The organism is Winogradskyella sp. 266wxhm (genome assembly GCF_058964685.1).
Map to the genome: position 1 here is coordinate 3684998 of NZ_CM179559.1, position 115343 is coordinate 3800340.

Here is a 115343-nt window from a genome sequence, read left to right on the forward strand (position 1 = left end):
AATTTCAAGATAAGATAAAGCTCAAAACGCTTGAAGGTGCTATCTACAAAACTATTTATGAAGAATTAAAGACCGAAGAGGTACAACATCAAATCAAAGAAAACTTTCCTAAACCCAATATACATCGTAGAAATACAGGCTATGCTATTGATGAATTAGTAAATTCTGAGGTATTCATTGCATCCGAAACAAAGTTTAATATGTGTAAACTATTGGCAGGAAGTGAAGGTACACTAGCATTTACTACAGAAATAACATTGCAATTAGATCAGTTGCCACCAGAGGAAAATGCTATGGTAGCACTTCATTTTGATAGTCTAGCGAAATGTCTTAAAGCGGTAAAGGTGGTTATGCAGCATAATTTGTATACCTGTGAAATGATGGATGATAGTATCCTTAATTTAACAAAGCATAATAAAAGCCAGCAAGAAAACAGGGATTTTGTAGTTGGGAATCCGGTAGCGATCTTAATGTGTGAAATTCGTGCAAATTCTCAAGGAGAATTGAAAGACCTAATTTCAAAATTTCAAGAAACAGTAGAAGTTCTGAATATGAGTTATGCAGCTCCAATACTATTTGGAGATAATGTGAATAAAGCTGTAGAGTTGCGGAAAGCTGGCTTAGGACTTTTAGGTAACATGGTTGGTGATAAAAAAGCAGTGGCTTGTATTGAAGATACTGCTGTGGCTCTTGAGGACTTAGATAATTATATTACTGAATTCACAGAATTAATGACTTCGTTTCACCAGAATGCTGTGTATTATGCGCATGCAGGAGCTGGTGAATTGCATTTAAGGCCAATTTTGGATTTGAAGCAGTCTGGTGATGTAAAACTCTTTAGGCAAATAACAACTGAAGTCGCAAAATTGGTAAAAAAATATAATGGTTCTATGTCGGGAGAGCATGGTGATGGCATTGTGCGTGCAGAGTTTATTCCGATGATGATTGGTAATGACAATTATGAGATTTTAAAAGTAATAAAGTCTGCCTTCGATCCTAAAAATATATTTAACCCAGGGAAGATTGTAGAGGCATTACCAATGGATAAAAACCTTAGGTACGTGCCAGATAGAGTTGAGCCGCAGATTGAAACTGTATTAGATTTTTCGAATTCAGAAGGTATTCTTCGAGAAGCAGAAAAGTGTAATGGCTCTGGAGATTGTAGAAAATTACCAGAGTTTGGTGGTGTTATGTGTCCAAGTTACAGAGCAACACGAAACGAAAAAGATACCACAAGAGCACGTGCCAATGCATTACGTGAATATTTAACAAATTCCGAAAATTCCAATAAATTTAATCATACCGAATTAAAGGAAGTTTTCGATTTGTGTTTAAGTTGTAAAGCTTGTGCTAGTGAATGCCCAAGTAGTGTAGATGTGGCAAGTCTAAAAGCTGAATTTTTGTATCATTATCAAAAGGAAAATGGGGTGTCTTTAAGAACGAAATTATTCGCTTATAACAATACGTTCAATAAATATGCAAGTCGAGTTCCGAGGTTGACAAACTTTATGTTTTCTAATAGTTTTACTAGCAATATTATTAAATCTTTTAATGGAATTGCTAAAGAACGAAGCTTGCCTTTAATTTCAACAAAAAGTTTATATAAATTATTTCAAGAAATTGAAAATCAAGAAATTGAATTAAAAATAATAAAAGAGGTTTATTTGTTTAACGATGAGTTTACTAATCATCTTGATACTGAAGTCGGTGTTGATGCAATTCAACTTTTGAAACATTTAAATTATAAGGTAAATATCATTTCCCACGCTGAATCTGGTAGAGCAATGCTATCAAAAGGGCTTTTGATTGACGCAAAAAAAAGGGCCAATAAAAATGTTTCAATTTTTAAAGATTTAATCTCAGAAAAGACACCTCTTATAGGTATTGAACCTTCAGCCATTTTAACATTTAAAGATGAGTATCTAAGATTAGCGGATGATAAAGGTTCAGCTAAATCTATAGCTCAAAAGACGTTTCTAATTGAGGAATTTATTCAAAAGGAAATAGAATTAGGTAATATAACTTCAGAACAATTTACTCAAGAAACTAAAGTTATTAAATTTCATGGACATTGCCATCAAAAGGCTTTAGCCAATCAGAAATCTAGCTTTGATATTCTAAACCTTCCTGAGAACTATAAAGTCACCATAATACCAAGTGGTTGCTGTGGTATGGCTGGTAGTTTTGGCTATGAAAAAGAGCATTACGAGGTCAGTATGCAAATCGGTGAACAAACCTTATTTCCTGCCGTTAGAAAATCATCAGAAGCTATTGTTATAGCTGCTAACGGAACAAGTTGTAGACACCAAATTAAAGATGGTACAGGAAGAATAGCAAAACATCCCATTTCAATTTTAAGAGAAGCTCTACTTTGATTTTTGCTTTTTAGGTTGTTCTACTATGGTAATTGCAGCAATCAAGTCCTTAACATCCATATCTTTTAGTTCTTCATCTGCAAAGAATGGAGAAAGTTTATCACTGTTGTAGTTGTAGACTTTCCAGCGTTTAAACTGATATTCTAAAGCCGTAAAGTTTTCTACCCAATCACCAGAATTTAAGTAAGTGGTTTTACCATGTTTATTTTCTTTTATCAGCATTTTAGGCTGATGGATATGGCCACAAACCACATAATCATAACCATTTTCTATGGCTAAATCCGTAGCAACACTTTCAAAGTCGTTGATATATTTAACAGCACTTTTAACACTGTTCTTGATGCGTTTTGAAAGGGAATAACGCTCTTTTCCAAGCTTTTCTAATCCCCAGTTCACTACGCTATTTAATAATATTAATAAATCGTAACCCCAACCGCCAAGTTTGGCTAACCATTTTGCATTTTGAATTGAAATATCAAAAACGTCTCCATGAAAAAACCATGCTTTCTTCCCATCAAGATCCAAAACTAGTTTATTTACTATGGAAATATTGCCAATCTCAGCATCTGTGAACTTCCTCAGCATTTCATCATGGTTACCAGTAATGTATATTACTTCAGTACCATTGGCGGCAAAATCCATGATTTTTTTAATAACGCTAAGATGTGACTTTGGAAAGTAACGTTTTTTGAACTGCCAAATGTCAATTATATCACCATTAAGAATCAATTTCTTAGGCTCAATACTATTCAAATAGGTAAGAAGCTGTTTGGCTTGACAACCAAAAGTCCCCAAATGAACGTCAGATATAACTGCTATTTCTACTTTTCTCTTTAAATTCAAGGCAATAAATCAATAGATGCAAATTACAGGTATTGCTATTAACTAACTGTAACGCTATAATTAACTAACTATGAGTAAACTGTTATTAAATTGTTATGAGAAAAATCATGTAAAAAAGTGCTTTTCAGTATTGAAGCTATATGACAAAAATTCTAATTCGGTTTTTGTTTCTGTTAGAATAAAATTACATTAGCGTAAAATACACTTTGAATGGCAGGAAATACCTTCGGGAAATTATTTAAACTCACCACTTTTGGTGAATCGCACGGCAAAGCTATTGGTGGAATTATTGATGGCTGTCCTGCAGGAATTGAGTTGAATCTTGAAGCCATACAGCACGAATTAGATAGAAGAAAACCTGGACAATCCAAAATTGTTACACAACGAAAGGAACCTGATACAGTTGAGTTTTATTCTGGGATTTTTGAAGGGATTACAACCGGAACACCTATAGGTTTTGTTATTCATAATACCAATCAAAAATCAAAAGATTATTCGCATATCAAGGATGTGTATCGTCCTAGTCATGCCGATTATACTTACGATAAAAAATACGGAGTTAGAGACTATAGAGGTGGAGGTCGAAGCTCAGCTCGTGAGACTGCAAGTAGAGTAGTGGCAGGTGCTATTGCTAAACAGATGTTGTCTTTAATAAAAATTAATGCATTTACGTCTTCTGTTGGTGATATTTTTATAGATAAGCCTTATCAAGATTTAGATTTCGATAAGATTGAATCTAATATTATCCGTTGTCCGGACGAAGTTTCTGCTGAAAAGATGATTGCTAAAGTACAAGAAGTAAAAAAACAAGGTGACACTATTGGAGGAACTATAACCTGCGTTTTGCAGAATGTTCCTGTTGGTTTGGGAGAACCTGTTTTTGATAAACTTCATGCTGAATTAGGAAAAGCGATGTTATCCATAAACGCCGTTAAAGGTTTTGAATATGGAAGTGGCTTTTGCGGTGCAAAAATGATGGGCAGTGAGCATAACGATAAGTTTAATGAAGACGGAACCACGCAAACCAATTTGTCTGGCGGAATTCAAGGAGGCATAAGCAATGGTATGGATATTTACTTTAGAGTTGCTTTTAAGCCTGTTGCTACCACATTGCAAAAACAGGAAACTATAAATAGCAAAGGTGAAACCGTTGAAATGCAAGGTAAAGGTAGACATGATCCTTGTGTGGTGCCAAGAGCTGTACCTATTGTAGAAGCTATGGCTGCTTTGGTTTTAGCAGATTACATATTACTCCGTAGGCAAGAGTCTAACGATTGGAAATAAACGATTAACTTAAGAGATTACCGCTTTTGCGGCAAATATTATGAAGAAACTAGCATTACACTGGAAAATAATTATAGGAATGGTTCTCGGTATCATTTGGGCTTTATTATCAAGTTCAATGGGCTGGAGTCAATTTACAATAAATTGGATTGATCCTTTCGGAACTATTTTTATCAACTTATTGAAGCTTATTGCTGTTCCTTTAGTGTTGTTTTCTATTATCAGTGGTGTTGCAAATATTGGTGATCCTTCAAGTTTGGGTAGAATGGGAGGAAAGACTTTAGGAATCTATCTGGTTACAACAGTTATGGCCATTTCTCTCGGCTTATTGCTTGTTAATATTGTAAAACCAGGTAAACTTATAGATGAACAAAGTAGAATTGATAATAGAATAAGTTATGAAATATGGGCAGATGCTGAAGGTTATGAAATAAAAGATGGAATCAATTATTTGAAAGATCCTGAATTTTTCGAACGTGCTCAAGAAATATCAGAATTATCAAAAAGTGAGCTTCAAGATGCTGCAGTTGCGGATAAAATGAAAACGGTAGATAAGCAAAAGCAAACCACACCGCTTCAACCTTTAATAGATATTGTTCCTAGTAACTTTTTCTATTCATTATCTAATAATGGATTAATGCTTCAAATAATATTCTTCGCTATATTTTTTGGTGTCTGTTTATTATTTATTCCTACTGAAAAATCAGCTCCTGTTTTAAATCTTGTTGATGGCATCAATGAAGTTTTTCTTAAAATGGTTGATGTTGTTATGCAAGCAGCACCTTTTTTTGTATTTGCTCTTTTAGCCGGAGTTGTGAGTAAAATGGCAGGCGACGACATTGGTAAAGTGGTTGAGATTTTTAAAGGTTTAAGTTGGTATTCTTTAACTGTTTTAGCAGGTTTGCTTTTAATGATTTTTGTGGCTTATCCTTTAATCCTAAAGCTTTTTGTAAAGAAAATACCTTACACAGGATTTTTTAAATCCATGAGTCCAGCACAAACCTTAGCTTTTTCAACTTCTAGTAGTGCTGCAACACTTCCGGTAACTATGGAGTGTGTAGAACAAAACCTAGGAGTCAATAAGAAAATTAGCAGTTTTGTTTTACCTATTGGTGCTACGGTAAATATGGATGGAACGAGTTTATATCAAGCTGTCGCAGTTATATTTTTGGCACAAATGCACATGATAGATTTAACCATTGGTCAACAAGTTACGGTTGTGTTAACAGCAACATTGGCATCTATAGGTTCTGCAGCTGTTCCTAGTGCAGGTTTAGTTATGCTTATTATTGTGTTAAGTTCGGTAGGTCTGAATCCTGCTTGGATAGCCATAATTTTTCCTGTAGATCGTATTTTGGATATGTTTAGAACTGTGGTTAATGTTACTGGAGATGCAACAGTATGCTCAATAATTGCAGATGGAGAAAACATGTTAGATTACAGTGAGCATGATAACCCTACACAAACTTTTGATTTAGATTCATAATTTTTATATCTTCAAATATTACTTTTTAAGATTGCAATAGTAACTAACCAAAATCATAACGAATGAATATTTGCTTTATAATGTATCCTTGGGAGCAAATCGATCCCGAAAACGACACTAGTTTAACACTCATAAAAGAGTGCGTAAAACGAGGTCATGGTGTAGCAATGTGTACACCAGCAAATCTTACCATTAGAAATAGTGTCACTAATGCATTTTGTAATGTTATTGGGAGAATGGAAAAAGTTCCGCCAACTTTAAAAGCATTCTATAATAAAGCAAAGCTTCGCGAAGAAATGTTGCCTTTAGCTGGTTTTGATGCTATTTTCTTTAGAGCAAATCCACCTTTAGATCCAATTATGCTCAACTTTTTGGATTCGGTAAAGGATGATGTTTTTATTGTGAATTCTTTACAAGGTATGCGTGAAGCAAATAACAAGCTTTACACTGCTGCTTTTGGTGATGCACATAGTAACATTATACCGAATACACACGTGTCTAAGAACAAAAGGTATTTAGTAAAACAGATTAAAGATTCTAAGGCAGACAAGATGATTATAAAACCATTAAATGGTTTTGGTGGTTCTGGTGTTATTCTTATTGAAAAATCGGCCATGAGCAATATCAACTCATTGTTAGATTTTTATATTTCTAATTCTGATGGTACGTCAAACTATGTTATTCTTCAAGATTATATTGAAGGAGCAGATCAAGGTGATGTTAGAATTTTAATGCTAAACGGTGAAGCGGTAGGTGCTATGAAACGTGTTCCTGGAACTGACGATCATCGCTCTAACGTATCTGCTGGAGGAAGTGTACAAAAGCACAATCTTACCAAAGCCGAAAAGGCATTATGTAAGCAAATAGGACCTAAATTGGTTAAGGATGGACTTTATTTTGTAGGTATTGATGTTATTGGCGGTAAATTGGTTGAGGTCAACGTGATGTCTCCTGGTGGAATAACTTATATCAATAAAGTGTATAAGAATAAAATTAAAGTTGAAGAAAAAGTTATCGACTTTTTAGAAAGCAAGGTTTTAGATCAACTTCAGGCTTTTGATAGACGTGCAAGATTACGAAAAACAGTTGATGAGGCTTAATTCATTATAGATGAATTCAATTCCATTTCAAACACCTCTTGTTTCTGTTCAATGGTTGAACGAAAACATCGATTTACCTGAATTAATTGTTTTAGATGCTACAATAAATAAATCCATCGATACATCTTCAGTAAGAATTCCACATGCAAGATTTTTTGACATAAAGCAAAAATTCAGCGATGTGTCAGCTCCTTTTCCAAGCACGTTACCTTCTAAAGAACAATTTGAACAAGAAGCTCAAAGTCTAGGAATCAACAAAAATTCAATTGTCGTAGTTTATGATGATAAAGGGATTTATTCTAGTGCTAGAGCTTGGTGGCTATTCAAAACGTTTGGATTTAAAACTGTTGCTGCTTTAGATGGAGGACTGCCAGAGTGGAAAGTGCAAGGTTATAAAATAGAATCCTACTCAACTGTAATTTTTGAAAAAGGAAATTTTAAAGCTGATTTTAATTCTTACTTAATGACAGATTTTAATGGTGTTGGTGAATTTTCTAAAAATAGTGATGCTCTAATTATAGATGCACGCTCCAGTGAGCGCTTCCAATGTAAAGTAGATGAACCTCGTGAAGGTTTGAGACGAGGCACTATTCCAAATTCAGTAAATTTACCTTACACGGACTTATTTGATGGTTATACATTGAAACCGGTTAACGAATTAAAGATTATTTTAGATCATATATTTAAAAAACAAACTACATTAGTATTTAGCTGTGGCTCTGGCATTACAGCCTGTATATTAGCATTAGCGGCTACTTTATGTGATTATAAAAATCTTGTGGTCTATGATGGATCATGGACAGAATATGGAACTTTAACCTAAGCATAAAATGAAAACAATTCACTGGACAAGGGATGAACTCGTAGCATATATTCTTTTGTTTGCTGCCAATTCTGACTTTAAAGAAGACAATCGTGAACGCAACATTATCATTAAGAAAGTGGACATGAATACCTTTCAAGAAATTCATGACGAATTTGATAATGATAACGATTATCAAGGTATTAAAAAGATAATGACGAGTTTAAAACAGCACAATTACGATAAGGACGATATTGAAGTATTATTGGCAGATATAAAAACGCTTTTCTTTTCAGATGGTAAATTCAATATTAATGAACGTAATATGCTTAAAAGTTTAGAACGCTTATTTAGTACGCTATAATGAATAAACTTAATACTTGGCTTTTAAAAAACACCTTTTGGATTTTACTTTATTTAGCGATTTCAGGTTTATTATTTCAATTTGTAGATATACTTAATTTTAAACAAGATAGTTTTATAAAGTGGATCTATTTATTTTTTGATTTTAGTTATTCAGACCTTAAGTTTTTTGATTTAGAAGTCTTTACTTTTAAACGTAATTTAGAAGGTGGTTCTTATTATTATATAAGTTACTTAGACATTGTATTTTATGTACTGTTTATAATTTCTGTAGTAGTATATAAATTATCAAACTATAGAGAAACAAAAGTGATTCAGTTTTGCCTAAGTGTTATCTCACTGTTTACAATCTTATCCTTTTTGTATCAAGTTTATGTATTGTTTATCTTTTTTGAAGTAAAAGGCTTTTTAGGAATACTGTTTTTATTAAAAGCAGTATTTATGTTTTATGTGTGTTATTTCTATCTAAAGACATGGAAGGCAGAGCTAGAATATATACAGTCCAAAGAAAATCAATTATCTGATTTCAAAACTTTCCAATTGAAACCAGCAAGTAAATGGAAAAGATTAGCACATCACATTATAGATATCTTTTTGATTTTAAGTATATTTTCTAAATATATTTTTGATTTCCATGTTAGTACTTTAATACAAGATTTTCAAAGTTTAGTTGGAGAGAACATTGCTGGTTGGATAGTCTTTTTTGTGTTCACCACAACGTACTACTTAATTTTTGAAGCCTTGTTTAAGGCAACACCCGCAAAATATTTAACACAAACCAGCGTGGTAAGTCTAGAAGAAAAACCGGTTAGTTTCTTAAATATTTTAAGGAGAACATTAAGCAGGAAGATTCCTTTTGAAGGATTTTCATTTTTAGGAAAAATAGGTTTGCACGATAGTTTATCAAAAACAACAGTTGCAGAGCAGGTGAAAGAACCTTCAAAATATAAAGTTTTCTATATAGTCTTTATAACCCTCTTTGTATTGTTTTTTTTGTATAAAATTCTTGTAGTGTTTCATTTTATTTACGGTTTCTAATGGAAAAGTTAAGTGTTCAACAAATTATAGAATGTATAAATAGCGAACAGTGTTTTCATGCTGTTGCTGAAGATTATTCCTTTACTTTAAAGATAGACGAATACGTACCTTATGCTTGTGCAGCAGTGCATGATGGTCATCAATTTAGAAAAGACCTTTGGGACAATTGTCTACATTCAGAATACGACAGATGGTATGAGGAAGATCCTGAGACTAAAAACATGATTATTTCGCATCCTATAGTCATTGCAGGATGTAATTCTAGATTTGAATATGATTTAAATCGTGATCCGGAAAATGCTGTTTTCGATACCGCTTGGGGAAAACAACTTTGGAAAAATCCATTACCAGAATTAGAGAAAGCTAAAAGTCTAAAAAAGCATCAGAGTTTTTACAACGTCGTGGAAACGCTTATATCTAAATTAGAAGAAAAATTTGGAGTCTGTGTAGTTTATGACATGCACAGTTATAACTGGAAACGCTGGGATAGAGAAGTGCCAACATGGAATTTAGGAACTTCTAATATTGACAACGATAGGTTTGGAGATGAAGTTGGACGTTGGAGAAGCTATTTGGAATCTATAAAATTTCCGCATAACATTAAGCAAACTGCAAAAGTCAATGATACCTTTCAAGGTAATGGATATTTCTTAAAATTTATTACCAATAACTTCAAGAATACCTTAGTTTTGGCAACCGAAATTGCAAAGGTGTATTGTGATGAATATCAACAGATCATTTATCCTGAAGTAGTTTCTACAGTAGAGGAACAACTTAAAATACTTTTGCCAAAGCATGCAGCAGAATTTTACAAAAATTTTAAAAACTAATGTCCCAAATTAAAGCAACGGATGAGTTTCATGATTTGTTTGATATTGATGCTAACCTCAATAGGTTGGTTAAAAATATTGAACTGCTTAATTACATTAACCCGTTAAATATAGCTTCAGAAAAAAAGAAATTTTATTCTTCAAAATATAACTACGAGCCAGAGTTTAAGTACCCAAAAATGCGATTTAACGGTTATAAATTGCATCGTTTATTTTTTTCACAACGATTAGAACGCATTGAAGATGATGATATCAGACAGCTTTATGAAGACATTATCTATGAATATTCTGGTTTAATTGAATGTATTGAAACTATTGGTCAAGGTCGTAAGTTTTATTTCAATAGTTTAAAAAGCTTTGGAACACCAACCGAAAAGGATATTGAAAACGCTAAGTTTATCTTACGTTTTGATGATTCTGAATTTAATGAGGAAATGCTTCCGATGTTTAGTGCTGAAGAAGCTAGAGCTTATTTTGATGAATTCTCTAAGCGTTATGATTTTGAATATAACATCAAAATATCGAATAATCTTTCTGCGGCAGCCATGGTGCTGAATAATACACAAACTTTAGTACTACGAAAAAGCCATAAATACAGTAAAAATCAATTAAAAGTATTGACAAATCATGAAATTGGTGTCCACATGGTAACCACATTCAACGGTTTGTCGCATCCACTAAAGGTGTTTTCTAACGGGTTTCCTAATAATGTAGAAACACAAGAAGGTTTAGCAGTTTATTCAGAATTTATGAGTAATTGCTTAACTATTGAGCGCTTAAAAGAGTTAGCTTTTAGAGTGATAGCTGTAGATAGTTTAAACAAGGGTTATGATTTTAGTGATACGTTTCATTTGCTACATAATCAGCATAAATTGAATAGAGATAAAGCATTTGCGATTACCTTACGCGTGCATAGAGGTGGTGGTTTTACCAAAGATCATCTTTACCTTTCAGGTTTAAGAAACGTTTATAAATACGCTAAAAAAGGAAAAGATTTAGGTGTGTTGTTAACAGGAAAAGTAAGTCAGGATTATATTCCAACCATAAAGAAAATGCAAAAGCTTGGTTTGGCTTTACCACCAAAGTATTTTACGGATGCTTATATTACAAATGATAATTCAAATCCAAATCTAGATTTTATTCTAAAAAGTTTAAAATAAATATTACGTCTGACCGACTCCGTTTGTCGAAATTTAGAAGAAGAATTTAAACTTAAATAAAAGCCTCAAAGCTTGATGTTTTATAACTTTCAGTGTAACTGAACTATTAAAAAGTTAGACATGCTTTTCTATAGAATTTGATTCATTCCCAGCTAACGGAAGCTAGGCTCAAACTGTCATTATCTTGCTTTGAGGCTTAGTTTTTTGTCATTCAGAGCGAATCGAAGAATCTTAAAAACCGAGTCGTTTTTTAGACTTCGATAGGTTCATTTTGAAAATATACTATAGATTAACCCGCTTATATTTTGGATATTTAATAGAATATGAATGTTTTACAGTTTCTGTTTCACCTGGTTTAAGGTTTAGTATCCATTTTAGGATCCCTTTTTCATCATCGTATTCTGAACTTCCTGTTTCAATATCATCTAGTTTTATGTCTTTATTTTGACTGATTGGAATGCGGTCATAAAGTGATAATTCAATATCAGATTGTTTATTGTTCTTAATTTCAATTTCGTAACCTTTGTAAATAACTTTATTGCTACCAATAAATGTGGTTTTCTTAAAATCGTTAAGCTGAGTACGCTTTACCACAATATTAGGGTCTACACCAAGAGAGATTGTTAGGCTATCTGTTGTAGCACTTGGGTTGATATTGGTTTTTCCAGAATAGCTTCCTTCAAAATAGACGTTAGCTTCAGCAGGAAGTAAATTGTATTGTTCCCAATTTCCAATTTTAGCTGTTAAGAAAACATTCTCATTAAGAACAGGTGCCGCAAAATAGTTGTAGTTAGCAGGCACATCAAATTTATCTATTTCAATAACCGTAACGTCTCCATCTGAAGGTATAGAATATTTTTTATTGATTTCAAAACGAGTGTTGGTGATTCCTGTTGCAACGGTATTTCCTAAGCAATTGATTTTACTTTCTGAACCGTTCTTTAATGTTACAACAACAACACCTTTGGCACCTCGATTCCCATATATCGATGTAGCACCTGCATCTTTTAAGACTTGTAAACTTTCTATATCATCAGTGCTAATTATATTAAACTTATCTGATGTAATAGGAATACCATCTACAATAAATAAAGGTTCATTATTACTGTCAATAGATCCTACACCTCTTAAATTAACTGTAGTATTACCACCTGGTTGACCATTTTTGTTAACTATATTTAATCCCGCTACCTGACCAGAAAGAGCTTGCGCAAATTTAGAGTTCGGTCTGTTTCCATTAGCAACAATTACAACTTCATCTAATGACTGTATATCCTCATTTAAACCCACATTCATAATACTAGAATGAATTGGCAGTTCTTCAGTCTGCATACCTACATAAGAATATACTAATGTGTTGCCTGAAGTAGTTTGCAAACTATAATTACCATCAAAATCGGTTTGCGTTCCATTAGAAGTGCCTTTTTCTATAATAGTTACACCAGGTAATGGTAAGCCATCAGTAGTAGAGGTAACAACCCCAGATACAGTTTTTACAAGTGGATTGTATTTGTAATTATAGCTTTTTGTAGCACGTTGCGATTGGTAATTACTATAGCGATTAATGAAATTGAGATATTTAGGATTGACTATAGGTTTAACATTATTTGTATTGGGATCGCTGGTAGATAGCACTAAATTCACGTTATCCCAATCACAACCAGAACTCTGATAAACATGGGCTTTATATTCAAGATTTAAAGGACTGTTTATTTTTTCTGCCTTTAAATCATAAATAGGAAACCAACCTGCATTTTTTATATTGTAACTGATGTTTAAATCTAATGCGGTATTGATGTCACTGTTGAGCTTAAGTGTTATTTCACCCGTTTGTATTTTTTCTTCAACGTTGAATTCAATAAGTTGTTTTCTTAAATCGTTTTGATTTTCTTCATGTTTAGCAATGTTCGCATTAGAGACGTTGATTGCTTTTTTAAGCTCTGTAATTCTAGTTCGATAATACGTTGCGAAGTTTTTTAATTGTTCTAGACTAACCACTTCGGTTTCATTGCCCAATCTTTTATTGCTTTGAATAAGGCTTATCTCTTCGTTATAACCAGCGATTAGCTCGTATTCACTTTCAATTTTAGTATCGAGAACTTTCATTTGGTCTTGCAACGCTGTTATAGAATCAGATTGTTTTTGCTTGGATAGATAATTAATTCCATAATTGATAGATAAAACAGAAGCATTTTTTAAGCCTGAAATTTGAATGCTACTTTCTTCAATGTGTGGTGAAAGCCCATTAAAAGTAAATTCAGTAGTCCCAGATTTAAGATTTATAGTCGATGTTCTATTGATTTCCGCTCCATCTAAATAAACTGTAACATCTGTTATATTACTTTTTTGCTGCCCTATTACTATTTGGGATATGATAAAGAATAAAAAGAGTAGTTGTTGGTTTTTCATGATGTCTTTAAATTTAGGTTTTATCCAAAACTATATGAGAATTTACCATTACTAAACTATAAATGAGTAACATGATTATATAGAGTAGTGAAGTCGGCTTATGAATTAGTTAAAAATGTAACTCATGGGTATTTTTTACATGTTAACATATTTTAACAGTTATAAATGACTTATATCGAATTTTTTATTTGAAGAAGGCAATCATTTATAAATTTGAACCAACAAAAATGTGCTATTAACCAATTCGTTAATATCCCTCTAAAGTAAACGAATTGAAATTAAATTTTTTGTTTAAAATTAGTTTTAAGTAAGTTGTTAATTTAGAAAAGCCCTTTTAAATTGTTTTAAAAGGGCTTTTTCTATTCTAAAAATTTAGACTTTAGTTCTGGTGTAGGAATCATACAAGATTCCTTTTTTCCATACCATTGATATCGGTTTTTGGCCACATAATCATAAACCCAATTTCTAATAAAAGTCGGTACAATAAAAAAGATAGTCATTAAATTATTTGGAAAACCTAAATGTTTAGCAACATGTAACGCTGCAGAAGATTTATATTTTAATGAGCTTTTCTTTGGATTGTAAAGCAAAATAGAATCTACTGCATCTGTATTTACACCAAAATGTGCAATAATTTCTTTACCAATAGCACTTTGTAGAGGTGCAAAAAGGAATTGGTCTTTTTTGTCTCTTTTTATAACATACAAAACACTGCTGTTACATAGATTACAGACTCCATCAAAAAGTATTAATTGTTTATCCTCAGGGACTTTAGCGTTCATACTATAAAGTTAAACTTTTTTAGCTTCCACCAATTCCAAAAGATCTAAGCTAACATTTGTTGTAAATAAGCCATAGTTTACTATAGCTTTTCCTTTTTCAATAGCGTCAATACTACCAACAGCTTTACCATCTTGCATACGTACTCTATCACCGATTTTTAAAGCTGGTTTAGGTGGCTCAGGTTTTTGTTGTTCTATTTTTTTAGCTTCTTTCTTCTTTTGTCTAATGACTTCAACCTTCTTTTCGGCTTCCTTTTTTATTTTGGTTTCCTTAGCTTTTTCAGCACGTTTTTGTTTTGCCGATATTTTTTTTCGTTTAGAATTTTCAATCTGAACTAAACGAAATAGTTCAGCCATAAGCTCTCGCTTTCTTTTGTTTTCAAAATATTTTTCAGAAAGATCATTAACTTTTTGGCCCAGATAAATTAAACGTTGATTACTGTCATATAATTCTTGAAAACTTTCTAGCTTCTTTTGAACTTTAGCATTGACTTCTTCAAGTTTATCAGCTTCAGACTGCTTTTTCTTTTCGTTTTCTTTTAGAGAGCGTTCGGTTTTTTCGAGCTTACTACGTTCTTTTTGAAGTTTAGCAATTGTAGCATCAAATCGTACTTTACCGCGTTCAATTTTCTTTTTTGATTTGTTGATTAAACTGTAAGGAATGCCGTTTTTTTGTGCGACTTCAAAAGTAAAAGAACTACCAGCTTGTCCTGTTACCAATTTGTACATGGGCTCTAAGCTTTTTTCGTTAAAAAGCATATTGGCGTTTTGCATATGAGGCAACTCATTTGCTAAAAGTTTTAAATTGGAGTAGTGGGTTGTGATAATACCAAAAGCACCGCGTTCGTAAAACACCTCTAAAAATGTTTCTGCCAAAGCACCACCTAATTCAGGATCACTACCTGTACCAAACTCATCAATTAAGAACAATGTTTTGTTATTACATTTTCTTAAGAAATAATTCATCTGTTTTAGACGATAGCTGTAGGTACTTAAATGGTTTTCTATAGATTGATTATCGCCAATATCACTTAGTACTCTATCGAAAATACAAACCTTACTACGCTCATGGACAGGAATAAGCATACCACTTTGTAACATAGCTTGTAACAAGCCAACCGTTTTTAATGTGATACTTTTTCCACCAGCATTAGGTCCAGAGATTACTATAATGCGGCTTTCATTATCCAAAGAGATAGTTTGTGGATAGGTCTCTTCGTTTTTTGCTTTATTGTTTAGATAAAGTAGTGGGTGATACGCATCTCGTAAAAATAAACGACGTTCTTCTGAGATTTCAGGTAGAATAGCATCCATGCGATTAGCGTATTTTGCTTTTGCTGAAATGATATCTATTTGGGTTAAAAACTCTTGATAGGTTTTTAAAAGTGGTGAGAATAGACGAATGAAGTCTGTGAGTTCTTTTAGAATTTTAATAACTTCTTCCTTTTCTTCATATTCTAAATTATTAAGCTCTCTAGAATATTGTAAGGTCGTTTCCGGTTCTATATAGACAATACTACCTGTTTTGCTACCTCCCATTATAGCACCTCTCACTTTTCTACGATACATAGCTTTTACAGCTAAAACACGTTTGTTATCTACAACAGACTCGCGGATATCGTCAAGATAATCTAGATTGTGATAAGTGTTTAGTGCAGAGGTGAAGCTACTATTAATCTTTGTTTTGAGTTGATTTATTGATTTTCTTAACTCTGAAAGTGTAGGTGAAGCATCATCCTTTATCTCACCAAATCGATCAACAACTGCATCTACTTGATCTATGAGAGCAGTAGTAACCTCAATGGAATTACTTTGTTGGTAGAGGTTAGGATAGTATTCTTCAAACTTTTTTAGAAATTTTAAAATAGAATTAACAGTAAGAGAAATACTCACTAATTTTTGTAAGCTTGGAACTTCAAGATAAGTGTTTTCAATCTTTAACAGTTTTAGCTCTTTGGTTATTGCATCAAATCCATGATTGGGAATTCTATTTTCATTTTGAAATGATGACAGATATTCATTAACATATTTCAATTCAAGTTGAATTTGCTCTACGGTAGGAAATGGTAGAATGCCCAAAGCAGCATCCCTACCTAATTCGGTAGAACAATGTTCGCTAACTTGTTTTAAAACTGTAAAAAACTCTAAATCCTTTAAGGTTTTTTCATGAATGTTTATCATCTATCGCTTTCGTATTTTGAGATGCAAATTTAAGTTAATTGTTAGGATATGCCTAATGCAGATCTCTTAAGTTATAATTAACGTTTTTATACTTTTTACATTACTTCTATAATTGCTATTTTTGATAAATTTTAATGGAGTAATGAACGTAGATATTCACCAAAGCTGGAAACCCTATTTAGAACCTGAATTCAATAAACCTTATTTTAAAACTTTAGTTGAATTTGTAAAACAAGAGTATAACACCCACAAATGCTTTCCTAAAGGTTCAGAGATATTTAATGCGTTTAACCATTGTCATTTTGGTGATGTTAAAGTTGTTATTATAGGACAAGATCCTTATCATGGCATCGGTCAAGCTAATGGGCTTTGCTTCTCAGTAAATGAAGGGATTGCTCATCCGCCATCTTTAATTAATATCTTCAAAGAAATAGAACAAGACTTGGGTGTAACTTATCCTAAAAGTGGAAATCTTGAGCCTTGGGCAGATCAAGGCGTATTATTGTTAAATGCAACTTTGACTGTAAGAGCACATCAAGCAGGAAGTCATCAAAATAAGGGCTGGGAGCAATTTACAGATGCTGTTATTAAGCTTATTAGTGATAACAGAAATAATGTAGTTTTCTTGCTTTGGGGAGGATTTGCTAAAAAGAAGAAAAAATTAGTTGATACAGAGAAACATTTTGTTTTGGAAACAGGTCATCCTTCACCTTTGAGTGCCAATAGAGGTTATTGGTTTGGTAATAAGCATTTTAGTAAAACTAACTCCCTGTTGGAGCAAGTTGGCCAGTCTGCAATTGAGTGGAAACTACAGTAGTTGGTTTCTTCTGTTTAATAACTCGAGGCTTCTTATTCTTAACTACTTTAGAAGTTTTGTTACAACTAAAGATTAACAATAAAAAATTAAGAGCAACTAAGGAGGATAGGACCAATATAATTGTAATGACCATAGATTGATGAGTTGATTTACTTTAACATAGCTATAACAAATTTAAATAAAAAATTGACATCCTGAAAGTTATAGCTGAAAACCACCCAATTTTAACAGTTATATAATTTGTAAAACCTTTAGGAAACACTAATAACACTATTGTTACTCTAAGTTTTTAGAGCAATTCTAAATTTCATGAACCAAATCCGAATAACCAATCTTTTCTGGAATAATATTTAAATCAAAAAGTTGATTTTGGATGTTTTTTATCGTTTTCTTATCTATTACGGTTTGTGACCATTCGGTTAACGACAACCACTCTTTAACGTCTTCTATTTCTTGCTCGTAACGGTTAGCAATGGTTTTGTCAATGCTAGGAATAGATTTAAAATCTGCTGTGGTATTATTGATAATGTCTAAAATAACTTTAAGGTCATCTTCACTATTATCTATAAATTCTTGTCTAACAGCAATAACAAAACAAGGCCAAGGAGAAGGGCAGTTACCAATTCTTCTAAATGTACCATCGTCTACCAAAGGTTTAGTGGTAAATTTCTCCCACATGAAGTAGTCAGCGTCTTCTTCTGTTAACCCTTTAACAGCTCCATCGAGATTTTTGATGACTTCAAATTTTAAATCCTTTTCTAAATCCCAATCGTTATTTTTTGCATTGACGTAAGCCATAAGGTGAGAGCCGGAACCATATCTGCTTATGGCAGCTCTAGTGCCTTTAATATCATCAATAGTATTGAATTTTGAATTATTAGCAACATGAATCCCCCAAATTAAAGGACTCTCAACAAAAGTTTGAACGATTTTTGATGGGTTGCCATCTATTATATCTGCTATAATTCCTTCGGTTAAAATTACTGCTATATCAATATCTCCATTACGCAAACCTTTACACATTTCGCCTGTTCCTCCATAATAATCATGCCAGCGTAGGTTAATGTCTTCTGCTTTATATTCACCATTCTTTAGTGTTAAGTACCATGCTAAATTAAAGTGCTCTGGTACACCACCAATATTTACTTTTTTCATTGTGCTGAATTTCTTTTAGTGCTTTCCGTGAAAGTGGAATAACACTATATGTTTACTATGCGTTCTAGCGCATATACAATTAATTTTTCTACTGTTTTCTTTGGGTCTTTGCTAAAATCGCCAGTAGCTCTATTAGCAATTATAGCATTCAGAGATAATGCTTCGTGCCCTAGTAATTTTGAAAGTCCATATATTACAGAGGTTTCCATTTCAAAATTGGTGATTCTAAAGTCTTTGTAATTAAAATTGTCTAATTTAGAATTTAAATCAGGATCATGAAGTGGTAATCTTAAGACGCGTCCTTGAGGTCCATAGAAACCACCAGCTGTACCTGTCATACCTTTGAATATTTTATCACTTTCAAAATATTTTTCAAGATACTTACTATTATTTATGATAATAGGACGTGCTTTATTTTTGTCCCAATTAGTATGCGTTATAAAAGCATCTTCAATTTCGGGATTACTAATACCTTCTATTTGATAAAAGTGAAGCATACCGTTAACATCAAGTCCATGTGTGCTTAGTAAAAATGCATCAACTGGAATATCTTGCTGCAAAGAACCAGAAGTTCCTATTCTAATGATATTTAAACTTGTGAGTTCAGTTTTTGGTTTTCTGGTTTTAAGATCTATATTAACTAAAGCATCTAATTCGTTGAGAACAATATCAATATTATCAGGTCCTATACCTGTTGAAATTACAGTAATTCTTCGGTCTTTATAATATCCTGTTTGTGTTTTGAATTCTCTTTTTTGTGTACTGAATTCAATACTATCAAAATGTTTTGTAATCTTTTCAACTCTATCCTGATCTCCAACAAAAATTATAGTGTCTGAAATATCTTGAGGCTTCAAATTGAGATGATAAACACTTCCATTAGGATTTAATATTAATTCTGAATCTTTAATTGGCATTTACGATAGTTTTTACAAGTTTATTTTGCTCTATACTGAATTGATATTCCAAACGATTTACTCCACCGTAATACATATCATTATTAATCTCAGAAGCATAATTGTGTCTATTAAAAAGAGCTTCATGTCCTTTTCTATTTAACATCAATCCATTTTGTGTTATATCATAAAATATGGATAGCTTTTCTATAATGCGATGAAATTGTGTATCGCCGAAACCATAATAGCCTTGATAGTTTAAAGCATATCCTAATAAATGATGAACAGATTTTATATCATTTTCTTTTATGATTTTAAGAATATTTTGTTCTATGATTCCTAAACCATTGTTTTGATATGGAAAACGCTGCAAATGTGCCTTTAGGCAGTTACTCATGTACTTAAAACTAGATTCTTTGACGATGTAAGGTTTTAAAATGTTGTGATCTTTGCCACAATAAGTTCTCCATAAAGCAATGGCTAAATCAATATCGTCTTTTGTCAACCGTATTTTATTCTTGTAGTGACTTTTTAATTGTGCAGGACTTAATTCTGGTAAACCTTTTAAGCTTTTTTCACCTTCAACGCGTCCGCTACAAATAAGATATAGAGGTTTTTTTATTTCTTTTTGATGAATTAAATTGATAACGCCTAGAAGATTGATGTGACAGAACAAGTCATATTCAAACCATAGGTTGATTTCATCGTATTTTTCGACTTTATCCAACTTTGATAATTCTCTTATAAGAGCTGATCTATCGACTTCAATATCATAATATTTCTTCAAGAATTTGGTTCTAATATTGAAGAATTCATCTGAATTTATAGCTGGAATTGTAGGACCTTCACATAGCATTTCTTGCCATGTTAAAATATCCTCTTTAAAGTCTAATTCTCTTAGGTAATCTGTTAAAGCACTACCATTTGTAATATGCAAACAATTTTCACTCATATATTAACCACCAACACGTTTTACGTTAAACCCTTTTTCTTTTAAAATAGCCATGATTTTATCTCTATAATCCCCTTGAATGATGATTTTATCATCTTTAAAACTTCCACCAACACTAAGTTGAGTTTTTAAATCCTTGGCTAATTTTTTGAAATCTTCTGCGGCTCCATTATAGCCTTCTAAAATGGTAATTGGTTTGCCTTTGCGCTTTTCGTATTTGCAAATAATTGGGTCGTCTTGCAACCATATATCACTTTGTTCTTCCTTTTCTTCAGAAGGTTCAGGAACATGATCTGGGAATAGGTTTTTTAATTGGTCCTGTAAATCCATTTGTGTTCAATTATTAGTTTTCAGTCTTCAGTATTTAGCACTTTCTCTTAATGCACTGCTTACTGAGGACTATGAACGGCTAACTATTTTTTTATAAGTCCAAGTTCAATTAAACGCTCAGTTAAAAATTCACCAGCAGTAATATCGCTATAAAGTTTAGGATTGTCCTCATCTACACAGCTTTCTAAAACATCTAGCTTCATTTCGCTGATAGGATGCATAAAGAAAGGTATAGAGTAACGAGAAGTACCCCAAAGTTCACGAGGTGGATTAATAACTCTATGGATTGTAGATTTTAATTTATTGTTGGTGTGTCTAGATAGCATATCTCCAACATTTATCATTAATTCGTCTGGTTCAGCAATAGCGTCTACCCATTCACCATCATGGCGTTGCACTTGTAAGCCACGTCCTTGAGCACCCATTAAAAGTGTTATTAAATTAATATCACCATGCGCTGCAGCTCTAACAGCATTTTTAGGTTCTTGGGTAATTGGAGGATAGTGGATTGGTCTTAAAATTGAGTTACCATTATGAATGTAATTATCAAAATAAGTTTCTTCTAAACCTAAATATAAAGCTAAAGCTCGTAAAACATATTTTGCTGTTTTTTCAAGCATTTGATAGGTTTCTTTACCTACTTTATTGAATTCTGGTAATTCTTTTACTTCAACATTTTCAGGATATTCTTTTCTACGCTCTTCATCATCTTCTACATATTGCCCAAAGTGCCAAAACTCCTTTAAATCTCCCTCTTTTTTACCTTTAGCACTTTCTTTTCCAAAAGACACATAACCACGTTGACCACCAATTCCAGGGATTTCATAATTTTCTTTGGTTTCTAACGGTAGGTTAAAAAAGTTTTTCACCTCTCCATAAAGTCTATCTACTAGTTCATCATTCAAAAAATGACCTTTTAAAGCTACAAAACCTATATCTTCATAAGCTTTTCCTATTTCATCTATAAATTTTTGCTTTCTTTTAGGATCGTCAGAGATGAAATCCTTTAAATCTACACTAGGTATTCTATCCATTGGATTTGTTTTTGTTTTTTTAGACAATATACAAAGGTAATTAAAATAGCGCTAAAAATATTAGGTCGGATTTATATACAATTTAGAGTCTGTTCTACATTATTGAAGCAATTTTATTTACATTTGAAACTTTACAGAAAGAATATTCTATGCCTACAATTACAAAAAGCAATATAGATTACGATAAGAGAAATTTGACAGATAAGAGCTTATTAAAGCTTTATTACAATATGTTGAAACCGAGACTTATTGAAGAAAAAATGCTCATTCTTTTACGTCAAGGTAAAATTTCTAAATGGTTCTCTGGTATTGGGCAAGAAGCCATTTCTGTAGGTGTTACAATGGCTCTAAAACCTAGCGAATATATTCTGCCAATGCATAGAAATCTTGGAGTTTTTACAACAAGAGAAATTCCTTTACATAGATTGTTTTGTCAGTGGCAAGGCAAGGCTAGTGGCTTTACGAAAGGACGTGATCGGTCTTTCCATTTCGGGACTCAAGAATATAACATTGTTGGTATGATATCGCATTTAGGACCTCAATTAGGAGTTGCTGATGGTATCGCACTAGCTAATATTTTAAAAAACAATGGTCAGGTTACAGCTGTTTTTACAGGAGAAGGAGGTACAAGTGAAGGAGATTTTCATGAAGCGTTAAATGTTGCTTCAGTATGGCAATTACCTGTGCTCTTTTGTATAGAAAATAATGGTTATGGTCTTTCCACTCCAACTAATGAGCAATACAACTGTAGGCATTTGGCCGATAGAGGTAGAGGTTATGGTATAGAATCTTTTGTATTGGATGGAAATAACATCATAGAAACTTACACTAAGGTTAAAAAACTAGTTGAAAGTATTAGAAAACGTCCTAGACCAATTTTGATAGAATTCGAAACTTTTAGAAGACGAGGACATGAAGAGGCGAGTGGTACAAAATATGTTCCTGAGGACTTAATGCAAGAATGGGAAGCTAAAGATCCTATTGAGAATTACCGTAGTTATTTATTCAGTAAAAAAGTGCTTAATACTGAAATTGATGAGCAATATATTTCTGATATAAAGGCTGAAATTGATACAGCTTTGGAGTCTGCATTTGCAGAATCAGATATAATTCCTAATGAAACTATTGAGTTAAGTGACGTTTATAAACCATTTGATTATAAGGATTATAAGCCAAATAGTACTACAAATGAAATAAGATTGGTAGATGCTGTTTCTGAAGGTTTAAAACAATCTATGGAAAAGCATAAAGACTTAGTGATAATGGGACAGGATATTGCTGAATATGGTGGTGTTTTTAAAGTCACAGAAGGTTTTGTTAATCGCTTTGGTAAAGAACGTGTACGCAATACACCAATATGCGAATCCGCTATTGTTGAAGTTGGAATGGGATTGTCTATTTCAGGAATGAAAGCAGTTGTAGAAATGCAATTTGCTGATTTTGTGACTTCTGGTTTTAATCCTATCGTAAATTATTTGGCAAAATCTCATTACAGATGGCAACAGCAGGCTGATGTTGTGGTACGGATGCCTTGTGGTGCAGGTGTTGCTGCAGGTCCATTTCACTCTCAGACCAATGAAGCTTGGTTTACAAAAACACCTGGTCTTAAAGTCGTTTATCCAGCTTTTCCATATGACGCAAAGGGACTATTAGCAACAGCTATTAATGATCCTAATCCAGTGCTATTTTTTGAGCACAAGGCGCTCTATAGAAGTATAAAACAAGAAGTTCCTACGGATTATTATACGCTTCCGTTTGGAAAAGCATCATTATTAAAAGAAGGAAATCAAGTTTCTATTATTACCTATGGATCTGGTGTACATTGGGCTTTAGAAACTTTAGGAAACAATCTGTCAGTTTCAGCAGATTTAATTGATTTAAGAACTCTAAATCCTTTAGATAAAGAAACCATTTTCAATTCGGTAAAGAAAACAGGTAGAGCTATTATTCTTCAAGAGGATTCTATGTTTGGTGGAATTGCAAGTGATATATCAGCTATGCTTATGGAGGAATGTTTTCAATATCTAGACGCACCTGTTAAGCGTGTTGCAAGTATGGATACACCTATTCCATTTATAAATCAGCTTGAAAATCAGTATTTAGCCAAAGGTAAGTTTGAATCTGCACTGAAAGAACTACTTTCTTACTAATTTTTAAAATCACAAAACGTGTCTAATTGTCATTATAATAGCTTGTTATGATGAAATTTTGACATGTGTTTTATCTTTGATTCTGCCAATTTTTGTGATGGCATTTTTTTTGAATAGTACTGGGAAAATTGATGTTTAATTTAAAATATAAAACTAATGAGCAATTTAATCCCAACTGTTAAGAGAAATGGTAGTGATAGAAATTCTAAATTAGGTTTTAGAACATTACCAAGCATATCATCATGGATGGATGATATAATTAACGAAAACTTTGGAAATGAATTTTTATCTAACTTCAATACTGGTATTACGTTACCAGCAGTGAATGTTTTAGATAATGACAATGAATATGTGGTAGAAATGGCCATACCTGGAATGAAAAAATCTGATTTCAATATCAATGTTGAAAATGATGTTTTATCAATATCAGCAGAATCCAATATCGAAGAAGAAGAGACTAAAGAAAATTATACAAGACGTGAATTTGGCTATTCTTCATTCAAACGAACATTTTCATTACCTAAAACTGTAGAAACAGATAAAATTGAAGCTAAGTACGAAGACGGTTTACTAAATGTAGTTTTACCTAAACGTGATGAGGCTAAGAAAAAACCTTTAAAACAAATTGAAGTTTCATAATTAATATGTTTTAAAGATTGAAAGGTCAGCAATTGCTGACCTTTTTTTTATGCTTATACTTAATATGTGTATTATTTAGATTGGTAGATATAATAACTTAATTAGTATATCCAATTTTGAAAAAATCAATTAACTCACTTGTTTTGTAGCTCATAGATTTTAAGGTGTTCAATTATTTAAAATTTAGTGTATTAGCTTTTTAGTTAAAGATACTATCTGGTTTTAGTTAAAATATTCTTAAATATTCTATAAATGCTTACTTTTGCACTCTATTAAAAATCCCAATTATGAAATTTAAATTACTATTTACTTTTTTATTTACTTGTGTTTTTGGTTTTGCCCAAGTTATACCCGATGAAGTAAAGCCTCCAAGTTGGAACTTAGAAGGGTTACCAAATGTGAAGGCTCATAAATTAGCGTCTTTTAATCTTAAAAAATTACAAGAAGAAGATAAAATTAATGACCAAGACAAGTCTAAACCTTGGAGATTTGGTCATGACATTTATGTAGATCACGACTTTAACGAAGTAGGAAAATGGACAACTTTAGACAACGGTGACCGAATTTGGAGAATGGCCTATACATCGGAAGGAGCTTTAACATTAAATTTTATGTTTGATATTTTTAAAATTCCTGAAGGAGCTAAACTTTACGTATACAATGATGAGAAAACAGATTTACTACGTCCTTTTACCCATCATAACAATAATGCTGAAGAAGTTTTAGGAACTTGGTTAGTTGAAGGAAACAAAGCTTGGATTGAATATTATGAACCAGCTAATACGGTTGGAATGGCAAAATTAACTATAGGTTCTGTTGTTCATGGCTATCGTACTGCTGAAACGTATCAGAAAAATTTAGGTGATTCAGGTGATTGTAATCATGATGTAGATTGTGATATTACTCCAACTTCAGATCCTTTTGAAATTAATACAAGAAAAGAGGAGGTTAAAAAGGCTGCTGGAATGCTTTTAACCGGAGGTTTTTCATTTTGTTCTGGTACTTTAGTTAATAATACAAATAATGATGGAACACCTTATTTCTTAACAGCTAATCACTGTGGAGGAGGAGAAGGATCTTGGGCATTCAGATTTAATTGGAGAAGTCCTAATCCTTCGTGTGGTACTACTGCTAATAGTACAAATGGGTCATTTAATCAAACAGTAAGTGGTGCAATTCTCAGAGCTGCAAGTGATGAATCAGATATGGAGTTGGTTGAAATAACTGACCCAACATTTTTTAACAACAATCCAGATGTTGTGTGGGCAGGTTGGAACAGATCAACAACACAGTTGCCTTCAGTAAATTTTGGTGTTCATCATCCGAGTGGTGATATACAAAAAACATGTAGAGATGATGATGGAGCTACACGTATAACTACTGGTTTTAATGGCAATGGTGCTGCTAAAATGTGGAGAATAGCCGATTGGGATTTAGGAGTTACAGAAGGCGGTTCATCAGGTTCAGGTTTGTTCAATGAGAATGGACATTTAATTGGTATGCTTTCAGGTGGTAGTGCTGCTTGTGCAGGAACTAATGACAATGGTGGTTTTGATATTTATGGTCGTTTTGGTGTTGCTTGGGATTTTGGAAGTTCTACTTCTTCAAGATTAAAAGAGTGGTTAGACCCTTCGGATTCTGGAGTAATAGAATTGGGTATATACCCAGCATTAGAAACTTATGATATTGATGCTCGGGTAACCGCAGGTTCAGGCAATAGTTCAGAAATTTGTGGTGAGGATTTTTCACCTCAGGTTACGTTAACCAACTTAGGAAACCTTAATTTAACTTCGGCAGTGGTCTCTTATTATTTGGATACGGAAGCACCAACAACCATAAATTGGACTGGTAATTTGGCTAGTGATGGTTCTGTTGTTGTTGCTACACCAACTTATAGTGGATTAACTGTAGGCTCTCATTCATTTACTATAAATGTTACCAATCCTAATTCAACCATAGACGAAAATACATCTAACGATAATTTTGTTTTTAATTTTCAAATATCGCCATCTTTTTCAACAACCTCATTAGTTTTAAATTTATTGACAGATGAATTTGGAGATGAAACCTCATGGGAATTTGTAAATAGTTCTGGTACTGTGGTAGCGAGTGGTCCGACTTTTAGTTATGCTGATGAGACATCTTATGTTGAAAACATTACAATTCCTACCTTTTCAGAATGTTATACATTTACAATATATGATGATTATGATGACGGTATGTGTTGTGATTATGGAATAGGAAGTTATAGTTTAGAAGATGAAAATGGCACAGTGATTATTTCTGGTGGTGATTTTGGTTCTTCTGAGTCCATTACTTTTAATGTACTAGACCCTCTTAGCGTTGATGAATATGGTTTAGAAAATTATATTTCTTTCTATCCTAATCCTGTTAATGATGACTTAAGTATAACAGTGAAACAATTGAATGATAATATAGATTATGAAGTATTCAATATGTTAGGGCAAACCATCACTAAAGGAAATTTAGTGCCAAATAACACTAATAATATAAATATGACTAATTACCAGTCTGGTGTTTATTTTGTGAAACTATCCACTTTAAATAGCTCATTTACTAAGAAGATAATGAAGAACTAAGATTGCAATCTTAAGAATATAAAAAAAGTCAGTTTCATCTTTTTGGAACTGACTTTTTAATTTTCTGTGTGTTTAGCTGATTGTATCTCACATTTTAATGTTTTCTAGGTCATCATCTAGACTATTAGATGTATTGACAATTTTAGATAAAGTTTTCATGATTGTTTGATTTTTTGATTGATGTTTTACTACAACTATCTGTAGCGTCTTTTACTATTCCAAGTGTAGCTTTTTGTGTCTGTTGTTGTACCTGATAAATGGTTACTGTTTAATGTTCTCATGATTTTTGTTTTTTAATTGATTTACACTTAATAGACGATGGATTTATAAAAATGTTACAGATTCTAGTTTCTAAACTATTGATTTAACAGATTTTAACTTTAATCAGTATATTTATATTTATGAAGATTATAAAAGTCATACTATTATTAATACTACTTATTAGTTGTGATAAACAAGTAGAAAAGCCTTGCTATAACAAAGATTTAGACGTTACAGCAACGGCTTACAACTCTTTAGTTTATCAGACTAGCTCAAATCCTCATATTACGGCCTTTGGTGATAGTTTAAAACCAGGTTTGAGATATATCGCAGTTTCCAGAGATTTGATAGATTCTGGTCTTGTGCATAATACCGAAGTTAAAATTGAAGGTTTTGATAGTCTTTACATCGTAAAAGATAAAATGAACAGACGCTATCGAAAACGTATCGATATTTACATGGGAACAGACGTAAAAAAAGCAAGAAATTGGGGCAAAAAGAACGTGAACATTCAGTATTGCTTAAAACCGAAAGATACCTTATCTAATTAGGTCGTTTTACAGCAACTTCAGAAACTATAAATGGATATGCTTTTTTTATAAGCTCTAATTCTTCAACCGATAACTCTTCAGGACTCTTATTGAACTTCATTTTGGCATATTTACTTCTTAAGTTGTAATAAGCTTTGGTTATTTCGTCTTGTACGGCAATAAAAGCTTCATATTTAGTCAACGTATCGTGACTTAATGAAATTACAGCTTCCTGAGGATGGTCAGATGAGTTTGATAGTTTTTCACCATAACAATAATCACAATTATCCGAACCATTATTATCCACAAATGATTCTACTAAATCTTCTATAGCTTCAAGGTTTACAATTTCCTCGTTAACCATAATTTCCTGTTTATCGTTAAGGGCTATTCTTAACAAATTCCGTTCGGGAATATCTTTAGTGCAATCTCCTGTTTCACAAATTCGAGGTAGTTGTCTTAAAATGCCTTTATCGGCAGAAATAGTTGTAGTTACTAAAAAGAAAATTAGTAACAAAAAGGCAATGTCTGCCATAGATCCTGCATTGACCGTTGCAGAATGTCGTCTAAATGATTTCATAATATAATTATTTAAATGTTAATATTTTATGAAACACAATAACAGTACCAATCTTGTTAAATGTTGTTAACAATTCATCCTAAAAACCTTTATAATATGTTATTTTTGCAAAATTAATTCAATAGGAAAAGAGCTACATGTCAACCCAAACTAAAATGCAACAAGATTCTACAACGGAAAAGCGTCTTTACGATTACCAAGTTAAAGATCTTAACCGCATTTTTGATGTTATGTATGAAGAGTCCGATGATTTTAACCTTCTGTACCAATTACCTACAGGTGGAGGGAAAACAGTCATTTTCTCTGAAATTGTAAGACGCTATATAGAAAAACACAATAAAAAGGTCGTTATACTCACGCATCGCATAGAGCTTTGTAAACAAACGTCTAATGTGTTATCTGGCTTTAATGTTAAAAATAAAGTCATTAACAGTAAAGTAAAAACTTTACCAGATCAAGATGACTATCAATGTTTTGTGGCAATGGTAGAAACACTAAACAATAGGCTTTCTGATAAGGATTTTGAATTAAAAAACATTGGTCTTGTTATTATTGATGAAGCTCACTATAATTCATTTAGAAAACTATTTAAGTTTTTTAAAGCGTGTTTTATTCTTGGTGTTACCGCAACTCCGTTGAGCAGCAACATAAAGTTACCAATGAAAGACAATTACGATAAACTCATTGTTGGGGATGATATATCTACACTCATTAAAAATGGCTTTTTAGCTGATGCTGAGTTTTATCATTATGATGTTGGTTTAACAAGTCTTAAAATTGGAATTAATGGTGATTATACCGTAAAATCTTCTGAAGCCTTATACACCAACAGCCTTATGCAATCTAAGCTTTTAGACGCTTATGAAGAATTGGCCAAAGGTAAAAAGACATTGATTTTTAATAACGGTATTTACACTTCAAAAGAGGTGTATTACACCTTCAAAAAAGCGGGCTATAATGTTAGGCATTTAGATAATACGGCTGGTAAACAAGAACGAAAAGAGATTTTAAAATGGTTTAAAAACACACCAGACGCAGTTTTAAGTTCCGTAAGTATTCTAACCACTGGTTTTGATGAACCTTCAGTTGAAACTATTATTCTCAATAGAGCAACACGTTCTTTAACTTTGTATTTTCAGATGATTGGTCGTGGTAGTCGTATCTATCAAGATAGAAATACGTTTCAAGTTATTGATTTAGGAAATAATATCGCACGATTTGGACCTTGGAATCAACCTGTAGATTGGCAACACATTTTTAAATATCCAGACTTCTATCTTGAGAATATTGTTGATGATGAGTCTATTGAACGAGATTTTGTGTACACAATGCCTGATGACATCAAGAAAAAATTCAAAAACTCAGACAATCTCGATTTTGATGTTAAGGCAGAGTATAAGGATGTCTTAAATTCTGGTAAAAAATCATTTACAGTCATAGAGCGTTCTATAGAACAACACTCCAAAATTTGTATTGAAAATAGTGAAGATGTTTTTGATGCTAGAGATTTGGTAAAAGATCTTCAAGACGAAATTGCTTATAGAATTAAACAGTACTGTTATTGTATTATGAATAGTACAGATAATTACAAAGACTGGCTTTTTGAAGAATACAACAGAAAGTTAAGAATAAGTTTCAATGGTAAGTTTTAACTTTTTTTTGTAAGGATTTATATTTTTATACGTTTATTTTGAAATAGGTATAGTTTTTGTTCCTTATTAGAAAAATTAAATTATAGTGAAAACCCTAAAAATCATATTTGTGTTATTCTGCTTATTAAGCGGAACGATGGTTTTTGCTCAAGTAAAAGATAAGCAGAATAAATCTATCCCAATTCCAGCAGAACCTTCTAAAAAAGAAAAAGATTCCGTTCAGGTGAAAATTAAAGTTGAACCTATTCTTAAAAAGGAAGAAGAGGATAAAGCTAAATCAGATACCAAACCAGAAGAAAAGAAGTTTGTCATTAGAGAAACAGAAAAGCCATTTTCTATGATAGATGACGATGGCTTAAAAAGTCCAAGCGAAATCTATGAAAAACGTTGGAAGAAGGAAGCTGCAAAAGGAGGTATAATTCAAGTCATGTCCGATCAATTTCTTGGGGAACATAAAGTTGATACTAAATTTGTAAATATTGTTTGTAGAGACCATGAGTTTCCTGATGGCGACAGAGTTCAAATCAAAGTGAATGATTACATCGTAAAACACAGTTTGCTATTAACAAGTAATTATAGAAGAGTAGAAGTCAACTTAGCAGAAGGTAAAAATACTGTGGAGATAATAGCTTTAAACCAAGGAGAATCTGGACCAAATACAGCTGAGTTTGTAGTGTATGATGACCAAGGTAATGTTATTTCTTCTAAAGAATGGAACTTACTTACAGGTGTTAAGGCTGTTATAGTTTTTGATAATCAAAAAATGACAATAAAAGAAAGGACTTCTGAGGAAGATGAGAAAGCAAAAACAGCTTCTAACTAAGTAATTTCAATCACTTCACTAGGCTTCATAGCGTCTAATTCATAATTACCTATTCTTACTCTTACAAGTCTCAATGTAGGCAATCCAATTTTTGCTGTCATTTTACGAACTTGTCTAAATTTTCCCTCAGTCAACGTTATAGATATCCAAGATGTAGGGCCGTGTTTTTCATCTCTAACAAAGCGATTAAAAATGTGAGATGTATCTTTTAGGATTTTAGCTTTACAAGGTTTTGTATTGTAAGGTTGTCCGTTGATGGAAATTTTAATTCCGCTTTGCAACTGTTCAATATGTTCTTCGGTTATCAGTCCATCAACCATAACATGATATTCCTTCTCAATACCAGAACTGGTAATATGATGACTAAACTTACCGTCCGTTGTTAGTAAAAGTAAGCCTTCGGATTTTTCGTCTAATCTGCCAACTGCCATTATATTTTCAGGAAAATCATATAATTCTCCCAATAATTTTTTAGACCTACGTTTGTTTTGATGATTTACAAACTGACTTAAATAACCATAGGGCTTGTAGATTTTATAATACTTATGTTTTTCTACCACCATGTTATAAAGCATTTCTGAAATCCGTTAGTATTATCTTTTATCCAACATAAAGGTGATCGCTTTTGTGCTATTGACTCTTCAATTTCAATAATAACATTTTCGAAAGCTAGCCAATCAACTGTATTATGAGGCGAATTAATCCATTCTAATTTTTCAGGAATATAAAACAGATAATTTTTTAGCATACCTATTTTTTCAAAATTTAAATACCATCCTTGAATGCAATCAGTATTCAACGAATCAATATCAACATTTTGATTATCATAAGGTAAAAACAGTTGTGCTTTAAAATTTACGTGTTGTTTAAAATCTTCAGCTCTAAGATTTAAGCTTTCTAAAGCTTTTTTTGTTTTGTTATGATAGAGTAGAGGCAATTGCTTTTCTTTCAGCTTTTTTAGTTTGTAAACTAAAGTATCATTGCGGTTTGGTCCAATCCAGTATTCTAATAGATTATTATAAGTTTTACTATTGTCATAAAGATAAAACTTATAGATAATCTCTAAATGAATTGGCTGTTTTTCTTCTTCAATAAGAAGATCTAATTCACCAATAGTTTGTTTATCATCTTGTATCTGTAAATTTTCACTGAGTATTTTTATACTTGAAGTTTGCTTCAACTGAAAACTAACAAATTGCTCAACCCATTTACCCAAACGTAACTTTTTATGAGGATTATTTACTTGAAATTCAGAATCAATATTGTTAATGCAAAACTGTTTTAGTTGTAATACATCGTCCTTTTTCCATAGCAAATCTGTTTGCTGAAAATCTTTGAAAAGAGAGTTGAAAAATGACGTTTTTTTCAATTTTTATTTTGAAAAAGGTGAATTATAGTTCAAAAATACTCAAAACCTAACTTAAGTCATATTTTTTCTTTTTTGTGGTAGTTACCTTTAAGGAAACGATTTTTAAACAATTTAATCTTCACAAAAAATAAATATTATGAAAGTATTTGACAGTAAACACATTAAAAATGTGGCTTTTGTCGGTGCTCACCACACTGGCAAAACCACACTGTCTGAGACCATGCTCTATGAAGCTGGTTTAATAAACAGACGAGGCACAGTAGAGCAACAAAATACAATTTCGGATTATCATGATATTGAGCACCAACGTGGTGCTTCTGTTTTTTCTACACCTTTGCATACCGAATGGAGAAATTATAAAATCAATATTATTGATACACCTGGTTTAGACGATTTTATTGGGGAAATTATTTCTTCCATCAGAGTAGCAGATACTATTGTAACCGTAATTAATGCCAAACATGGAGTAGATGTTGGTACTGAAATTATTTGGAATTATGTAGATCGCTATAACAAACCAACACTTTTTGTTATCAATAAAATAGATAGTGAAAAAGCTAATTTTGAAATGAGCGCAAACAGTCTTAAAGCGTTGGTTGGCAATAATGCGGTTTTAATTCAATATCCTCTACAGATGGATGGTGCGCAATGTATTATTGATGTTCTAAAGATGAAATGCTACAAGTTTGGTCCTGAAGGAGGAAAACCTGAAAAATTACCAATACCTCAAGATCAATTAGATTATGCTAATCAATTGCATAATGAATTAGTAGAAAAAGCTGCCGAAAATGATGAAGAGCTCATGGAATTATATTTTGAAAAAGGTACTTTAAATGAAGATGAGTTACGACAAGGTATTAAATTGGGTATGTTGAATCATGATTTCTTTCCTGTATTCTGCATTTCTGCTTTAAATGATATGGGAACAGGTCGTTTGATGGGCTTTATTGATAATGTAGCGCCAGCAGCAGCTGATTTAAAACCAGAACAAACTATTGAGGGTGATTTGGTAAAACCAGAAATGGATGCTGATGCATCACTCTTTGTCTTTAAAACCATCTATCAGCCTAACCTTGGGCAAATCACCTTTTTTAAAGTAAAGTCAGGTGAAGTTAATGTTAGTGATAAACTTTTCAATACTAGAACTGGAGAATCAGAAACACTGAATCAACTCTTCATTATGGATGGAAAAGAAAAACATACAGTTCAAAAATTATCTACAGGAGATATTGGTGCAACCACAAAGCTAAAGTATACAGAAACCAATGATACACTTGCAAGTAGTCCAGAATCTGGAACTATAAAACCTATTAAATTTCCACAACCTAGACTAGTTAAAGCTGTTTTTGCTGAATCAAAGAATGAAGAAGAAAAGCTTAGTGAAGCATTAAAACGTATCCATAGTCAAGATTTAACGGTAGATTTAACTTATAACCATGAGACACATCAAACCTTAGTAGGTACGCAAGGCGAGTTGCATTTAGCGATTTTAAAATGGCTTTTAGAAAATGTTTATGAGGTTAATGCAAAATTTGAGTCTCCTAAGATTTCTTATCGTGAAACCATTCAGCGAAGTGCTACAGCTAATTATAGACATAAAAAACAGAGTGGTGGATCTGGTCAATTTGGTCAGGTACATCTTAAAATAGAACCGTATTTTGAAGGTATGCCAGAGCCAGAAGGCTTTTCTATAAGAGGAAAAGAAGAAGCTGATTTGCCTTGGGATGGTAAGCTGGTGTTTTATAACTGTATTGTTGGTGGTGTGATAGACCAACGCTATTTACCTTCAATAATGAAAGGTATATTAGAAGTTATGGAGCAAGGTCCATTAACTGATTCTTACGTCAGAGATATAAGAGTTATGGTTTATGATGGTAAAATGCATGAAGTAGATTCTAATGATATTTCATTTAAAATTGCTGGTTCACATGCGTTTAAAGAAGCCTTCCTTAATGCAAATCCAAAACTTTTAGAACCGGTTGAAAAAATGATTTTGCGCTTACCTGAACAAATGATAGGTAATGTAATGACAGAGCTACAGAGTAGAAGAGCGGTTATAAAGGGTATAGATTCGGACTCTAATTATCAAACAATTGAATGTACGATTCCATCTGCGGAATTAACAGATTTTTCAAGTCAACTACGTTCTATCACTCAAGGCAGAGCGAGCTATAAAACAAGTTTTGAAGGTTATAGTCCAGTGCCAGGACATGTTCAAAAACAGCTAGTAGAACAACAAGAATTAATAACAACCTAAATATATAAGTTATGCAAAGTAAAGTAATGTATTTAAGCGATTTAAAGTTTAATATCGATACTTGGAAACGTGAGTTAAGATTTCATTTTAATGAAATGGATACCTTCCAAGAAAAGTTAGAAGAAATAGTATCTCGAATTGAAGATCCTATTGAATTGAAAAAACTAGAGGTTTTTCAAAATCGTATCATGATTGAAAAAGATGCGATTTCAAAATTAATGCATCGTTGTAGAAATAAATTGGCTAATATTAATAATGTAGATTTTAATGAAAGTATTGATGGCCGTTTAGCAAATGAACAACATACCTTACGCGACGATATGCGCGATTACATTAGAATGCATTATGATCTTAAAGAAGAGCTTATGGACTTCTTTTTAGAAGTGTTATGAAGTAAGTAGACACAAAATTGAGATTAAAAAAAACAGCCACATATTCTGTGGCTGTTTTTTTTTATTTATTATTGAATAACTAATTTTTGTATTCGCTTTTTATCAGCTTTATTATTTAATTCTATAATATAAATACCAGAACTAAGATGACTAGCATTGATAGTTTGTCGAGAGTCAGAATTATTTAATTGTTGACTCAAAATTTTTCTACCATGAATATCATACAAAATAGCATTAGTGGACTCTTGCAATAATCCATCAATAACAATTGATTTACTTTTGTTATCTGTGAAAATCAATAAACTATTCAAGCTAGAATCTAATGTGCTTAATGCTGAATTTTCAAAATGAATAAAGAATCTTCCAACACCATTGATTTGACTTGATGGTGTAAAAACATAATCATTTGTGTTCAATAGTGTAAATGTACTTGTTAGATTGTCTTCTAAGTAGATATCGATATTATCTGGCATATCAGTTTCAGAAATACTTATTGTTATTTCCTCACCTTGATTAGCATGAACACCTAAAGCAATTGTAACATCGTTCATATCAGTATCTCCTAAGGCTTGAATTGAAAAAGGAGTACCTGTATTGTTCTGAACTAAGTTAGAATACAAAGAAAAGTCTGTAGCACTTCCATACAAAGCCGCATCATAACCAGGATCTAGACCTAGTGTGGCATTACTATTAAAATAAATATCTGTATTATAACTATTAGAAGAAGAACTAGAATTTAGTGTTATATGTCCAAAATGAGCCGACTGGTTTGAAGCACTTCTTCCTAATATGAAATCATCAGAGGAACCTCCAACTCTCATTTCAGGTGTAAAAGTGACCGAACCACCTCCTGTTTTACTTCTTACATAGAAACCTTGACCAGGCGCTATTAATTGACCTGTCGTTACACTGTTTAAGATAGTCCAACCATCGTTAGAGTCACCATCATAACCGTAAATAGCTTTATATGAGCCTTCGTCTAATTCTAAATTATTCAAAGAGAAAAAAGTGTCGAAGTCAATATAAGACGAATAAGGATTACCTACTAGGTTCCACCCTTCATAATAAGACCCATTAGTATCTGTTAAATTAACAACAACAGAGTTTGTCTGAAGATCACCTTCAAAAGTAAAAGTTGTACCACTTATACCATCTTCTGATGCATCTCTAGCAGCTCTGTAACCTATACCAGAGTTTATTATAGTAAGTGAGTTGTCTATTATTGAGTAAATTTCATAGGCTCCATTAGGTTCATCAAATGGACCAAAAAGTTTTTGATTAATATCATTTGGGTTTTCAAATATGTTTGGATTATTACTAGCGAAATCTCCAAATTCTTGGTTAGCCACAGGAGGAGATATTAAATCGTTTGCTGTAACTCCATTGAAAAGATTAACATGTCTCTTATATTTTATATTTCCTGTGCTGGTTCCGCTAACGATAAGACTTGAATACTTATCGGATACGGAATTTAATATAACTTCTCCATTATTGGTAAAATTACCATTAATAATTAATGTACCTCCTTCAAGGATTTCAATACTACCACTTGCGGAAACTTCATAATCACCTTCAAAGGTTACAGTTTCATCAACACCAACAATTAAATCCATACAATTATTAGGAGCCGTAAAGACAACTCCATTACTTTTATAATCTGTTTGATAGCCATCGCTAAAAGAAGCTTCAATTTGGACACCTAAGCCATCAGAGTCTAATCCAGTTAATACAACTGTTTGAGGACTTGTAGTTATTGGGAATGATTGCCCATTTACAATTATTGATCCTGTTTCTGGAGCATCTGTATAAGTTATGGTTAATTCTTGAGTATATGTATTATCTACTGGGTTACAATTTGTTTGTGTGCCAGCTATAATATCAGTAATTTCTGTTGTATTATCAAAAGGCATAAACTGCATTAATGATGCTTTTGGCTCAGTACCACTATCATCACCACCATATGAAGTATGACCACCACGTCCTCTAATATGAATGCTAACTAGGTCATTTGTACCATCACTATAAAGTTGTAATCTTAAAGCTTCTGCATATTTAGGAGGATCATTTGTGCCATCCCAAACATATATACCATTATTGATCCAGCCACCTTGACCTTCTTCAATTGTAATCCAAGAGCCTTCCCTTAGATAACTAACTCGCCACATAGTATTTGGTTGTGGTTGGTTAGGAAATGATCCGCCAAAAGTTATATAATTAACAAACTTTGGGTGCGGCCAATCTACTCTCCAAAAGAATCCATTTTCAGCATCAACTGTGCCTAAATTATATTGGTAGGATTCACCATATTCAGCGAAGTTAGTTGTAATTTTATAATCTTGTAGTGATGGATCGTAAAGTATGGCTAAAGGGTTACCTCTACCTGAGCTTTGTATATGTCCACTGAGTTCAGCTGAAGATAGTAGAGCTAAATTTATTATAGGATTAGGATTGTTCGGTCCTATAGTACTATTTTCATCTAATTGATTTATCCATTCTTCTATTAATGCAACCGCAGGTTCATCAATTATGCTTTTAGCAAGTGGCGGCATCATAATAGCGGGATCAACACTATTCATTCTATGGTATAAAATGGATTTGGATGCATCACCAGCAAAAACAATTTTTTCATTTGGATCAATACCAAGAGGACTTAGTACACCTGCAGTAAGTAGTTCAGTAGCTTCAAGTGTATTAAAATATCTTAAATCAAATTCAGCTCTATTACTATTATCGTGTCTATGACAATATGCACAGTTCAAATCTAAATAAGATCTAGCTTTTTCATCAAGTGAGGCGTTGGTGTCATTCAGTGGTTTATTTGTAATAATATCTTCTGTGTCGGTATCAGTTATAGATTCGTCAATTATCCCTAAATGACTAAGTGTTACTAATTGATTTCCTGTAAGACCAGTTTCAGGGTAAGTGTAGTCTGTGTTTAAATATCTTGCTTTTAACCCAAGCGATCCTTTATTAGCTTCATTGTGGCAGTCTATACAGTTAGAGTTTGAAGGAAAAAACCAATCTTGAATTCTTGTTCCACCACCAACAGTAGCTATTTCTACAGGCTCTTCTGTACTGGTCGTTTGTAAAACAGCATCTGTTTCTTGTTCGTTCCAATTATAGGTTAAAAAATACATATTGCCATCGTCGCCTACTACAGATACTCTTGTTTCAATCTTTTTTGTCACCGAAGGGTCATTATCGTCAATTTTAAGATCAAAATGCTTTACAATAACTGTACCTGATGGAAAAACCCAATCACCATATTCAGAGTATTGTATTTGTTCATTAGGACCACTATGTACACCATCATTGTTAGGTACTGCTATCCATCTTCTTTTCAAGGCGCCATCAGACCAAAAAGGCTCATATAACTCATAGGGAACAAAGCCATCTTCTACCTCAAGAGTACTTAAGTCAGTAAAAATACCTGTTTGTGAGAGTAATTGAGGTGGATCTGGAAAATTATCATCATTATCTATTAACTTATATATATTAGTACTAAACCCAAGATTTAAAATATACAATTCACCATCATTATCTTCACCAAAGGAAATTATATCTTGTGGTGTAAATGTTGCTATTTCTACATATTCACCAGTAGTTGTGTCTACTGAAAATATTTCATCACCACTTCCATAATCAGCACATATATATTTACCATATAACTCTGGGATTGCAGAACCTCTGTAGACAAAACCTCCGGTAATAGAGTTGGCGTCTTCTGGACTAAAAGCCAAAAGAGGTTCTTCATGAGCCATATTGTTGAAAAGTTCAGGGTCACAACCTGGACCAGCAATAAAACCTTCATAATTTGGCCAACCATAATTAGAGCCACCTTGTAATACATCAACTTCTTCGTGAGTATTCAAACCAACATCACCAATGTAAAATGTACCAGTACCACTATCTTTAGTCATCCTAAAAGGATTCCTTAAACCAATAGCATAATATTCTTCAAAGAAATCACCTGACGTATATACATCATTTGGATCTGAAGTTGTTAAATTTGGTTGACCGTAAAGCGTTGTTGTAGAGCCTACCGTATTGTCACTAAAAGGATTATCATCAGGAATCCAATATTCAACACCTGTGATTTCATCTGACTCACCAGCATCTTGAGGCATTTTTCGTACTGCAGGATGACTTCTTGTAGGATCTTTGTCTACATCTAGTCTTAACACTCCACCACGAAGATTTCCAAATATATCTTGAGCTCTTGCCCAAGAGCCATGCTCACCTGTAGTTAGATAAAGAAACCCGTCATCGCCAAAATCCATTCCACCACCATAATGAGTGGTTCCATACATTCTATTCTTTAAGATTGTCGTTCTAGAACCTGTAACAAAACTCATAGTTGTAGGATCTACTTCAAATCTCTCAAGAATAACGAAGTTTCCTTGGTATACATCACTTGTCTCACTATAATAACAACCTTGTCCAGTATATTGTCCAAAACCAGGTAAATCTTGTCCATCGGAGTTTTTTGTACAATAGTATACGTAGAAATAATTTTTAGGGTTAGTAGCAGCGTCAAATTCAGGATGGATAGTTAAACCTAAAAAACCACCATCAGAAACCAAACCTACTTCTGATGATAGGTCTAGTAATACATTTTTTGTAGTTGTACTTTCGTCATTGTCAAACCAAAAAATTTCACCATCAAGTTGTGCTATCACAATTTTTTCTTGGTTAGGTACCATCTTGAAAGCAATAGGGTAGAAGAAAGTTAAATTAGGAAAAGCAACTCTATAAGTAGCATCTAAATCAAAATCAGCACCTACAGGAAATGCATTGTTTGCATACGGACCAATAGTTTGAGGTGTTAATAATCCTGGGCCTGAAAAATAGGGTATAGAACTAAATAATAGTAACGAAAGGGTGACGATTAAAGAAATTCTAATTTTAGCTGATTTGGGGAAGATATCAGTTATTAAAACTCCAATTTGTTTTTTGGAAATAATAGGTCTCATGAACTGTTTTAAGAAATAAAATTAATAGCAAGCCTAAAATTAGTAATTAAAGTTTACCACTAAGAATCAATTCGATGAAGTATCATTAAAAACGATGAAGTTAATTGCAAGAAAATGAGTGTGTTAAATATGGTGATTTTAACATTTAAAGATTTCAAAATGTTAATTTTATGAATTAAACAAGCTTATAAGAAATTATTATAGCACTTATTTAGAATATACTAAAAAAAGTGCTATAAAACTTGATTATTCTAATATTTAAAGCTATCACATTAAATCCCTACCTATAATAACTCTGACTAGTACCTTTAGTACAGGCACAGTTACTAGCATTTTGAAGGAAGTCTAGTCCAATAGTTACCATATGGGTTCCCGTATTAAACCCGGATAGGTCGTTCATAGTAAGCTGGTAAGAATAGGCAAAGAAAAACTGGTTGAAAGTAATCCCAGCCATAGGACCAATATTCAAAGGTTTCAAAAACTGATCGTTAAGGAACCTGTAGGATCCACCCAAAAAGTAGTAGTCTCCCTTTCTGTTAAACTTTCTGTATTTAAAGTTGATATCGGTACTAGAGCGCTTGTCACTATCGAACATCTGGTAGAATACCGACGGCTCAAATTCCACATCTTTATTAGCATTACTTTTAATGACCACACCAGAGTAGATCTGATAATTTAATAATCGGCTCGGCTCGAGTTCTGTAATGCCATCAAGATCCTTAGGTAAAAGGTTGTTGGCATTAAAGCTCAAGAAGAAGGCCTTCCAACGGTATAAAAGCCCAGCATCAAAATTATTGTTAGAGTTGGACCTGTCATCAGTAATTGTTGGATCCACAATTGGGATATCATAGGTTGTATTGAAGTTCTCGATATCGATTCTAAAACTGTTGATATTGTAGGATAGTCCAAAAGACAAAAACTGTTTGGATTTATAATCTAATGTCAAGTGGTGCGCAAAAGAGAACTTAACACCTTTCTGTCTTGTGTTACCATTCTTGTCGTTATAGGCAGATATACCCACACCAGTACGGTTCGATATCCTAAAGTCGGCGTATAAGGATTGGTTGTCTGGTGCATTCTTAATACCGACCCATTGCGTCAGTCCATTGGCTCTAATTTTTAAATTATCACCAATACCAGCATAAGTAGGGGAGACTACAAAATCATTGTCCGCTAGATATTGTGTAAATACAGGTAAGTTTAATTCTTGACCATAGCTAAACGATATGGTAAAAAGCAATACAAATATTATAAGTTTTTTCATCACAATCAATTTTTAAGCTATTATATAATTACCTGTATAGAGTAAAGTGTCCAACAAATTCCTTATCAATGGTATCGTTTGTTTTTACCACGAACCAATAATCACCCATAGGCAATTCAGCACCTTTGTATCTACCGTCCCAAACTTCACCAACACGGTAAGTCGCTACTTTACGTCCATATCTATCAAAAATATCAAAGGTTAGGTTAGGGTAGTTTTCCGTACAACCAGGTGCCCAAGTATCATATTGCCCATCACCGTTCGGTGTAAACCAGTTCGGGATACAAATGTCAATAAACTCCATTTCTATCTGAGCCGTAGCAGAACAACCACTACTATCTGTAGCAGTAACCGTATAGATACCAGATTCTGTGATGATATAGCTATTTTCACTACCATAATCTTCACCGTTCATTGTATAAGTATAATCACCAGTACCACCCGAAGCCGTAGCGATAAATTCATTTAAGCCACCTTCTTCAAAAGTTAGTGTTACAGGGTCATAACCTTCAATATCAAATAATTCGGTAGTCTGTATACAACCATTGGTATGTCTAACATCGATGAAATGATCCGTACCTACAGGAACATTAGTAAACACATTACTTGTTTGGTAAGCTCCGCCATCCAAAGAGTAATCCAATTCAGAAGTATCCGTAATAGAATCGTCAACGGTTACAGTTACGATACTTATGTTATTGTTGTTCTCACAGGCCGTTTCAATAGTAATCTCAGGATTAATAAAAACCGACTCAGGGAAGGTAATGTTCCATTCAGACTCACAACCTTCAGCATCTCTAACATAAACGATATGATCACCACCTTCAAGATTTGTAAAATCAAACTCCGTTTGTGTTGCCGAACCAGTCGTATAAGTGCCGCTATAGTCATCTAAACTAACACTGTAAGGCATTGTACCGCCAGAAATATCAATACTAAACTCACCAGTTTGATCGCCTTGACATAACTCTGGAAAAATAGAATTTGGCACAATACTTAAGATTACCGGTTGTGGTTCTTCAACTGTAAAATCAAAAGTTAGATAACACCCAAGTTCATCCTGAACAATCAATTCATAATCACCAGGTGCCAGGTTTTCAAAAACATTAGAATCAAAGAATTGGTTCAACTGTGGTGATATCGCATATTTTATAGTTCCGGTTCCACCAGTTGCCGTAATCTCTACCGAGCCATTTTGGTTTCCAAAACAGCTAACATCGCTGACTGCTATTGTAGCATCTAAAGGAGCCGTTGGTTCGGTAATGCTTATCGGAGCAGAGGTTGTGCTACAATCACCACTCTCAACTAAAACAATATAGTCACCAGCATAAAGTTCCGTAAAGAACCCAGGGCTGTTCTGTGTTGCAGTAATAGGATTGCCACCACCATCTTGTAGTGTGTATACATAGTTGCCTAGTCCACCAAGAGCCGTTGCAGATATAGAACCATTGTTGTCACCCGAACAGTTAATGAACAGGTTCGAAGCTTCCAAGGTTAAGGTTAACTCAGGTAAAGGATCAACAGTAATCTCATTGGAAACATTAGCCATACAGCCATTAGCATCCTGTACATAGTATGAATACGTGCCATCTGGCACAGAGAATGTAGTTGATGAACTAAAAGTTCCTAATATGTTAGTAAAACTACTATCGTCACTATAGGTATAAGTTCCTGTACCACCAGTAGCACTTAGAGTTAAAGTAGATTCCGTTAAACAAGTCTGTGTTGTCGTTCTAACCAAGTTGACCTCAATAGGAGTAGGCTCACCGATAACGATATCCACGGAAGTAAACTCACAATCATAGCCGTCAGTAATGGTTACCGAATAAGTTCCTGGGCCTAAATTGTTAAATACATTAGTCGTTTGAGGACCAGAAGAACTAGCAGTTGGTAAAATAGTATTCAAAGTATAGCTATAGTTGCTTCCTTGTCCACCAGTAACATTGGTAATGGAGATACTAGCATCTTGATCACCAAAACACGCTAAGGTTGTAGTACTAGGAGTGAATGTCGCCGTAATCGGAGTTGGTTCAACTAATGTTATCGTTTCCGAAACGATACAGCCACCAGCATCTCTAACATTTACTGTATAAGTACCTGCAGATAATCCAGAGAATGAATTATTAGAAGAATAGGCCACCGTAGCGTCACCAGTCAATTCATATTCAAAACTTCCCCAACCACCAGTAGCAACAGCAGAGATGGTACCTTCGTTGTTGTTACAGGTTACATTTGAAGTTTCTGATATAGAAAGCGCCAAAGCTTCAGTAGGTGATGCAATGACCACATCAGCAGTATTGGAACAGAAAGGAATATCAGTCTCAGTGATAACCACAGTAAAAGTACCAGCATTCATACCAGTAACCGTTAATGGGTTTGTAGAGGTGTTAGCATTTACAGGGCCTAGGATAGAAGTGTTCGAGCTATCGAAAATCTCATAAGTATAGGCACCAGTGTAATTTGTAATATCAATATCAAAAGCACCCGAGTTGTCCCCAAAACAAGTCACAGCACTAGGGGTTAGTGTAAATGTAGGTATGATAGCTTCAGGTAAAGAAATAGTGGTTTCTTCAGTACATCCAGTTACAGCATCAGTCACCGTAATCGTATATAATCCAGAAGGCACTCCAGAAAACACATTACCACTTAAACTTACCGAAGCAGGATTTGGAGACATACTATAGTTGAAAGTACCCGATCCACCCGTAGTAGTTAATGTAATCTCACCATCGTCGTTATTACAAGTAGGTAAGGTCGTCGCTTCAGGAGATATGAATAAAGGAGCAAAAACATCAACAGAAACCAAGTTACCACAACCATTAGCATCCTGTATTTCTACCGTATGAGTTCCAGAATAGAGATTTGATATGGTAAACGGAGCAGACATGGTCTGAAAAGCACCGCCATCAATACTATAGCTATATGGAGCTATACCAGCCGTATCCAAGGTCACATCGATTTCAAAGTTACCTTCGGTTACCGTACATTGATTGTTCAATGTCGCAGAAATAACTGGAGTTGGATCCATAGGAACCACAGTTAAAGGACTTGATATAATACAGCCATAAGCATCAATAACATGAACATAGTAATCACCAGCATCGACATTGAATACACTTGCTGATGCCCAACCAGCATCCGTAGCAGTTGGAGCAGTAGCACTTGTTGTGATTTGGTATTGGTAAGGAGCTGTACCATTTTGCGCCACCGCACTCACCATACCAGAGCTAGGCTCACAATTAGCACTCTGATCAACCGAAACCGCTAATTCTAATAAGAAGGCAGACTCTGTAATGTTAAATGTTTCAGTAATTACACCACAACCAGCATTTGTTCCAGAAGTCTCAGAGATGTTCACAAAGTAGTTTCCAAAAGGTAATGGCCCTAAATCGGATACATCTAATGTTCCATTAGCAGGCACATTACCTGTACCACTAACACCAGTAGAGTTGAACGTTAAAGAATCAAAAATCTCAAAAGTAACATCAACACTGCTAGAAGCACTGTTGTTTATGGTAAACGATACATTTCCATCTGCACTACCTGTACAAGTAATATTGTTTGATGTTAACGCCGAAGCCGTTAATGTTGAATTGGTTGGTATTGGTGTCGTAGCAGGTTCGTAATAACTACAATTTGTAGATTGGTCATACACAATGAAGGTATAAGTCACGCCAGGAGTAAGTCCTGTAAACGTAGCCGATTCACTACCTGGAGAATCCTCAGGAATCCATGATCCCGCAGGATTAGGATAAACAGAAATAGGACCTTGATAGATGCTGAAGAAGAATGGTCCAGCACTAGTTAAAGTAGAACCAATACTAACAACAGCCTCACCACCCGTAGCACAATCTACAGTAGAGTTAACAATAATATCTAGATCCGTTGGAGGAGAAGCCACAAGCACATCCTGAACTAAAACAGAACAGCCATTAGCATCTACAACGTTAATTTGATAAAGTCCGAAATCAACCACATCAAAGCTAACAGATGTAGACCCTGTTGTATTAAGCTCAGAGTTAGAATAGCCATTAGTTCCCGTTACAAAATAGTTGTAAGGAGCCGTACCACCCGTAACCGAATCCACGATAACAGATCCTTGAGACACACCACCAGCACCACAGGTAATATCGACAGCACTATAGTTAACGTTGATAGGATCAGGCTCACTGATAGTAATTGTTTCCGTAGCCGTACAAGATTTAGCATCGGTAAGTGTTACCGTGTATGTTCCAGCAGGTAAGCCAGAAGTCTGTGTACCATAGTCGGTACTTGTAGTATCGTTGTTTACATTGATCACAAACGGAGGAGTTCCCACAGAGGTATCAATAGTAACATCAATAGCACCATTACTATCACCATTACAAAGTATAGATTGACTTTCTGCCACTAAACTCAGGGCAGGTAAAGACAATGGTAATACGTTAATTTCTGATGACTCGGCAGTACAGCCATTAGCATCAGTGATTTGGAACTGGTAAGTCCCTTCATTAGGTGTTGAATATGTAAAAGAAGCACCTGTTGACCCTAGATCGGTATAAGTACCACCATTAAAAGAAACAGCATAAGTATATGGTGCAGGTCCTGTAATAGTTCCGCTTAATACCGCATCTGGTGAAGCCGTACAATCCAAGTCCTCTGTTAAAACCACATTAAGGGTAGGAGATGGGATAGGGTCTATAGTGTACGATTCACTGTAGGTACAATCGTTTTCATCTCTTACTTGGAAAGTGTATGTTCCTGGTTCCAATCCTGTGAAAACATTTGAGGATTGGTAAGCTGTAGCTGCAGCAGCAGGAGCAATGATCTGGTATTCTAAATTTCCAACACCATTGGTTACCGATGTAATAGTAACATCAGTAGTATTGGTAGGACAGGTGACACCAGAATCCGTGAATTCCATATCCGTTGGCGGATTTAAAGCCGCAACGGTAATTTCATTAGTAATCGATGTACAGTTATTGGTATCTCTAACCGTAATGGTATAATTTCCTTGGGTTAGTCCCGTGAAGGTATTACTAGTTTGAAAGTTGATACCGTCAATACTATATTCATAAGGAGCGTCACCGCCAGTTACGGTAGTTACCGTAATGGTTCCCGAGTCTAGACAGGTAAAAGGTGCTGATAGCTCAGCAGTTCCTGATATAGCCGTGTTGGCAGTTATGGTAACTGTCTGTGGATCTGTGACACAAATTGAACTACCTGTGTTGTATTGTAATACGACATCATAGTCACCAGCTGTAAGCCCATTAAAGGTGTTGGAACTAGTGAAAGTTGTTCCACCATCGATACTGTACTGGATCCCATAGCCATTAGCATTGGTAACGTTAACGGTCAATACACCTGTATCACCAGGATCACCACAAAGAATATCGGTAGTAGAGATATTGAATTCTGGTTCAGGAAGACTGTCCACAGTTATGGTTGTACTAGCACTACAGTTGTTAGAATCTACAACAGTTATGTCATAAGTTCCAGGTGCTGTAACCACATATTGTGGTACCGATTGGAAATCCGTAGTACTATTGATGAAGTAATAGTATGGTGGTGTTCCACCATCAGGATATATGGTAATCTCACCATCGGTACAGGTTAATGGCACAGTTACAGCAGCAGTCACTGTTAAAAGCGGTGGCTCTATGATAGTAATGTCTTCTGAGAAGATACAGCCGTTTTCTGTTTCTAAGGTAGCTGTGTAAGTTCCTGGATTTAGATTTTCAAAAGTGTAGCTGTTATCCGTAATAGGTCCAACTGTATTTACTAATGTTCCTCCACTATATAGTGTGAAAGTATATTGTGGGTCAACATCATTAATGGCTAAATGTATACTACCCATTTCACCATTACATATAGGTTGTGTTACAGTATGGCTTGCAGTGAATTCTCTTGCTAAAACTTGAACATCTGGAACTGTAAAAACACAAGGGTTGGTTGTTACGCCAGTTTGTCTAATGTAAACAGTGTAGGTTCCAGGATTTGGAATAGAAAACACATTACTAGATTGATAATTGACATCATCAAGACTGTATTCATAACCACTAGGTACGTTATTCACTGTAATACTACCATCTGTAGTACAGATAATATCTTCAGAAACTACGGTAGGGTCTAATAAGTTTTCGTAAACATTAAAATAGAATTGTACGAAACATCCACCAGGATAGTTAATTGTAATACGGTATTGACCAGCTGTGTCAACAAATAAACCAGATTCACTTGGTGGAACTGTATTCCAAACACAAGAATCATCTTCATTAGCACAATCAGGATCAGAAACTGCAGCACAACTTGTTTCATCTAATATTTCCCAAGTTATGTTTGTAGAATCAGCAATGTTTGTTTCAATAAACACAAAATCATCAGCACCACATAAGAAGATGTTTGGTAGTTCTTTTCCGTCATTAGGACATATAACAACCTCATCAGCATAAGGTATTACAGGGTTTGTAGTATCATTGCCATAAAGTTGTACATTATATTCTTGTACTATAGACTGACAAGGTGCGATAGCTGTGTTGTAAGAATAATACGTTCCTGTGTCTGTAACAGTTATGGTTTGCGATGTACCTATTACAGGTGTTCCTGTTGGACTTGTTGACCAAGCATAAGAATCATATCCATCAGCAGCCGTGAGTTCTAAGCTTTCACCACATAAAACATGCTCTTCTTCAAATGTACAATCTAAATCAGCTAAGAAATTAGTGGCTTGAGGAGTTACTAAACATCCTGTATTACTATTAACACTAGGATCATCAGTAATTGTAAAATCAGGATTTATGGTTCCTTGATACGTAGCATAAGCTTGGTTATTAATAACGTTAGAACAAGCATCTGCTAATTGTCCACAATCATCAACTACCTGCGCATTTATTCTAATTTCATAAACAGGATCATTTTCCTCAACTAGAGATTCATCAATGTCAAAAATTAATTCTCTTGTAACAGGATCATAACTCTGAACAGTTACACCTGGTGGTAAAACTAAATCTGTAGGATGGTTATAAACTATATTAATAGGAAGAATATCTCTAATTGTTAAATTAGTAGCATCATCATTTCCTGTATTTTGAAAACCTATAATATAGTTTAGAGATGAACCTAGTCCAACGAGTTGACCACCAATATCATTACCAGCATCATCTTCAACTATTTTAGTAAGTACAATATTAGGTGCTATAATTTCAATAGCGAAAGCACTGAAATAGTAATAGTAGATATCAAGGTTACTACCTAAGCTTATATTAGCACTCGTGGCATTATTAGCAATAAGTGTATTTCCTGGGTTTGGAATGTTTATTATACCAGCATCAAAACCAAGTGTGTTTGTACTACTTGGGTTTCGATCTGTGAATAATTCAGGTGTATTGGTAGCTGGATCAATATCAGAAACCGAACTATTAAAGAAGTTGTTTCCTGGTCTTATTACTGTTCCTGCATTATTAGTTGCGCTAATTGTTGTTCCGTTTAACCTTAAATAATCACCAGTATAGCTTCTATCACCTTCAATAGTACTAAATGCAAATTTAGCACGTACAGGGCCTACAGGAATAGTGTTAAAACCACTCACAGGAAAAGTTTCATTAATAACACTTGTAATCTTTGTAAAACCATCAAACGAAGTAATGTATTGTGCAGGCATTAAAGGGTCTTCATATACAATAAATAAAGACCAACCAGCGGATAAACCTTCGGAATTTGGTCTTGGACCAACTAATGAAGATATGTTTGCAACTGTATATGTTCCTTCAGGATCAGGTAGTGCTGTTAGCATATCAGTTACATCGTGATAATATGCAAATGTGTTAGACTGATAATCATTAGGAGCATTTTGATAGTATATTTCTGTACCAGTTATATCGACATAAGATCCTCCAGGAACTTTAAATTTAACATCTGAAATAGGTGAGTCACCATCGACTACTGAACTCCAATATAAACCAGCATATACGATTTGATAACAGCCATTATCACTTGGTACATCTAAATCGGCACTACTGGAATTGAAGGTACTTGGATCTCCGTCAATATCTACATGTACTGCTGCGTTAGTCCAGTCGTTTGTGGCATTTCCATTGTAAGGATTGGTAGGGTGCAAGCCCACATTGCTGTTTCCGATTAAAAGGATGTCTCCTTTTAATGCTTCATCAAATCTCGGAGAAAACGGTACGAGGTTTTGTGCAAAAGTTAGTTGTCCCAATAATAGTATTACTACAACTATTGTAATTCTAGAAAAAGTAGGTTTTTTCATGATTATCTATTTTTAAATCCTCACTTCTTCTTTGGGGCTTAAAGAAGTGAAGAGCGCTTAACTTCTATTTAATTTTCAATCTTCACTATCGACATTTTTCCATTGTATGGTCTATTTCCTTTTGATTTTAATGCATTGTTTGCACTTTGTATACTATCATATTTTTCATAATAGATATAGTATTTACTTGTTGCAACATCATGGAAGAAGTCAACATCAGATCTTCCGGACTCTACAACTTTAGTAACAAACTCGTTTCGTTTTTGAGGGTTGCTATGCACAGCAATTATAAGGTAGTAACCACTTTCTACATTTTTAATGTTTTTAAGTATTTTTATATTATTTCCAAGTTCTTCACCATAATCAAAATCTTCAGCAGTATATGGTGTTTCTTTTGTTTCTGTTGTGCGTTTTATTCTTTCTAACGCAGCTCTGTCTTGAGCGTATCTATCTTCTTCATTGTCAAAAGCTGCACGTTTTATTCTACGTCTCTTTTCAAACTCTGTCGCAACTCTAATTTCTTCAAGTTTAGTTTCAAGTTGAGATCTTGTTTTTATAGCTTTTAACTGTTCATCTTTTAAACGATCTATTTTTTTCTTGTAGAATAGGTTGACTTCGTCCAATTCTGTATTAGCAATACGTTCGTCATAAAGCTCTTCTAAATCTTTAATTTCTTTGTTACGTTCTTCAATAATTTTGTCTAATTCAGACTTGATTGCATTAAGCTCATTATTCTCAGCTGTAACACTTTTGAAAGGTCTAGGTTGAACTTTAATACCTTGATCACTTAAATCATTCTCTTCTTTAAGCGCCTTAAGGTCTTCGTCTTTAATGTTAATAATATCATTATATCTATCCATTAAATCATTTTGTTGCTCTTTAGAAGCTTCTGTAGATTTAGCTATGGCTTGCATAGATTTGCCTAAATCATCAGTAGGTTTAGTAACTAACTCTTCATTAGTTAGTTTCTCAGCTTCCTCTTTAGCCTTTTGTTCTGCTAATAATTTAGCTTGTTCTTCGGCTTCTTCTTTAGCTTTTTGTTCTGCCAATAGTCTAGCTTGTTCTTCAGCTTCCTCTTTAGCCTTTTGTTCAGCTAATAATCTAGCTTGTTCTTCAGCTTCTTCTTTAGCTTTTTGTTCTGCCAATAGTCTAGCTTGTTCCTCAGCTTCCTCTTTAGCCTTTTGTTCTGCTAATAATCTAGCTTGTTCTTCAGCTTCCTCTTTAGCTTTTTGTTCTGCTAATAGTTTAGCTTGTTCTTCGGCTTCTTCTTTAGCCTTCTGTTCAGCCAATAATCTAGCTTTTTCATCAGCTTCCTCTTTAGCTTTTTGCTCAGCTAAAATTTTAGCTCTAGTTTCAGCAATAGCTTTAGCTTTTTCTTCTTCTTCCTTCGCTTGTTGCTCAGCTAATTTCTTGGCTTCAGCCTCTTCTTTTGCTTTTTGTTCCGCTAATAGTTTGGCTTGTTTATCAGCTTCTTCTTTAGCCTTTTGTTCAGCTATTCGTTTTGCTTCTGCCTCTTCTTTTACTTTTTGCTCAGCCAACTTCTTAGCTTCAGCATCTTCTTCAGCTTTAGGTTTAGAAGTCCCACCAAGTAAATTTGTATTTCGAGATTTTGTATTAGAAGACTTAACTACACGACGTCTTCTTTTCTTGTTTCCATTTGAAAAAATACCAGTCACTTCATCATCATTACCATAATTGTAATAGTTATCATTTTTGAATCGGTAGGCCAAAGTGATTTCGTGTGAAGGACCAAATTCACCTAAATCACCACCAATAGGTGTCTCATAGTTGTATTCAATTGCAATCTGTTCAGTAATATTCAACCCTAAACCACCTGAAACACCATATAAAGTATTATAACCTACTTGTCCCCAAATTCCTTTAGGAACTGTAAGCATTGCTATACCAGAGATAATAGTTTCATCTTTTTGAAATTCTGATTTTATCATACCAGAAAACTTACTTTCATCAAAAAAACCTCTACTATCCATATAACCCGTATAAAGCATATGTGCTTGTAAGCCTTGTTGTGGATTATCTTGAATAAGTTCTGAAGTGTTAAGATTATACAGCGCGAGGTTGCTTACAGAAACCCCAAAATCTAAAAACTCAGTACCGAAATTGATACCAGGATTAATAGTTAGCAAAAAATTTGAAGGTACATTTTCTAATGCTGGATCTGCAAAGTTTGTAACTACATTAGAAGTGTTAACACCACTACTGTAAGCACCAACATTAAGACCAAAAGTAAGATTGTTATCGCGTCCTAATCTTGCGTTGTAAGCAAAGTTTAATACTCCACCAAAAGTTGTAAGTACACCATAGTTTTGCTGAAAAACACTTGCACCAGCACCTATGTTTTCACTAAATCTACCAGAATAGGCAGCAAGGTAGGTGAGTGGTGCATCTTCAAATTGTACCCATTCTCTTTTGTTGTATACTGTGATATATTTTGTTTGTTCTCTAACAAAACTAAATGTTGGGTTTATAGCAAAGCGATTGAAGGTTAAAGAATTTCTTGTAGGTAAATTAAACGCAACTACTCCGTCATCTTCTTGCGCTTGCAAAAGTTGCGAGAAACAGATACATAATAATATGACTAATAAATATTCTTTCATATCACTTTACTACAGTTATTGAGCCTTTTTTAGTTTGATTGTTTGATGTTGTTATTATATAGTAGTAAACTTGATTAACACTGGTTAAATTCAAATCGTTTTCTGGCCAGTTATTTTGATAATCATTGGTTTGCAATACAATTTTTCCTTGGTTGGTCATAATAATAACCTCAGTGTCTGTTCCACTTACATATTGCTGCGGAATCACCCAAGTATCATTAATAGTATCTCCATTAGGACTTATCATATTAGGTATTTTTTCTACATCTGGGAATAAGTCTAAAGCCTCTTCAATTATAAATTCATATTCAACTGAAGCTTCACAACCTACAGTCTCTGTTATAACCACTGAATATGTTCCAAAATCTGTAGCTTCATAAGTAGCTTCTGTAGCACTTGGTATTAATGAACCTTCTAAATACCACTCATAGATAGGAGCTGTAGCTGTAGAAGTGACTTCAACAAAAAGAGTTTCGTCTTCAAACATTTCATTGATTTCAGGAACATTTATAGAACTTTCAAATAATTCGCTGACCAAATCAATAGAGCCAGAAGCAGAACAATCACCTAAATCTACTTGAACTGAATAAGTCCCAGACTCACTTGTTTGGTACATTTGGCTTATAGCATCAGGAATTATAGCTCCGTCTTTGTACCATTGATAGCTGTTACCACCAATAGTACTCAAAGTTGTAAGACCTTGCTCAGGACAAAAAGGATTACCTAAGCTAGAAGCAATAGTAGCGTTAGCCTCTCCAGAGGTTGCTTCACTAATTGTAACACGGTTAGAAAATGAATTTGACGTACATGTACCGTAATTAGTTTCAACAAAATAAGTGCCTTCTTCACTTACCGCTAGAGTAGGCCCTTCAGCTACAAATACAGAAGTTGTTGGTCCAGTTTCTCTGAACCAGTTAAAGGTTAATGAAGGATAGTTTAAAGGAGAATCATTAGATCCAGTACCAGGATTGTCTATTGTAAGCAGATAACTACCGCCTGTACAAAATGCTCCTGTGGATACTAAATTATTGATTGTAAAAGGTGAATCCTGAAGTTTATAATAAGCTGCAAAAGAAGTTGAACCAGAACTTGTTGCTACTGGTGATGTACTTTTTATACGTATTCTATAATTTTCTCCTGCAGTGGTTTCTGGTATAGAAAACGTTAAAGTTGCTGGCGACGTTGTTACCTCGCCTGCGTTAGATGTGTAAATAGTTACTGCCTCAGAAAAATCTCCATCAGGATTAGACATTTCAATTATAAATTGATTAGAACTGTCTATCCCATTTTCTGGTGAAAATACAAATGTAGTGTTATAGGTGTTGAAAGATTCACTTGCACATGCCTGACTAAACCCTAAATTAGGAGAACCAATTACTATCTGAGCTGTTACTTGTTCAGATAAAATTGAAACAAGAACACACAGAACAACTATAAGTTTGTTTAGGTTAATAGGTTGGGACATTTTTTTGGGATTGTAGTTTTCTAGGCTTATAAGCTTAAAGGATTTCTTTTATGATTCATAGCAATTCATATTAAAAATTTAATTTGAATTGCTATGAATCTCATTTGCTCTCTTAGTAGGAAAATGAGAGTTTTTTTCTAATCTTCATCGTCAAAGTTATCATTAGAAGCAATGATACCATTTACTTTTAATCTAAAGTCTGGTTTTCTACTATTGTCAGAGTCGATGAATGTTTCAGAATCAGGACCTTTTGAATATACATTATCAAAAGCTCTACTACCATACCAACTTTCTAAGTCGTCGTTATTGGTTTGTCCTTTTTTGAAAATGTTTCCTTTACAGTTATTGAAGTACGTATTTGTAAACTGTATTTTGGCTAGGTTATCGTTATTGATAGCAATTCTTTCATCTAAGATTACAGCTGGATTAAATCCAGAAATTACACTTTTATCAATTGAGAAAGATACATCAGGACCAACATAAATAGCTTCTTGAACAAGACCAACACTTATATCGTATTTAATATCGTTGCTCACATTCATAAGCGTTAAGTTTTCTGCTTTAACAAGAGTTTCTTTTTTTGAAGCATCAGCATCTTCCTTAATGTTATAAGAACTAACGTGTAAACATTTAGAGCCATCAGGACTAGAAATGTAAGGAGATCTAACTGCTAAAGAATTATAAATATTAGCTTGTGCTCCGTGATTAAATTTAAAATCATTTTTACTAGATCTAAAAGATACTGCTTGCTCTAGTAACACTTCACCACCAAGAACATTGAAGGAATTTCCTTGTGAGTAGCTTACCATAACATTAAATATTGATGTTTTTATACCTACACCAGCGAAAGTAATACCACTAAAGTCTTCGTGACCAACAGTTCGTTTTCCAGCATATTCAATTCTAACATGTTTTAATACACCAGAGTTACTGTAAGCATCGTCACCACCGTAGCTTATGTTTTCAGTTGACGAAGGTTTTAATCCATAATTTAAAGAAGATATTCCTCCGAAAATATTTATTGGAGCATTTCCTAGAAGGAAAATACCTCCCCAATCACCTTGTTTCTTATCACTTTTATTAGAAGTAAACACTATAGGGTCAGTAGCAGTTCCATCTGCAATGATTTTTGAACCTCTACTTATAATAAGAGAACCTTTGGTTTTAAAATCACCAAGGATTACTGTTCCAGGCTCAATTGTAAGAGTTGCTTCGTTAGTAACGTAAACTTCACCCAGTAGAAGGTAGGTGTTTCTTTTTGTTAACGTTGTATTCTCAGTGATATCACCACTCAATATCTGAGTAGGCTCACCATATTCTGTTTGATTAGGCTTAAAATCTGTCCAAGAGTTTAGCCAATTGTTGTAACCGGTAATTCCTTTTTCCTGTTGTGCAAAGCTTCCACAAAACACAAATAATAAAAGAATTTTAGTTAAAGTAATTTTTTTCATAGTAGTCAAATTCATTATTAGATTAAAGGGCGTTTTAAACTATTAGACCAAACATAAAAACAATACCTATGAAACACAAAATTTATCGATGAAATACATGTATTAATATAAAAAAACTTAAAATTCTTACAAAAAAATTCTTTTTATCGATTAATAAAATACTATTATCAGTTAAGTGTGTAAATTTTAAGTTTGAAATGAATAAAAAAACCCAAGCAAAAAGGCTTGGGTTTTTAAGTATATGTTGAGATAATTTGAGTTAATCTCTTTTAAAATCTTCGTAAGTATGTAGTGCTTTTAAAGTTGATTCGTAGAACAAAATAGCAGCAATTAAATCTGTTGTGTCAGAATAAGGTAAAATCTTCTTTTGAAACTCTATCGCTTTATCAAAATAAGTCTCAGAAGCTTCAATATTTTCTTCTAAAGCCTTAGTGTTATCTTTTGTTTCTGGTATACCTAAAGAAGCCATAGTAACTCCTGGCTTTGTTGCGAAAGCAATATTTGGTAAAATATTAACAATTACTTCAATACGCTCTATGTATAATGTTAGTAGATCGCCTTTTGGAAGTTTTTCCAAATCTTCACGGCTATGATATTTTGAAATATTTACTTTACCACTAATAATACTTGGCGATTTATCCTTTTTTTGGGCAAAGCTAGTACCAATCATCAAGAAAAAAAGGATACTGAATAAAGTAAGTTTTGTTTTCATTTTAGGGCTTTTATTTATTCTTAGTGAAGCAAATCTATACAAATTATTAAATAAATCAACTTTTTTTGACATTTTTTTTGAAAAAAAACACACATGAAATGCAGATTTTATGGATGAAATACACTTTTTAAGGACGAAAAGTAAAATTATCCGATAAAAAACACATGTCTTTTAACTCGGTTTTTAGGGCATTATTTCAGTCTTATTTTGAGATTTATTTTGTGTGAAAAATTTTAAAAAGGTAGCATTTCATCGGAATTTTTTGAATCCTTTTTCATTTAGTCGGAAATAAATAGCATTGATATGATTTTTAATGGATTACGATTTTAATAGTAGAAATTTGACATATCTAAAATGTATAGCCCTATGAAAAATCTAATTCGTAATTTTAGTATTCTGTGTTTCTTTTTATTTGTTAATACGCTTTTAGCTCAAGACTTTGATGCAGCTACGAGCCCATTGTTTGATAGAGCAGAGGCACAATTAAGTAACAGTGACACTATTCCTGATTACAGATCTCAAACTAATAAATTAAAGTTAACAGGTGTTGTGTACCAAAGTGACGGAGTAACTCCAGCTAAAGATGTTATAATATATATTGAACAAGCTGACGAAAATGGAAACTTTGATTTAAGAAAAGAAGGTGATGAGCGCTATGTGTTCCATAGAAGTTGGGTAAAGACAGATGAAGAAGGAAGATACACGTTCTATACATTTGTTCCAGGTAATGACAGACGTTATAATCAACTACAACAAATATATCCTTTAGTAAAGGAGCCTTCTAAAGATGTATATGCTATTGATACATTTTTATTTGATGAAGATCCGTTATTAACTAAAAGTTGCAGAAAGCGTATTTCTAAGAAAGGTGATCCAAATAGAATTTTGAAGTTAGAAAACAAAGATGGATTACTTGTTGCACAACATAATATAGTATTAAGTGCTTCTTAATTATATAGTATAAAAATTATTAATTAACCCAATTACAATAACCCTCGTTATAAACAATGCTTGTTTGGTAATATAATAAAACAATAGGTTAATAATGTTGTTTTTTATATTCTAGATTAAAGGTAAGTTTATATCATGATTTTTGAATGAAACATAAAGTAATTGACCTCAATAGAGGTCGCTAAAAAGAAACATTCAAAAGACATATTCTCTAAAAACTCATAAAAGCTCTTGAAATTATCAAGAGCTTTTGTGTTTTGTAATGGTTCAATAAATGAGTAAAGCCCTATTCATTTTCATGAATAAGACTTTACTACCAAATCAACCAATCAAAAAATAGTTTCAGTAAGGCTTTGGTATGCCTTCTGAATCTGTTTCAATAAATTCTAATACCGTAGACGGATTTTTTACTTGCTTAGCTTTATCAGCAGTAAAAACAATTGCACCGTTAAGAACTTTAGGTTCTTCTCTTAATAAGGTAATGCAATCATTTTCGTTGAATGCACTTAGGTCGCCTTCAACTTCTTGCTCGTTTAGTAGGCTGTTGATGCTTTTATTTAAGCGACTTGCTAAGTCTGCCCATTGGGTTCCTGTGACTTTCGTCTTGGTTATATCGATGTCTAAAAGGCTTTTTTCTGATGCTTTTAGATATGCTAATGTCTGTTCGTCTGTATAATTTTCACCGTTGTAAACACAGGTGATTTCTCTTTCGTCTTCGCTAAATATTCCCATAATTAATGTGTTTTCATTGTTTGCTTTCTCTTTTCTAACTGTTTTAATAGTTCTTTTACACTTTCTGAAACTGCTGCTTGAAAATCGTCTTTAGATGATTCTGCAAATAGGCGAGGACCTGGTGCGCTTAAGCGAATGCCAGATATTTTTCCTGTTTCGTCTGAGGATGTGTTTTCTGTTTTAAAGAATACATCTGCTCGTGTAACAAACTCGAAGCGTGAGAAAACATTTTCTAGTTTGTCTTTTGTAAAGCTTTCTATGGCTTCACTTGCACTAACATCGTGGTATTGAAATATTACTTGTTGTTTATTTATACTTGTATCTGCCATAATCTTTTGCTGTTTTAATCTGTTATTTCAAAGTTATGATGATAGGCTAAGGTGCTTTGACTTATATGCTACAATTGTTTCCTTATTTAATTAGAATGCTAATTTGTAATTGTTTATTGGATTGGTTGTGTAAGAAAAATCTATAGTAACGTCGGATGAGCCTCGGCTTAGGCTCGGGATAACTACGGGATAGACATGGGTATGATAGGGTGGAGGTTAGGCTTTTGTATTAATATGTATTTGTAAGGATAGGATTCTTTTTTATGTTTTATTTAACGTGGTTTTATTGATAGCATTAACTTATAGATTGATTACGGCAATTTTTGATGTGTGGCTCTTGTAATTTTATGGTATAGCAAATCAGAGAGGTTTGCAATAAAAACTAAAAATTATAGAATTATGTCTAAACCATGGCAAGATAAAGCAGAGGGCAATTGGAATATTGCTAAAGGAAAATTGAAACAAAAATGGGGTGATCTTACTGATGATGATCTTGATTATAAGGAAGGTAAAGAAGATGAGCTCTTAGGTAGAATACAAAAGAAAACTGGAGAGTCTAAGTCTAAAATTAATGAGTTCTTAGAAGAATTAAAATACTAGTTTACTAAAGTTTATAACTTAGTTAGTTTGTTTAGAGAGAAAAAATCTTGCTTATGGCAAGATTTTTTTTTTGATGATTTTAAAGATGTATAGTGTCTAAAGCACATACGTGCATTTTGTATAACAACTCGTATAAAAATAGTAAAAATGTTATACAAAATGCATGACACTAAAAATTAATTATCATTTTGATTGTGAAGCTATTGCATTAAATTATATATTAGCAAAAAAAAGACGTAAATACAGACTTATTTACGTGTTGTGCTTCATTAAAACCAACCGCTAACCAATGATAAAATTCTTTAGAAAAAGAAGACAAGATTTACTTTCAAAAGGTAAAACCGGAAAGTACTTTAAATATGCCATTGGTGAAATTATACTTGTAGTGATTGGAATTTTAATTGCACTTCAAGTCAATAATTGGAATACAAACAGGGTTGACAATCAAGAATTACAAAAATCTTTAGAAAATTTACATGCGGAGTTTACCATTAATGAGCAAATAATATCTAAAGCTATAAAAGCAAATGATAGTGTAATAGAAACTGCGAAACGCCTAATTAATCTAATGAATTTGGAGCGCGAATTGCTTACGAATGAAAACACAGACAAACTTCTATTTGATATTTTTGAAAATGGAAATCTCGAGGTTACTGAAAATTCTATTTTAGAAATATTACAATCCAATAAGCTTCAAAAAATTAAAAACGATTCTTTAAAAAAGTTAATCGTAGAATGGACGCAAAAAAGAAATAGGATTGCCTTTACTGGAAAAAATGTTTCTGAAAAAGATGAATATTTACTCAAGTATTTGATGAAACGATATCCTCTAAAGAATATAGATGCCTATGGCGTACTTCAATGGAAAGAATCTTCCACTATAGAAATTGACAAGTATCTGATTTTTTATGACATTGAGTTTGAAAATATAATAGATGACTACCTTTATAATATTGTGAACTTCAATATGCGTTTAAAGAGTCTTAAAGAAAATGTTAATCAAATCATAGAATACTCTTACAAAGACTATGACTTAAATGAATAAATAACGAAAGCACAACAACGTGTATAGCTCATTGCGGCTGAATTCCTAATCGGAATTCATTGCAATTTGCTATCTTTCGGTTACGGCGGAAAATCATAGCTGATTTTCCGCAACGAGCCATACACAAAACCGTTAAGTGCAATAACTTCTTCGAAAATTGGTCAAAGTTTTGTTAGCAAAAGTCGTTTCAAGAAGAAGGAAAAAAAGTGGTTGAACTCTGGTTGAACCAGAGCTTCAAGTTTTATCGATAAATCGTGTGAGAGTTACACTATCAAATACGAGGTTTCGTATTAAAAACTTGGTAGAAGGTCGTGGATTTTTTTGAGAAAATCAAGGCTTCGGCACTTTTTTTTAATTCTACAAGCGACTTTGCCTTTAAATAACGACAACATATACCTGTACATATTGCATGATTTAAAGGCGGTGCAAACCAAACTGTGAGACTAAATTATGCTCGAATCGTGACTGCGTAAATAAGCGCACCAGCCATTTTACGGCTTTGAAATAATTGCACTATATTTACTACACTTAACAAGGGCTATATACAATAGTAGCATGTCCATTGTGATAAAGCGGTGCGGTGTTAAAATGCTGCGCATTTCTGGTTCACACCGTCGCTAATACTGTACATAGCCTTTAACGTTAGCTACAATTTAAACCAAACATTATGAAGAAAATTATTTACCTGATTTTATTAATTACGATTTCAAATTCTGTTTACTCACAGAAAAGCCTTATTGATGAAAAAAATGGATTCAAAACAATAAAACTTGGAACTCAAAAAAGTTCTTTCAGCAATTTAGAACTATTTCAAAACTTGGATGATGGATTAAAAGCTTATCGTTACAGACCATATGATAGCGATTTATATAAAGTTTTTGATTATGAATATGATGCAATTATTCTATATTTCGACAAAAATAGCTCATTAGTTATGATAATGATTACCAAAGTATTTACAGGTAATAATTTCTATCAAAATGCACTGAGTTTTTCAGATAAAACAAGAGAAACGTTTATGAGAGTTTTTGGAAAATTTGACGAAGTGGATTCAGACGATAATAGTGGAAATATTAGCGTCACTTGGTATGGAAAGAAAGCGTTTTATTCTGTAGGAACAATTTACTTTGGAATTTCAAAAGGCAAAGCTGAATCGAATGTTATAATTGGAAAAACGGAAAAATTGAGTTCTGGATTTTGATAAAAAACTGTAGCTAACAATGTATAACCGCAATTACGGCGGATTCGACTACGTCCGAATCCACTCGGAATTGCTAACGCCAGTTCTTAACCGAAAATTATTAACTTTAATCCCGTAACTGACGGTTATACGTGACCGTTAGCAACAAGCTGAAAAATGAAACAGGCATTGAACATATTGCTTCTAATTTTAACTTTTGTTTCGTGTAGAAATGAATCAAACTCTGAATTGAATAAAGCTACATCTGATAAAAACCTAGAAGTGGAAACATCAAAATATAGACAAATCATTTTTGGAAGATATTGCGGAGAATGTTACGAAAATTGCGCGCCAATGTTTCGCCTGATAATGAACAAAAACAAACCTACTCTTACGGCGGATTTTGAAGATACTTATTTTAATTTAGAATCTAGACTTGAATTTAATACTAATATAATCCAAGAAGAGAAACTCAAAATTGCAAATGAGATTGTGGAAAAAATTCCAGAAGCCCTTTATAAATGGAAAACTGACAAAGAAAGATTTGGGTGTCCTGACTGTACGGATGGATGCGGATATTATCTGGAGTTTATAAAAAAGAACGGAGATTTAAAAATTTTTGACCTGGACGATTTTGAAGAGACGGAAAATATTCCGAAAAAAGTTTTGGAATTCACTCACTTTCTTGCCAAACGAATTGATAAATTAACTGAATGAAAAGCCAGTTGCCAACAATTTATAACCGCAATTACGGCGGATTCGACTACGTCCGAATACACTCGGAATTGCTAACGTCAGTGCCAAACCGAAAATTAACGCATATTAACCCGTAACTGACGGTTATACGAGACCGTTGCCACACATTTGAGAAAAATCGTACTCATATTAATCATTGCCAATTTGTTTTATAATTGTGAAACGAAAAAGGAAAGAACGGAATTAAAAAAAATCCAATACTACTATCCTCGAGTTTCGAATTTTAAAATGGATTCTTCTCTGACTGAAATATATCTCGATTCAATCAAAAATTATGGTGAACTAATTAAAATTGCGGATAAAATTGCTTGCTATGGAAAAGCCCCATTACTTAAATTCAGCACTGATTCAACGGAATTTAATCTGATTGTGTACAAAGAGTGCATTAGTAAAATGGATATTGTCGACTATCACGGAAGTAATGTTATTTCAATTCAAAAAGATTCGATTATAATAAACAATGAAATCGAGGTATCATTTGACAGTTTACAGCCAATATTGCGGAATCATATACTTAACCCAGAACGAAAATTTGACTTCTCAAAAAGTATTGATAAGGCATTAATCTTTTATTATCAAGACAGTTCAGTTTCTTCAAAAAAAATAAAAGACCAACTCATTAAAATAACAACAGATTTCAACGAGCTGAATAGAAAAAATGGAGATAGTCTTCCATTGAAAATAAAATTAAGTGAATACTCTTACATTAAAATTCTAAATCCACCATTACCTGATGAAGAATAAAAACGTCTGGTAACACCGGCTATAGTTCATTGCTGCGGTAATCCCCACAGTTTATTTAGGCAACTGTACTATCTTTAGTTTTGGCGGAAAAGTCCTGCGGACGTTTTCCGCAACGAAATCATAGCCAAACACGTTACACACAATTTTGGTTAAACTTATCGACAAACAAAAAATTTAAAATCTTATTAACTTATGATGAAAAGACTCCCATTACTCTTAATCACCTTGATTTTTTTATCGTGTTCAAATGATGATAATGACTTATTAATGTCTAATGGCCAATTAGTGTATAATGAACAGTCTTTTACTTTGAGTTATGCATACAAGATTGAATTTGATTTTACAATAGATGATATTCACGGCTTTGAAATTATATTAACAGACCAACCAGTAACTTTTGAAAATAGTCAACTTAACTTATCTTTAGATACTAAAGTTCTCTTAAGGATGGTGTTTTTGACTCCAGGGAGTGATTCTGAATCACTAGAGAATATCTATCCACTTAACCAGAACAATTTCAATTCGGCTGACATTGAAGCAAGGCTTTCTGGTGCAAGCTTGTTTTTTCTAAGAGCTGATAATAATGAATTGATTACAGATAACTCTAACTTAATATGGAATACAGGCTCAGTCGAAATAACTGGTTCAAACAATCCTTATAATTTATCTCTTGAATTATCCACTGAAGAAGTTGAATTAACAGCAAGTTACACAGGTGAGATAATTATTGCTGAATACGAATAGAAACGGTTAGGTAAATAATTTATAAAACTTAATAGTATATTATCCTAAAATCAATACACTTAAAGAAAGTTTTGTAACGCTATGTGTATTTTATTAATATTCAATCTCTTAATCAAAATAAAGATGTATTTAGAAAGTCGCTAAATTTTTAATACAAATCAATCTAAAATAGAATGTCTAAACGCTCATTTTTAATTTTATTATTAGGAATATTAATAATATTAAGTTGTTCGTCTGTTAATGAATTTGGAAAAAGACGAATAGGTTTCCATTATGAAAAAATTAAACCAAATTCTAATCCAATTGCCTATAATATTATTGATACTTCTAAAGTTTATTTAAAAATATCGACTATTAATACTTTTGACAACTCAAAAGACTCAATTTCCAACAAAAACATAAAATCTAATCCAACATACTTGAAATTTTATAGAAATGGAAGAGTTGGTGAATTTAAAAACATTAACATAAATGACATAAATGACTTAAACCCAAAAAAAGCGGAAAGTTATTTATACAGATACAAAAAGGGAAAGTTTATTGTTCAAGTATATTTCAAACATCCACAGTGTGGAGAGTGCTTTATTAAGGAAACATTAAACAAAATTTCTAACGACACAATTAAAATAATTAGTGGAGACTATATCTCAACTTATATTAAAAAAGATATTCCGAAAAAATATTTGATATACAAGCCAGAATGGTAAAAGTACTACTATAACAAATTATGTCATTCTGGATAAAGGAATAATTAGAATTAAGGTGAAGTTAATGCATTTACTTTAAGAAGGTCAACCAAAACAAATAAAGTTCAATATGTTATCATAACTCTTATAAGAAATCTTTTTGTGTAATCAATAAAGCTTTAACAAACAGGGTATTAACTCATCATAATTGAAGAAATCGCTATTATGAAAAAAATATTTAGAGTATTTAAAGTTCTGTTTTTTGTTTATTTCGCTTATTTAGTAATTGCTATAGGCCTTGGTTTTTTTGGGGTGATTAACGTTATACCATTAGCACCTGGTTGGAAATTAAAAACACCAAACTATACAAGCAAACAGGTTGTAGTAGATTTTGAACAGCCCATAGTATATTACCAAAATGATAGTTTAAAAACTATTCATATTGAAAAAAAACAGAATTCCTTTTCTAAAAAGAGCGTATCATACAATATAAAAGATAGTGTTTATATAAAGGTAAAATATCCTAATGTAAGTTTTGATGTACCTATATCTCAAAATTATTCTATAGAAAAGGATACCTACAAACAGCCAAAAGAAATTATATGCCTTTCTGATATAGAGGGTAATTTTGATAGTTTTATTAAATTCTTAAGAGGAAATAAGATTATTAATGAGAAATATGAATGGATCTTTGGTGAAGGTCATTTAGTTTTATTGGGTGATTATTTTGATAGAGGTAAGTACGTTAACGAATGCTTATGGCTAATTTATAAATTAGAGAAAGAGGCTGAGCATGCCAGAGGCAAAGTTCATTTTATATTAGGTAATCATGAAGCTATGAACATAATTGGTGCGTATGATAATGATCTTTTTAAGTATGTTGATCATAAATATTTTGCTAATGCTGAGTTTTTAGGTTTTGAATATTCTAATTGGTATTCTAAAAACACGGAGCTAGGAAGGTGGTTGCGGACTAAAAACTCAATAGAAAAAATAGGTGATTTACTTTTTGTTCACGGTGGAGTAAGTCCAGATTTGATAGAAAGCGGTCTAACTTTAAACCAAATCAATTCTGGTATTAGAAATGGATTGGACAAAAAACCCGAAAACCATTCAGAAAATGAAACTTTACTATTAAGAAACAAAGGTCCTTTATGGTATAGAGGTCTGGCTAGAGAAGAAGTAACAGATATAGAGATTGATAATATTCTAACGTATTTTTCTAGTAACAAAATTATAATAGGACACACTGTTTTTGACGAAGTAAAAAGTCTCTATAAAAACAAAGTCATTGATATAGACTTAAACCATAAAGAGAATAAAAATACATTTGGTCTTTTAATTAAAGCAAATAGCTTCTATGAAGTTGATGATAAGTCAAGAATTAGAAAAACACTATCTTTAATTCCGTAAGTGATGGTTATACGAGACCTTTGGCAGTAATTAGAACTAAGTAATGATAGGATCTTTAATGCGAAACATATTTTATAAAAAACTGACTTCCGAATTAACTGAAATTAAGTTAACCGAAAGTGGATTTTCTATAAAAGAACCTTTTGGAGCGAAGCCCAAATTATTTAATTGGAAAGAAATTAATAATGTTCAATTTTCAGAAAATCGGAATGAAGTATTTTTTGAGAAAGCTGAGAAAACAATCAGTCTAAAAAATAATAACATTGGTTGGTATGAATTTATTCAAAATGTGCCAACTATATTTAAAAAATTTGATTTTGACTATGTATCTGAATTTATGAATTCCTTAAAAGCATGTGCAGTTTGCGGAATTGTTGCAGTAAGAGAAAATGAGTGTATGGTTTGTGAAACTATAACTTGGAATAACGAAATGATTGAAAACGAAATTGAGTACATAAAATCAAAACAATCGGAATTATACTCTGAACTAATAAAAAGAGGAACAGAAATAAACAAAGTGGCTGAACCTGAACACGGATTTAAAGCGGACAAAAACTGGAAACTATACATTTAAAAAAAACTACTGCAAATAACATGTTAGCTCATTGCGGCTGAATACCTATAGAGATTTTATTTCTATTTTGTTAGCTTTTGGCATTGGTAAAAAGAATCTTGTGATTTTTCATATAAATCATAGGCAAAACCTTTATTTTACATTAAGCATAAACTTAAATTAAAGAATGAAAAAAAGAATCCTACTAATTGTTTTAATTGGTTTTTTAACCAAAATTTATTCACAGGACAAAAAAATTGAATTTCAGTTATCTCTAGGACCTACATTATCTATACCTAAAACTAGCGAACTAACAAACACAAATGTTGATGGTAGTCCTGAAATAAAATCCTCGATTAATATTGGAGCATATATTCTACCTAGTTTTAACTATTTAATTAATGAAAATTCATCTATCGATTTTGGTATTGGTTTTTATTTAGATAGGTTTTCTATTGAAGATAAAATGGGTGCTATTACTAATAAAGGAAATCGAAATATTAGTCAAATTCAAATACCCGTAAATTATAATTTTCATTTTGGACAAGATAAATCTTATCATTTTGGAATAGGTGGATTTACAAGCTTTTTAATATCTGCAAAAGAGAAAGGTGACACTACAGCTGATCCAACTCAAATTATAGACCCAAACGATCCAGTTTTTAGCAATCCAACAGCCAGCTATAACAATGACATTAAGGATAATTATAATTCTGTAAGTTTTGGAGCTTTCATACAGTTAAAGAAATTTTTTTCATTTTCATCAGAAAAAAGAGGGTTTATCCTATTGAAGATTAATCAATATATTAATTCGATAAAGAATAATGATTCTGACTCTGATTTGAGCCAGTACATAGAGTTCAAAAATGAAAAAGAACCAACAACTGTGAATTTAGGAATTGGAATAATTATTTGAAAAATGTGCTTTATGAAACAAAAACTATTATTAGGTATATTACTGATTTTTTCAATTAAATCATTTTCACAAGACTCAAAATTTAGTCTTGAATTAAATTATCCTCTAACAGTTGGTGATAATTTCATTGGAAAAAATTATAATGGAATTATAGACTTAGGGGTTAAATATCGTTTTGCAAATTTAGAATTCTTAAATATAGGAGCATCTTTAAACGGAGGAATCCTAAAAAATTCTAAGGACGATAGTTTTCAACCTTTTGATGTTACTGTTTTTGCAATACAGCCAAGCATTTTTGCCGAATTAGATATTGAATCACTAACTAAATTTCATCCTTCGATAGGATTAGGTTATACTTTTATGAATTTTAAAACTTCAGGAATAGATGGTTTTAATTTTAGTAACCCGGATTTATCAAGCTCAAGTCAAACCGAAAATGGTATTAACCTGAATTTAGGACTTGTTTATGACATCACAAAAAAACTATTTGTCCAAGTCCAATATGATTTAATAAAAATTGGAGTAGAAGATGGGGTTCCAGATACAAGTTACAATACAAATATCACTATTTTAAAGTTTGGGTTTGGATTGAGAATTTAAAAATAGTTTCAAAAAGAGCAACATAAATCATTTAGCTTAAATCCACTAATAAGAAAAAGCCATTTCAAAATTAATTGAAACGGCTTCTTATCAAGACATTATTCAAGATTTGCTATTAATTCATAAGGGATTTTGAATAGTCATTCTTATTTTAGAATAATCCAACAGCATCTTTACTGTAAGAGATAAGCATGTTTTTAACAACACGGTAGTGGTCTAAAGCCATTTTATGGTTTTCACGACCAAAACCAGATTCCTTAACACCACCAAATGGCGCATGTGCAGGATATGTATGGTATTGGTTTACCCAAACTCTACCTGCTTGGATAGCTCTTGGTACTTGGTAAAGCTCATGAGCATCTCTACTCCAAACACCAGCACCTAAACCATAAGATGTGTCGTTTGCTATAGCAATAGCTTCTTCTACGGTGCTAAATGTAGTTAATGATACTACAGGACCAAAAATCTCTTCTTGGAATACACGCATATCGTTTTTACCTTTTAATACAGTAGGCTGAATGTAGAAACCATCTTTAATGTCTCCTTCATAGTTACCAGCATCACCACCAGCAAGAACTTCTGCACCTTCTTCTTTTCCGATTTTGATATAGTTCATAATCTTCTCGAATTGTGCTTTAGATACTTGAGAACCAATCATTGTTTCTGGATCTAAAGGATGACCTGTTTTTACTGCTGCTAAACGCTCTTGCATTCTTTCAATAAATAAGTCTGCGATATCTTCGTGTACTAAAATTCTAGAAGGAGATGTACAGATTTCACCTTGGTTTAATGCAAACATTAAAGCACCTTCAATAGCTTTATTAAAGAAGTTATCATCTTGATCTGCTACCGATTTAAAGAAGATATTTGGTGATTTTCCACCTAATTCTAAAGTTAAAGGAATAATGTTTTCTGCAGCGTTGTGCATTACTTTACGACCAGTTTCCGTAGAACCAGTAAAAGATAATTTAGCCACACGTTTTGAAGTTGCTAATGCTTCACCAGCTTCAGCACCAAAACCAGTAACAATATTTAATACTCCTTTTGGTAATACGTCTTTAATCAATTCCATAAAGCACATAACACTTGTAGGTGTTTGCTCTGCTGGTTTTACTACAGCTGTACAACCAGCCGCTAATGCAGGTGCTACTTTCCATGCTAACATTAATAATGGGAAGTTCCAAGGAATGATTTCTCCAACAACACCTACTGGCTCATGAAGAGCAATACTAACCGTATCTTTATCGTGCTCAGAAATAGTACCTTCATCTGCACGAATAACACCAGCAAAATATCTGAAGTGATCTATACAGTAAGGAATATCTGCTGCTCTAGCTTCACGAATTGGTTTTCCGTTATCTATAGTTTCTAAAGTAGCTAGGTATTCAAAGTTGTCTTCCATTACCTGAGCTATTTTTAATAAAGCGTTACTACGTTCTGTTGCAGAAGTTGTACTCCAAGCCGGAAATGCTGCATGTGCTGCATCTAAAGCTAGATTTATATCTTCTTCTGTAGATCTTGCTGCTTTTGTAAATACTTTACCATCAACTGGTGAAACATTATCAAAATAGTCTCCTTTTACTGGTGGAACAAACTCACCATTTATAAAGTTATCATACTTTTCTTTAAATACAGGTCTTTGTACTTGAGTCATAATTTTTTTCATTTTTAATTATAACTGCAAAACTACAAGCGAACTGCTTCTGACTATTTATTAAAACAAGTCAGTTATTTATGAAAATGGTTCAAAGTAGATAAAATTGAACTTTTTTGGCTTTAGGATACCTCTTTTGGACTAATTCCGAACTTGTTTTTAAAGGCTGTACTGAAGTTAGAAAGGTTATTATAGCCAATTTCTAGATACACATCAGATGCTTTTACATCGCGTTGTTCTATTAAGATTTTTGCTTTTTCTAAACGTTTATCCATAAGCCATCTACCTGGCGAAGCATTAAACTCTTCTTTAAAATGTCTTTTAAAAGTAGAAAGACTCATGTTACACAAAAAGGCAATTTCTTCAACCTTTAAGTTAGAATAGACATGACGTTCTACAACTTCTCTAAAGCTAGAATCTTTTTCTTTTATAAGCGACTGTAAAAAGGCTATAAAAGCGCTACCGTATTTACCTGAAAGATAGAGTAAAATCTCTTCAAATTTAAGCTTTGTTAAAGCTTCATTTTGTTGAAGTTGATCGTTACCTATTGCCGATAGTGAATTGATAAATGCCGAAATAAAGTCATCATTTTCAATAATGAAAAACGGGTTTTCTTGTTGGGCTTCTTCAGAAAAACTAGAATGTTTTTTTAAAAAGTCTTTTAATACTTTTTCTGAAAAGAAGAAAAGTTTACAGTAATAGCTATTTTCTGTGTCTAAAAGTTCGGTCCACAAACAATTACCTTTGGTCGTAAGAATAGATTGCGTTTTGTCTACTGCAACAGAAGTTTCTGCAAAGTGCACTTGCTTTTTTCCTATTTGAAGAAAACTAAACATGTGCATTTGTAGGTTGACTTTACTTTTTACATTATCATTAGTCATCCTAAAATCATGTATCAGAAGATCTGGTAAAGATTTAGAATTGGGAATAAATATATTGGGGATATTTTCTACTAGCATAAGGTTTGTAACAATTTAGGGTTTACAGATACCATTCCTTAATGTCTTCTGTTTTAATTGCTTTGGTGTAAATTAAAAATCGTGTTAGTAAATAAATTGCCATAGTATGACAAAAAATAATTAAGCTAATAAATGTTTTGTCATTGTATAAAAACTCGTTGATAACGCTAAGACATACTTGCACAAAAAAGAATATACCAGACGCCAATAACATGGTTCCGGATCTATAATTATTGCTAAAATAAATTAACCCTATAGTAACTAACAAAACGATGAGTGTTAATACGGACAAAAACACAAAAAATAGTGTGTTTTTTGGTAAAACAAGGACTAATAAGTCTAGTATTGCATATACAATGTAGGTCAACAACCCTATAGTGATAAAAGAAGTAATACTTAAGAAGGACTTTAGTTTTCCTCTTTTTAAATATTTTTTTAAAGCCAAAGTACTACAAACTATGTAGGTTGTAGTAAGTATTGTAATTTTCAAAAAAGAATCTTTAAAAGCTAAAGTTGCAAAAATATCAGAAGTGAATAAAGCCAATAGACCTATACTATATATAAGATTTGTTTTACTTTTTTTTACATAAACATAGTTCATTAGAATACACAACGTAATTGTAGGCATAGTATAGATCAAGTCTTTTTTCTCATACAGTATGCTAATTATTATTGATGCTAATAGTAATGCAAAAAAAAGCAGGTCGAAACCATTCAATCTGCGTTTTAGCTTTTTAAAATATTTTTTTTTCAATATTAAAACGTTAATTATCAATTACTAAAGGTAGTAATATTATAGCAATAGTTAACCTGTAATTGTAGCTTTTTAAGCGATTTAATTCTATGTGCTGGATTTTTTCGTTACTATAATAAGCGCTCAGCAATTTCTAACCAGTTGTTAACTCTAGTGTAACCAGTTTCGCTTACATTATGAGGAGAGTTGAAGAGTAGGGTATCACCATCAAATTTTTCTAGATTATAGGTTCTGTCATCTATGAGTAAATCTCCTTTAAGAATAAACTTATGACCGCACATAATACGGTGCTGCCATGTTATAAAGGGTATATATTCATCAATCCAATCGCTTTTTTCCTTTAGGGAGTCTGGAAATTGGGTTGCAGCCGTAGCAATGTAGACTTCATGTTTAGCGTATAGCGCCTCCATAACCTGTATGCAGTCCTTTTTTGGTTTTAGATCTCTAAAGAAGCCTTTTTGGTTGGCGTGATCCTTTATACTCAACTGGTGGTCTTCAGGTACATTGTGCCATACCTCACCTGAGGTGATTTGGGATATATTTAGTTGTTGTTGGTGTTCTAAGTTATATAGTTCAATATGCTTTTCGTACGTTTCTGCTAGCACATCGTCCATGTCTACAAATATGGTCATGTGAATTTTTTTACAAAGCACGAAAATTAATAAAGGCTAATCAAAGAATTTAAGGAAATTTTATAAAGATTTAATAGAATCTAAACATTGGGAAGTTATTTCTATAAGAAAAGACTACGATTGTAGTACTTAGGACAAGCGGTCACGATATTCAGTAGGTGTAACACCTAAGATCTTCTTGGCGTATCTTGTAAAAAAGGAACGACTACTAAATTCCATTTCATCCGCAATTTCAGAAATATTGAGACTTTTATCTTCTAACAAGATAATTAAGCGCTCTCTAACATAACGTTGTATCCATGCCGAAGCTGTAAGGTCTGATATAGATTTACAAATTTGATTTAGATATTTAGGCGTAATATGTAGTTGGTTGCTATAAAATTGAACTTCACGTTGCTGCATAGAATGTTTATGAAGCAGTGTAATAAAGCCTTCATAAATAGCATTTGTTTGCCTAGTATGTTTTTTACTTTCATATTCATTAGCAAAGGTGTTCCACATTTCTAAAACAAAAAGTTTAAGCTGAAGACTTAAAGCTTCTTCATAAAACTTGTGTGTCTTATTGAGATAACGTTGGTTTACTACTTTGAAGTTAGAAATGATTTTTTGCTGCACCTTTTTGTTTTGAATAATTTTTATAGGATTCACTCTAGAGTGGAGTAGAGCGTTAACCGCATATCCTACATTGGGAACATTGTCGTCTAGCAGTTGCTTTTCAACCAATAAAACAGAGGCTTTAAAGTCATTAGAGGTCTGTATTTGCAATAATTGACTTTGCGCAAACCAAAACAAAAAATCACCACCATTGCACTGCATCGTATCATTGTTTAACATGAATTTGATATTACCACTAAGACAAAACATATGTGTGTGGTAATGTTTATAAAAATCATCAGGTAAGTCAGATACAGCGCTAACGTCTAACAAAAGTACTTTTGGAAACTGATCGCTAAGCATAATTTTTGGTATTCTATACAAATATAAGTGATATATGACACAACTACCGTAATTTTTGTAACACTTAACGAATTGTACCTCAATATATTTGCAAAACAAAAATAACCCTAACCCCTTTTAACTAAAAGCACACATTGATTATAATTGATGTTTGAATATTAGTTCTGATTAATAGCTAAGCGTAATACTTGTATTACGCTTTTTTTTAAATCTGATTTACTGAAAATTGAGTATTGGTTAGCTAAATTCGTTTCAGGATTTCATTAAAACAAATTGTTAGTTTAAATGTTTTATTCAAAGCTTGAGAACAAAATGTATCGAAAAATATCTATAACCATAAATGTCAGTCTGAGCCCGTCGAAGACGAATGGTAATACTGGGTTTTAGACAGCGCACTCTTAATTATAATGCAATCCTAAATTCGTTTCTGGATCAAATCAACTATGACCAATAAACAATATAGAAGAAAGAAAATACCGAAATAAACAACCATAAAACAATTCCTAACCAAAGAGGTTTACTACCCGTATTTTTAATATCCTTTATAGCAATAGTTGTACCAACAAGGAAAAGCGTTACAATCAATAAGCGTTTAGCACAAACAACAATAAAACTCGACATCTCTAAAGGTATAAGCTGATAACTGTTGGTAACAATAGCAGCAATAAATGCTAAGATAAACAAGGGGAATTTCACTCCTTTTTTTGGTGACTTAAACACAAATAACGAAGCAATGGATAAAGGGATTATCCATAACGTTCGAGATAGTTTAACGGTTGTTGCAATTCTTAAGGCTTCATCTCCATAATCTATTGTAGCACCAACAACTGAGCTTGTATCATGTATAGCTACTGCGCACCAAAGCCCGAATTGCTCTTGTGTGAGTTGAAAATAATGCCCTAACACAGGAAATAAGAACAAAGCGATAGAGTTCAGTAAAAACACAATAACCAAGGCCATACTTATAGTTTTATTATTGGCTTTTATTATTGGGGAAATAGCAGCAATGGCACTACCACCACAAATTGCAGTTCCAGAAGTAATAAGATGTCCTAGTTTTAAGTCTATTTTAAAGATTTTGGTAAGTGCAATTCCCAAACCTAAGGTGAGTAATATTGTAAAAACTGTTAGTCCAAAACCTTCTTTTGTGGTTTGTAAGGTTTCATTTATAAACATTCCAAAACCCAAACCCACTACTGAAATCTTTAAGAGTAGGGGAATAGCTCTTCTATTATAACGCTCAAATGGATTTTCAAATACTAATACAAAAGCAAAACCTAGCAATAAAGCCACATAACTAGTGAGCAAACCTAAAACAGATGAAATTACTATGAGTACATAAATTAATTTCACTACAGTTTGTTTCATCCTATTTTTTGCTTTGTGTGTTGCAAAATTAGGGCTATATTCTAACTCATCACAATTGTATTGTAGTTAATTGTTGAGTTCTTCCATAGATTACCTAAATAAGACTCATCTTTGAGTTTACTTATATTTATTGTCTAATCCTGAACTGTCATACTGAGCTAAGCCTGTACTGAGCAAAGACGAAGTATCGAAGTCTTGTTTCAGGATACCATAAAGAGCTCCTCACCAGTTTGGACTTGTTGAACGCGATCTTTGTAATACAGCATAAACCATAAATAGTATCAAACCCAAATTCCGACACGGTCGGAAGCAACGATTTTCAGAAGTAATGAGCCCTTATTAATCTTAAGAATTTAAATCTAGGATTGAAGAATAATCATTAATAATAAAACAGAATAAACAATTATCAGTGAATGGTGCTTGCAACTTCCTATAAATCGTTTTGATCTTTTGGTTCGTTTTGTATCAAGACAAAATGAACATAAGAAACAAAATCCGTTAAGAATGGCTGAAGCCTAGGAAGTATTGTTGTCATGCTGAACTGAGCCTGTACTGAGCAAAGACGAAGTATCGAAGTGTTGTTTCAATCTGAAAGTATACAATAGAGTAGCACCCACAAATGTTAAGATTATTTTAAATCCTAGGATTTTTCCCATTTCATTCTTTAAACCATTTTATGACCCATACATTTGCAGGGTTTTATAAATTATAATAATAACACAAACAAACAATTATGAGTAAAGTAAAGGAAAATGATGTGGTAAAAGTGCATTATACTGGTAAGCTAAATAACGGTCAGGTATTTGACAGTTCTCTAGAGCGTGAGCCGCTACATGTAGAACTTGGTAAAGGTCAATTGATTCCTGGGTTCGAAAAAGGGCTTATTGATATGGAAGTTAATGAAAAGAAAACCATATCAATTGATAAAAAGGATGCTTATGGTGAAGTGAATGAAGCTTTATTTCAAAAAGTACCTAAAAATCAATTACCAGAAGATATAAAACCTGAAGTTGGTATGGGCTTAGTTGGTAGCAGACCAGACGGTGGGCAACAACAGTTCAGAATTGCAAAAGTGGAAGAAGATAGCATTATCGTTGATGCTAACCATCCATTAGCAGGACAAGACTTAGTTTTTGATCTTGAAGTAGTTGAGATTATATAATTAAAGTTATACTGAAGGTCCTGAAATAGGTTTAGACAATAATCAAGTGTTGTCGTCCAAAACTGTCACACTGAGCTTGTCGAAGTGTTGTTTCAGGATCTCATCTCATTTAATATTAGTAATGTCAGCCAGAGCCTGTCTAAGACAAATTAGTAAAACAACTAATCAACAAACTGCTTTTCCCGCGCTCGCACTTTTTTCTGCTTTTTCACTTCCTCACGTTCCCAAACAGTCGGACTACCAAACATAATCTTCCAAGCCTTTTTAGGACGGTTCCAAATATCAACTAATAAGTCTCCCCAAGCGTGAAATACCAGATACACTGGATTAAAAGATTTCACCGGTTTAGTAATACCATAAATAGCCTGTTCTTTTTCAGGTTGAAACGTACCAAAGATACGGTCCCAAATAATAAGTGTAGAACCAAAATTCTTATCAATATAATCGTCATTTACTGCATGATGAACTCTATGGTGCGATGGAGTTACAAAAATATATTCTATAGGTTTCGGTAGCTTCCGAATTAGTTCGGTGTGGATCCAGAATTGGTATAAGATTTCCAATTGATGTACAATGATAAACACTACAGGATCAAAACTCAGCATAATCACAGGAATAAAGAATACCAGTTTAAGGTTCTGTACCCATGAAAGACGAAAAGAGGTAGAGAGATTATAATATTCAGAACTGTGATGCACCACATGGGTAGACCACCAAAAGCGTTGTACATGCGATATTCTGTGCGACCAATATCGAACAAAATCTAAACAGAAAAAACACAAAAGGTATGACCACCACGTATGCGGAATAGTCCAAGGAGTTAAGTTATAACATATAACCACGATATAGAAAATACCCACTTTGGTTAAAGCATTAACAAAGAGATTACCAAAGCCAATGGCTGATGAAGCTAAGAAATCCTTGCCGTGATAGAGTTTTTTATTTTGTTTAATGGATAGATAGTATTCTAAAGCTACAAGGGCAAACATTACTGGTGCCGCTATCCAGATGATGGTGTTAAAGTCTAGTTTTAAAAGTGAGTCGAGAGTGATCTTTTGGTTTTCGATGCCTGGGTTTTTAGATTAAACGTAAAACTCGCAATATAAGTATTACAAGATGCCTTGTCGAAAGAATTGTTTTAAATCTATATTAAAACCTCAAGAAAATGGTTTATGAGAACCAGAGCCAAGCGAAGTATCTAAACATTTCAAAATTTATAAGATCCTGAATCAACACTTCGATACTTCGTCTTTGCTCAGTACAGGCTCAGCTCGGACTTACGGTAAACATAGTTGCAGTGTCATCCTGAACTTGTTTCAGTATCTAAGAAAAGTACTACTGTCAGTCTGAGCCAGTCGAAGACGAGTTCTGTTAAAGGTGGCGTCAGTTCGAGTGTTTTATGCGAAGCATGAGTATAAAATGTATCGAGAACTACATAAAAAAAAACAATTTGCAATCATAATGAGATCCTTAAACAAGTTCAGGATGACAAATTAAGATAGTGTTATTTGGATTGGCAACCCTTATGAAAAACAAAAACGCCTTAATAAATTAAAGCGTTTCTTTATTTCTTTTTCTATAGCAATTAGTCTTCATGATTTTCAGCATCTTCTAAATGGTCGTTGTCTCCGCTACCTTGACTATACAACTCGTTTTCTTCGTCCTTAAAGGTGCCTTTGTTTGGTGTGGCTCTTTCTCTGCCAGGAACATCCAAATCCTTTCCTGTGAAATCTATATGACGTTCTCTGTTCTCTAGTTGCGCATCATCTCCTTGGCGATCATTGCGGATTGCTCTGGCAAGTTCACCTAGTTTTTCCTTGTCTTGTTCTGTAATATCTGAATTATATGTTTTGTCAGTTTTCATAATCTATACTTTTAAATGATTCTTTTTCGTGTTCTTTCCAAAGGTCATTATAATGTATGGATTGGCTTGCTCCATATCTATCAATTCTTTGCTCTTACCGTTTTAAGAAATATTTAAGATGCTCTTATCAAACTGATTAAGATTCCTGTGGTTTGCGTTAATCGGAATTGGGTATTGTCGGTATTTTTGATACTGAACGTATAAAAATTAATAACACTAAAAACTCATATATTATGAATGTACAACCATATTTAGCCTTTAAAGGCGATTGCAAACAAGCTTTAGAATTTTATAAATCCGTATTGGGAGGTAAGATTGTGAACGAACAAACTTATAACAATGTGGAGAGCGATATTCCAGAACATTACAGAAACAAATTACAACATGCCGAACTGAAGGGTAGTGGCGTGCATATCATGGCTTATGATGCTGCACCAGACACACCTTTATCTAACGGTACCAACTTAAACCTTAGTATTGATGCCGACAGTAAAGAAGACGCGAAAGCAATCTTTGACAAGTTGAGTGCCCAAGGTACGGTACACACACCATTTCAAGAAATGTCTTGGGATGCGCATTATGGCCGTTGTTCCGATCAGTTTAATGTCAGCTGGATGGTAAATTATAAGCATAACTAAAATAATCAAGGTATCATATCTTAAGTATTGAACACAATCTACGCCAGTAGTAGAAAAAAGTACAGCTTTACACTCTATGCGATTATGAACTTCCATAATCGCATTATTTTTTTAAGCTAAAAGCATGTTAATGTATTAGTATTTAATCGCATAAAACTTTATCTTTAAAAGACTTATGAAAACAATTACTTCCATAAAGACTCTAGTATATAGCCTTGGGCTTTTCATTATGCTGTTTGCGGTATCTTGTAAATCTTCCGAACCATCAGTAGAAAATACTGCAGCACTCAACCAGTTGGAGCAACAGCTGACCAATGGCGACTTTAAAATAGATATCAATACCGTGTTTCCGTTTAATACCAATGCAACTACACAAGTACTAAACAACTTAACCCGCTACACTGGTAACACCGCCAACCGTATTAATGTTAACGGTTACGAGCTCACCTTTAAAAACGACAGTATTATTGGCCAATTACCATATTATGGCGAGCAACGCATGGGCAGAGGTGCTTACGGAACTACTATGGGTGTAGTGCTTAACGGTAAACCAACAGATTACTCCCTCACAAAACATCCCAAAAAAGAAGCCTACATCATGCAGTTTGATATTGATGATGGTGAAGAATCCGTAGAAAACTATAAGGTTATCATTACATTCTATACTAGCAATATTGCCGATTTAACCTTTGCATCTTCCCACAGAAACAGCATTAGCTATAGAGGAGAAGTAAAACCAATTGAATAAAATTTAAAGACTAACCACCCTGTTTTTCAATCTGAGGCGATTAAAGGTAAATCCAAAACAAAACTCTCTCTCTCTCAAAGCTTGTCATCCTGAACTAGTTTCAGGATCTAATTAATTAAATCTACTGTCAGTCTGAGCCTGTCGAAGACGAATTACTAAAAAATAACCACACCGTCAGTTCGAGTGTTTTATTCAAAGCATGAGAATAAAATGTATCGAGAACCAATATCCACAAAGACTGTCAAACCCAAATTCCGACACAGTCGGAACATGCTGTCAGCAGTATAATAAACAAAATCCGTTAAGAATGGCTGAAGCCTTGGAAGCCATTTAGGATTTTGGTTATGGTTTTAAGAGCACCAGAGTGCTATTAAAAATACCTCTTGACAGCAAAGCACTTTTTGGGTAGCTTGCCCTGAGCGCAGTCGAAGGGTTTGGTGCATCAAAAATGAACATGAGAAACAAAAACAATTAAATAAAAATCCGTTAAGAATAGTTAAAGCCTTAAAAGTATTATTGTCATGCTGAACTGTCTCACTGAGCTTGTCAAAGTGTTGCTTTCAGGATCTAATTAATTGATTAATCTTGCTGTCAGTCTGAGCCTGTCGAAGACGAATTAGTAAAAAATAATAACCACATCGTCAGTTCGAGTATTTTATTAAAAGCATAAGAATATTTTTGGGTAACCTACCCTGAGCACATCCTAAGGATTTCTTCGTCAAAAATGGACGTACTAAAAAAACATTAAAACAACATTTCGATACTTCGTCTTTGCTCTTTACACGCCAAGATCAGTGTAACAGTTCTGAATAATACAAAACCCAAAACCAATCAACATTATCAGTCTGAACCTGTAGAAAACTAATTAGTAATGCATAAAACCACTACGTCATTTCCTTCATTTTCAAGTAATAAAAGGTAAAATGATTCAGATTTCAGGTTTTTTGTATAAACATCTAACAACTTGAGTGTTATAGATTATTGTAAGAATATTTTGCAAAAGCAATGAGATCATGTTTGGTTTTTGTATAGGTCAATTTATTTGTTTCTCATTAAGCATTGAGTATAATTGATTTACTAAATAAATAAACTATGCTTAAAAACAAACAATCATTTTTCAAAATGCTGGTAGCTTTATTGCTATCAGTACATTCTTTATGCATTACTGCTCAAGTGGTTAATATAGGTAATGGAAGCTACACAACAACGTTTCCAGGTACCGATGCCGCTGGTAGAAATGGGTTTCCTTCGGGTTCACCTCAATTAAGTGGTAATGCTATTGGTAAACCAGTGCCAACCAATGACTGGTGGTCAAAATTAATCAAGGAAAATCATGCCGATAACCTGTTTAATTATCCAATGACCATGAAAACAACCAACCAAGGTTTAATTGTAACCTATATTCCTTGGGGACCAATCGGAGATTCTGCACCAATTGAGATTGGTCTAACAGGTTTAAATGCTTCTATGGCAACCGTATCAGACTATTCAGACTGGACAGTTACTATGAACTGGAACGACGGTGCACACGACCTTAAAGCAACATCAGGTATAGGAATGCCTTTTGTCTACTTTGATAAAGGTAGTAGCGATACTGTTGAAATTACAATCAACTCTGGTATCGTAACTATTTCAAATGAAACCATTACAGTACAAGACGCTACTTCTGGATCAGATTTTGCCATTTATGCGCCAACAGGGAGTACTTGGACACAATCGGGTTCTACCTATACATCCACGCTAAACGGAAATAATTATTGGTCTTTAGCTATGTTACCACTAAGTACTTCAGATGTCAATGCAATGGCGCAAGAATACAAAAAGTACGCCTATGTATTTCCTACCAATACGGTTACCAATTGGAGTTATGATGAATCCAATTCAAAATTAACATCAACATTTACTGTAACTACTGATGTAAAAGAAGGAACAGATACCAATGTATTGTTAGGATTACTACCGCACCAATGGAATAACTTATCCGCTGGCTCAACAACACCAGACGAATATAGTTACGACACGGTTAGGGGAGAGCTAAAAACCTTAGACGGCAACAGCTTTGAAGTAGAAAATGTTTTTAAGGGCATACTGCCAACACTACCAAATTTAGGGCAGTACAGTGCAGGTTATGATCCTGCTGAATTAAACAGTAAAATTGCAGCGATACAAAACGATCAATTAGCAACTTGGACAGATTCTTACAATGAAGGTCAGGTAATGAATCGTTTAATACAAACAGCCAGAATAGCAGATCAAGTAGGTAATACTGAAGCAAGAAACACCATTGTTAGCACCATAAAAGAACGATTAGAAGATTGGTTAACCTATCAGTCTGGTGAAGTGGCATTTTTGTATTATTACAATGATACATGGTCTGCAATGTTAGGGTATCCTGCTGGCCATGGTCAAGATAACAACATCAATGACCATCATTTTCATTGGGGATATTTTATTCATGCAGCAGCGTTTATGGAACAATTTGAGCCAGGTTGGGCTGCACAATGGGGAGATATGATTAACCTATTGGTGCGCGATGCTGCTTCTGATGATAGAAATGATGCCTTATTTCCTTTTTTAAGAAACTTTAGTCCGTATGCTGGCCACAGTTGGGCAAATGGATTTGCAACCTTTCCACAAGGAAATGATCAAGAATCCACATCAGAAAGTATGCAATTTGCTTCGTCATTAATTCATTGGGGAGCAATTACAAATAACGATGCCATAAGAGATTTGGGTATATTTATCTATACCACCGAACAAACTGCTGTAGAAGAGTATTGGTTCGATATGTACCAACGAAACTTTTCCGCATCACATCCTTACGAATTTGTGTCTAGAGTTTGGGGTAATTCCTATGACAATGGCACATTCTGGACAGGTGATATTGCGGCATCTTACGGCATAGAGCTCTATCCTATACATGGTGGCTCTTTATATTTAGGTCACAATCAGAGTTATGCACAATTACTGTGGTCAGAGATCTCTGCTGATACTGGTGTATTGAGTAACGAAGAAAATCCAAACTTATGGCACGATACGTATTGGAAGTTCCTAGCTTTAACGGATGCTCAAAGTGCAATTAATTTGTACGATTCTTATCCTAATAGAGCGCTTAAGTTCGGTATTTCTAATGCGCACACTTACCATTGGCTGCACAATATGAATGCTTTAGGCACACCAGAAGCTTCAATTACAGCAAATGATCCTCTAGCAGCAGCGTTTAACGATAATGGAACCATCACCTACGTAGCACAAAACTATTCAGGTACAGCAACAACAGTAACATTTTCAGATGGCTATGTGCTAGATGTTCCTGCTTATACCTTAGCTACAAGTAGAGATATAGATATTACAGGAGTTTTATCTGCTAATCCTACTGACCCTAACGAAAATGATAATGTAGAATTATCTGTAAGTACTACAGGCGCAGGTATTACCAAAGTAGAATTTTATCATAACGGAACATTGTTAGGCGAAGATACTACTGCACCTTACCAATACACACTTCCTAATATTGCTTTAGGCATACACAATGTCTATGCGAAAGTTTATGAGGGCACATCTTCTATTGTTACCAACATTGTTACATTAACCATAGGTGATCAAGTACCGTATTTAGGATCGCCAAGCATAATACCTGGTGTAATTGAAGCAGGACATTACGATCTTTTTGAAGGTGGAAATGGCCAAAACATAGCGTATTTTGATACTTCTATGGACAATCAAGGCGGTTTTAGACCATCAGAATATGTAGACGCAGCAACAGATGCCACAGAAGGCGAAACAATCGGTTGGGTTGCAGCAGGTGAGTGGTTAGAGTACACGGTAGATGTACAAACTGCAGGATGCTACAATTTAGATATCCGTTATGCATCAGGCAATACCAATGGAGGAGGCCCTATTAAGTTTGAAGTAGATGGTGCGCAAGTAAGTCAAGATATCATATTTTCATCAACAGGAGACTGGGGAAGTTGGAGTACAAAATCTACAAGCAACGTCAACTTAACTGCTGGTGTACACGTTTTGCGATTAACAGCAACAAATGGCGAAGTTAATTTAGGTAGAATGACCTTTACTTACAATGATGTGGTATGTGCAGAGCCAGGTAATAATACAGGGCTACCATTTTATTTTGAAACCACACCAGTAACGGCAGATTTTACTAATTTTGATGGTGCTACAGCCACTGTAGAAGCAGTTGTTCCACCACAAAGCACAGGAAACAGTAGTGCCAACTTAGCCAAAATTGTTAGAGATGGCGGACAAACTTGGGCAGGGGCTTTCATTAACCTTAATGATGCTTTAAACTTTAACACAGCACAATATATTACCCTAAACCTCTGGACCGAAGCTCCTATAGGCACACAAGTACTTATGAAACTAGAGCAGCAGAGTGGTGGTTCTACCTTTGAGTTATCAACACCAACAACGGTTACAGGAGAATGGGAAACATTAAGTTGGGACTTTGGTGCCCTTGGTGTAAGCCCATACGATAAGCTAGTATTTATGTTCGATTTTGGAAACGTAGGAAACGGTAGCGCAACATCTACATTTTATTTTGATGATGTTATGCAAGTATCTTCCTTATCTACCAATGCTTTTGAAACCAATGAAGTAAAACTATATCCTAACCCTGTTGGTAGTAAGTTGTTTATAGAATCTAACATTGACTTTTCTAAGGTAGAAGTATACTCGCTACTAGGAGAAAAACTTTTTGAAGTTTCAAATAACCCTAATACTATAGATATGCAACAGTTATCAAAAGGGATTTACTTTGTAAAGCTATATTCTGAAAATTCATCTATAACCAAGAGAATAATTAAGAATTAGGTATAATCGTATTATACTGTATTACTAAAATAAAAAGCGAAGAATGGGATAACAATAATTCTCATTCTTCGCTTTTTTTTATGACTTAGAGTCTACATCTCGTACTATTATCCCCAAATGTCAGTCTGAGCCTGTCGAAGACGAATTACTAAAACAATAACCACACCGTCAGTTCGAGTGTTTTATTCGAAGTATGAGAATAAAATGTATCGAGAACCAAAAAAAAGATACCCATAAAGATCATCAAACCCCAATTCCGACACAGTCGGAAACCGCTGTCAGCAGTATAATAACCAAAATCCGTTAAGAATGGCTGAAGCCTTGGAAGCCATTTAGGATTTTGGTTATGGTTTTAAGGGCACCATAAGTGCTCTTAAAAATACCTCTTGACAGCAAAGCACTTTTTGGTTCGTTTTTGGTGCATCAAAAATGAACATAAGATTTTGGTTACGCTACGCATTATACTTTCATTTAAAACAGTGTTTCAAATTCAGTAGTGTAAAGTCCTAAATAACCCCAAACCAATACCAAAAATAAGGTTCACCCGTATCTAAGTCGGGTCTAATCCAGATCAAAAGCGACTCAAACCCAGATAAACCTCGGATAACAATCGGGTAAACATCACAACATACAACAAGATAGCCACCAAAAACCAGCACTCTCAATCATAATATACTTTAATCTAAAATGTCCTATAATTTATATTATGTAAAATACATAGTGAATTAATAACTACTCTACAATGTATTTCTAGTGTATCATAAAAAGATCTATCATACCACAGATTCAGGATTTATAAGATACTTATCAGCATACTGTTTAGTAAAGTGTGCACCAAATAATAATATTAAACTAGAATACGACACCCACAGCATAATCAAAATTATAGAGCCTGCAGCTCCGTAAGTAGAACCAGGTTCCATAGTATTAAAATATAATGCCAGCAGATATTTACCAATCATAAACATTACGGTTGTTAATGCGGCGCCTACACGTACAGATTTCCACGGGATTCTCGCGGATGGTAAATATTTAAACATCGTAGCAAACAAGATATAAATAAAGCCAACCGACACTAACAAGTCCACCAAAAACAACAAATCGAACATATCTTCTGGTAATAACTCATTTAGTTGTCGACTAAAAGTGCTTAATAATGAGGTCAACACCAAACTCACTAACAACAAAAAGCCTATAACCAGTATAAATCCAAAGCTTTTAGCACGACTTACAATGGTTGCTAAAAGGCTGTTTTCGTACCTTGGATGATTTCCCCATATATTATCTAAAGCACTCTGCACCTGAAAAAACACTCCTGTAGAACCGTACAACAGCGTTCCTATACCAATGATGGTCGCCATGATTGAAGTGTCCGCACTACTCCTATTGTTTATCATAACCCGAATAGCATCAGCGGCATCAGGTCCTATGGCGCTAGATATTTCACCCAGTAACTCCCCTTGTACCAAGTCTTCTCCCCAAACACTGCCTACCACTTTTAAGATAATAATGATGAGTGCTGGTAAAGACAGTATGCCGTAATATGCTACAATTGCACTGTGTTTAAAAGGATCTCCTTTGTACCAAGATTTACCTGTATTAACCAGTAATCGTGGGATATGCTGTATTTTGAATGATTCGGGTGTTGTCATTAGTCATGCATTACCCCATATATTATCTAAAGCACTCTGCACCTGAAAAAACACTCCTGTAGAACCGTACAACAGCGTTCCTATACCAATGATGGTCGCCATGATTGAAGTGTCCGCACTACTCCTATTGTTTATCATAACCCGAATAGCATCAGCGGCATCAGGTCCTATGGCGCTAGATATTTCACCCAGTAACTCCCCTTGTACCAAGTCTTCTCCCCAAACACTGCCTACCACTTTTAAGATAATAATGATGAGTGCTGGTAAAGACAGTATGCCGTAATATGCTACAATTGCACTGTGTTTAAAAGGATCTCCTTTGTACCAAGATTTACCTGTATTAACCAGTAATCGTGGGATATGCTGTATTTTGAATGATTCGGGTGTTGTCATTAGTCATGCATTATAAGTAAATCTAAAGTTTGATTTTTAGAGTGCTTAGCGCATTTGGTTGAAATACTATTCTTAATGACATTGGATATTATAAATGCTGTTTTTGGAGTGCATATTTGTTAAAAATCAGCACTTTGCCGAGGAAAGGCATCCGTAAAGCAGATATTTTTTATGTAAAACTGGTTTGATGGTATTTTCGTATATAGATTCCCTCAGCTACTTAAAACCTATTATTATGGACACAAACTTTTCTTTGTTCAACCAGATCAACAGTTTATGTTATTGGTTGTTAACGTACAGCGACTACAGAACTTCTGTGAACCTTAATGCCGAAAACGACACATATAGTGTCTGTATTACTCATGCTGGTATTGAGCTTTATTCTAATTGTATTCAAGGATTTAGCAAACGTAATCCACGCTTTTTAGAGCATGAATTGGATGCTATTGTTGCAGGTTTGTTACATTTGAAGCAGAATGTTGCTTTAGAAACGGCTTAGACTGATATTAGCAATTAGGTACTGTTATTCTGTAAATGGTTCTCGATACTTTTTATTCTCATGCTTCGAATAAAACACTCGAACTGATGGTTTTTTATTAGGCTTTTACTCTATTCAACGTTTATTAATTTATCTTGACAGGCTCAGGTTAATATTACTTAGTTATTATGTCACCCTGAACTCGGTTCAGGATCTATTTAATTGTTTTTTTTCTTATGTTCATTTTGTCTTGATACAAAACGAACCAAAAAATCAAAACGATTTTTAGGAAGTTGCAAGCACCATTCGCTGATAACTGCTTATCTTGTATTTATATTCTTAATTGTTCTTCAATCCTAGATTTGAGTATTTAAGATTGATAAGAGCTCATTACTTCTGAAAATCGTTGCTTCCGACTGTGTCGGAATATGGGTTTGATTCTCTTTGTGGTTAATGTTGTATTACTAAAACGTCTTCGACAGGCTCAGACTGAAAACATCTTTCATGTTTGATGAGATCCTGAATCGAGTTCAGGATGACATGGCAACAAAGAGTTTAGGTTTTTAAAGTAATATTACTTCAATTGTTCTGTGAGCCAAAGTGGGTTTTTATTAAAGACTTTCCAATCCTTTTCTAGGGCTTTGTAGAGTTTATCGAGTTCTGTAAAATCGGTAATACCACTACTCTCTTCTGCTTTAAGTGATAATATATAATCCATTAATTCATAACAGGTTGTGAATTGTCCGCAAGCGATTAGTGTATCCATTCTATTTTTCTGAATATCGGTTTTATCCCACCATAAAGTGGTTGGTGTTTCAGATGCTGTAAGGCATACACTTTTTAAACTTTTGGAAGGTTTTGGCTTTATATGGTCATTATAATTTGCTTTAGTATAAGGAGTGTCTTCTCCGTTGAGTTTATACACGGTTGATGTTAAGCGTTTATTATTTAAGCTCGACTTGGAATAGAATAAGTCATAATTGAGTCGACGCATTTGCTTAAGAAACACATCGTTTATCATTTTAGCAGCAGATGTTGCACGTTCGGTGAGCATACGCTGCACCAAGGAGATATCTAGCTTTTGAAAGGTAAGAATATCATCTAGCAAAGGTTCTGGAACATTCTTTTTAAAGAGATTTTTTAGTTTACTAAGTGTAAAACCTTTTATGGTTGCGGCTAAGAGTCCTAAAATGGTCATGGTGAGTCCGATTCCCATGATGACACTACCAACGATATAGAGTGCTGTCCAGGCATTACCTTCACATTCAAAATAAGAACCAGCTAGCACAATGATGAGACCTATCAGTAAGGTAATCCAATAGATAGGTTTAATAGTAAAATATTGCAATACCTTATTGACTGCCTTTTGAACCGTTGATGTTTTTTCGATTTCCGCAGTATCAGGTTGCCAAGGAGTCATTTTGTAACTTCCAACATCATTGACCATAATAAGATCGAGTTTCCCTTTCATACGGTCATTGATTTTCATCATACTACCAATGCCTTGGTTATCGGCAATACCACCATCCATAATCCCTACTCCATCAATATAGCAATCCAATCCTTTAAGGTTTTTATAAGCTTCCGAATTTTGATCTTGGAAATAATCATCAGGAAATACTAAAGGTTCAAAACCCAAAGGAAAACATGATGATGAAGCTATAGCATCACTGAGCTGCACCTTATTTCGTAATGCATCGACTTCACTTCTATTGCTATTGTATAACGGACTATTTCCAAAGAATCCTTGATTCTGAAAACGATACGTTAACCCGAACGAAAAGTCTGTAGCATTAAAACAGACCTGTTCAATATGCTTTATATTGTCTTTATTGAACAATTCAAAATCACCTGAAAAGATGGGCATTTCGGCATAAGTCAAAGCAAAGGCATTGATGAGTGAACGTTTTTTATGACTGTTTTTCCAGATGCTATCATCTTCCAATTTAGCAATGGCGGTTTCTAAAAGTTTATCATTTTCTGGTGTAAAGGTGTTGTAAAACTCTTTGAAAAAGGTTTTGAAATCGTAATCAGGATGTTGAAGTGCTTTCGCAAAGCCAACACCCAATAAAGTTCCACCACTAACGGTACTGATGGCCTTTACGGATTTTAATAAGGATTCATTTTTATACGAAATATGATCTAAATAAGATACTACGCCTAAAGCAAAGAAAGTAGCTCTGTAACCACCACCGCTAAAGCAAAGTCCTATATTTTCGAATGGTTGGAATTGATGACCTGACATACTTTTATAGTTTTACTTTGCTATTACCTGTGTTAATTCCCCAATGAATTCCGAATAAAGTCACCAGATTATCATCTTCATTCACGCTAAAATCCTTACCAAATCCTCCTGTAATACTGATGTCTTTATTGATCGTAAAACGAATGTTTCCTACAGAGCGCTCACTATCTATAGTACCTTTTCTGGAAATATACTCGTAACCTACACCTAGTTTACCAAATTCGAATTCTAATTTTCCACCAAAATCACGATAGTAATTTGTGAAGAAATCTTCTGGACTTGTAGTATTGAAACCATCTTCAATATAACGAGCTGTCAATAATAGATTGAAATAGTTATTGGTTTTGGCATCGCTACCTTCGTTTAGAATGATACTGGTTTCGGATGTTAACCACGATCCAAAGCGTTTTACGGTCCCAGAAGAAATGGAATTTTCCTTAAACAAGGTACTGTAACCAATGGCAGCATCGAGCCTGAATTGCGGTTTGATTACTTTTTGGTAAGGTTCTAAAAGTGCATTGATTTCCTCTTGATTGTCGTTATAATACGCTTGGATAGCTTCTGGTCCTTGTGTAAGTACTTCCACAGGAACTGTTATGTTAGACAATGCTGTTGCCATACCAATCGTATTAGCATGTACTTTTTCTTTGTTATAAAAACGGAGCAATGTTGTACGGACTCCTATGGAATATGTTTTACGTTCGTCTGCTAAGCCTGAAAATTCTTTATCTACATAAGCAAAGGAAATAGTAGTGGTATTGAGTCCACTAAAAGGATTCTGCTTGAGTTTCTTGGTTTCTTCATCTTGCGTGACTCCAATATACTTCTGATAGGTTCTGTCCTTTCGTTCTTGATTGATGAGAAAATATGGAGTAGCTTCTACAGACAAGCTTTTACCAAAGTTATCTAAGGCATGAATGGCGAGCGCTTTTAGATTTTCTGGAGTGTAAATAGCTGTTGGTGTTTCTTCTACCAGTACAAATGCTGGAGTTGAGGCGTTAGCTAAAGTAAATTCACTCAAATCTACCTGTTGCGCTTGAAGTGTTAAGCCAAAAGCGCATACTATACTTAATGCTAATTTAGTTCTCATCGTCTTCGGTTTTTTCAAGTTTTAAAACTACGTAAGACATAAAGAGCATAGGATTGATCTTTACCTTTTCTGCCACAAAAGATTCCGTAATCGTTTCTGTAGAAATAATACATTCCACAATAGTGGTTTCCATCACGGCATCTATGAGTCCTCCGCTGACAAAGAAATTAGAAACTACAGATAGTGATTTTCCGTCGAGATCATCGATAGTACCAAGCTCAACATTAAAATTATTGGTAATACTTTTTTTGACCACGACATCATCGAGATGCACGTTAGAGCCGACATTGGCATCAGAGCTGATTTTGACCGTAAGCTTAACGGTTTCCCCTGTTTTGATTTTTAAGGTTTCCATTGGTGTATTTGGTTTTAACGTTAAAAACGATACTAATTTGTACTACTGTTACTGCTAGAATTATAGCGGTAATAGTACGTAAGGGAATTTGTAATTGTTATAGCAAGAGGGTCAACAAGAGTGTGTTAAAGGTATAAAATCTTTGTGAATTTTGTTTGATATAGGATTGGTTTTTAGTTTTGATATTGTCTTTGATAGGCTCGGACTGACATTAACATTCAAATGCTGTCATCCTGAACTAGTTTCAGTATCATTTTTTTATACGTTCATTTTGTATTCGTCAATATTCATTGTTTAAGAACTCATGATATGCTTCGCAGTTCTTGATACAAACCCTTCGACTGCGCTCAGGACAGGCTACCTAAAAAATCAAAACGATTTGTAGGAAGTTGCAAGCACCATTCGATGATGGTTGTATATTTTGTTTTATTATTAATAATTATTTTTTAATCCTTGATTTGGATCTTTAATATTGATAATTACTTATTACTTCTGAAAATCGTTGGTTCCGACTATGTCGGAATTTGGTTTTGATTCTCTTTGTGGTTAATGCTGGATTATTAACTCGTCTTCGACAGGCTCAGACTGACAATATCAATAATGAATTAAATCCTTAAACAACACTTCGTCAAGCTCAGTGTGACAGTTCAGGATGACAAAAATCAATGACAATGGCTTCTTTTAGATTTTTGTCAAACTGTCATTTCTTTGAACGTGATACCGAGTTCGGATTGGATATCAATAATCTTTTGCATTTCGCCAGGAATGATAAGTGCGATGGATTGACCTGTTTTACCAGCTCTGGCCGTTCTACCACTACGATGGGTATAATAGTCTAAATACTCTGGTAATTGATGGTGTAACACAAAAGCAAGATTATTTACATCAATACCTCTGGCGGAAACATCAGTGGAAACCAATACTTGTAGACTTTCATTTTTAAAGGCTCTCATAACCTTATCGCGTTCTTTTTGCTGCATGTCTCCTTGTAAAACATCAACAGCAAAACCTTCGTGCTGTAATTGTTGTGCTAAGGTTTTGGCACCTGCTTTTGTTCTGCAGAAAATAACTCCTCTATCGTCTTTGCGTTTATCCAAAATTCGGATAATCATATTGACTTTATCTTTAATATTAGTCTGTACGTAATGGTGAGAAATATTTTCATTAACTAAAGCGTTTTTGTTCACCTCTACTCTAGCCGCATTTGGATCCATGTAGTTTTTGATCATACTCTTTATATCCTGAGGCATAGTTGCTGAAAACAACCATGTTTTTCTGTTGCTGGTATTGTATTTTAGTATTTTGTTTAAGTCTTCCTTAAAACCCATACTCAGCATTTCATCCGCTTCATCAAGTACCAAGGTCTTTACATTAGAAATATCCACTGCACCACGCTCTACCAAGTCTAGCAAACGACCTGGTGTTGCCACTACGATATGTGTTGTTCGATTTAATGCTCGCATTTGAACATCCATCTTTTCGCCACCGTAAACGCCTTCAGCAAATATCTTTCCATCAATATACTTAGTGAATTTAAAGAGTTGCTTCTGTATTTGTTGAACCAATTCTCTGGTTGGAGCTATTATTAGTGCCTGAACTTCATTCTTATTTTTATCAATAGAATGTAATAGCGGTAATCCGAAGGCAGCTGTTTTTCCTGTGCCTGTTTGCGCTAAACCTATTAAATCTGTTTCTGCCTCCAATAATATTGGAATTACTGCAGCTTGAATTTCTGTAGGGTTTATAATGTTGAGCTCTTTAAGAGCTTTTATGTAAGGCTTACTTATTCCAATATCTTTAAAAGTCGTCATAGTCTTATAATTATTTTACAAAGGTACTTGTGTGAAGTAGAAAAACTAAGTTTTAATCTAAAAAAAACGACAGTAGATTTTACTGTCGTTTTGTTGTAATAACCGGTTATTACTATTTGTCATCAACACTAACTTGAGCTAGTGGTTGAATTTGCGGCTTTAAACGCTTGTACAAATCGAATTGTGGTTTTGTTAGTACATTGCGCATTTCCATGGTTTCCGCTTTTCTTAGTTTATATAGCATATTTAGTTTAGTTTTACCTTTGAATTCGTTGTGAATTTTTTCTTCTCTAATGAGGTACTCTTCTACTTTTTTTTCGAATAACGTAAATTGCTTACCATCCAGACCTAATTGGTCGTCATATGTTTTCGTAATTTTTGTGGCTATGCTTTCTAATGCTTTATTATCCTTTTGCATAATTGGATCTTGAGCCGAAAGTTGTAATGTAAATACTATACCTAATATAAATAAAACTGTTCTCATGGTTATTGTGATTTTATGGTTTACTATAATATAACAGCAGAAACTATATGAGTCAATTTTTTTAAGATTACTTAACGGAATTGAGGTTGTTTTAACATTGAATTAATAGTTTACAACATGACATGTAAACTATTATAAATCAAAATTTAACAAAAACTTATTTAAACACATGTACCTCATGAATTCTTGATCAGACTTAGATAACATCAATGTTTTATTAGATCCTGAAACAACACTTCGATACTTCGTCTTTGCTTAGTACAGACTCAGCTCAGTGTGACAGTTCAGGAAGACAAATCTTTGTGATGATTGGCGATATAATTTATTCCCATACTCCGAAAATGAAATATGTAGTTTATTTAATACTAGAGATTATTCTTCTGGCGGATAACCATGGATTTCCTCAAACTTCTCATCAAAATTGGTACGTAAATAGGTGTTCAATTTCTTTTGGTAGTCGTCCTTTAACCATTTTAAGAAGTTGTAGGTGCTTTTACTAATACACTTTGCATAGATTTCAATACGCTGATTGATGTCTTCTTTTAATAATTTAGCTAAAGCCAAAGCATCATAAACATCTTCACTATTCTCTATACAAATTTTTGCATGATGCTCTATAGAACGCTCTAAAACCACTTTTGAAGATTCACCATTAGCTACTGCATCTTTGTAGGTTTGGCGAATATCAAAGTAAGTATCTTCTGACTTTGAAAATTCGTCTTTGATATCGTCCGATAAGTCATGCTTAAAATTAGCTTCAATAGCTTCATCACTCTTTATTCTATCCGCATACCAGTTAGGCGACTTAAAGATTAATTGCCAATCTAAATCAGCTCCCCAAGGTCCGAAACGATACAAGTTATTCCCTAAATCAATAATTGTGAACTTGGATTTATTATTAAGAATACGCGATCCACGACCAACCATCTGATAATAAAGCGTCAACGATTTTGTTGCTCTGTTAAGAATGATAGTGTCAATAGTAGGTTCATCAAAACCTGTAGTTAAGATACTAACAGACGTAAGTACAGCATTTGGTGTTTCGTGAAACCAATCTAATATTTGCTTACGTTGCTTTTTGGTCGCCGTATTATCTAAGTGCATAATAGGAATACCAGCTTCTCTAAACGCATAGTAGACACTTATTGAAGTGTTGATACCATTGTTAAATATTAAAGTCTTCTTCCCTAGTGAATGTTTTTTGTAAGCGTCAATAGTTTTCTGCAACATAGCAGGACTAGAGTATAAATCTTCGGAAGATTTCACGGTATAATCACCATTAGAACCAACCTCAAGAGATGTTAAACCCATATCGTAAGCGTAAGTCTCTGCTCGTGCTAAGAATTCGTTTTCAATAAGGTTTTCAATGGTTTCACCTGTAATAAGTTCATCGTAATTACCTTTCATTGGTAATTCTTTATTAGAACTTAAAGGAGTTGCGGTAACACCGAGGATGAATGAATTTTCAAAAAATTTAAAAAGCTTTGTAAATGAGTTGTAATGCGCCTCATCTATAATAACCAAACCAACATCAGAAATGTCTAGTTTGTCGTCATTTAACCTATTGTTTAAGGTCTCAACCATGGCTACAAAACAAGAATAATCCGCCTGATCATCTAAATTAGCCTTACTGCTTACCACTTTATTAGTTACACCAAAGCTCGTTAACATTTTTGAAGTTTGGTTACACAACTCAATTCTGTGTGTCATAACCAAAACTTTTTTATTGTGATTTTTTAGATATTGGCGCACCATTTCGGAGAAAATAACCGTTTTACCACCTCCTGTTGGCAATTGGTATAGCAGATGGTAATCGTCTGGAGCGGTATCAAACTTTTCAAAAATCTTATTTATTGCACCTTGTTGGTAATCGTATAATTCTTTGTCGGTCTTTTTTTCTTGAAGAGCTTGATTGTTTTGAGACATAAATGAAATTTCGGGTTTTTAAATTGAGGTGCAAATTTACAATTCTTTGTAGCATAAAAAAAGCACCTATACAATATAGATGCCTTTCCTAGTTTTAAGTGTTGAATGTTATGTATTTATAATGGATCCATCTGCTCTGAACTCCACATCTTTATTTTTCCCTTTTTGTTTAAATTCTACATCGTAGAATACACCTTTAGTAGCACTATCTACTTTTTCTATTTCAGTTATTTCCTCGCTACCATAATTGTCCTTAATAGAGTTTTTTATAGCTTTAGGTAGCGCTTTCTTGTCAATACTTGTTTCCGTTTCAACCCAAGAGCCATCAGCATTAAAGTCTGCTCTATACTTTACACCATCAATTTTGAAGTGTGCTTCGTAATACCCATGATCGTCTTGATGCCAATCTGGATCATTCTCACCTGGATATTTAGCCTGAAAGGTTTTCTTTACAGCTTCAGGTGTTTGACCTTTAGTGTTATTATTACAACTCAAAAGTATTGCTGCACATAGTATAAATATCTTTTTCATAACAATTTCTTTTTAGTTATTCACAAAGTTAATTTTACCACAGGCTTGGTTTTAACTTATATAGTAAGAATTATTGTTCATATCGTTTACAGGTTCATTTTTGTTCAACATATATGAGACAATATTAATTCTATATTTACGTTTCAAAAATTGAATAAAATTTTTAGAATTAGTTATTTTCCCTCTATGAAGTACTTTGCTTTTTGTGTTGCTTTGTTTAGCAGTATTACATTTTCATTTGCCCAACAAGACTCTACCTTAACTTCATTAAAAATTAAAATCCCAAACACCTCTCTTTTTGATAAGTCAGAACAGATTAAAGAAGTTGAAATTCCATTAGTAACTTCCGATGCGCTTCCTGATATCAAAGCTGAATTTTGGGATACCACAGTCTATAATCCTTATAAAGATATTGAGGTTAAGTTTCCTTTACAGCTTAAATTTACAGATACCACATACGCTTCGCCTGTTGCCCATAAAAAGGTAATTACGTCTCGCTATGGATGGCGAAGAGGACGACCACATCAAGGCATCGATATTGATTTGGTTACAGGAGATAGTGTTGTTTCAGTTTTAGATGGCATCGTTCGTTTTGCTGGTTACAGTTATGGTCATGGAAAAACAGTTGTGGTTAGACATTATAACGGCATGGAGACAACGTATGCACACCTCTCTCGTATTAATGTTAAAGCTAACGACTCAATAGCTAAAGGCGGATTCTTAGGCAAAGGTGGAAACACAGGAAACTCTAGAGGAAGTCATTTACACTTGGTTGCAAGTTTTAAAGGTGAAAGAATTCATCCTGAATATTTATTTGATTTCTCACCAACCAATAAAATTAGAGCTCAAGAAATATGGGTAACCCAAGAGTGGACGCGTGCTATATTTCACAATTCAAGACGTGTGAGTAAAGTAAATGTTCTGGAGTCCGAAGAAGCTGCCTTAGCTAGTCTAGTTAAAGAAAAAACGATTTACACAGTGAGAAAAGGAGATACATTGTATGGTATTGCAAGGAGAAATAATATTCCGATATCTCTAATTTGTACTTCCAATAAAATCAAAAAGTCCTCTCCGTTAAAAATTGGACAAAAGTTAGTCTTAGAACTTTAATAAAATAGTCTTTTTTCATTTAGAAATTTCTGTAATTTGCAGGCTGATTAAAACCGAAGTGTATTGAAAGTTTGTATTGCCGAAAAACCTAGTGTTGCCAGAGAAATAGCTTCTGTACTTGGTGCTACCACCAAGCGAGATGGTTATTTTGAAGGAAATGGATATGCTGTAACTTACACCTTCGGACACCTTTGTACGCTTTGTGAGCCTAGTGACTACAAGCCTTATTGGAAAAGTTGGGATCTTAACAACTTACCTATGCTTCCTGACAAATTCAAAGTAAAGGTTGCCAATAATGATGGTATAAAAAAACAATTCAAAATTGTAAAAAGTCTTTTTGATAAAGCTGATGTGGTGATAAACTGCGGTGATGCCGGACAAGAAGGAGAATTAATACAGCGTTGGGTTATCAATGAAGCAAAATACAAAGGTAAAGTAGAACGTTTGTGGATTTCGTCTTTAACGACTGAAGCCATAAAAGAAGGTTTTGACAATCTAAAACCCTCTGAAAACTATGATAATCTTTACTACGCAGGCTTTTCAAGATCTATAGGTGATTGGCTTTTGGGTATTAATGCCACACGACTTTATACTGTGAAACATGGTGGCTACAAACAGGTATTGTCTGTTGGTCGCGTGCAAACTCCGACGCTTGCTATGCTTGTTAACCGTTATAAGGAGATAGAAAATTTTGTTCCTCAGCCGTATTGGGAATTACAGACCATGTATAGAGATACGCTGTTTAGTTATGAGGAAGGTCGTTTTCTTAAAATGGAAGATGGTGAAAAACTAGCAACTAAAGTTAAGGAACACGAATTTGAAATAGAATCCATTACCAAGAAGAAAGGTACAGAGTATGCTCCAAAATTGTTTGATCTTACAGGTCTTCAAGTATACTGTAATAACAAGTTTGGTTTTTCGGCTGATGAGACGCTTAAAATTGCGCAACGCTTGTATGAAAAAAAGGTAGTAACGTACCCTAGAGTAGACACCACTTTTTTACCTAACGATGTTTATCCTAAGGTGAAAAACATATTATCAAAACTCACTGATTATTCTGAACTTACAACTTCTATATTAAATAAAAAAATAAAGAAATCTTCTAGAGTTTTTAATGATAAAAAAGTTACCGATCACCATGCTATAATTCCAACAGGAATACAAACCCATTTACAACCTGCCGAGCAACAAGTTTATGACATTATAACACGACGATTTATAGCTGTTTTTTATGACGATTGCAAGGTTTCTAACACTACAGTCATTGGGAAAGCAGCTGATGTTAACTTTAAGACCACAGGAAAAGAAATCTTATCCAAAGGATGGCGTGTTGTTTTTGAATCTGATAGCTCGAAAAATAAAGGTGAATCCATACTTCCTTCATTTGTTAAAGGTGAAAAAGGACCTCATGAACCCTCTTTTTTAGAAAAGCAAACTAAGCCACCAAATCAATATACTGAAGCTTCCCTTCTACGCGCTATGGAAACCGCAGGAAAGCAAGTAGATGATGATGAGCTGAGAGACCTTATGAAAGAGAATGGCATTGGTAGACCATCTACCAGAGCCAATATTATTGAAACGCTCTTTAAACGTAAGTACATCAAACGAAATAAAAAGCAAATTCTACCTACTGTAACAGGTATTCAGCTGATTGATACTATTCAAAACGAATTATTAAAATCGGCGGAATTAACTGGAACTTGGGAAAAGCAACTAAAAGATATTGAGAAAGGCAAGATAAGTGCCAACGCTTTTATTAAAGGTATGAAGCGCATGGTTGATGCTTTGGTCTATGAGGTAAGAAGTGAAAAAGTAGAAACCCGTATTTCGGCAGTAAATAACAAGCCTACATCATCACCAAAAGCGAAAAAGAAAAGCAAATCCAAATCATTAGTTGGGAGTGACTGTCCTAAATGCAAAAACGGTCAATTATTAAAAGGAAAATCGGCTTATGGATGCAGTCTTTATGGTAAGAGTTGTGATTTTACACTCCCCTTTAGTTTTGCAGATAAAAAGATTTCAGAAAACCAATATAAACGGTTGTTGAGTAAAGGATCTACCGTAAACTTAAAAGGGTTTAACGTACAAGGAAATTCTATTGAAGGTTTATTACGTTTTGATGATAATTTTAAATTGAAATTAGAACCGAAACAAACGGCTAAAAACCTTTCTGTTAACGTTGGTGATACTTGTCCAAAATGTAAAACAGGTAAAATACTGAAAGGTAAAACCGCTTTCGGTTGTAGCAATTATAAATCTGGATGTGATTTTAGAGTGAACCTTTAGATAAACATCTATGACACTATGAGATCCTGAAACAACACTTTGGCAAGCTCAGCGTGACTGTTCAGGATGGCAAAACAAAACGTTTGATTATATAACTAAAATGTCAGTCTGAGCTTGTCGAAGACTGCTTAAACTACACTTCGACAAGCTCAGTGTGACGCAAAAGCTAATTAGATTTTATCGGTATATAAATATCCTCTTCAGAATCAGGACTTCCGTTTTTATAGTCCTCTCCCATAATCTGAAAATGAGGTCTATCATCTATTGTGTAACCTGATTTTGGTAGCCATTCCGTCATAATTTTTTCATACAAGCCTTGGATGTTCATTCCTTTCAATGTAAAAACAGCATAATCACCGCTTGGTATTGCATAAGATAGTATTCCGTTAGGAATATTTTCAAAATCATGAACTTCAACAGCTGCCCAAATCGTATACTCATCAACACCTTCATTGTTTATGTTATTTGGAAATAACTGAATTGCAATCAACTCATTAGTTGCTACATTTTTAATCTTATACTTTTCAGGCATGAATTGTCTCCAGAGTTCACCAATTTTATGAGGCTCATTTCTATTTATAGTTGATGATAATCCAACGACTTTCCTTTCTGAGCAGTTTATAATCTTAGGATTCATGAGTTGATTTGTATTTTGAGTTTAAAGATAAAAAAAGCACAAGCGTTTTGGCTTGTGCTTTCTCAGAATTAACAACTACCTCGATTATATGACTACTGTTGCTAATTCTACCCTAACTAAACTAAATTTAATATTTTACATTCCTGGAAGTACAACGGTATCTACCACATGAATAACTCCATTGGATTGGTTAACGTCAGCAATAGTAACTTTAGACATATTACCTGCACTATCTTTAAGAACAACAGCATCACCATCCATCATAGCCCAAAGCTTAGCACCATTTACGGTTTTAAACATCGCTTTACCATCTCCTTTTTTAATAGCTTTCATTATATCTTTTGCGCTGTATTTACCTGCTAACACATGATAAGTAAGTACAGACTGAAGTTTTGATTTATTCTCTGGTTTTAATAGTGTTGCTACGGTTCCTTCTGGTAATTTTTCGAAAGCAGCATTAGTTGGAGCAAAAACTGTGAAAGGTCCATCTCCTTGAAGTGTTTCTACCAATCCGGCAGCCTTAACCGCAGCAACAAGGGTTGTATGGTCTTTAGAATTTACAGCATTAGATACTATATCTTTAGAAGGATACATAGGAGCTTCACCTACCATTTTTATACCTTTTTCCTTTTTCATGTTTTGAGCCATTACTGTTGTGCTAAACACCAACGCTATAGCTAACATTAAGCTTGAAATCAAATTTTTAGTTTTCATCGTTTTAAGTTTTAAAGATTAACTGTTCACGATACTTACGATATTTTACATAAGGCGGTTTTAAAAAAATGAAAAAATGCTAGATATGTATAATCAAAAAATAAAAAGGCCATTATAGTTTTATCATATAATGGCCTTGAATATAAAGTTTTGTAATTCTTAGATTTCTACTTTTTTTACTTTTACAGCATTCATTCCTCTCGGTCCTTTTTCAAGTTCAAAAGTTACTTTATCATTTTCAGTAATGTCATCAAGTATGTTACTAACATGTGTGAAATATTTTTCATTAGTTTCAGTATCAATGATGAACCCGAAACCTTTTGAGTTATCGAAAAAAGAAACTTTACCGTTTCTAACAGGATCAAATTCCTCTTCAATATCTTCTTTTTTAGGAATTCCTATTTCAATATTTTTTGCTTTGATTTTAACTTTTTGGGATGGGTCTGGCGGAGTATCTGTTAGGTTTCCGTTGTGATCTACATAAGCTATCGGAATACCTCCTGTACCATTTTCTTCTTTCTCGAGTTTACGCGCTTCCATTTTTTTACGCTTTTCCTCTTTTTTCTTTAAACGCTTTTTTTCTTTTTCTGTTTTACTAAATGTCTGTTGTGATCTACCCATTCGTTGTTTTAAAGGTTAATAAATACTTGCCGCTTATGAAAGTTGCAGACAAACATTATTAACTTAACAATAAATTGTGTGAACTACAAAATAATAACTAAAGAATGTTATTAATGCGGTGAATCTTTTATATACTATTGCAAAGATACTGATTTTAGACTCACTTTAAGCGTCCTGTCCAAGAAATAGAGTTGCTACCACCAACAGAAGCTGTTAAAAAAGCATTTCCATTAGGTCTAACATCTATAAAAACATTAACGGTTTGTGATTCAGATTGTACTTTGAATTCAATAGTGATGATTTGTTGCGCATCATCAAAAGAAGCATTATAATCAGATATTGTTCCGTTAAGATCAAAAGCCTTTTTCTCTGTGCTTAAGGATGTAACTGTACCAGAAGCTGTTCTTTTGTCTATTTTAATAGTATTTTCCTCAGCATTAAGTATCTCTCTATTCTTATTATTGTATACAACTTCACCTGCATAGGTATATTGCTGTGTCTTTACTAAAGCCTTTAAGCTATTGTATGTTGATTGAAAAACCTCTTTTTGTGTTTTAGTGCTTTGTGCATAAGTCAATGATACTGTTGAAAAGTTAAATGCTAAAGCTAATAAAAGTAATTTTTTCATAATTTAAATTATTTAGGGTCTAACGTGTTTTCAATTCTTTCTATACAGTCTTTGTAATGGTATTTTGTCTCAGTGTTTACTGCTCTTCTTGAAGCTGAATTTAAAATATTTTTTAGCGTATTAAGCTCACCTCTAACTAAAGCTCTCACATCAGACTGATTAACATTGTAATACTGTCTTGTTCGTTCTGGATTTAATTCTTCCGTCATCAAATAAATCATTCTATCCAAGTAAACGCGCTGTAAGTTACGTCTAAAAATTGAAACATTTACAGAAGAATTGGTTTCTGACCAAATTCCTCTACGAACGTCACTTAACATCTCTAAAGCCGAATAAGTTTTTGAGTCAATCGCATGATGATCCATAAGTCGGCCAATACGCTCAAAATCCAATAAATTATTAAGATGTCTTGCTTGATAACGTCTTAAGATATCAGTATAACCAGCATAGTTAATATTTTTTATAATGTCATCATCTAATAACCAATCTGGTGTTTCAAAAACATTGTCTTGCAACCATTTTATAGCTTCTTCTTGATATGATTTTGAAACAGGTTGGTAAATTATACCTTCCTGAGAAGGATTTTTGGTGTTTTCCACTACTCCACCAACATGTGTTACTACGTGACCAACATAGCGGCTCAACACGCCAAGAAGTTCGCCATATAATTCTTTTAAGTCATCGTAATTATCAGTTTTATCACTTGTCCAACTTGGTAAGTTTTTAGCAACGATTTTTAAGTTTTTAATACCGTAAGTACTCGCTTTAATACTATTGTTACCAATGTCTTCAGTTTGTGCCGTTGGATCGAAACGGCTACTTTGTTTTCCGAATTTATAGATTGGATTACCTGCTTTTTCCATTATCCAACCCTTTAAAATTTCTTTTTCATCTTCAGCAGAATTCGCTTCCGGAATATAACGGTATCCAAAATTAATGGCATAATCATCATAAGGCCCTAACTGACGCACAAAACGAATGTTTTCATCTCCTGGTTGTGCAATATAGTTGTAGCGTGCATAGTCCATTATTGTTGCTGCAATACCATTTTTTTGAGTGAAGGCTCCATCACGATAACTCTCTACATCATATGCATAACTTGCACTCATATTATGAGGTAATCCTAGTGTGTGACCAACTTCATGAGCAATAACCATTTTCATCATTTCTCCAATTTCTTCATCAGGAGTATTTAGTGTTCTAGCTGATGGGTTTGCAGCACCAGTTTCCAATAAATAACGATTACGATAAGAGCGCAAATGGTTGTGGTACCAAATGATATCACTTTCTATAATTTCACCACTACGAGGATCTGAAACACTTGGACCAGTGGCATTTCTTGTGGTGCTAGCAACATAACGTACCACAGAGTAACGTATATCCTCAGGACTAAAATCTGGATCTTCTTCTTTTGAAGGAGGATCTTTAGCGATAATCGCATTTTTAAAACCTGCAGCTTCAAAAGCCTTTTGCCAAAGCTCAATGCCTTCTTTCATATAAGATCTAAATTTCTCAGGAGTTGCAGGATCTAAGTAATACACAATAGGCTTAACTGGCTCTACTAATTCACCACGTTTGTAGGCTTCAATATCTTTTGGAACCAGTTTCCAACGTCTTAAATAGGTTTTTTCATCAGCTTTGAGTTCTTCACTACCATAATCATATTTACTTAGTGTGAACCATCCTACACGTTCATCAAAATAACGTGGTTGCATTGGTTCTTCTGGTAATAAAATCATGGATTGGTTCATTTGAACACTTATAGTTTCATCACCTGTATTTACAGGAGGATTTGAAGCATTATAAGTAAAATCTTGAATGACTTCTATGTTCTTTGGAAAGCTTTTTATTGAATTAATAAAACTTCTAGATTTATCTAAATTTCTAACTTTATATGCAGAACGCATTCTTGAACCAAGTCCACTAATAGACTTAACATCAGAATCATAAAAACTTGTAACATCAACAACTATAGCTGTTGAATCTTTTGAGAAAGCAGCGATATCAAAAGCGTAAAGTGTAGGTTCATAATTATTTGCTTTAACAGATACATTTATCGGTAAGCTATCTGCAGCAACAGCGCTAGATGATTTTTCCTTTATGAGAATTTTGTTTTTAAAACGTTCCCAATTAATCATTCGAGTATTGGTTTTAGAACCAGCATTTACATAACCACCTCCTAGGTTTGATGGTAGTTTAGCAAATCGACTAACCAAGAGCATATCCGTATTAAGGTAATCCATCGGAATCTCAAAATAATACTTTTCATCAACCAAGTGCACTTTGAATAAACCATCATCTGTAATGGCATCTTTGGTAATTACTTTATCGTAATCTTTTATTTTACCAGGTTTCTTTTTTGGTTTTGGAGCACTTGCTGTGTATTGTGCATTACTTTTTGATTTGGATTGGTTTTTGACTGTTGCACAAGACAACACCAAAAGTGAAGCACATAAAAGTATAGAGACTTTCTTCATAATGGATTGGAATGATTTTAATTGATTTGCTAAAGATAACTAAACATTATTTACCCATACTCCATTTCTTAAAAGCTGTTAAAATTGTATGGCTATTCATATAATCTAGAGTATTTTTGCACAAAAATAAAACGATGCCAAAATTATTACCGATTTTCAGAATTGTAGCTTTATTAGAAGGTGTTTCATATATATTACTATTGTTTATTGCAACACCTATAAAGTACTTTGGAAATGATCCAACTTACGTGAAATGGTTGGGCATGCCACATGGTCTTTTATTTATAGCTTATATTGTTATTGCAGTTTTAATAAGCTCAGATATGAAATGGAATAATAGAACATTTTGGACTGTTTTGATTGCTTCTATAATTCCATTTGGGACGTTTTATGTAGACAAGAAATTTTTAGCGAAAAAAAATGCTTAAAATCAGACATTATATATATGATCTTTTAGTTGATAAAGGGATTTCAGAAGATACGGCCAAGTTTCTTAATATGCTTGGGTTGTTATTGGCTGTACTTCTTATTGCATTTATTATAGATTTTATAACCAAACGTATTCTTTGGAGGTTTTCTGCAGGTGTTGCAAAGCGTACCAAAACCAATTTTGATGATATTCTAATTACAAATAGGTTACCAAGAAATATTGCGCACATAGTTCCTTTAATCATTCTTATAGAGTTTGTACCTCAAGTATTTTCAGATTATCCATATGCTGAAAATATTATAGAAAAAACACTTAAAATCATTGCGATTGTTTTAGCACTTCAAATTATAAGAAGCTTTTTAAACTCTATTAAGGATTATTTAAAAACGTTGAAACGTTATAAAGACAAGCCTGTAGATAGCTACATACAAGTCTTTATGATTTTTGCTTGGCTTTTGGGATTATTTTCTGCTTTAGCGATTATTACAGGTGTATCTTTTATAAAGTTTGCAACTACGCTTGGTGCCGCATCAGCCGTAATTATTTTAATCTTTAAAGATACTATTCTAGGTTTTGTAGCTAGTATACAGGTATCTATCAACGATATGGTGCGTATTGGTGATTGGATTACTTTTGAAAAATATGGTGCCGATGGTGATGTAATTGAAATTAACTTAGCCACTGTAAAAGTGCAAAACTGGGATATGACGATAACCACTATTCCAACCTATGCGTTAATCTCTGATTCTTTTAAAAACTGGAGAGGTATGCTTGCCTCTGGAGGACGACGTATAAAACGATCCGTGATTATAAAGGTTTCTACGATTAAGTTTTTAACCGAGGAAGACATAGAAAAATTTAAGAAAATCCAATTAGTTTCTCAGTATATTGAAAATAAGTCGAAAGAAATTAAAGACTATAACACAAAGCATGGTGCAGATAAATCTGTGTTGATTAATGGTATTAATCTTACCAATTTTGGTGTGTTTAGAAAATATCTTCAAACCTATATAGAAAATCATTCTGCCATCAATAAAGATATGACTTTAATGGTGCGCCAGCTAGAACCTACTCCACAAGGTATTCCAATGGAAATTTATGCGTTTAGTAAAGACCAACGTTGGGTAAACTATGAATTTATTATAGGAGATATTTTTGACCACGTCTTGGCTTCCGTAAAGTATTTTGATTTGGAAATCTACGAGCTGTCTTTAGGGAATAAAGACTAATCGTTTCTTAATCGATCTTTTACAAACTCTACTTCGGTTTTTCCATGTGGTTTTGGTTTGCCATCTTCACCAAGGTTAACCATGATGAGATTGTCAATCGTTAGGATAGTTTCTCTTGTCATTTTGTTTCTAGCCTCACATTTTAAAGTCATTGAGGATTTACCGAATTTCGTAACTTCTATACCAATTTCAATAATATCTCCTTGTTTTGCAGAAGCCATAAAATTGATTTCAGACATATATTTAGTAACAATTCTAGAGTTTTCGAGTTGAATTATAGTGTATAATGCCGCTTCTTCGTCTATCCATGCCAAAAGCTGACCTCCGAATAATGTTCCGTTAGCATTTAAATCTTCGGGTTTTACCCATTTTCTTGTGTGAAATCTCATGTTTTAAGTAATTAGTAGTTAATGTTTAGTTTATAGTAGTTTGGTGGTTATAAAAGTTTTTGCTGCTGATCTTCATTAGGAATTCGCATATCAGTACCTAATTCGGCATTTAGTTTTTTAATTAAGTATGCAGAAAGTAATGGAGACTCTTTTTCGATATTTTGGTGTACAAAAAAATCTATTTCTTCAATACCATTATCTTTCCATTGTTTTAGTCGCTCTACCCAATCATCTAAACGCGTGTAATCGCTTTGGTGATTTGCACCAACATAACGCACAAATGCTCTAGAGTTAGTAAGGCGCATATGCATAAGATCGCGTCTGCCAGCACTGTCGACTATAATATTAGATATATTGTTTTCTTCTAAAAGTTGATACAAATCTTCAGCTATAGCTTTATCATTGTACCAATCTGTATGCCTAAACTCTACTGCTAACGGTACTTCTTTTGGCCAACTTTCAGCAAAATTTATAACACGATCAAAGTCCTTAGGTGCAAAATTGTTATGCATTTGTAAAAAAACACAGCCTAACTTTTCCTTTAAGTTAACCGCACTGTATAGGTAATTATCTACAACAGGTGCAATCTCTTCATTCAAACGTTTCCAATGGCTGATTTCTTGATTTAACTTTGGGAAGAATCTAAAATTATCAGGCGTCTTCTCATACCATTTTTCAAACTGTTCGGGAGGAAATATTCTATAGAATGTTGCATTAAGCTCAATAGAATTAAACTGTCGAGAATAATACTCAAGTTCATCTTTTGTTCCTCTAGGATAAAAGCCTTTAAGATCAGCCTTATTCCACTTAGCACAACCCACAAAAACATTAGTAGATTTTGAAGGGTTTTTCTGCAAAACTTTTAAAGTATCTGGATGATCTTCAGGTAAGGTAAAATCAATATTTTCAGGATTATCTACACTTCCAAACTTCATATAAATCGTTTTACCCAAAGATAACTCTAAAAACGTTAAAAGAAGAGCAAATCACATCTGAATATTGAATACAAAAATCAGCATTGTTAATAACCACGTTAACAAGATATTTCTTTCTCTTCCAAATACCACAGCTTAATACTTAAATTTAATTCCGTATAAATCTATAATAACCTAATTATGACTTCTAGAACTGAAGACCTACTAGCTATTAGAACTCAAATTCTTTCTGCAAAGATTAATGACAATATGAGCTCTGATGAATTATTTCAGAATACAACATTGAGGCCTGTTATAAAAATGCAACATGATTTGCTAATAGCTGTTTTTAGGAACTACATCGCTAAGCATAAAAATGTTTTTTACGAGCTGTCTTTAGAAAAACAGTTGGCTTATATAGAAAACTCTATTCACAAGGATATGAAGTTTAGAAATTCACTTAAAGGTATGATTATAGGACAGTTTACTGTTGAAGAATATGATCTTTATATTAAAAACTCTTCGGCTTTAAACAAACGTATGATGAATATTGTAAAAGAACGTTTAATTGATAGTATACAAGTATTTGAAAAGCCTGAAATATTGAAGGCTGTATAACAAAAATGAAAATAAAAAGAGATCTTTTAGACCTTTGTAACCAGCATGCCAATAAGCGTATTGCTGATTACAAAAACGAAATAGAACTTATAAAAGAATCTATTGAGAGCAATGATAAAGTAAGCAATGAAGAAGATGATTCTGGCAACTCTAAATTGTTAGACGATTTAGAAAAAAACATGAATTATCTAAATGAAGCTCAAAAAACAAAAGAAAGACTTCAATTAATTAAACCCAACTTACTCTCGGATACCGCAGTCTTAGGAAGCTTAGTTAAAACAGATAGTATTTCTTTTTTCTTGGCTATTAGTATTGGCAAAGTCACGTTGGAAGATGAAGACTACTACATTATTTCCATTCAGTCACCTATTGGGCAACTCCTAAAAACAAAAAAGAAAGGAGACCAAGTTGAATTTAATGGTAAACACTATAAAATTTTAGAAGTTTTATAAAATGGATTCACCATTAAGATTTGTAGTGAGCACATCGCTCATATAATCAAAAAATGGTCTTATTTTTTTGAAAGAATCATTAACGTCTTCTAGAAAACCTTCAGCCAAAACTTCTTTGTCTGTATATTTTTTTGTGAAGATGTATTGTTTTCTTCGGATAAGATCTATAGCAGGATGTTCTTTATCAAAACCTTTGGGAGCTGTTTTTAATTCATCACCAACAAAACCTCCCCAAGTTTTACTAAAGGTTTTATCATTTAGAATATCACGCATATCACTATCATCCATTTCAAATTCCTTTCGTATTCTTAATAAATCTTCCTTATTCGGATCCCAAAATCCAGTTGCAATAAATGATTCATTATTTGGTTGAACATGTAAATAATAACCACCTCTCAATTTCGGTTTTTTTCTAGAGTAAGAACCACCAAAATGCGTTTTGTAAGGCTGCTTATTTTTTGAAAAACGTACATCTCGGTAAATTCTGAACATTTTTATTTTTTCAATCTGGTCGTGTGCACTTAGTAATTCACCTAAATAATTATAAGCTACTTTAACTTGTTTTTCTATAGCTTTAAATTCAGGTTTATGCTCATTAAACCAATCTCTGTCATTGTTTTGGGATAGTTTTATAAAGAATGGAAATGTCTCTTTAGGGATTGTAACACTCATATTTTTTTTTGGTTTTTTATAAAAATAAAAAAAGCCATCTTAAAAAAGATGACTTTTTTGCTATTATTAGTTCAATCAATTTAAAACTTGGTATCACTGAATTTTTCAATGATAAGGGTTCCTTCGTTATCGTAATATTCAATTACGAATTGATTATCTTTAAAGTAACCTATACCTGAATAGTCGTCAGTATCTAAAATATATACGTCTCTATTAGCAGATATTCTAGCAGTACCAAAATTACTATTGTTTTTACCATCAATAATATCAAAACCTGAATTTGTAGGATTGAAATTATAGGTCATACCATCTTTTTGATAGTAGGTTACCTGTGATTCATTATCGTAAAACGGATCGCTATCATTATCTATGTAGATAACCTTAGAAACTTTTGTTGCTGGATAAACTCTGTCGGCATCAATAGTCCCTTTTTGTTTTTGGTTCGTTTTAACTTCTTGCTCTTTTGTAGTTCTTACCATCACTTTTTTCTGAACCATTTCGCCATCTTCCATGACGTTTATAATTCTAGTTTTGGTCTCTACAATTTTATCTTTGTTTTTTTGAGCTTCAACACCTATGAAAGTCATAAGTGCTAAAGCTAATATTTTGAGTTTCATAATACGACTTTTAAGAGTTATCGTTGCTTTCCTCTATGGCCTCATCAATTTCATCTTCAAGATCCTCGGCTGCGTCTTGTACATCGTCACTCGCATCCTCCAAATCTTCGCCAAGGTTATCCATAGCTTCTTCAACTTTTTCATCAGCCGATTTCTCTTCTCTACAACTTGTTGTTGTAAAGGCTAAAAGGCTAAGAATTGATAACATTATAATTTGTTTTTTCATTGCTTTTAAATTTATGGTTTAATCATCCACAGCATCTTCTACATCATCAGCAGCGTCTTCAATAGCGTCACCAGTATCGTCAACTGCTTCTTCAATTTTTTCTCCTGTAGACTTTTCTTCTCTACAACTTGTCGTTGTTGTGATTAAACTTAAACTAAATAGTGCTAAGAATATATATGATAATTTTTTCATGATTTTTCGAATTTTAGTGATTAATAATAATTAGATATTTTTTCAATTACCTTTTAACTGCTCCTTTAAGAAGTGACAGTACAAAAAGTACTAAGAATACAAAGAATAGAATTTTAGCTATTCCTGCTGATGCTCCTGCAATTCCACCAAATCCTAAGACTGCGGCTATGATTGCTATTATTACAAATGTGATTGTCCAACGTAACATAATTTTTGGTTTTTAAGTTAATGTGTTACCGACTATCAGTAACATACTCAAAGATCGCAAAGATTTTACCCTCTGCTTTGCTCTTATCCTTAACATGTTAACCCATTTGTGATTAACATGTATAAATTTAATTTTTAGTGTAGGCTTCTTGAAGATCTTTAGAATTGAAACCTAATTTATTATTGAATTCCAACGTTCTTATTGGGAACGGAATGTTGATACCTTCTTTATCATAAGCCTTTTTGATTTCAATAATGGCTTTTGTTTTAGCTCTTAACTTTTCTAGCATACTCTCGGCATCAATCCAAAAACGACATAAATAATTAATAGAGCTATCACCAAATTCTGTATAATAAAACTCAACATCATCAGATGATTTAATTTGGTCAAAAGTATTAGCTATAGTTTCTTTTGTTAACTGCTGTACTTTTTCCAAATCAGACTCATATCCTACTCCACATTCTAAAAAGATTCTCATCTTAGTTGTTAAGGAATAATTTTTCAGCGGATTTTCTAATATGGTCTTGTTTGGAATAATGACCATATTATTATCAGCTTCTTTAAGTGTAAAATCTCTAAGGTTAATATCAATTACTTCACCTGAATATCCTGTAGTTTCTACCCAATTACCAATTTGAATTTTCTTTCTAAACGATAATAAAAGACCTGCAAAAGTATTGGCTAATGTTCCTTGAAGCGCTAAACCTATTGCTAAACCTACAACACCAGCACCTGCCAATAATGAAGTTAATGCTTTGCCTAAATTCATAACACCTAAGGCGATGAATAAACCTAAACAAACAATAACAACAGAAGAAACTCTAGCTATTGCATACTTCACAGAATCTTGTTGCACTTTTTTACCTACTAACCTTGCCACAAATTTACTTATGTGTTTGGCTGCGTAGTAAGATGCTATCATTACTAGGATGGCCAATAAAAAATTAGGTATGTTTTCTATTATAGCATTAAACCATCCTTTGAGTTTCTCAATAAGGTTTCCTAATGCTGTGTTGAATTGTTCTTTCATAATGTTTTGGATAATTAGTTATTAAATGGATTTATGTTGAGCATTAATTACACAACACTTTCCTTTAATCTTGAAGCTGTTTCTTTTCGAAATGCATCTAACATCCAACTACTTTTCTCTAATTCTCTAATGTATGCACCAATTAAATCTATGGTACCTTCATCATTTGCATTTTCAGCTTTTTCGACAACTTTAGACATTTGTTTTAATAATACAGAATGATTATCGAGAATTGTATAAACCATTTGTTTATCAGTTAATTTTGAAGACGCTTCTTCTATTGAAGAAGTCTCTAAATAATCTTTAAGATTACTCATCGGATGATATCTTAGAGTAAGAATACGTTCAGCTATCTCATCAATTTTCACTCTGGCATCTGTGTACAGTTCTTCAAATTTCTCATGTAAATCGAAGAAATTTTCTCCTAGGATATTCCAATGAAAATTTCTCAAGTTTTGATAGTAGATATGATAATCTGCTAACAGTGTATTCAGTTCTACTACGGTTGGTAATAATTTTTCGTCGCTAATATTTAAATAATTCATTGTTTAAGATTTTTTAAGATTTGTTCTATTAATAAGATAAGCTGAATAGAAAATTTGTCAAGTGACTTAACAGGGTTTAACGGATAGCCTTATTCTTTAACATAATATTTTGTTAAGAAAATAGCGTTTTGTTAAAGATGTTAACAGTGTTAAAAACCTCGGTATAGAATTGTTAAAATATACTTGTGAGATGCTATAATTTTTACTATTATGCATGAGTTTTAATTTAGATAATAACTTTTATGGGTAGACCAGCAACAAGACCAACCAAATTAAAAGACGGTTACTATATAGAAATAAGAAATAAAGGTTCAAAAACAGGAGTAAAATTATATAGTGGTACAAAATTACAGATGCATCGTGCGATAAAAATGTACGAGCGTTCTAAAGAAGTTCTCATCTTAGGAGAGTCTGTAGATGGTAAGTTTGTAGAAAAAGAGCCTAAACTACACGTGGTAGACTAATCATCTACCTTATTTTTTTACTGATTTTCTTTCTAGATTGAAAATTTGTTAATTTTTTTCATAAATTGTTGATGAAAAGCTATTTTTTATGCTTTTACATTAACTAAATTAAATCAACCTTTTATGACTACATCTATTAACAAACCACCAACTTGGTTCTGGATTGTTAGTGTGTTAGCACTAATTTGGAACGGACTCGGAGTTATGGCGTATTTGGTCAGAGCTTTTGCTACGGAAGAAATGATAGCTGCTTTACCTGAAGACCAACAAGCAGAATTTTTAACGGAATATCCTGCATGGTACACTGCAGCTTTCGCATTAGCTGTATTTTGTGGTGCCCTAGGATGCTTATCATTATTGATAAGAAAGAAATGGGCACATTTCTTATTTATAATCTCTGCTTTTGCAGCAATAGTTCAGCACATTTATTTGTTTATTAATCTAGAAATGAGCCTTACAGATATAATTATGCCTGTTATGGTGATTGTGGTATGCTTTCTATTAATTGGATTTGCTAAAAAATCTATAGCGAAAGGCTGGATCAGCTAATAAAAATATAAAACCAACCAATCATAGAAAAGGTGCAAGTTTAATCTTGTACCTTTTTTTATTCAAAATTTACAGAATGAAGTATTAATCCAGATGCTGGAGCAATAAAGTCCATAATCTCCTTACTATCTGGCAATAATGAATCTTCTATATATTTTAAGTCTACTTCACCTCTACCCAATTTAATTAAACAACCCATCATTAGGCGAATTTGATTACGCATAAAACCTTTTCCTTTAATTTTAAAAACATAGGTCTTTTCTGGGAAGAAATTGGCAGTATAAATGTCATTATCTATGATTTCGCAAGATTCAATTGTTCTAGTGTATTCACCTTTATCTGTAGCTTTATAACAATATGTTTTAAAAAAGTGAGTTCCTTCAAATAGCTTGGCTCCTTCTTTCATCAACTCTACATTAAGAGGTTCTAGAATTGTTGTTAAAATTGGTGCACAAAACGGATGATTTTTTTGCCCTTCAGAAAACACATAATGATATTCTTTAACTTTAGAATCTTGAATAACATTAAAATCTTTATCAACTTCCTTTATAGATAAAGCTCTGATATCTTGAGGTAAATTGTGATTAAAAAGATCTAGAAAATCATCAAAATCCGTAATAGGGTCATTATATATAAACAATTCTAAAGCCGCTTCATTTGCAGACACCATAGCATCTGTTCTTCCTGCTCCTAGGGTTTTAAATCTCGTTTCGCCTAAAATATATTTTAAGGTTCTGTCTATCATTAAATGGATGGTTTTTACATCAGGTTGCTTTTGCCAACCATGAAACCGATAGCCCAAATACTGAATTTTTATAAGGTAATAGTAACGTTTATTAAACATACTGGCAAGAACGCTATTTTATTGAAATTTCCAAAAGCATTGTTTATTTTTATCAGCAAACTATGACCTTGAAAAGAGCTTACCCTTTCGACCCATTATTAAAGCATCATTTTATCATCAGTCTATTATTAGCTGTTTGGATTTTTATTTTCCTGTATTTCACAGAGCCCTTAGACGTCGCGGAACTTAATAATAAAGAAAAATTGATTTTTTTACCAGGTTATGGTTTGCTTGCTGGATTTTGCTATTTATTGTTTCTGCCTTTACAATATTTTTTATTTAAGAGAAACCAAAAAAAATGGTATTTATCTAACGAATTTTTGCTTATAAGTTGCTTTTCTGGTTTTACAATCATATTGGCTCGAAGTTATTATTTATTTGTAGTTGTAGCAGGAGAACCCAATCCTTATACCTTGAGCTATATGCTAAAGTCAATTTTTCTTCCAGCGTTGGCAGTGATTTTACCTATAATAATTATTGCAAGATTTGCTTTTGGTAAATACCATGAAAAGCGCTTGGAAGATCAAAAAATAGAAATAAAAGGTGAAGGAAATTATGAAGGTTTAAGACTTCAACTAAATGAATTGGTTTACATTCAATCCTCTGATAATTATATTGAGGTCAATTATATTTCGAATAATATTCTGAAGAAAACTTTAATTAGAAATAAGCTATCGGCAATTGATAATGAATTTTCAGAATTGTTACGTTCACATCGTTCTTATCTTATAAATCCATATCATTTTCAACGTTGGAAAACCGAGAATGGAAAACTTTTTATGCTTTTAGGTTATGACACTAAAGTGCCTGTTTCTAAAACATATCAAACCGAAATAAAAACAGCTATAAATTCTACCACAAACTAACCGTATTTCACCCCAAACCCTTACTATAATTGAATATCTTGATTTTTGATGATTAGGTTTGCTTCAACAAATTTTAATATCAAAAATCCTTATCATGAAAATTTTAGCAGTATTTATTTCAATCTTTTTAGCTTCAATAATCACATTAAAAGCCCAAGAACAACAAAAGGAAGTCTTAATTATTGGCACGATGCACACCGTTCCAAAAATTGTTCAACACAGTTATAAACCAATGCTAAAACGTGCTTTAAAATATAAACCAGAAGCTATTTATGTGGAAAGTCCAAAAGGAAATGATTCCATAAGTTGGGAATATCTAAAAGATGGTTGGTCCGAAAATTATAAAGCTTTTTATTTTTTATCTGATTCTATTAAAAAAACCTTTACTTCAGATGAAAAGAGATTCGAAACGGTGTTGAAAAAACGTTTTTCAGACATGACCATAGATGATTTAAAATTTATGATTAATTCATTTGCGTATAAAAGAGATCATGCCAACTATGAATTTTACAAATACATTTTAGAGTATGGAATTGATGGCGCGAAAAAGCCAACCAGACATGAAGATGGTGACCTCACTTTTAAACTAGCATTAGAATTGAATACTACACTTTTAAAATCGATGGATGATCAGCAAACTAACAAAGAATACCATACAGCTTGGTCTAAATGTTACAAGGAAGGAAAAAGCAATGGCAATAACGCTATATTAAAAAAACTAAATAAAAAAGATTATAATTCTGCCGTTATACCTGCTCTATTTAGAGGTCTAGGAAAACACGTAAATAAGAGAAAGTCTCTAAATCGATTACACAAGTTAAGTTCTTTTACCTACACTACAGAAATGACCGAAGGTTGCAGTGAAGGTGAACAATATTGGAACGAACGTAACAAGCGAATGGCAAAAAATATAGGAGAACAAGTGATGCAATCACAAAACATAAAGAATATCGTTATTGTTGGCGCTTCTCATGTCTTTGGATTAGAAAAGGAGCTAAAAACGAACTTCCCTGAATTAAAAGTTTTATTATTTAATTAATAAAATAAAATCAGCTATAATCATATGATTATAGCTGATTAGGGATAAATAAAAACTAACAACAACTATCTAATAATTATCTTTTTTGTGACTTTTTCATTAACACTATTTTCTAGTTGAAGAATAAAGACACCAATGCTGACATTATCAACATCTATAACTTGGTTATTTGATTTAGGGTTTAATTCTTTAGATAAAATCAATCTTCCGTTTAAATCATACAGTCTAGCTTTTGTATTACTTTGAATCACTCCAGATATCACTATAGTTTTTTGCGATGTATTATTATAAATATTTAACTGATTCAAATGTGTTTCAGCCGTTCCAAGAGAAGCATTACTAAATCTCAAATAAAACCGACCAGAACCTGATAAATTTGAATTAGGTGTTAAAATAAAATTGTTTGTAGTTAGTAAAGTAGATGTATTATTGTCGGTATCATCTAAATAAATATTGATACTTTCATCAATATCAGCCTGATCAATACTTATTGTTAACTGCTCTCCTTGATTAGCGTTTACTCCTAATGGAATCACAATATTATACATAGAATCCGGATTTACAGCTTGGACCGCCAAAGACATATCAGATGAATTGCCATCTACCATTTTAGAATAAATTGAGAAAGAAGGTGGAACTCCACCATAAATAGCTGCATCGTAACCTGCATCAAAACTATTAGAGGTATTAGAGTTAAAATAAATGTCTGTAAAGTAATTTGAAGCATTTGATGATGATTTCAGTCTCACATAACCAAAATGTGGCGATGACTCAGAAGATCTTCCTAAAATAAAATCATCTGATGAACCTGATGTCCGCATTGCAGTAGTAAAATCAATTAGGCCACCACCAGGCTTAGCCTTTACAAAAAAGCCTTGACCAGGTGCTATTAATTCTGTTACAATAGGAGAATCAATCACAGCCTGATTCCAAATTACCCAACCATCAGAAGAATCTCCATCATAACCATATATAGCTTGATGCGAGCCACCATTTAGTTCAGTTTTATTCAATGCAAAAAATGTTGCAAAATCTATATAGGAAGGATACGGGTTTCCTATTAAATTCCATGCTCCACCAGCTGATGCATCAGAAATAGGAATATCTAAGACATCGCCTGTTATCACATTACCTGTAAATTTTAAAGTACTACCATTAGTTGTAGCTGCTCTATAACCTTTTCCAGATACTATTGTTGTTAATAAGTTTGTGACTGTATTATAATTTTCATAATTACCAGAAGATGTATTAAATGGCGCAAAAGCTCTAACTAAACCAGAAGCAGCTAAATTAGAGTTGTTAGTGGCAAATAGCCCAAAAGTTTGCCCTTGCAAAGGAGCGGATATTAAATCGTTTGTCCCAACTGGTCCGATTAAGGCTGTATATCTATTATAATTTACTGTTCCGGATATAGAACCGTCAGAGATTAAACTAGAATACTCTTGTGAAGTTGATTGCAAATTTACCGTTGCTGTTAAAGTTGCTCCTGATGCTATTATTAAAGTTGCTCCTGGATTTACTGTTACGGTAGCACAAGTTGTATTTGATGTTATATAAGCGATACCAGATTCAATTACAATGGTATTAAATAATGAATACGAACCAGATGGATCACTTGGGGACCAGCCATCATCATAAACATAGGTCAGAAAAAATAATTTATTAGCTTCATTTTCATCAACTATTCGATGATTTTTTTCACCTAATACATAGTTGATTTTTTTTAGTTGGTTATGTTTCAAAAGTACCATTGGGTTATAAGTACACACAGAGAACAATAAAACCAAAGTGGCTTTAAAAAGTAACATAAGTTTCGGGTTATTAAGTATTTAACTCTAACTTATGCTTTTTGAATTACAAATCCGATAAAAAGCAATTTTTATCGATAAAATAATATAGTTTTACATCATTTGATCGGCAAAATACATATTTAATCGATGAAATACACACTTTAGATAAGTCTAGTGTTTTAATAATCAATTGTT

General features: G+C 33.3%; 99 protein-coding genes (1 of these 99 cut by a window edge). 45 read left to right on the top strand and 54 right to left on the bottom strand.

The annotated features are described in order from the left end of the window. Positions 1-2375, top strand: partial view of an FAD-binding and (Fe-S)-binding domain-containing protein gene (locus AC2H4K_RS16690; protein WP_281139397.1) — the 3' portion only. The gene continues 553 nt to the left of window position 1, outside the view; the window shows 2375 of its 2928 coding nt (coding positions 554-2928); the start codon falls outside the window, past its left edge; its stop codon occupies positions 2373-2375. On the opposite strand, the gene AC2H4K_RS16695 is transcribed toward AC2H4K_RS16690, so the two are convergent. Continuing rightward, positions 2367-3218, bottom strand: coding sequence for a UDP-2,3-diacylglucosamine diphosphatase (locus tag AC2H4K_RS16695; RefSeq protein ID WP_281139396.1), 852 nt, complete (start codon positions 3216-3218; stop codon positions 2367-2369). The two genes, AC2H4K_RS16690 and AC2H4K_RS16695, sit on opposite strands and share 9 nt — an antisense overlap. Before the next feature lie 210 nt (positions 3219-3428). Here AC2H4K_RS16695 and aroC point away from each other — a divergent pair, with 210 nt between their 5' ends. The 8 genes from aroC to AC2H4K_RS16735 all read left to right on the top strand — a co-directional run bounded on the left by aroC (position 3429) and on the right by AC2H4K_RS16735 (position 11281). Next, positions 3429-4502, top strand: coding sequence for a chorismate synthase (aroC, locus tag AC2H4K_RS16700; RefSeq protein ID WP_281139395.1), 1074 nt, complete (start codon positions 3429-3431; stop codon positions 4500-4502). A 40-nt stretch (positions 4503-4542) separates the two neighbouring features. After that, positions 4543-5988, top strand: coding sequence for a dicarboxylate/amino acid:cation symporter (locus AC2H4K_RS16705; RefSeq protein WP_281139394.1), 1446 nt, complete (start codon positions 4543-4545; stop codon positions 5986-5988). 62 nt (positions 5989-6050) lie between these two features. Then, the gene (gshB, locus tag AC2H4K_RS16710) at positions 6051-7088 is read left to right on the top strand and encodes a glutathione synthase (RefSeq protein ID WP_281139393.1); all 1038 of its coding nucleotides are present in this window, start codon (positions 6051-6053) and stop codon (positions 7086-7088) included. A 10-nt stretch (positions 7089-7098) separates the two neighbouring features. Next, complete coding sequence (locus AC2H4K_RS16715; RefSeq protein ID WP_281139392.1) at positions 7099-7911, top strand: sulfurtransferase; 813 nt, start codon at positions 7099-7101, stop codon at positions 7909-7911. Positions 7912-7918: 7 nt separating this feature from the next. Beyond that, positions 7919-8254: a hypothetical protein gene (locus AC2H4K_RS16720; protein ID WP_281139391.1), complete on the top strand. Its 336-nt coding sequence runs from the start codon at positions 7919-7921 to the stop codon at positions 8252-8254. Continuing rightward, entirely contained in the window at positions 8254-9291 is a 1038-nt protein-coding gene (locus AC2H4K_RS16725) for an RDD family protein (RefSeq protein ID WP_281139390.1), read from the top strand. Before AC2H4K_RS16720 ends, AC2H4K_RS16725 begins: the two co-directional genes overlap by 1 nt. Further along, on the top strand, positions 9291-10121 hold the full coding sequence (locus tag AC2H4K_RS16730; protein WP_281139389.1) for an N-formylglutamate amidohydrolase: 831 nt from the start codon (positions 9291-9293) through the stop codon (positions 10119-10121). The genes AC2H4K_RS16725 and AC2H4K_RS16730 overlap by 1 nt, the downstream gene beginning before the upstream one ends. After that, positions 10121-11281: a peptidase MATCAP family protein gene (locus AC2H4K_RS16735; protein ID WP_281139388.1), complete on the top strand. Its 1161-nt coding sequence runs from the start codon at positions 10121-10123 to the stop codon at positions 11279-11281. Before AC2H4K_RS16730 ends, AC2H4K_RS16735 begins: the two co-directional genes overlap by 1 nt. 282 nt (positions 11282-11563) lie before the next feature. Here the strand turns inward: AC2H4K_RS16735 and AC2H4K_RS16740 are convergent, their stop codons facing one another. The 3 genes from AC2H4K_RS16740 to AC2H4K_RS16750 all read right to left on the bottom strand — a co-directional run bounded on the left by AC2H4K_RS16740 (position 11564) and on the right by AC2H4K_RS16750 (position 16653). Next, the gene (locus AC2H4K_RS16740) at positions 11564-13690 is read right to left on the bottom strand and encodes a DUF4139 domain-containing protein (protein ID WP_493742639.1); all 2127 of its coding nucleotides are present in this window, start codon (positions 13688-13690) and stop codon (positions 11564-11566) included. Positions 13691-14049: 359 nt separating this feature from the next. Then, positions 14050-14472 carry a thiol-disulfide oxidoreductase DCC family protein gene (locus tag AC2H4K_RS16745; RefSeq protein WP_281139386.1) on the bottom strand — a complete coding sequence of 141 codons (423 nt, stop codon included), beginning with the start codon at positions 14470-14472 and terminating at the stop codon, positions 14050-14052. A 9-nt stretch (positions 14473-14481) separates the two neighbouring features. Next, a complete protein-coding gene (locus tag AC2H4K_RS16750) occupies positions 14482-16653 on the bottom strand; it encodes an endonuclease MutS2 (RefSeq protein WP_493742640.1) in 2172 nt (723 codons plus the stop codon). Between the two features lie 142 nt (positions 16654-16795). On the opposite strand from AC2H4K_RS16750, the gene AC2H4K_RS16755 reads away from it, so the two are divergent. Further along, positions 16796-17470 (top strand): uracil-DNA glycosylase, encoded by a 675-nt coding sequence (locus AC2H4K_RS16755; RefSeq protein ID WP_281139384.1) that lies wholly within the window; start codon positions 16796-16798, stop codon positions 17468-17470. A 300-nt stretch (positions 17471-17770) separates the two neighbouring features. Here the strand turns inward: AC2H4K_RS16755 and AC2H4K_RS16760 are convergent, their stop codons facing one another. The 5 genes from AC2H4K_RS16760 to AC2H4K_RS16780 form a co-directional block, all read right to left on the bottom strand. Further along, on the bottom strand, positions 17771-18625 hold the full coding sequence (locus tag AC2H4K_RS16760) for a substrate-binding domain-containing protein (RefSeq protein WP_281139383.1): 855 nt from the start codon (positions 18623-18625) through the stop codon (positions 17771-17773). A 44-nt stretch (positions 18626-18669) separates the two neighbouring features. Then, positions 18670-19542, bottom strand: coding sequence for a nucleoside phosphorylase (locus AC2H4K_RS16765; RefSeq protein ID WP_281139382.1), 873 nt, complete (start codon positions 19540-19542; stop codon positions 18670-18672). After that, positions 19532-20473, bottom strand: coding sequence for a DUF1835 domain-containing protein (locus tag AC2H4K_RS16770; protein WP_281139381.1), 942 nt, complete (start codon positions 20471-20473; stop codon positions 19532-19534). The genes AC2H4K_RS16765 and AC2H4K_RS16770 overlap by 11 nt, the downstream gene beginning before the upstream one ends. Before the next feature lie 3 nt (positions 20474-20476). Beyond that, on the bottom strand, positions 20477-20803 hold the full coding sequence (locus AC2H4K_RS16775) for a translation initiation factor (RefSeq protein ID WP_281139380.1): 327 nt from the start codon (positions 20801-20803) through the stop codon (positions 20477-20479). Positions 20804-20886: 83 nt separating this feature from the next. Next, positions 20887-21837, bottom strand: coding sequence for an isopenicillin N synthase family dioxygenase (locus tag AC2H4K_RS16780; RefSeq protein ID WP_281139379.1), 951 nt, complete (start codon positions 21835-21837; stop codon positions 20887-20889). Between the two features lie 149 nt (positions 21838-21986). On the opposite strand from AC2H4K_RS16780, the gene AC2H4K_RS16785 reads away from it, so the two are divergent. From AC2H4K_RS16785 to AC2H4K_RS16800, 4 genes are all read left to right on the top strand, one after another. After that, positions 21987-23987 (top strand): alpha-ketoacid dehydrogenase subunit alpha/beta, encoded by a 2001-nt coding sequence (locus AC2H4K_RS16785; RefSeq protein WP_281139378.1) that lies wholly within the window; start codon positions 21987-21989, stop codon positions 23985-23987. Positions 23988-24143: 156 nt separating this feature from the next. Beyond that, on the top strand, positions 24144-24626 hold the full coding sequence (locus AC2H4K_RS16790; RefSeq protein ID WP_281139377.1) for an Hsp20/alpha crystallin family protein: 483 nt from the start codon (positions 24144-24146) through the stop codon (positions 24624-24626). A gap of 287 nt (positions 24627-24913) precedes the next feature. After that, positions 24914-27226 (top strand): T9SS type A sorting domain-containing protein, encoded by a 2313-nt coding sequence (locus AC2H4K_RS16795; protein WP_281139376.1) that lies wholly within the window; start codon positions 24914-24916, stop codon positions 27224-27226. Positions 27227-27627: 401 nt separating this feature from the next. Further along, on the top strand, positions 27628-28038 hold the full coding sequence (locus AC2H4K_RS16800; RefSeq protein WP_493742641.1) for a 3D domain-containing protein: 411 nt from the start codon (positions 27628-27630) through the stop codon (positions 28036-28038). On the opposite strand, the gene AC2H4K_RS16805 is transcribed toward AC2H4K_RS16800, so the two are convergent. After that, positions 28031-28597 (bottom strand): ExbD/TolR family protein, encoded by a 567-nt coding sequence (locus AC2H4K_RS16805; protein ID WP_493742642.1) that lies wholly within the window; start codon positions 28595-28597, stop codon positions 28031-28033. The genes AC2H4K_RS16800 and AC2H4K_RS16805 overlap by 8 nt on opposite strands. A gap of 137 nt (positions 28598-28734) precedes the next feature. Here AC2H4K_RS16805 and AC2H4K_RS16810 point away from each other — a divergent pair, with 137 nt between their 5' ends. Further along, entirely contained in the window at positions 28735-30249 is a 1515-nt protein-coding gene (locus tag AC2H4K_RS16810; RefSeq protein ID WP_281139373.1) for a DEAD/DEAH box helicase, read from the top strand. An 85-nt stretch (positions 30250-30334) separates the two neighbouring features. Continuing rightward, a complete protein-coding gene (locus tag AC2H4K_RS16815; RefSeq protein WP_493742643.1) occupies positions 30335-31072 on the top strand; it encodes a hypothetical protein in 738 nt (245 codons plus the stop codon). Here the strand turns inward: AC2H4K_RS16815 and AC2H4K_RS16820 are convergent. After that, on the bottom strand, positions 31069-31647 hold the full coding sequence (locus AC2H4K_RS16820; RefSeq protein ID WP_493742644.1) for a pseudouridine synthase: 579 nt from the start codon (positions 31645-31647) through the stop codon (positions 31069-31071). The two genes, AC2H4K_RS16815 and AC2H4K_RS16820, sit on opposite strands and share 4 nt — an antisense overlap. Further along, positions 31626-32441, bottom strand: coding sequence for a DUF1853 family protein (locus AC2H4K_RS16825; protein WP_281139370.1), 816 nt, complete (start codon positions 32439-32441; stop codon positions 31626-31628). The genes AC2H4K_RS16820 and AC2H4K_RS16825 overlap by 22 nt, the downstream gene beginning before the upstream one ends. 136 nt (positions 32442-32577) lie before the next feature. Here AC2H4K_RS16825 and AC2H4K_RS16830 point away from each other — a divergent pair, with 136 nt between their 5' ends. Beyond that, positions 32578-34698, top strand: a complete 2121-nt coding sequence (locus AC2H4K_RS16830) for an elongation factor G (protein ID WP_281139369.1) — start codon at positions 32578-32580, stop codon at positions 34696-34698. 11 nt (positions 34699-34709) lie between these two features. After that, positions 34710-35090, top strand: a complete 381-nt coding sequence (locus AC2H4K_RS16835; protein WP_281139368.1) for a hypothetical protein — start codon at positions 34710-34712, stop codon at positions 35088-35090. Between the two features lie 68 nt (positions 35091-35158). Here the strand turns inward: AC2H4K_RS16835 and AC2H4K_RS16840 are convergent, their stop codons facing one another. From AC2H4K_RS16840 to AC2H4K_RS16870, 7 genes are all read right to left on the bottom strand, one after another. Next, on the bottom strand, positions 35159-40063 hold the full coding sequence (locus AC2H4K_RS16840; protein ID WP_281139367.1) for a DUF8693 domain-containing protein: 4905 nt from the start codon (positions 40061-40063) through the stop codon (positions 35159-35161). 280 nt (positions 40064-40343) lie between these two features. Beyond that, positions 40344-41327, bottom strand: a complete 984-nt coding sequence (locus AC2H4K_RS16845) for a PorP/SprF family type IX secretion system membrane protein (protein WP_281139366.1) — start codon at positions 41325-41327, stop codon at positions 40344-40346. A 28-nt stretch (positions 41328-41355) separates the two neighbouring features. Then, positions 41356-49575 carry a T9SS type B sorting domain-containing protein gene (locus AC2H4K_RS16850; protein WP_281139365.1) on the bottom strand — a complete coding sequence of 2740 codons (8220 nt, stop codon included), beginning with the start codon at positions 49573-49575 and terminating at the stop codon, positions 41356-41358. Between the two features lie 68 nt (positions 49576-49643). Continuing rightward, on the bottom strand, positions 49644-52193 hold the full coding sequence (locus AC2H4K_RS16855; protein ID WP_281139364.1) for a PorP/SprF family type IX secretion system membrane protein: 2550 nt from the start codon (positions 52191-52193) through the stop codon (positions 49644-49646). A 1-nt stretch (position 52194) separates the two neighbouring features. Continuing rightward, positions 52195-53658 carry a T9SS type B sorting domain-containing protein gene (locus tag AC2H4K_RS16860; protein WP_281139363.1) on the bottom strand — a complete coding sequence of 488 codons (1464 nt, stop codon included), beginning with the start codon at positions 53656-53658 and terminating at the stop codon, positions 52195-52197. A gap of 137 nt (positions 53659-53795) precedes the next feature. After that, positions 53796-55109 carry a beta-helix domain-containing protein gene (locus tag AC2H4K_RS16865; protein ID WP_281139362.1) on the bottom strand — a complete coding sequence of 438 codons (1314 nt, stop codon included), beginning with the start codon at positions 55107-55109 and terminating at the stop codon, positions 53796-53798. A gap of 259 nt (positions 55110-55368) precedes the next feature. Further along, positions 55369-55821 (bottom strand): hypothetical protein, encoded by a 453-nt coding sequence (locus AC2H4K_RS16870; RefSeq protein WP_281139361.1) that lies wholly within the window; start codon positions 55819-55821, stop codon positions 55369-55371. A 366-nt stretch (positions 55822-56187) separates the two neighbouring features. On the opposite strand from AC2H4K_RS16870, the gene AC2H4K_RS16875 reads away from it, so the two are divergent. Further along, on the top strand, positions 56188-56772 hold the full coding sequence (locus tag AC2H4K_RS16875) for a peptidase associated/transthyretin-like domain-containing protein (RefSeq protein ID WP_281139360.1): 585 nt from the start codon (positions 56188-56190) through the stop codon (positions 56770-56772). A 342-nt stretch (positions 56773-57114) separates the two neighbouring features. Here the strand turns inward: AC2H4K_RS16875 and AC2H4K_RS16880 are convergent, their stop codons facing one another. After that, positions 57115-57504, bottom strand: coding sequence for an arsenate reductase family protein (locus tag AC2H4K_RS16880; protein WP_281139359.1), 390 nt, complete (start codon positions 57502-57504; stop codon positions 57115-57117). A 2-nt stretch (positions 57505-57506) separates the two neighbouring features. Next, the gene (locus AC2H4K_RS16885; RefSeq protein WP_281139358.1) at positions 57507-57833 is read right to left on the bottom strand and encodes an HPF/RaiA family ribosome-associated protein; all 327 of its coding nucleotides are present in this window, start codon (positions 57831-57833) and stop codon (positions 57507-57509) included. Positions 57834-58232: 399 nt separating this feature from the next. On the opposite strand from AC2H4K_RS16885, the gene AC2H4K_RS16890 reads away from it, so the two are divergent. From AC2H4K_RS16890 to AC2H4K_RS16940, 11 genes are all read left to right on the top strand, one after another. After that, positions 58233-58433, top strand: a complete 201-nt coding sequence (locus tag AC2H4K_RS16890; protein ID WP_281139357.1) for a CsbD family protein — start codon at positions 58233-58235, stop codon at positions 58431-58433. Positions 58434-58722: 289 nt separating this feature from the next. Continuing rightward, entirely contained in the window at positions 58723-59478 is a 756-nt protein-coding gene (locus AC2H4K_RS16895) for a hypothetical protein (RefSeq protein WP_281139356.1), read from the top strand. Between the two features lie 667 nt (positions 59479-60145). Continuing rightward, the gene (locus AC2H4K_RS16900; protein ID WP_281139355.1) at positions 60146-60679 is read left to right on the top strand and encodes a hypothetical protein; all 534 of its coding nucleotides are present in this window, start codon (positions 60146-60148) and stop codon (positions 60677-60679) included. A gap of 156 nt (positions 60680-60835) precedes the next feature. Further along, entirely contained in the window at positions 60836-61375 is a 540-nt protein-coding gene (locus AC2H4K_RS16905) for a hypothetical protein (protein ID WP_281139341.1), read from the top strand. Between the two features lie 267 nt (positions 61376-61642). After that, entirely contained in the window at positions 61643-62158 is a 516-nt protein-coding gene (locus AC2H4K_RS16910; protein ID WP_281140869.1) for a hypothetical protein, read from the top strand. Between the two features lie 192 nt (positions 62159-62350). Continuing rightward, entirely contained in the window at positions 62351-62902 is a 552-nt protein-coding gene (locus tag AC2H4K_RS16915; RefSeq protein ID WP_281140870.1) for a hypothetical protein, read from the top strand. A 173-nt stretch (positions 62903-63075) separates the two neighbouring features. Next, on the top strand, positions 63076-63609 hold the full coding sequence (locus AC2H4K_RS16920) for a hypothetical protein (protein ID WP_281140871.1): 534 nt from the start codon (positions 63076-63078) through the stop codon (positions 63607-63609). A 204-nt stretch (positions 63610-63813) separates the two neighbouring features. Then, positions 63814-65001: a metallophosphoesterase gene (locus AC2H4K_RS16925; protein ID WP_281140872.1), complete on the top strand. Its 1188-nt coding sequence runs from the start codon at positions 63814-63816 to the stop codon at positions 64999-65001. A gap of 43 nt (positions 65002-65044) precedes the next feature. After that, a complete protein-coding gene (locus AC2H4K_RS16930) occupies positions 65045-65575 on the top strand; it encodes a hypothetical protein (protein ID WP_281140873.1) in 531 nt (176 codons plus the stop codon). 166 nt (positions 65576-65741) lie between these two features. Next, positions 65742-66470, top strand: coding sequence for an outer membrane beta-barrel protein (locus AC2H4K_RS16935; RefSeq protein ID WP_281140874.1), 729 nt, complete (start codon positions 65742-65744; stop codon positions 66468-66470). Positions 66471-66482: 12 nt separating this feature from the next. Further along, the gene (locus AC2H4K_RS16940; RefSeq protein WP_281140875.1) at positions 66483-67070 is read left to right on the top strand and encodes an outer membrane beta-barrel protein; all 588 of its coding nucleotides are present in this window, start codon (positions 66483-66485) and stop codon (positions 67068-67070) included. A 151-nt stretch (positions 67071-67221) separates the two neighbouring features. Here the strand turns inward: AC2H4K_RS16940 and AC2H4K_RS16945 are convergent, their stop codons facing one another. The 6 genes from AC2H4K_RS16945 to AC2H4K_RS16970 form a co-directional block, all read right to left on the bottom strand. Then, positions 67222-68724, bottom strand: a complete 1503-nt coding sequence (locus tag AC2H4K_RS16945) for an aldehyde dehydrogenase family protein (protein ID WP_281140876.1) — start codon at positions 68722-68724, stop codon at positions 67222-67224. A 122-nt stretch (positions 68725-68846) separates the two neighbouring features. Next, positions 68847-69683: a helix-turn-helix domain-containing protein gene (locus tag AC2H4K_RS16950; protein ID WP_281140877.1), complete on the bottom strand. Its 837-nt coding sequence runs from the start codon at positions 69681-69683 to the stop codon at positions 68847-68849. A 22-nt stretch (positions 69684-69705) separates the two neighbouring features. Continuing rightward, positions 69706-70311, bottom strand: a complete 606-nt coding sequence (locus tag AC2H4K_RS16955) for a hypothetical protein (protein ID WP_281140878.1) — start codon at positions 70309-70311, stop codon at positions 69706-69708. Positions 70312-70547: 236 nt separating this feature from the next. After that, on the bottom strand, positions 70548-71069 hold the full coding sequence (locus tag AC2H4K_RS16960; RefSeq protein ID WP_281140879.1) for a 5' nucleotidase, NT5C type: 522 nt from the start codon (positions 71067-71069) through the stop codon (positions 70548-70550). Between the two features lie 129 nt (positions 71070-71198). After that, positions 71199-72047 carry an AraC family transcriptional regulator gene (locus AC2H4K_RS16965; protein WP_493742645.1) on the bottom strand — a complete coding sequence of 283 codons (849 nt, stop codon included), beginning with the start codon at positions 72045-72047 and terminating at the stop codon, positions 71199-71201. Positions 72048-72467: 420 nt separating this feature from the next. Next, positions 72468-73394 carry a YeiH family protein gene (locus tag AC2H4K_RS16970; protein ID WP_281140881.1) on the bottom strand — a complete coding sequence of 309 codons (927 nt, stop codon included), beginning with the start codon at positions 73392-73394 and terminating at the stop codon, positions 72468-72470. A 733-nt stretch (positions 73395-74127) separates the two neighbouring features. Between AC2H4K_RS16970 and AC2H4K_RS16975 the strand changes: the two genes are divergently transcribed. Continuing rightward, positions 74128-74556, top strand: a complete 429-nt coding sequence (locus AC2H4K_RS16975) for an FKBP-type peptidyl-prolyl cis-trans isomerase (RefSeq protein ID WP_281140882.1) — start codon at positions 74128-74130, stop codon at positions 74554-74556. A 161-nt stretch (positions 74557-74717) separates the two neighbouring features. Here the strand turns inward: AC2H4K_RS16975 and AC2H4K_RS16980 are convergent, their stop codons facing one another. Together AC2H4K_RS16980 and AC2H4K_RS16985 are read right to left on the bottom strand one after the other, a co-directional pair. Then, entirely contained in the window at positions 74718-75545 is an 828-nt protein-coding gene (locus AC2H4K_RS16980) for a sterol desaturase family protein (protein ID WP_281140883.1), read from the bottom strand. A gap of 596 nt (positions 75546-76141) precedes the next feature. Continuing rightward, entirely contained in the window at positions 76142-76420 is a 279-nt protein-coding gene (locus AC2H4K_RS16985; protein ID WP_281140884.1) for a hypothetical protein, read from the bottom strand. A 233-nt stretch (positions 76421-76653) separates the two neighbouring features. Between AC2H4K_RS16985 and AC2H4K_RS16990 the strand changes: the two genes are divergently transcribed. The 3 genes from AC2H4K_RS16990 (at position 76654) to AC2H4K_RS17000 (ending at position 82636) form a co-directional block, all read left to right on the top strand. Beyond that, positions 76654-77058, top strand: coding sequence for a VOC family protein (locus AC2H4K_RS16990; protein WP_281140885.1), 405 nt, complete (start codon positions 76654-76656; stop codon positions 77056-77058). A gap of 175 nt (positions 77059-77233) precedes the next feature. Continuing rightward, positions 77234-77806, top strand: a complete 573-nt coding sequence (locus AC2H4K_RS16995; protein ID WP_281140886.1) for a DUF4251 domain-containing protein — start codon at positions 77234-77236, stop codon at positions 77804-77806. Positions 77807-78898: 1092 nt separating this feature from the next. Then, positions 78899-82636 (top strand): glycosyl hydrolase, encoded by a 3738-nt coding sequence (locus AC2H4K_RS17000; RefSeq protein ID WP_493742646.1) that lies wholly within the window; start codon positions 78899-78901, stop codon positions 82634-82636. Positions 82637-83409: 773 nt separating this feature from the next. Here AC2H4K_RS17000 and AC2H4K_RS17005 read toward each other — a convergent pair. Both AC2H4K_RS17005 and AC2H4K_RS17010 read right to left on the bottom strand, forming a co-directional pair. Continuing rightward, complete coding sequence (locus AC2H4K_RS17005; protein WP_281140888.1) at positions 83410-84288, bottom strand: YihY/virulence factor BrkB family protein; 879 nt, start codon at positions 84286-84288, stop codon at positions 83410-83412. Between the two features lie 3 nt (positions 84289-84291). Then, positions 84292-84681 (bottom strand): YihY/virulence factor BrkB family protein, encoded by a 390-nt coding sequence (locus AC2H4K_RS17010; protein ID WP_281140889.1) that lies wholly within the window; start codon positions 84679-84681, stop codon positions 84292-84294. Positions 84682-84916: 235 nt separating this feature from the next. On the opposite strand from AC2H4K_RS17010, the gene AC2H4K_RS17015 reads away from it, so the two are divergent. After that, a complete protein-coding gene (locus AC2H4K_RS17015; RefSeq protein ID WP_281140890.1) occupies positions 84917-85180 on the top strand; it encodes a hypothetical protein in 264 nt (87 codons plus the stop codon). Between the two features lie 553 nt (positions 85181-85733). On the opposite strand, the gene AC2H4K_RS17020 is transcribed toward AC2H4K_RS17015, so the two are convergent. The 7 genes from AC2H4K_RS17020 to AC2H4K_RS17050 form a co-directional block, all read right to left on the bottom strand. Then, a complete protein-coding gene (locus AC2H4K_RS17020; RefSeq protein WP_281140891.1) occupies positions 85734-87404 on the bottom strand; it encodes a patatin-like phospholipase family protein in 1671 nt (556 codons plus the stop codon). A 4-nt stretch (positions 87405-87408) separates the two neighbouring features. Then, positions 87409-88494 carry a hypothetical protein gene (locus tag AC2H4K_RS17025; protein ID WP_281140892.1) on the bottom strand — a complete coding sequence of 362 codons (1086 nt, stop codon included), beginning with the start codon at positions 88492-88494 and terminating at the stop codon, positions 87409-87411. Continuing rightward, on the bottom strand, positions 88484-88849 hold the full coding sequence (locus AC2H4K_RS17030) for a hypothetical protein (RefSeq protein WP_281140893.1): 366 nt from the start codon (positions 88847-88849) through the stop codon (positions 88484-88486). Before AC2H4K_RS17030 ends, AC2H4K_RS17025 begins: the two co-directional genes overlap by 11 nt. Before the next feature lie 692 nt (positions 88850-89541). After that, on the bottom strand, positions 89542-90660 hold the full coding sequence (locus AC2H4K_RS17035) for a DEAD/DEAH box helicase (RefSeq protein WP_281140894.1): 1119 nt from the start codon (positions 90658-90660) through the stop codon (positions 89542-89544). A 112-nt stretch (positions 90661-90772) separates the two neighbouring features. Next, complete coding sequence (locus tag AC2H4K_RS17040; protein WP_281140895.1) at positions 90773-91144, bottom strand: hypothetical protein; 372 nt, start codon at positions 91142-91144, stop codon at positions 90773-90775. A gap of 372 nt (positions 91145-91516) precedes the next feature. Next, positions 91517-93070, bottom strand: a complete 1554-nt coding sequence (locus AC2H4K_RS17045) for a DEAD/DEAH box helicase (protein WP_281140896.1) — start codon at positions 93068-93070, stop codon at positions 91517-91519. 108 nt (positions 93071-93178) lie between these two features. Next, complete coding sequence (locus AC2H4K_RS17050; RefSeq protein WP_281140897.1) at positions 93179-93601, bottom strand: PepSY-like domain-containing protein; 423 nt, start codon at positions 93599-93601, stop codon at positions 93179-93181. Positions 93602-93787: 186 nt separating this feature from the next. Here AC2H4K_RS17050 and AC2H4K_RS17055 point away from each other — a divergent pair, with 186 nt between their 5' ends. Further along, positions 93788-94711 (top strand): peptidoglycan DD-metalloendopeptidase family protein, encoded by a 924-nt coding sequence (locus AC2H4K_RS17055; RefSeq protein ID WP_281140898.1) that lies wholly within the window; start codon positions 93788-93790, stop codon positions 94709-94711. A gap of 63 nt (positions 94712-94774) precedes the next feature. Continuing rightward, positions 94775-96997 carry a type IA DNA topoisomerase gene (locus AC2H4K_RS17060; RefSeq protein WP_281140899.1) on the top strand — a complete coding sequence of 741 codons (2223 nt, stop codon included), beginning with the start codon at positions 94775-94777 and terminating at the stop codon, positions 96995-96997. A gap of 166 nt (positions 96998-97163) precedes the next feature. Here AC2H4K_RS17060 and AC2H4K_RS17065 read toward each other — a convergent pair whose 3' ends face one another. The 5 genes from AC2H4K_RS17065 to AC2H4K_RS17085 all read right to left on the bottom strand — a co-directional run bounded on the left by AC2H4K_RS17065 (position 97164) and on the right by AC2H4K_RS17085 (position 102074). Beyond that, a complete protein-coding gene (locus AC2H4K_RS17065) occupies positions 97164-97634 on the bottom strand; it encodes a GyrI-like domain-containing protein (RefSeq protein WP_281140900.1) in 471 nt (156 codons plus the stop codon). A 135-nt stretch (positions 97635-97769) separates the two neighbouring features. Further along, a complete protein-coding gene (locus AC2H4K_RS17070) occupies positions 97770-98348 on the bottom strand; it encodes a fasciclin domain-containing protein (protein WP_281140901.1) in 579 nt (192 codons plus the stop codon). Positions 98349-98507: 159 nt separating this feature from the next. Beyond that, positions 98508-98969 carry a cold-shock protein gene (locus AC2H4K_RS17075; RefSeq protein WP_281140902.1) on the bottom strand — a complete coding sequence of 154 codons (462 nt, stop codon included), beginning with the start codon at positions 98967-98969 and terminating at the stop codon, positions 98508-98510. Positions 98970-99129: 160 nt separating this feature from the next. Beyond that, entirely contained in the window at positions 99130-99597 is a 468-nt protein-coding gene (locus AC2H4K_RS17080; RefSeq protein WP_281140903.1) for a DUF4251 domain-containing protein, read from the bottom strand. An 8-nt stretch (positions 99598-99605) separates the two neighbouring features. Beyond that, on the bottom strand, positions 99606-102074 hold the full coding sequence (locus AC2H4K_RS17085) for a zinc-dependent metalloprotease (RefSeq protein WP_281140904.1): 2469 nt from the start codon (positions 102072-102074) through the stop codon (positions 99606-99608). 134 nt (positions 102075-102208) lie between these two features. On the opposite strand from AC2H4K_RS17085, the gene AC2H4K_RS17090 reads away from it, so the two are divergent. After that, complete coding sequence (locus tag AC2H4K_RS17090; RefSeq protein WP_281140905.1) at positions 102209-102502, top strand: DUF3817 domain-containing protein; 294 nt, start codon at positions 102209-102211, stop codon at positions 102500-102502. Further along, positions 102495-103733: a mechanosensitive ion channel family protein gene (locus AC2H4K_RS17095; protein WP_281140906.1), complete on the top strand. Its 1239-nt coding sequence runs from the start codon at positions 102495-102497 to the stop codon at positions 103731-103733. Before AC2H4K_RS17090 ends, AC2H4K_RS17095 begins: the two co-directional genes overlap by 8 nt. Here AC2H4K_RS17095 and AC2H4K_RS17100 read toward each other — a convergent pair. After that, a complete protein-coding gene (locus AC2H4K_RS17100) occupies positions 103730-104122 on the bottom strand; it encodes an acyl-CoA thioesterase (RefSeq protein ID WP_281140907.1) in 393 nt (130 codons plus the stop codon). The two genes, AC2H4K_RS17095 and AC2H4K_RS17100, sit on opposite strands and share 4 nt — an antisense overlap. Before the next feature lie 47 nt (positions 104123-104169). Further along, complete coding sequence (locus AC2H4K_RS17105) at positions 104170-105057, bottom strand: DUF72 domain-containing protein (protein WP_281140908.1); 888 nt, start codon at positions 105055-105057, stop codon at positions 104170-104172. Between the two features lie 180 nt (positions 105058-105237). Here AC2H4K_RS17105 and AC2H4K_RS17110 point away from each other — a divergent pair, with 180 nt between their 5' ends. Both AC2H4K_RS17110 and AC2H4K_RS17115 read left to right on the top strand, forming a co-directional pair. Beyond that, complete coding sequence (locus AC2H4K_RS17110; protein WP_281140909.1) at positions 105238-105654, top strand: glyoxalase; 417 nt, start codon at positions 105238-105240, stop codon at positions 105652-105654. Between the two features lie 5 nt (positions 105655-105659). Continuing rightward, positions 105660-106106 (top strand): GreA/GreB family elongation factor, encoded by a 447-nt coding sequence (locus tag AC2H4K_RS17115; RefSeq protein WP_281140910.1) that lies wholly within the window; start codon positions 105660-105662, stop codon positions 106104-106106. Here the strand turns inward: AC2H4K_RS17115 and AC2H4K_RS17120 are convergent. From AC2H4K_RS17120 to AC2H4K_RS17150, 7 genes are all read right to left on the bottom strand, one after another. Then, a complete protein-coding gene (locus tag AC2H4K_RS17120; protein ID WP_281140911.1) occupies positions 106101-106778 on the bottom strand; it encodes a DUF2461 domain-containing protein in 678 nt (225 codons plus the stop codon). The genes AC2H4K_RS17115 and AC2H4K_RS17120 overlap by 6 nt on opposite strands. Before the next feature lie 80 nt (positions 106779-106858). Next, a complete protein-coding gene (locus tag AC2H4K_RS17125) occupies positions 106859-107395 on the bottom strand; it encodes a hypothetical protein (protein WP_281140912.1) in 537 nt (178 codons plus the stop codon). Positions 107396-107405: 10 nt separating this feature from the next. Continuing rightward, the gene (locus AC2H4K_RS17130; protein ID WP_281140913.1) at positions 107406-107621 is read right to left on the bottom strand and encodes a hypothetical protein; all 216 of its coding nucleotides are present in this window, start codon (positions 107619-107621) and stop codon (positions 107406-107408) included. Between the two features lie 18 nt (positions 107622-107639). Further along, complete coding sequence (locus AC2H4K_RS17135; protein WP_281140914.1) at positions 107640-107813, bottom strand: hypothetical protein; 174 nt, start codon at positions 107811-107813, stop codon at positions 107640-107642. A gap of 46 nt (positions 107814-107859) precedes the next feature. Then, positions 107860-108021 carry a DUF1328 domain-containing protein gene (locus tag AC2H4K_RS17140; protein ID WP_281140915.1) on the bottom strand — a complete coding sequence of 54 codons (162 nt, stop codon included), beginning with the start codon at positions 108019-108021 and terminating at the stop codon, positions 107860-107862. 127 nt (positions 108022-108148) lie between these two features. After that, positions 108149-109051 carry a mechanosensitive ion channel family protein gene (locus tag AC2H4K_RS17145; RefSeq protein ID WP_281140916.1) on the bottom strand — a complete coding sequence of 301 codons (903 nt, stop codon included), beginning with the start codon at positions 109049-109051 and terminating at the stop codon, positions 108149-108151. Between the two features lie 47 nt (positions 109052-109098). Further along, entirely contained in the window at positions 109099-109596 is a 498-nt protein-coding gene (locus AC2H4K_RS17150) for a Dps family protein (protein WP_281140917.1), read from the bottom strand. Positions 109597-109838: 242 nt separating this feature from the next. On the opposite strand from AC2H4K_RS17150, the gene AC2H4K_RS17155 reads away from it, so the two are divergent. Together AC2H4K_RS17155 and AC2H4K_RS17160 are read left to right on the top strand one after the other, a co-directional pair. Then, complete coding sequence (locus tag AC2H4K_RS17155) at positions 109839-110060, top strand: hypothetical protein (RefSeq protein WP_281140918.1); 222 nt, start codon at positions 109839-109841, stop codon at positions 110058-110060. 123 nt (positions 110061-110183) lie between these two features. Further along, the gene (locus tag AC2H4K_RS17160) at positions 110184-110609 is read left to right on the top strand and encodes a hypothetical protein (RefSeq protein WP_281140919.1); all 426 of its coding nucleotides are present in this window, start codon (positions 110184-110186) and stop codon (positions 110607-110609) included. Between the two features lie 58 nt (positions 110610-110667). On the opposite strand, the gene AC2H4K_RS17165 is transcribed toward AC2H4K_RS17160, so the two are convergent. Next, positions 110668-111453 (bottom strand): tRNA pseudouridine synthase A, encoded by a 786-nt coding sequence (locus AC2H4K_RS17165; RefSeq protein ID WP_281140920.1) that lies wholly within the window; start codon positions 111451-111453, stop codon positions 110668-110670. A gap of 62 nt (positions 111454-111515) precedes the next feature. Between AC2H4K_RS17165 and AC2H4K_RS17170 the strand changes: the two genes are divergently transcribed. Both AC2H4K_RS17170 and AC2H4K_RS17175 read left to right on the top strand, forming a co-directional pair. Further along, positions 111516-112319 (top strand): LytTR family DNA-binding domain-containing protein, encoded by an 804-nt coding sequence (locus AC2H4K_RS17170; RefSeq protein WP_493742647.1) that lies wholly within the window; start codon positions 111516-111518, stop codon positions 112317-112319. A 94-nt stretch (positions 112320-112413) separates the two neighbouring features. Beyond that, positions 112414-113358 carry a DUF5694 domain-containing protein gene (locus AC2H4K_RS17175; protein WP_493742648.1) on the top strand — a complete coding sequence of 315 codons (945 nt, stop codon included), beginning with the start codon at positions 112414-112416 and terminating at the stop codon, positions 113356-113358. 65 nt (positions 113359-113423) lie between these two features. Here AC2H4K_RS17175 and AC2H4K_RS17180 read toward each other — a convergent pair whose 3' ends face one another. After that, the gene (locus tag AC2H4K_RS17180; RefSeq protein ID WP_493742649.1) at positions 113424-115166 is read right to left on the bottom strand and encodes a DUF8693 domain-containing protein; all 1743 of its coding nucleotides are present in this window, start codon (positions 115164-115166) and stop codon (positions 113424-113426) included. Positions 115167-115343 lie beyond the last annotated feature (177 nt).

Coding starts and splice junctions, on each gene's coding strand:
- AC2H4K_RS16790 (WP_281139377.1), top strand. CDS start 24,144: ATGAGCAATTTAATCCCAACTGTTAAGAGAAATGGTAGTGATAGAAAT.
- AC2H4K_RS17110 (WP_281140909.1), top strand. CDS start 105,238: ATGACTTCTAGAACTGAAGACCTACTAGCTATTAGAACTCAAATTCTT.
- AC2H4K_RS17135 (WP_281140914.1), bottom strand. CDS start 107,813: ATGAAAAAATTATCATATATATTCTTAGCACTATTTAGTTTAAGTTTA.
- aroC (WP_281139395.1), top strand. CDS start 3,429: ATGGCAGGAAATACCTTCGGGAAATTATTTAAACTCACCACTTTTGGT.
- AC2H4K_RS16915 (WP_281140870.1), top strand. CDS start 62,351: ATGATGAAAAGACTCCCATTACTCTTAATCACCTTGATTTTTTTATCG.
- AC2H4K_RS17045 (WP_281140896.1), bottom strand. CDS start 93,070: ATGTCTCAAAACAATCAAGCTCTTCAAGAAAAAAAGACCGACAAAGAA.
- AC2H4K_RS16970 (WP_281140881.1), bottom strand. CDS start 73,394: ATGAAACAAACTGTAGTGAAATTAATTTATGTACTCATAGTAATTTCA.
- AC2H4K_RS16890 (WP_281139357.1), top strand. CDS start 58,233: ATGTCTAAACCATGGCAAGATAAAGCAGAGGGCAATTGGAATATTGCT.
- AC2H4K_RS17120 (WP_281140911.1), bottom strand. CDS start 106,778: ATGAGTGTTACAATCCCTAAAGAGACATTTCCATTCTTTATAAAACTA.
- AC2H4K_RS17150 (WP_281140917.1), bottom strand. CDS start 109,596: ATGAATTATTTAAATATTAGCGACGAAAAATTATTACCAACCGTAGTA.
- AC2H4K_RS16840 (WP_281139367.1), bottom strand. CDS start 40,063: ATGAGACCTATTATTTCCAAAAAACAAATTGGAGTTTTAATAACTGAT.
- AC2H4K_RS16950 (WP_281140877.1), bottom strand. CDS start 69,683: ATGCTAGTAGAAAATATCCCCAATATATTTATTCCCAATTCTAAATCT.
- AC2H4K_RS16770 (WP_281139381.1), bottom strand. CDS start 20,473: ATGAGTGAAAATTGTTTGCATATTACAAATGGTAGTGCTTTAACAGAT.
- AC2H4K_RS17015 (WP_281140890.1), top strand. CDS start 84,917: ATGGACACAAACTTTTCTTTGTTCAACCAGATCAACAGTTTATGTTAT.
- AC2H4K_RS16910 (WP_281140869.1), top strand. CDS start 61,643: ATGGATTCTTCTCTGACTGAAATATATCTCGATTCAATCAAAAATTAT.
- AC2H4K_RS17155 (WP_281140918.1), top strand. CDS start 109,839: ATGGGTAGACCAGCAACAAGACCAACCAAATTAAAAGACGGTTACTAT.
- AC2H4K_RS17065 (WP_281140900.1), bottom strand. CDS start 97,634: ATGAATCCTAAGATTATAAACTGCTCAGAAAGGAAAGTCGTTGGATTA.
- AC2H4K_RS16765 (WP_281139382.1), bottom strand. CDS start 19,542: ATGCCAATTAAAGATTCAGAATTAATATTAAATCCTAATGGAAGTGTT.
- AC2H4K_RS17010 (WP_281140889.1), bottom strand. CDS start 84,681: ATGACAACACCCGAATCATTCAAAATACAGCATATCCCACGATTACTG.
- AC2H4K_RS16940 (WP_281140875.1), top strand. CDS start 66,483: ATGAAACAAAAACTATTATTAGGTATATTACTGATTTTTTCAATTAAA.
- AC2H4K_RS16905 (WP_281139341.1), top strand. CDS start 60,836: ATGAAACAGGCATTGAACATATTGCTTCTAATTTTAACTTTTGTTTCG.
- AC2H4K_RS17070 (WP_281140901.1), bottom strand. CDS start 98,348: ATGAAAACTAAAAATTTGATTTCAAGCTTAATGTTAGCTATAGCGTTG.
- AC2H4K_RS17130 (WP_281140913.1), bottom strand. CDS start 107,621: ATGAAAAAACAAATTATAATGTTATCAATTCTTAGCCTTTTAGCCTTT.
- AC2H4K_RS17040 (WP_281140895.1), bottom strand. CDS start 91,144: ATGAGAACAGTTTTATTTATATTAGGTATAGTATTTACATTACAACTT.
- AC2H4K_RS16850 (WP_281139365.1), bottom strand. CDS start 49,575: ATGAAAAAACCTACTTTTTCTAGAATTACAATAGTTGTAGTAATACTA.
- AC2H4K_RS17180 (WP_493742649.1), bottom strand. CDS start 115,166: ATGTTACTTTTTAAAGCCACTTTGGTTTTATTGTTCTCTGTGTGTACT.
- AC2H4K_RS17140 (WP_281140915.1), bottom strand. CDS start 108,021: ATGTTACGTTGGACAATCACATTTGTAATAATAGCAATCATAGCCGCA.
- AC2H4K_RS16955 (WP_281140878.1), bottom strand. CDS start 70,311: ATGCCTACAATTACGTTGTGTATTCTAATGAACTATGTTTATGTAAAA.
- AC2H4K_RS16795 (WP_281139376.1), top strand. CDS start 24,914: ATGAAATTTAAATTACTATTTACTTTTTTATTTACTTGTGTTTTTGGT.
- AC2H4K_RS16735 (WP_281139388.1), top strand. CDS start 10,121: ATGTCCCAAATTAAAGCAACGGATGAGTTTCATGATTTGTTTGATATT.
- AC2H4K_RS17145 (WP_281140916.1), bottom strand. CDS start 109,051: ATGAAAGAACAATTCAACACAGCATTAGGAAACCTTATTGAGAAACTC.
- AC2H4K_RS16780 (WP_281139379.1), bottom strand. CDS start 21,837: ATGGATAGAATACCTAGTGTAGATTTAAAGGATTTCATCTCTGACGAT.
- AC2H4K_RS16785 (WP_281139378.1), top strand. CDS start 21,987: ATGCCTACAATTACAAAAAGCAATATAGATTACGATAAGAGAAATTTG.
- AC2H4K_RS16925 (WP_281140872.1), top strand. CDS start 63,814: ATGAAAAAAATATTTAGAGTATTTAAAGTTCTGTTTTTTGTTTATTTC.
- AC2H4K_RS16805 (WP_493742642.1), bottom strand. CDS start 28,597: ATGAAATCATTTAGACGACATTCTGCAACGGTCAATGCAGGATCTATG.
- AC2H4K_RS16985 (WP_281140884.1), bottom strand. CDS start 76,420: ATGAAAACTGACAAAACATATAATTCAGATATTACAGAACAAGACAAG.
- AC2H4K_RS17035 (WP_281140894.1), bottom strand. CDS start 90,660: ATGACGACTTTTAAAGATATTGGAATAAGTAAGCCTTACATAAAAGCT.
- AC2H4K_RS17175 (WP_493742648.1), top strand. CDS start 112,414: ATGAAAATTTTAGCAGTATTTATTTCAATCTTTTTAGCTTCAATAATC.
- AC2H4K_RS17085 (WP_281140904.1), bottom strand. CDS start 102,074: ATGAAGAAAGTCTCTATACTTTTATGTGCTTCACTTTTGGTGTTGTCT.
- AC2H4K_RS17090 (WP_281140905.1), top strand. CDS start 102,209: ATGCCAAAATTATTACCGATTTTCAGAATTGTAGCTTTATTAGAAGGT.
- AC2H4K_RS16895 (WP_281139356.1), top strand. CDS start 58,723: ATGATAAAATTCTTTAGAAAAAGAAGACAAGATTTACTTTCAAAAGGT.
- AC2H4K_RS16960 (WP_281140879.1), bottom strand. CDS start 71,069: ATGACCATATTTGTAGACATGGACGATGTGCTAGCAGAAACGTACGAA.
- AC2H4K_RS17100 (WP_281140907.1), bottom strand. CDS start 104,122: ATGAGATTTCACACAAGAAAATGGGTAAAACCCGAAGATTTAAATGCT.
- AC2H4K_RS16730 (WP_281139389.1), top strand. CDS start 9,291: ATGGAAAAGTTAAGTGTTCAACAAATTATAGAATGTATAAATAGCGAA.
- AC2H4K_RS16800 (WP_493742641.1), top strand. CDS start 27,628: ATGAAGATTATAAAAGTCATACTATTATTAATACTACTTATTAGTTGT.
- AC2H4K_RS16860 (WP_281139363.1), bottom strand. CDS start 53,658: ATGTCCCAACCTATTAACCTAAACAAACTTATAGTTGTTCTGTGTGTT.
- AC2H4K_RS16725 (WP_281139390.1), top strand. CDS start 8,254: ATGAATAAACTTAATACTTGGCTTTTAAAAAACACCTTTTGGATTTTA.
- AC2H4K_RS16875 (WP_281139360.1), top strand. CDS start 56,188: ATGAAAAATCTAATTCGTAATTTTAGTATTCTGTGTTTCTTTTTATTT.
- AC2H4K_RS16760 (WP_281139383.1), bottom strand. CDS start 18,625: ATGAAAAAAGTAAATATTGGTGGTGTACCAGAGCACTTTAATTTAGCA.
- AC2H4K_RS16990 (WP_281140885.1), top strand. CDS start 76,654: ATGAATGTACAACCATATTTAGCCTTTAAAGGCGATTGCAAACAAGCT.
- gshB (WP_281139393.1), top strand. CDS start 6,051: ATGAATATTTGCTTTATAATGTATCCTTGGGAGCAAATCGATCCCGAA.
- AC2H4K_RS17005 (WP_281140888.1), bottom strand. CDS start 84,288: ATGACAACACCCGAATCATTCAAAATACAGCATATCCCACGATTACTG.
- AC2H4K_RS16755 (WP_281139384.1), top strand. CDS start 16,796: ATGAACGTAGATATTCACCAAAGCTGGAAACCCTATTTAGAACCTGAA.
- AC2H4K_RS17095 (WP_281140906.1), top strand. CDS start 102,495: ATGCTTAAAATCAGACATTATATATATGATCTTTTAGTTGATAAAGGG.
- AC2H4K_RS16740 (WP_493742639.1), bottom strand. CDS start 13,690: ATGAAAAACCAACAACTACTCTTTTTATTCTTTATCATATCCCAAATA.
- AC2H4K_RS16720 (WP_281139391.1), top strand. CDS start 7,919: ATGAAAACAATTCACTGGACAAGGGATGAACTCGTAGCATATATTCTT.
- AC2H4K_RS16870 (WP_281139361.1), bottom strand. CDS start 55,821: ATGAAAACAAAACTTACTTTATTCAGTATCCTTTTTTTCTTGATGATT.
- AC2H4K_RS17075 (WP_281140902.1), bottom strand. CDS start 98,969: ATGGGTAGATCACAACAGACATTTAGTAAAACAGAAAAAGAAAAAAAG.
- AC2H4K_RS16865 (WP_281139362.1), bottom strand. CDS start 55,109: ATGAAAAAAATTACTTTAACTAAAATTCTTTTATTATTTGTGTTTTGT.
- AC2H4K_RS16750 (WP_493742640.1), bottom strand. CDS start 16,653: ATGATAAACATTCATGAAAAAACCTTAAAGGATTTAGAGTTTTTTACA.
- AC2H4K_RS16855 (WP_281139364.1), bottom strand. CDS start 52,193: ATGAAAGAATATTTATTAGTCATATTATTATGTATCTGTTTCTCGCAA.
- AC2H4K_RS17170 (WP_493742647.1), top strand. CDS start 111,516: ATGACCTTGAAAAGAGCTTACCCTTTCGACCCATTATTAAAGCATCAT.
- AC2H4K_RS16775 (WP_281139380.1), bottom strand. CDS start 20,803: ATGGATTTACAGGACCAATTAAAAAACCTATTCCCAGATCATGTTCCT.
- AC2H4K_RS16820 (WP_493742644.1), bottom strand. CDS start 31,647: ATGCTTTATAACATGGTGGTAGAAAAACATAAGTATTATAAAATCTAC.
- AC2H4K_RS17030 (WP_281140893.1), bottom strand. CDS start 88,849: ATGGAAACCTTAAAAATCAAAACAGGGGAAACCGTTAAGCTTACGGTC.
- AC2H4K_RS16705 (WP_281139394.1), top strand. CDS start 4,543: ATGAAGAAACTAGCATTACACTGGAAAATAATTATAGGAATGGTTCTC.
- AC2H4K_RS16885 (WP_281139358.1), bottom strand. CDS start 57,833: ATGGCAGATACAAGTATAAATAAACAACAAGTAATATTTCAATACCAC.
- AC2H4K_RS16935 (WP_281140874.1), top strand. CDS start 65,742: ATGAAAAAAAGAATCCTACTAATTGTTTTAATTGGTTTTTTAACCAAA.
- AC2H4K_RS17165 (WP_281140920.1), bottom strand. CDS start 111,453: ATGTTTAATAAACGTTACTATTACCTTATAAAAATTCAGTATTTGGGC.
- AC2H4K_RS16995 (WP_281140886.1), top strand. CDS start 77,234: ATGAAAACAATTACTTCCATAAAGACTCTAGTATATAGCCTTGGGCTT.
- AC2H4K_RS16880 (WP_281139359.1), bottom strand. CDS start 57,504: ATGGGAATATTTAGCGAAGACGAAAGAGAAATCACCTGTGTTTACAAC.
- AC2H4K_RS17000 (WP_493742646.1), top strand. CDS start 78,899: ATGCTTAAAAACAAACAATCATTTTTCAAAATGCTGGTAGCTTTATTG.
- AC2H4K_RS17020 (WP_281140891.1), bottom strand. CDS start 87,404: ATGTCAGGTCATCAATTCCAACCATTCGAAAATATAGGACTTTGCTTT.
- AC2H4K_RS16715 (WP_281139392.1), top strand. CDS start 7,099: ATGAATTCAATTCCATTTCAAACACCTCTTGTTTCTGTTCAATGGTTG.
- AC2H4K_RS17125 (WP_281140912.1), bottom strand. CDS start 107,395: ATGAAACTCAAAATATTAGCTTTAGCACTTATGACTTTCATAGGTGTT.
- AC2H4K_RS16930 (WP_281140873.1), top strand. CDS start 65,045: ATGATAGGATCTTTAATGCGAAACATATTTTATAAAAAACTGACTTCC.
- AC2H4K_RS16945 (WP_281140876.1), bottom strand. CDS start 68,724: ATGACTCAAGTACAAAGACCTGTATTTAAAGAAAAGTATGATAACTTT.
- AC2H4K_RS16845 (WP_281139366.1), bottom strand. CDS start 41,327: ATGAAAAAACTTATAATATTTGTATTGCTTTTTACCATATCGTTTAGC.
- AC2H4K_RS16830 (WP_281139369.1), top strand. CDS start 32,578: ATGAAAGTATTTGACAGTAAACACATTAAAAATGTGGCTTTTGTCGGT.
- AC2H4K_RS17025 (WP_281140892.1), bottom strand. CDS start 88,494: ATGAGAACTAAATTAGCATTAAGTATAGTATGCGCTTTTGGCTTAACA.
- AC2H4K_RS17160 (WP_281140919.1), top strand. CDS start 110,184: ATGACTACATCTATTAACAAACCACCAACTTGGTTCTGGATTGTTAGT.
- AC2H4K_RS17080 (WP_281140903.1), bottom strand. CDS start 99,597: ATGAAAAAATTACTTTTATTAGCTTTAGCATTTAACTTTTCAACAGTA.
- AC2H4K_RS16745 (WP_281139386.1), bottom strand. CDS start 14,472: ATGAACGCTAAAGTCCCTGAGGATAAACAATTAATACTTTTTGATGGA.
- AC2H4K_RS16920 (WP_281140871.1), top strand. CDS start 63,076: ATGTCTAAACGCTCATTTTTAATTTTATTATTAGGAATATTAATAATA.
- AC2H4K_RS17055 (WP_281140898.1), top strand. CDS start 93,788: ATGAAGTACTTTGCTTTTTGTGTTGCTTTGTTTAGCAGTATTACATTT.
- AC2H4K_RS16975 (WP_281140882.1), top strand. CDS start 74,128: ATGAGTAAAGTAAAGGAAAATGATGTGGTAAAAGTGCATTATACTGGT.
- AC2H4K_RS17105 (WP_281140908.1), bottom strand. CDS start 105,057: ATGAAGTTTGGAAGTGTAGATAATCCTGAAAATATTGATTTTACCTTA.
- AC2H4K_RS17115 (WP_281140910.1), top strand. CDS start 105,660: ATGAAAATAAAAAGAGATCTTTTAGACCTTTGTAACCAGCATGCCAAT.
- AC2H4K_RS16980 (WP_281140883.1), bottom strand. CDS start 75,545: ATGTTTGCCCTTGTAGCTTTAGAATACTATCTATCCATTAAACAAAAT.
- AC2H4K_RS16810 (WP_281139373.1), top strand. CDS start 28,735: ATGTCAACCCAAACTAAAATGCAACAAGATTCTACAACGGAAAAGCGT.
- AC2H4K_RS16900 (WP_281139355.1), top strand. CDS start 60,146: ATGAAGAAAATTATTTACCTGATTTTATTAATTACGATTTCAAATTCT.
- AC2H4K_RS17050 (WP_281140897.1), bottom strand. CDS start 93,601: ATGAAAAAGATATTTATACTATGTGCAGCAATACTTTTGAGTTGTAAT.
- AC2H4K_RS16835 (WP_281139368.1), top strand. CDS start 34,710: ATGCAAAGTAAAGTAATGTATTTAAGCGATTTAAAGTTTAATATCGAT.